The 115,343-nt window shown below is 50.4% G+C and carries 117 protein-coding genes and 1 tRNA gene (1 of these 118 only partly in view); 37 read left to right on the top strand and 81 right to left on the bottom strand.

Annotated features, from left to right (window positions below):
* Positions 1–96: 96 nt before the first annotated feature.
* From IB286_RS10535 to IB286_RS10495, 9 genes are all read left to right on the top strand, one after another.
* Entirely contained in the window at positions 97–1,737 is a 1,641-nt protein-coding gene (locus tag IB286_RS10535; RefSeq protein ID WP_223826302.1) for a GMC family oxidoreductase, read from the top strand.
* Positions 1,738–1,837: 100 nt separating this feature from the next.
* Entirely contained in the window at positions 1,838–2,941 is a 1,104-nt protein-coding gene (locus tag IB286_RS10530; protein WP_190765287.1) for a hypothetical protein, read from the top strand.
* A 188-nt stretch (positions 2,942–3,129) separates the two neighbouring features.
* Complete coding sequence (locus tag IB286_RS10525; protein WP_190765285.1) at positions 3,130–4,047, top strand: LysR family transcriptional regulator; 918 nt, start codon at positions 3,130–3,132, stop codon at positions 4,045–4,047.
* 86 nt (positions 4,048–4,133) lie between these two features.
* Entirely contained in the window at positions 4,134–4,400 is a 267-nt protein-coding gene (locus IB286_RS10520) for a response regulator transcription factor (RefSeq protein ID WP_190765283.1), read from the top strand.
* Between the two features lie 241 nt (positions 4,401–4,641).
* Positions 4,642–7,305, top strand: a complete 2,664-nt coding sequence (locus IB286_RS10515) for a hypothetical protein (protein WP_190765281.1) — start codon at positions 4,642–4,644, stop codon at positions 7,303–7,305.
* A 174-nt stretch (positions 7,306–7,479) separates the two neighbouring features.
* Positions 7,480–7,827, top strand: coding sequence for a helix-turn-helix domain-containing protein (locus IB286_RS10510; RefSeq protein WP_190765279.1), 348 nt, complete (start codon positions 7,480–7,482; stop codon positions 7,825–7,827).
* Positions 7,824–9,101 (top strand): type II toxin-antitoxin system HipA family toxin, encoded by a 1,278-nt coding sequence (locus tag IB286_RS10505; protein ID WP_190765277.1) that lies wholly within the window; start codon positions 7,824–7,826, stop codon positions 9,099–9,101. The genes IB286_RS10510 and IB286_RS10505 overlap by 4 nt, the downstream gene beginning before the upstream one ends.
* A 175-nt stretch (positions 9,102–9,276) precedes the next feature.
* Positions 9,277–10,389, top strand: a complete 1,113-nt coding sequence (locus IB286_RS10500; RefSeq protein ID WP_190765275.1) for a Fic family protein — start codon at positions 9,277–9,279, stop codon at positions 10,387–10,389.
* A gap of 234 nt (positions 10,390–10,623) precedes the next feature.
* Positions 10,624–13,656: a site-specific integrase gene (locus IB286_RS10495; protein ID WP_190765273.1), complete on the top strand. Its 3,033-nt coding sequence runs from the start codon at positions 10,624–10,626 to the stop codon at positions 13,654–13,656.
* Here IB286_RS10495 and istB read toward each other — a convergent pair.
* The 3 genes from istB to IB286_RS10480 form a co-directional block, all read right to left on the bottom strand.
* Positions 13,646–14,425, bottom strand: coding sequence for an IS21-like element helper ATPase IstB (istB, locus tag IB286_RS10490; RefSeq protein WP_190765271.1), 780 nt, complete (start codon positions 14,423–14,425; stop codon positions 13,646–13,648). The genes IB286_RS10495 and istB overlap by 11 nt on opposite strands.
* Complete coding sequence (gene istA, locus IB286_RS10485) at positions 14,415–15,941, bottom strand: IS21 family transposase (RefSeq protein WP_450097556.1); 1,527 nt, start codon at positions 15,939–15,941, stop codon at positions 14,415–14,417. The genes istB and istA overlap by 11 nt, the downstream gene beginning before the upstream one ends.
* 133 nt (positions 15,942–16,074) lie before the next feature.
* Positions 16,075–16,371 carry a hypothetical protein gene (locus tag IB286_RS10480; RefSeq protein ID WP_190765267.1) on the bottom strand — a complete coding sequence of 99 codons (297 nt, stop codon included), beginning with the start codon at positions 16,369–16,371 and terminating at the stop codon, positions 16,075–16,077.
* A 152-nt stretch (positions 16,372–16,523) separates the two neighbouring features.
* On the opposite strand from IB286_RS10480, the gene IB286_RS10475 reads away from it, so the two are divergent.
* The gene (locus IB286_RS10475; RefSeq protein WP_398285038.1) at positions 16,524–16,631 is read left to right on the top strand and encodes a hypothetical protein; all 108 of its coding nucleotides are present in this window, start codon (positions 16,524–16,526) and stop codon (positions 16,629–16,631) included.
* Between the two features lie 196 nt (positions 16,632–16,827).
* Here IB286_RS10475 and IB286_RS10470 read toward each other — a convergent pair.
* The 5 genes from IB286_RS10470 to IB286_RS10450 form a co-directional block, all read right to left on the bottom strand.
* Positions 16,828–16,904, bottom strand: a tRNA-Met gene (locus tag IB286_RS10470).
* Between the two features lie 189 nt (positions 16,905–17,093).
* On the bottom strand, positions 17,094–17,696 hold the full coding sequence (locus IB286_RS10465) for a tRNA-uridine aminocarboxypropyltransferase (protein WP_190765265.1): 603 nt from the start codon (positions 17,694–17,696) through the stop codon (positions 17,094–17,096).
* Between the two features lie 33 nt (positions 17,697–17,729).
* Positions 17,730–19,070 carry an efflux transporter outer membrane subunit gene (locus IB286_RS10460; protein ID WP_190765263.1) on the bottom strand — a complete coding sequence of 447 codons (1,341 nt, stop codon included), beginning with the start codon at positions 19,068–19,070 and terminating at the stop codon, positions 17,730–17,732.
* The gene (locus IB286_RS10455) at positions 19,067–22,198 is read right to left on the bottom strand and encodes an efflux RND transporter permease subunit (protein ID WP_190765261.1); all 3,132 of its coding nucleotides are present in this window, start codon (positions 22,196–22,198) and stop codon (positions 19,067–19,069) included. The genes IB286_RS10460 and IB286_RS10455 overlap by 4 nt, the downstream gene beginning before the upstream one ends.
* Positions 22,198–23,361, bottom strand: a complete 1,164-nt coding sequence (locus IB286_RS10450; RefSeq protein WP_190765258.1) for an efflux RND transporter periplasmic adaptor subunit — start codon at positions 23,359–23,361, stop codon at positions 22,198–22,200. The genes IB286_RS10455 and IB286_RS10450 overlap by 1 nt, the downstream gene beginning before the upstream one ends.
* 79 nt (positions 23,362–23,440) lie before the next feature.
* Between IB286_RS10450 and IB286_RS10445 the strand changes: the two genes are divergently transcribed.
* The 5 genes from IB286_RS10445 (at position 23,441) to IB286_RS10425 (ending at position 27,285) form a co-directional block, all read left to right on the top strand.
* Positions 23,441–24,034, top strand: a complete 594-nt coding sequence (locus IB286_RS10445) for a TetR/AcrR family transcriptional regulator (RefSeq protein WP_190765255.1) — start codon at positions 23,441–23,443, stop codon at positions 24,032–24,034.
* Positions 24,035–24,127: 93 nt separating this feature from the next.
* Positions 24,128–25,216, top strand: a complete 1,089-nt coding sequence (locus IB286_RS10440; RefSeq protein ID WP_190765253.1) for a GGDEF domain-containing protein — start codon at positions 24,128–24,130, stop codon at positions 25,214–25,216.
* A gap of 131 nt (positions 25,217–25,347) precedes the next feature.
* Positions 25,348–25,563 (top strand): AbrB/MazE/SpoVT family DNA-binding domain-containing protein, encoded by a 216-nt coding sequence (locus IB286_RS10435; protein WP_190765251.1) that lies wholly within the window; start codon positions 25,348–25,350, stop codon positions 25,561–25,563.
* Positions 25,560–25,970, top strand: coding sequence for a PIN domain-containing protein (locus IB286_RS10430; RefSeq protein ID WP_190765249.1), 411 nt, complete (start codon positions 25,560–25,562; stop codon positions 25,968–25,970). Before IB286_RS10435 ends, IB286_RS10430 begins: the two co-directional genes overlap by 4 nt.
* A 52-nt stretch (positions 25,971–26,022) precedes the next feature.
* Entirely contained in the window at positions 26,023–27,285 is a 1,263-nt protein-coding gene (locus IB286_RS10425; RefSeq protein ID WP_190765247.1) for a BaiN/RdsA family NAD(P)/FAD-dependent oxidoreductase, read from the top strand.
* Positions 27,286–27,294: 9 nt separating this feature from the next.
* On the opposite strand, the gene IB286_RS10420 is transcribed toward IB286_RS10425, so the two are convergent.
* From IB286_RS10420 to manD, 3 genes are read right to left on the bottom strand one after another with little or no spacing between them, the layout of a single operon-like run.
* Positions 27,295–28,821, bottom strand: a complete 1,527-nt coding sequence (locus IB286_RS10420; RefSeq protein WP_190765245.1) for a glycosyl hydrolase family 79 N-terminal domain-containing protein — start codon at positions 28,819–28,821, stop codon at positions 27,295–27,297.
* Positions 28,822–28,831: 10 nt separating this feature from the next.
* Complete coding sequence (locus IB286_RS10415; protein ID WP_190765243.1) at positions 28,832–29,776, bottom strand: sugar kinase; 945 nt, start codon at positions 29,774–29,776, stop codon at positions 28,832–28,834.
* A 7-nt stretch (positions 29,777–29,783) separates the two neighbouring features.
* Positions 29,784–30,992, bottom strand: coding sequence for a D-mannonate dehydratase ManD (gene manD, locus IB286_RS10410; RefSeq protein WP_190765241.1), 1,209 nt, complete (start codon positions 30,990–30,992; stop codon positions 29,784–29,786).
* A 115-nt stretch (positions 30,993–31,107) separates the two neighbouring features.
* On the opposite strand from manD, the gene uxaC reads away from it, so the two are divergent.
* Both uxaC and IB286_RS15635 read left to right on the top strand, forming a co-directional pair.
* The gene (gene uxaC, locus IB286_RS10405) at positions 31,108–32,529 is read left to right on the top strand and encodes a glucuronate isomerase (protein WP_190765239.1); all 1,422 of its coding nucleotides are present in this window, start codon (positions 31,108–31,110) and stop codon (positions 32,527–32,529) included.
* Positions 32,526–34,004 (top strand): mannitol dehydrogenase family protein, encoded by a 1,479-nt coding sequence (locus tag IB286_RS15635; protein WP_190765237.1) that lies wholly within the window; start codon positions 32,526–32,528, stop codon positions 34,002–34,004. The genes uxaC and IB286_RS15635 overlap by 4 nt, the downstream gene beginning before the upstream one ends.
* A 26-nt stretch (positions 34,005–34,030) precedes the next feature.
* Here IB286_RS15635 and IB286_RS10395 read toward each other — a convergent pair whose 3' ends face one another.
* Positions 34,031–34,729 (bottom strand): copper resistance protein B, encoded by a 699-nt coding sequence (locus IB286_RS10395; RefSeq protein WP_190765235.1) that lies wholly within the window; start codon positions 34,727–34,729, stop codon positions 34,031–34,033.
* Entirely contained in the window at positions 34,726–36,570 is a 1,845-nt protein-coding gene (locus tag IB286_RS10390; protein ID WP_317889741.1) for a copper resistance system multicopper oxidase, read from the bottom strand. Before IB286_RS10390 ends, IB286_RS10395 begins: the two co-directional genes overlap by 4 nt.
* 169 nt (positions 36,571–36,739) lie before the next feature.
* Here IB286_RS10390 and IB286_RS15630 point away from each other — a divergent pair, with 169 nt between their 5' ends.
* Complete coding sequence (locus tag IB286_RS15630; RefSeq protein ID WP_263399079.1) at positions 36,740–36,868, top strand: hypothetical protein; 129 nt, start codon at positions 36,740–36,742, stop codon at positions 36,866–36,868.
* Positions 36,869–36,907: 39 nt separating this feature from the next.
* On the opposite strand, the gene IB286_RS10385 is transcribed toward IB286_RS15630, so the two are convergent.
* The 4 genes from IB286_RS10385 to IB286_RS10370 form a co-directional block, all read right to left on the bottom strand.
* The gene (locus tag IB286_RS10385; protein WP_190765233.1) at positions 36,908–37,441 is read right to left on the bottom strand and encodes a DUF2058 domain-containing protein; all 534 of its coding nucleotides are present in this window, start codon (positions 37,439–37,441) and stop codon (positions 36,908–36,910) included.
* Between the two features lie 136 nt (positions 37,442–37,577).
* Positions 37,578–38,855, bottom strand: coding sequence for a cytochrome P450 (locus tag IB286_RS10380; protein WP_190765231.1), 1,278 nt, complete (start codon positions 38,853–38,855; stop codon positions 37,578–37,580).
* A 15-nt stretch (positions 38,856–38,870) separates the two neighbouring features.
* A complete protein-coding gene (locus tag IB286_RS10375; RefSeq protein WP_190765229.1) occupies positions 38,871–39,191 on the bottom strand; it encodes a 2Fe-2S iron-sulfur cluster-binding protein in 321 nt (106 codons plus the stop codon).
* A 146-nt stretch (positions 39,192–39,337) separates the two neighbouring features.
* Positions 39,338–40,381 (bottom strand): AraC family transcriptional regulator, encoded by a 1,044-nt coding sequence (locus IB286_RS10370; protein ID WP_190765227.1) that lies wholly within the window; start codon positions 40,379–40,381, stop codon positions 39,338–39,340.
* Positions 40,382–40,602: 221 nt separating this feature from the next.
* Between IB286_RS10370 and IB286_RS10365 the strand changes: the two genes are divergently transcribed.
* The 7 genes from IB286_RS10365 (at position 40,603) to IB286_RS10335 (ending at position 50,020) form a co-directional block, all read left to right on the top strand.
* Positions 40,603–43,104 carry a TonB-dependent receptor gene (locus tag IB286_RS10365; protein ID WP_190765225.1) on the top strand — a complete coding sequence of 834 codons (2,502 nt, stop codon included), beginning with the start codon at positions 40,603–40,605 and terminating at the stop codon, positions 43,102–43,104.
* Positions 43,105–43,235: 131 nt separating this feature from the next.
* Positions 43,236–44,633 carry a cytochrome P450 gene (locus tag IB286_RS10360; RefSeq protein ID WP_190765223.1) on the top strand — a complete coding sequence of 466 codons (1,398 nt, stop codon included), beginning with the start codon at positions 43,236–43,238 and terminating at the stop codon, positions 44,631–44,633.
* Positions 44,623–45,240, top strand: a complete 618-nt coding sequence (locus tag IB286_RS10355) for a TetR family transcriptional regulator (protein WP_190765221.1) — start codon at positions 44,623–44,625, stop codon at positions 45,238–45,240. The genes IB286_RS10360 and IB286_RS10355 overlap by 11 nt, the downstream gene beginning before the upstream one ends.
* Before the next feature lie 214 nt (positions 45,241–45,454).
* Positions 45,455–47,662, top strand: coding sequence for a peptidase M19 (locus IB286_RS10350; RefSeq protein ID WP_190765219.1), 2,208 nt, complete (start codon positions 45,455–45,457; stop codon positions 47,660–47,662).
* Entirely contained in the window at positions 47,659–48,027 is a 369-nt protein-coding gene (locus IB286_RS10345) for a cupredoxin domain-containing protein (protein WP_190765217.1), read from the top strand. The genes IB286_RS10350 and IB286_RS10345 overlap by 4 nt, the downstream gene beginning before the upstream one ends.
* The gene (locus tag IB286_RS10340; RefSeq protein ID WP_190765215.1) at positions 48,028–49,512 is read left to right on the top strand and encodes a hypothetical protein; all 1,485 of its coding nucleotides are present in this window, start codon (positions 48,028–48,030) and stop codon (positions 49,510–49,512) included.
* 91 nt (positions 49,513–49,603) lie between these two features.
* The gene (locus IB286_RS10335) at positions 49,604–50,020 is read left to right on the top strand and encodes a rhodanese-like domain-containing protein (RefSeq protein ID WP_190765213.1); all 417 of its coding nucleotides are present in this window, start codon (positions 49,604–49,606) and stop codon (positions 50,018–50,020) included.
* A gap of 5 nt (positions 50,021–50,025) precedes the next feature.
* Here IB286_RS10335 and IB286_RS10330 read toward each other — a convergent pair whose 3' ends face one another.
* Complete coding sequence (locus IB286_RS10330; RefSeq protein ID WP_190765211.1) at positions 50,026–51,000, bottom strand: AraC family transcriptional regulator; 975 nt, start codon at positions 50,998–51,000, stop codon at positions 50,026–50,028.
* A 101-nt stretch (positions 51,001–51,101) separates the two neighbouring features.
* Here IB286_RS10330 and IB286_RS10325 point away from each other — a divergent pair, with 101 nt between their 5' ends.
* The 5 genes from IB286_RS10325 (at position 51,102) to IB286_RS10305 (ending at position 57,466) form a co-directional block, all read left to right on the top strand.
* A complete protein-coding gene (locus IB286_RS10325) occupies positions 51,102–52,388 on the top strand; it encodes a flavin-containing monooxygenase (protein WP_190765209.1) in 1,287 nt (428 codons plus the stop codon).
* Positions 52,388–53,299, top strand: a complete 912-nt coding sequence (locus tag IB286_RS10320) for a bile acid:sodium symporter family protein (protein WP_190765207.1) — start codon at positions 52,388–52,390, stop codon at positions 53,297–53,299. Before IB286_RS10325 ends, IB286_RS10320 begins: the two co-directional genes overlap by 1 nt.
* Complete coding sequence (locus IB286_RS10315; RefSeq protein WP_190765205.1) at positions 53,281–54,222, top strand: SDR family oxidoreductase; 942 nt, start codon at positions 53,281–53,283, stop codon at positions 54,220–54,222. The genes IB286_RS10320 and IB286_RS10315 overlap by 19 nt, the downstream gene beginning before the upstream one ends.
* Positions 54,219–55,016 carry an SDR family NAD(P)-dependent oxidoreductase gene (locus IB286_RS10310; protein ID WP_190765203.1) on the top strand — a complete coding sequence of 266 codons (798 nt, stop codon included), beginning with the start codon at positions 54,219–54,221 and terminating at the stop codon, positions 55,014–55,016. Before IB286_RS10315 ends, IB286_RS10310 begins: the two co-directional genes overlap by 4 nt.
* A gap of 71 nt (positions 55,017–55,087) precedes the next feature.
* Entirely contained in the window at positions 55,088–57,466 is a 2,379-nt protein-coding gene (locus IB286_RS10305; RefSeq protein WP_190765201.1) for a TonB-dependent receptor, read from the top strand.
* A gap of 86 nt (positions 57,467–57,552) precedes the next feature.
* On the opposite strand, the gene IB286_RS10300 is transcribed toward IB286_RS10305, so the two are convergent.
* From IB286_RS10300 to IB286_RS10250, 11 genes are all read right to left on the bottom strand, one after another.
* On the bottom strand, positions 57,553–59,004 hold the full coding sequence (locus IB286_RS10300; protein WP_190765199.1) for a coniferyl aldehyde dehydrogenase: 1,452 nt from the start codon (positions 59,002–59,004) through the stop codon (positions 57,553–57,555).
* A 246-nt stretch (positions 59,005–59,250) separates the two neighbouring features.
* Positions 59,251–60,105, bottom strand: a complete 855-nt coding sequence (locus tag IB286_RS10295; protein ID WP_190765197.1) for a universal stress protein — start codon at positions 60,103–60,105, stop codon at positions 59,251–59,253.
* Positions 60,105–61,607 (bottom strand): SulP family inorganic anion transporter, encoded by a 1,503-nt coding sequence (locus IB286_RS10290; protein WP_190765195.1) that lies wholly within the window; start codon positions 61,605–61,607, stop codon positions 60,105–60,107. Before IB286_RS10290 ends, IB286_RS10295 begins: the two co-directional genes overlap by 1 nt.
* Before the next feature lie 96 nt (positions 61,608–61,703).
* Positions 61,704–62,669 (bottom strand): GDP-L-fucose synthase, encoded by a 966-nt coding sequence (fcl, locus tag IB286_RS10285; protein WP_190765193.1) that lies wholly within the window; start codon positions 62,667–62,669, stop codon positions 61,704–61,706.
* 2 nt (positions 62,670–62,671) lie between these two features.
* Complete coding sequence (gmd, locus tag IB286_RS10280) at positions 62,672–63,793, bottom strand: GDP-mannose 4,6-dehydratase (RefSeq protein ID WP_190765191.1); 1,122 nt, start codon at positions 63,791–63,793, stop codon at positions 62,672–62,674.
* 127 nt (positions 63,794–63,920) lie between these two features.
* Positions 63,921–64,559 carry an HAD family hydrolase gene (locus IB286_RS10275; RefSeq protein WP_190765189.1) on the bottom strand — a complete coding sequence of 213 codons (639 nt, stop codon included), beginning with the start codon at positions 64,557–64,559 and terminating at the stop codon, positions 63,921–63,923.
* A gap of 18 nt (positions 64,560–64,577) precedes the next feature.
* Positions 64,578–65,330, bottom strand: coding sequence for an SDR family oxidoreductase (locus tag IB286_RS10270; RefSeq protein WP_190765187.1), 753 nt, complete (start codon positions 65,328–65,330; stop codon positions 64,578–64,580).
* Entirely contained in the window at positions 65,327–66,646 is a 1,320-nt protein-coding gene (locus tag IB286_RS10265) for an FAD-binding oxidoreductase (RefSeq protein WP_223826301.1), read from the bottom strand. Before IB286_RS10265 ends, IB286_RS10270 begins: the two co-directional genes overlap by 4 nt.
* Entirely contained in the window at positions 66,643–67,614 is a 972-nt protein-coding gene (locus IB286_RS10260) for a lysylphosphatidylglycerol synthase transmembrane domain-containing protein (protein WP_223826300.1), read from the bottom strand. The genes IB286_RS10265 and IB286_RS10260 overlap by 4 nt, the downstream gene beginning before the upstream one ends.
* Positions 67,590–68,480: a decaprenyl-phosphate phosphoribosyltransferase gene (locus tag IB286_RS10255; RefSeq protein ID WP_190765185.1), complete on the bottom strand. Its 891-nt coding sequence runs from the start codon at positions 68,478–68,480 to the stop codon at positions 67,590–67,592. Before IB286_RS10255 ends, IB286_RS10260 begins: the two co-directional genes overlap by 25 nt.
* Positions 68,481–68,497: 17 nt before the next feature.
* Positions 68,498–69,661 (bottom strand): hypothetical protein, encoded by a 1,164-nt coding sequence (locus IB286_RS10250; protein WP_190765183.1) that lies wholly within the window; start codon positions 69,659–69,661, stop codon positions 68,498–68,500.
* A gap of 481 nt (positions 69,662–70,142) precedes the next feature.
* On the opposite strand from IB286_RS10250, the gene IB286_RS10245 reads away from it, so the two are divergent.
* Positions 70,143–71,054, top strand: a complete 912-nt coding sequence (locus IB286_RS10245; RefSeq protein WP_190765181.1) for a glycosyltransferase family 2 protein — start codon at positions 70,143–70,145, stop codon at positions 71,052–71,054.
* On the opposite strand, the gene IB286_RS10240 is transcribed toward IB286_RS10245, so the two are convergent.
* The 11 genes from IB286_RS10240 to IB286_RS10190 form a co-directional block, all read right to left on the bottom strand.
* Entirely contained in the window at positions 71,051–72,073 is a 1,023-nt protein-coding gene (locus IB286_RS10240; protein ID WP_190765179.1) for a glycosyltransferase, read from the bottom strand. The genes IB286_RS10245 and IB286_RS10240 overlap by 4 nt on opposite strands.
* A 123-nt stretch (positions 72,074–72,196) precedes the next feature.
* The gene (gene rfbD / locus IB286_RS10235) at positions 72,197–73,072 is read right to left on the bottom strand and encodes a dTDP-4-dehydrorhamnose reductase (protein ID WP_190765177.1); all 876 of its coding nucleotides are present in this window, start codon (positions 73,070–73,072) and stop codon (positions 72,197–72,199) included.
* The gene (rfbC, locus tag IB286_RS10230; RefSeq protein ID WP_190765175.1) at positions 73,069–73,626 is read right to left on the bottom strand and encodes a dTDP-4-dehydrorhamnose 3,5-epimerase; all 558 of its coding nucleotides are present in this window, start codon (positions 73,624–73,626) and stop codon (positions 73,069–73,071) included. Before rfbC ends, rfbD begins: the two co-directional genes overlap by 4 nt.
* A 43-nt stretch (positions 73,627–73,669) precedes the next feature.
* On the bottom strand, positions 73,670–74,716 hold the full coding sequence (rfbB, locus tag IB286_RS10225) for a dTDP-glucose 4,6-dehydratase (protein ID WP_190765172.1): 1,047 nt from the start codon (positions 74,714–74,716) through the stop codon (positions 73,670–73,672).
* Positions 74,717–74,741: 25 nt separating this feature from the next.
* Positions 74,742–75,554, bottom strand: coding sequence for a glycosyltransferase family 25 protein (locus IB286_RS10220; protein ID WP_190765170.1), 813 nt, complete (start codon positions 75,552–75,554; stop codon positions 74,742–74,744).
* 32 nt (positions 75,555–75,586) lie between these two features.
* Positions 75,587–76,711, bottom strand: coding sequence for a glycosyltransferase family 4 protein (locus IB286_RS10215; RefSeq protein ID WP_190765168.1), 1,125 nt, complete (start codon positions 76,709–76,711; stop codon positions 75,587–75,589).
* A 21-nt stretch (positions 76,712–76,732) separates the two neighbouring features.
* Entirely contained in the window at positions 76,733–77,482 is a 750-nt protein-coding gene (locus tag IB286_RS10210) for a YrbL family protein (protein ID WP_190765166.1), read from the bottom strand.
* Positions 77,479–78,519, bottom strand: coding sequence for a glycosyltransferase family protein (locus IB286_RS10205; RefSeq protein WP_190765164.1), 1,041 nt, complete (start codon positions 78,517–78,519; stop codon positions 77,479–77,481). Before IB286_RS10205 ends, IB286_RS10210 begins: the two co-directional genes overlap by 4 nt.
* Positions 78,520–78,524: 5 nt before the next feature.
* On the bottom strand, positions 78,525–79,637 hold the full coding sequence (locus tag IB286_RS10200) for a glycosyltransferase family 4 protein (RefSeq protein ID WP_190765162.1): 1,113 nt from the start codon (positions 79,635–79,637) through the stop codon (positions 78,525–78,527).
* Positions 79,638–79,663: 26 nt separating this feature from the next.
* A complete protein-coding gene (locus tag IB286_RS10195; RefSeq protein ID WP_190765160.1) occupies positions 79,664–80,641 on the bottom strand; it encodes an ELM1/GtrOC1 family putative glycosyltransferase in 978 nt (325 codons plus the stop codon).
* A complete protein-coding gene (locus IB286_RS10190) occupies positions 80,641–81,600 on the bottom strand; it encodes an LpxL/LpxP family acyltransferase (RefSeq protein WP_190765158.1) in 960 nt (319 codons plus the stop codon). Before IB286_RS10190 ends, IB286_RS10195 begins: the two co-directional genes overlap by 1 nt.
* A gap of 139 nt (positions 81,601–81,739) precedes the next feature.
* Between IB286_RS10190 and IB286_RS10185 the strand changes: the two genes are divergently transcribed.
* Positions 81,740–82,114 (top strand): diacylglycerol kinase, encoded by a 375-nt coding sequence (locus tag IB286_RS10185; RefSeq protein WP_223826299.1) that lies wholly within the window; start codon positions 81,740–81,742, stop codon positions 82,112–82,114.
* Positions 82,115–82,230: 116 nt separating this feature from the next.
* The gene (gene rpsT, locus IB286_RS10180; protein WP_190765156.1) at positions 82,231–82,497 is read left to right on the top strand and encodes a 30S ribosomal protein S20; all 267 of its coding nucleotides are present in this window, start codon (positions 82,231–82,233) and stop codon (positions 82,495–82,497) included.
* 76 nt (positions 82,498–82,573) lie between these two features.
* Here rpsT and proB read toward each other — a convergent pair whose 3' ends face one another.
* From proB to rplU, 4 genes are all read right to left on the bottom strand, one after another.
* Positions 82,574–83,728, bottom strand: coding sequence for a glutamate 5-kinase (gene proB, locus IB286_RS10175; protein ID WP_317889740.1), 1,155 nt, complete (start codon positions 83,726–83,728; stop codon positions 82,574–82,576).
* Positions 83,725–84,921 (bottom strand): Obg family GTPase CgtA, encoded by a 1,197-nt coding sequence (gene cgtA, locus IB286_RS10170; RefSeq protein WP_190765154.1) that lies wholly within the window; start codon positions 84,919–84,921, stop codon positions 83,725–83,727. The genes proB and cgtA overlap by 4 nt, the downstream gene beginning before the upstream one ends.
* A gap of 118 nt (positions 84,922–85,039) precedes the next feature.
* Positions 85,040–85,297, bottom strand: coding sequence for a 50S ribosomal protein L27 (rpmA, locus tag IB286_RS10165; RefSeq protein WP_190765152.1), 258 nt, complete (start codon positions 85,295–85,297; stop codon positions 85,040–85,042).
* 36 nt (positions 85,298–85,333) lie between these two features.
* Entirely contained in the window at positions 85,334–85,645 is a 312-nt protein-coding gene (rplU, locus tag IB286_RS10160) for a 50S ribosomal protein L21 (protein ID WP_190765150.1), read from the bottom strand.
* A gap of 261 nt (positions 85,646–85,906) precedes the next feature.
* On the opposite strand from rplU, the gene IB286_RS10155 reads away from it, so the two are divergent.
* Entirely contained in the window at positions 85,907–86,869 is a 963-nt protein-coding gene (locus IB286_RS10155) for a polyprenyl synthetase family protein (protein WP_190765149.1), read from the top strand.
* An 80-nt stretch (positions 86,870–86,949) separates the two neighbouring features.
* Here IB286_RS10155 and IB286_RS10150 read toward each other — a convergent pair whose 3' ends face one another.
* Both IB286_RS10150 and galU read right to left on the bottom strand, forming a co-directional pair.
* On the bottom strand, positions 86,950–88,293 hold the full coding sequence (locus IB286_RS10150) for a phosphohexomutase domain-containing protein (RefSeq protein ID WP_190765147.1): 1,344 nt from the start codon (positions 88,291–88,293) through the stop codon (positions 86,950–86,952).
* A 2-nt stretch (positions 88,294–88,295) separates the two neighbouring features.
* On the bottom strand, positions 88,296–89,132 hold the full coding sequence (gene galU / locus IB286_RS10145; protein WP_190765145.1) for a UTP--glucose-1-phosphate uridylyltransferase GalU: 837 nt from the start codon (positions 89,130–89,132) through the stop codon (positions 88,296–88,298).
* A gap of 235 nt (positions 89,133–89,367) precedes the next feature.
* On the opposite strand from galU, the gene fabA reads away from it, so the two are divergent.
* Positions 89,368–89,892, top strand: coding sequence for a bifunctional 3-hydroxydecanoyl-ACP dehydratase/trans-2-decenoyl-ACP isomerase (fabA, locus tag IB286_RS10140; protein ID WP_190765143.1), 525 nt, complete (start codon positions 89,368–89,370; stop codon positions 89,890–89,892).
* Positions 89,893–89,932: 40 nt separating this feature from the next.
* Positions 89,933–91,156 carry a beta-ketoacyl-ACP synthase I gene (gene fabB, locus IB286_RS10135; protein ID WP_190765140.1) on the top strand — a complete coding sequence of 408 codons (1,224 nt, stop codon included), beginning with the start codon at positions 89,933–89,935 and terminating at the stop codon, positions 91,154–91,156.
* Between the two features lie 121 nt (positions 91,157–91,277).
* Here fabB and IB286_RS10130 read toward each other — a convergent pair whose 3' ends face one another.
* The 5 genes from IB286_RS10130 to IB286_RS10110 all read right to left on the bottom strand — a co-directional run bounded on the left by IB286_RS10130 (position 91,278) and on the right by IB286_RS10110 (position 96,005).
* A complete protein-coding gene (locus IB286_RS10130; RefSeq protein ID WP_190765138.1) occupies positions 91,278–92,504 on the bottom strand; it encodes a molybdopterin molybdotransferase MoeA in 1,227 nt (408 codons plus the stop codon).
* The gene (gene moaB, locus IB286_RS10125) at positions 92,504–93,031 is read right to left on the bottom strand and encodes a molybdenum cofactor biosynthesis protein B (RefSeq protein WP_190765136.1); all 528 of its coding nucleotides are present in this window, start codon (positions 93,029–93,031) and stop codon (positions 92,504–92,506) included. Before moaB ends, IB286_RS10130 begins: the two co-directional genes overlap by 1 nt.
* Positions 93,028–93,879, bottom strand: a complete 852-nt coding sequence (locus IB286_RS10120; protein WP_190765134.1) for a sugar nucleotide-binding protein — start codon at positions 93,877–93,879, stop codon at positions 93,028–93,030. Before IB286_RS10120 ends, moaB begins: the two co-directional genes overlap by 4 nt.
* A 130-nt stretch (positions 93,880–94,009) precedes the next feature.
* Entirely contained in the window at positions 94,010–94,525 is a 516-nt protein-coding gene (gene ssb / locus IB286_RS10115; RefSeq protein ID WP_190765132.1) for a single-stranded DNA-binding protein, read from the bottom strand.
* Positions 94,526–94,628: 103 nt separating this feature from the next.
* Positions 94,629–96,005, bottom strand: coding sequence for an MFS transporter (locus IB286_RS10110; protein WP_223826298.1), 1,377 nt, complete (start codon positions 96,003–96,005; stop codon positions 94,629–94,631).
* 188 nt (positions 96,006–96,193) lie between these two features.
* Here IB286_RS10110 and uvrA point away from each other — a divergent pair, with 188 nt between their 5' ends.
* Positions 96,194–99,019: an excinuclease ABC subunit UvrA gene (gene uvrA, locus IB286_RS10105; protein ID WP_190765130.1), complete on the top strand. Its 2,826-nt coding sequence runs from the start codon at positions 96,194–96,196 to the stop codon at positions 99,017–99,019.
* A gap of 173 nt (positions 99,020–99,192) precedes the next feature.
* Here uvrA and rplQ read toward each other — a convergent pair whose 3' ends face one another.
* The 30 genes from rplQ to fusA form a co-directional block, all read right to left on the bottom strand.
* On the bottom strand, positions 99,193–99,582 hold the full coding sequence (gene rplQ, locus IB286_RS10100; RefSeq protein ID WP_190765128.1) for a 50S ribosomal protein L17: 390 nt from the start codon (positions 99,580–99,582) through the stop codon (positions 99,193–99,195).
* A gap of 69 nt (positions 99,583–99,651) precedes the next feature.
* Positions 99,652–100,653, bottom strand: coding sequence for a DNA-directed RNA polymerase subunit alpha (locus tag IB286_RS10095; protein ID WP_190765126.1), 1,002 nt, complete (start codon positions 100,651–100,653; stop codon positions 99,652–99,654).
* Between the two features lie 31 nt (positions 100,654–100,684).
* Positions 100,685–101,305: a 30S ribosomal protein S4 gene (gene rpsD, locus IB286_RS10090; RefSeq protein ID WP_190765124.1), complete on the bottom strand. Its 621-nt coding sequence runs from the start codon at positions 101,303–101,305 to the stop codon at positions 100,685–100,687.
* Positions 101,306–101,328: 23 nt separating this feature from the next.
* Positions 101,329–101,721 (bottom strand): 30S ribosomal protein S11, encoded by a 393-nt coding sequence (rpsK, locus tag IB286_RS10085; protein WP_190765122.1) that lies wholly within the window; start codon positions 101,719–101,721, stop codon positions 101,329–101,331.
* Positions 101,722–101,817: 96 nt separating this feature from the next.
* The gene (gene rpsM / locus IB286_RS10080; RefSeq protein WP_190765120.1) at positions 101,818–102,174 is read right to left on the bottom strand and encodes a 30S ribosomal protein S13; all 357 of its coding nucleotides are present in this window, start codon (positions 102,172–102,174) and stop codon (positions 101,818–101,820) included.
* 115 nt (positions 102,175–102,289) lie between these two features.
* The gene (gene rpmJ / locus IB286_RS10075; RefSeq protein WP_190765118.1) at positions 102,290–102,406 is read right to left on the bottom strand and encodes a 50S ribosomal protein L36; all 117 of its coding nucleotides are present in this window, start codon (positions 102,404–102,406) and stop codon (positions 102,290–102,292) included.
* Positions 102,407–102,437: 31 nt separating this feature from the next.
* Positions 102,438–103,763, bottom strand: a complete 1,326-nt coding sequence (secY, locus tag IB286_RS10070) for a preprotein translocase subunit SecY (protein WP_190765116.1) — start codon at positions 103,761–103,763, stop codon at positions 102,438–102,440.
* Positions 103,764–103,773: 10 nt separating this feature from the next.
* Positions 103,774–104,208: a 50S ribosomal protein L15 gene (gene rplO / locus IB286_RS10065; RefSeq protein ID WP_190765419.1), complete on the bottom strand. Its 435-nt coding sequence runs from the start codon at positions 104,206–104,208 to the stop codon at positions 103,774–103,776.
* A 12-nt stretch (positions 104,209–104,220) separates the two neighbouring features.
* Positions 104,221–104,397 carry a 50S ribosomal protein L30 gene (rpmD, locus tag IB286_RS10060; protein WP_190765114.1) on the bottom strand — a complete coding sequence of 59 codons (177 nt, stop codon included), beginning with the start codon at positions 104,395–104,397 and terminating at the stop codon, positions 104,221–104,223.
* Positions 104,398–104,415: 18 nt separating this feature from the next.
* A complete protein-coding gene (gene rpsE, locus IB286_RS10055; RefSeq protein ID WP_190765112.1) occupies positions 104,416–104,928 on the bottom strand; it encodes a 30S ribosomal protein S5 in 513 nt (170 codons plus the stop codon).
* Between the two features lie 12 nt (positions 104,929–104,940).
* Positions 104,941–105,291, bottom strand: a complete 351-nt coding sequence (gene rplR, locus IB286_RS10050) for a 50S ribosomal protein L18 (protein WP_190765111.1) — start codon at positions 105,289–105,291, stop codon at positions 104,941–104,943.
* Positions 105,292–105,301: 10 nt separating this feature from the next.
* Positions 105,302–105,835 carry a 50S ribosomal protein L6 gene (gene rplF / locus IB286_RS10045; protein ID WP_190765109.1) on the bottom strand — a complete coding sequence of 178 codons (534 nt, stop codon included), beginning with the start codon at positions 105,833–105,835 and terminating at the stop codon, positions 105,302–105,304.
* A gap of 24 nt (positions 105,836–105,859) precedes the next feature.
* Positions 105,860–106,255, bottom strand: coding sequence for a 30S ribosomal protein S8 (rpsH, locus tag IB286_RS10040; RefSeq protein WP_190765107.1), 396 nt, complete (start codon positions 106,253–106,255; stop codon positions 105,860–105,862).
* A 45-nt stretch (positions 106,256–106,300) separates the two neighbouring features.
* A complete protein-coding gene (gene rpsN, locus IB286_RS10035) occupies positions 106,301–106,606 on the bottom strand; it encodes a 30S ribosomal protein S14 (RefSeq protein WP_190765105.1) in 306 nt (101 codons plus the stop codon).
* A gap of 14 nt (positions 106,607–106,620) precedes the next feature.
* The gene (rplE, locus tag IB286_RS10030; protein ID WP_190765103.1) at positions 106,621–107,160 is read right to left on the bottom strand and encodes a 50S ribosomal protein L5; all 540 of its coding nucleotides are present in this window, start codon (positions 107,158–107,160) and stop codon (positions 106,621–106,623) included.
* A 13-nt stretch (positions 107,161–107,173) separates the two neighbouring features.
* Positions 107,174–107,491 carry a 50S ribosomal protein L24 gene (gene rplX, locus IB286_RS10025; RefSeq protein ID WP_190765101.1) on the bottom strand — a complete coding sequence of 106 codons (318 nt, stop codon included), beginning with the start codon at positions 107,489–107,491 and terminating at the stop codon, positions 107,174–107,176.
* Positions 107,492–107,528: 37 nt separating this feature from the next.
* Positions 107,529–107,897, bottom strand: a complete 369-nt coding sequence (gene rplN / locus IB286_RS10020; RefSeq protein WP_190765099.1) for a 50S ribosomal protein L14 — start codon at positions 107,895–107,897, stop codon at positions 107,529–107,531.
* Between the two features lie 52 nt (positions 107,898–107,949).
* The gene (gene rpsQ / locus IB286_RS10015; RefSeq protein ID WP_190765417.1) at positions 107,950–108,216 is read right to left on the bottom strand and encodes a 30S ribosomal protein S17; all 267 of its coding nucleotides are present in this window, start codon (positions 108,214–108,216) and stop codon (positions 107,950–107,952) included.
* 2 nt (positions 108,217–108,218) lie between these two features.
* Positions 108,219–108,410, bottom strand: coding sequence for a 50S ribosomal protein L29 (rpmC, locus tag IB286_RS10010; RefSeq protein ID WP_190765097.1), 192 nt, complete (start codon positions 108,408–108,410; stop codon positions 108,219–108,221).
* Entirely contained in the window at positions 108,410–108,823 is a 414-nt protein-coding gene (rplP, locus tag IB286_RS10005) for a 50S ribosomal protein L16 (protein ID WP_190765095.1), read from the bottom strand. Before rplP ends, rpmC begins: the two co-directional genes overlap by 1 nt.
* A gap of 12 nt (positions 108,824–108,835) precedes the next feature.
* Positions 108,836–109,510, bottom strand: a complete 675-nt coding sequence (rpsC, locus tag IB286_RS10000; protein WP_190765093.1) for a 30S ribosomal protein S3 — start codon at positions 109,508–109,510, stop codon at positions 108,836–108,838.
* A 14-nt stretch (positions 109,511–109,524) separates the two neighbouring features.
* Positions 109,525–109,863, bottom strand: coding sequence for a 50S ribosomal protein L22 (rplV, locus tag IB286_RS09995; RefSeq protein WP_190765091.1), 339 nt, complete (start codon positions 109,861–109,863; stop codon positions 109,525–109,527).
* A gap of 26 nt (positions 109,864–109,889) precedes the next feature.
* Positions 109,890–110,165: a 30S ribosomal protein S19 gene (gene rpsS / locus IB286_RS09990; RefSeq protein ID WP_190765089.1), complete on the bottom strand. Its 276-nt coding sequence runs from the start codon at positions 110,163–110,165 to the stop codon at positions 109,890–109,892.
* A 36-nt stretch (positions 110,166–110,201) separates the two neighbouring features.
* A complete protein-coding gene (gene rplB, locus IB286_RS09985) occupies positions 110,202–111,026 on the bottom strand; it encodes a 50S ribosomal protein L2 (RefSeq protein WP_190765087.1) in 825 nt (274 codons plus the stop codon).
* A gap of 18 nt (positions 111,027–111,044) precedes the next feature.
* On the bottom strand, positions 111,045–111,341 hold the full coding sequence (rplW, locus tag IB286_RS09980) for a 50S ribosomal protein L23 (RefSeq protein WP_190765085.1): 297 nt from the start codon (positions 111,339–111,341) through the stop codon (positions 111,045–111,047).
* Positions 111,338–111,958: a 50S ribosomal protein L4 gene (rplD, locus tag IB286_RS09975; RefSeq protein WP_190765083.1), complete on the bottom strand. Its 621-nt coding sequence runs from the start codon at positions 111,956–111,958 to the stop codon at positions 111,338–111,340. The genes rplW and rplD overlap by 4 nt, the downstream gene beginning before the upstream one ends.
* Before the next feature lie 10 nt (positions 111,959–111,968).
* Positions 111,969–112,613 (bottom strand): 50S ribosomal protein L3, encoded by a 645-nt coding sequence (rplC, locus tag IB286_RS09970; protein ID WP_190765081.1) that lies wholly within the window; start codon positions 112,611–112,613, stop codon positions 111,969–111,971.
* Between the two features lie 115 nt (positions 112,614–112,728).
* Positions 112,729–113,040: a 30S ribosomal protein S10 gene (gene rpsJ / locus IB286_RS09965; RefSeq protein ID WP_190765415.1), complete on the bottom strand. Its 312-nt coding sequence runs from the start codon at positions 113,038–113,040 to the stop codon at positions 112,729–112,731.
* Between the two features lie 260 nt (positions 113,041–113,300).
* Positions 113,301–114,524: an elongation factor Tu gene (gene tuf / locus IB286_RS09960; RefSeq protein ID WP_190765079.1), complete on the bottom strand. Its 1,224-nt coding sequence runs from the start codon at positions 114,522–114,524 to the stop codon at positions 113,301–113,303.
* A gap of 32 nt (positions 114,525–114,556) precedes the next feature.
* On the bottom strand, positions 114,557–115,343 hold the end of the coding sequence (fusA, locus tag IB286_RS09955; protein ID WP_190765077.1) for an elongation factor G. Its footprint extends 1,319 nt past the window's final position; only the last 787 of its 2,106 coding nucleotides appear in the window; its start codon lies beyond the right edge, outside the window; the stop codon is at positions 114,557–114,559.

Below are 115,343 nucleotides of genomic sequence, written 5' to 3'. Positions count from 1 at the left end.
TAGGGCGAATTTCACGCCCAACATCGTCATGCTTTGCAGCCTAATTCACGTCTGCGCTCGTTTGCCGAGCTCGCAACATCCTTGGAGGACAGACACTTGAGCATCGAAACTTTTGATTACATCGTCGTTGGCGCCGGATCATCCGGGTGCGCCCTTGCTGCTCGATTGACCGAAGACCCAAGCGTGCGAGTCTGTGTACTGGAAGCCGGCGGCGACAATAACAGCATGGTTGTTAATATGCCCGCTGGCGTGGTCGCCATCATGCCCAAAAAGAGCAAAACAAATTGGGCTTTAGAAAGCGAGCCCAACCCTAATATGAACGGTCGCCGCAGCTACCAACCACGCGGCAAAGGCTTGGGCGGTTCAAGCGCGATCAATGCCATGCTCTACGTGCGTGGGCACCGCTGGGACTACGACCACTGGGCCAGCCTAGGCAATACCGGCTGGAGCTATGACGACCTTCTGCCGTACTTCAAAAAGTCTGAGAACAATGAAAATATTCATGATGATTACCACGGTCAAGGCGGCCCACTAAACGTCATGAATTTACGCAGCCCGGGCAAAATGAATGAATTGTTCATGCAAGCCTGTGAGCTTAACGGCGTGCCTCGCACCCCTGATTACAACGGCGCCGAACAAGAAGGCTGCTTCGAATACCAGGTCACCCATGTTAATGGCGAGCGCTGTAGCGCCGCCAAAGCCTACCTTGTTCCCAACCTGAGCCGCTCCAATCTTGAGGTTAAGACTGGCGCCCGCGTACGCCGCATAATATTCGACAACAAGCGTGCGGTAGGTGTTGAACTCGACCTCAATGGCCAAACCACCCGCATCAACTGTCGCGCCGAAGTCATTGTCGCCGGCGGTGCCTTCCACTCGCCACAGATCCTGCAACTGTCGGGCATTGGGCAGGGCCAGCACTTACAAGAAATGGGCATCGACGTAGTTTGCGACCTACCCGGCGTCGGCCAAAACCTACAAGATCATCTGGATGTCGTGCACACCTACCGCTCACGATTCGCCAGCGATACCTTCGGCGTCTCACTGCCCTTCATATTCCGTGGCGCACCTGAACTACTTAAATGGTTCAGCAAGCGCGACGGTATATTTACCAGCCCATACGCTGAAGCCGGCGCCTTCTTCCGCAGCTCACCTGAATTAGAAATCCCCGACCTGCAACTGGTATTAGTTCGCGCCGTCGTTGACGATCACGGCCGCAAAATGCACACCGGACACGGCTTCTCCAGCCATGTCACACTATTGCGTCCCAAATCTCGTGGCTGGGTAAAACTCGGCTCACCCGATCCATTCGCCGCACCGCGCTTCGATATGGGCTTGCTAAATGACGAACGTGATTTAGACATCCTGATTAAAGGCTGCCAGAAGCAATTGAAAATTCTGGAGTCCTCACCCTTTGATGGCTGGCGCAACGGCATGCTTTACCCTGTAGATGCCAATGACCGAGCAAGTCTGGAAGCGGATATTCGAGCCCGCGCCGATACCCAATATCACCCCGTTGGCACCTGCAAAATGGGCCGAGACGATATGGCCGTCGTCGACGAACGCTTGCGCGTGCGCGGCGTAGAAGGCCTGCGTGTTGCCGACTGCTCAATTATGCCCACCCTCGTTGGCGGCAACACTAACGCCCCCGCCGTCATGATCGGCGAGAAACTCGCCGCCATGATCAAAGAGGAAGCACGATCACCAGCAAAAAAAGAAGCACCCGCATTGGCGCTGTAATCGCTGGAGGACACAAATGAGCGCCACCCCCTAATTAAGGGGTGGGCCGCTTAGTTTCGAAACGGTAATTTGATGCGATTATTTTTTTGAAGAATCGATCATGAAATCTACCTTAAAACCTCTTGTTATTTTTTCTGTGGGCGCTCTTTTGGGCGGCTGTGCTTTGATGGGTGGCGGTGAGAAGCCGCAGCCAAAATATGATGAAAGTGCGGGAGTTGCGGCACAGGCTCAGCAGTTCATCGAGATTAAGAATAAAAAAGCCAATAAAAATGTTACCCGTGTGGCACTGACCACCTGCCAGGTTGCGTTTGCCGTGAAGCAAAGCGGTGGTTCGCAAACCTCTGGCCATATCTTCGACAACCGTGATTACACCGTCGAGGCAAAAGTGAGCCAACACTATCATCTGAAAGGGGTGACGGATGCTGAGCTGCAAGCCATTACGGATCGGGTGTGTAGCCAAGGTGAGCAACAGTTAAGTGCAGCGGGCTTTGATGTTATGCCTGCGGCCTCTTTGATCAAAACGAGTGAGTTTCAAGACTTGAAAGAAAGTGGCAAAGACTCTCCACTGAAGTTCAAAGTTAAGAGCACGGAATACTCGGTATTTGCACCCACAGGCTATCGGGTGACAGATGAAGCAACAGCCAATGCCGGTCTGACTGGCGGGCTAACGAATGCCTTCAAACAAATGGGCGGAGCAAACCCAGCTAGTAAAGAGGCGACTTTGGCCCATCGTTTAGGCGTTACACCGGCGCGCTTGATGTTCGTGGTTGATATGGCCTCAATTACAGAGAATAAAAAAGGTTTGCTTGGCATGAATCAGACAGCGATGGTTGAGGGCAAGGTGAATTTGCAGGTGGGCGGCACCTTGATGCTCGTGCCACCGGGCAAGATGTCACAAACCATGCCGGGCTCTGATAAATGGACTTATGGCGCGCATATGGTTCCAACCTATTTCACCAAGCACGCTTTGTTTACCGATGAGGCGTTTTATTCCTCGGTGGAAGACAGCACAACAACGGGCGATAAGGTGTCTGACGGAATTACGACTGCGCTTGGTTACTTATCGGCGCTAGGGGGCGGGACAGGCAAAAAATCTAAGACGAGTCGTTACGATGTTAATGTTGTTCCAGATAAGTTTTCCGCTCTGATTCTGAAGAACGGGATGAACTTCGTGGATATGGCAGCGTATTCAGCAAAGCAATAGACTGACAATAATTGGTTTTTTTGTGGCGACTCGGCCAGTTGTGGCCGGGTCGTTTTTTTATGTCTGTTTGCTTGACTGAAATTTGAGATAAACTCACAGCTACCATTGGGATACTCTTGTCGCTGTCCTTCAATGCTTGTATCTATTAGCCTGATGTATCGCTGAGTTGTATCGCTGAGTCGTATCGAATGCCCACCCCGCACCTGCCTTCACTTAACTTGATTCGTGTTTTCGAAGTCGCCGCACGTCGATTAAGCTTCAAAGACGCCGCGAATGAACTGTTTGTGTCGCCCCCAGCAGTTAGCCATCAGATTAAGGCGCTAGAGGAAAACCTTGGTGTCACTTTGTTTCAACGAGAGAACCGTAAAATATCCCTGACGGCAGAGGGCAAGCGCTACTATTTGCATGTTAAACGCGGCTTAGACTTGATTGATACTGCCACACTGGCCGTACGCAAAGAGCGAAAAAAGCAGCGCTTTGTCATCAATACTCTGCCAAATATTGCAACGCTATTACTGTTTCCCAATATCCACGAATTCCAAGCCAAGTATCCAGAGCTGACGATTCAGATCGATGCCGATATTTCTCGTGTTAATTTGGAAAACTCAGAAAACTCGGAAACCACTGTCGCAATCCGTCACGAATGCGGTAATGAGCCCGAGCTTACCTACCATCCTCTAGTAAAACTCTCACTGACGCCTATTTGCACACGTCGCTACCTCGCCGAGCACCCCGGTTTGGCAGAAGGCGACTTCACTGGCTGCCGGATCATCAAAATTTCTAACGACAGTTATCAGTGGCCAAGATGGCAGACGCAATGGGGCCTGCTCCCGGATACGTCGAATGAGTTGGTTGTCAGCACGGTTCAGACCAGTATCGAGGCCGTGAAGAGCAATATCGGCGTTGCAATGGGCTACCTGCCCACGTCCTACCAATTCATGCGTAGTGATGATGAGCTCGTGCTGCCAATGTCAGAAAAGGTGACGCGATACGGGGAATGTTTTTTAACCTACAGCAATAAGTATCGGGGCGATAAAGTCATTCAGGACTTCCAGCAGTGGGTGTCTGGCATCATCGCTAAAGAATGGCCAGATAAGATTATCTAATCCGAAGGCGTTGAATTATTCATTTGTCAGCCCCTTGTTCACGGGGGAAGATACTCGGCAATCTCAATGGAAGAGTGATCGCCAATATGCCCCTCGACAACGCCAGTATGCTGTATTCCGACGCAAAACCGCTGCCTCTCACGCCACGTGAACACCAGGTGCTTCAGGAACTTGCACAGGGTAAAAGCAATAAGATGATTGCCAATATCTTATCTATCAGCATGTACACGGTAGACGGCTACGTGAAAGAAATTTACCGAAAACTCGGCGTTAGAAATCGTGCGATGGCGACACTGGTTGCCATTCAGTGCGGCATCCTCGAACTGAATCAACTTCAAATGGCTAACTCTTAGCCGCCACTGCCTCATCGTAACTGTATTCGCATAGCCAGCCTTTCACGCGCAACTTAACTTCAGATTAGCTGCGCTTTCAAAATGCTCTGGTGAATATAAGCCCGATTCGACACAGCACCCCTGAATACGGGGTTGTTGGTAGGGCCGGCCCCCGCGAATACTGCTTGCAAAATTATTCAGAGGTTTCGCGCTGCCGTTATTGCAGCGACGGAACGCAATAATCCTAGAGTCGGAGAGCATTATGAAATTTGCAACTTGGAAGCACCTTCCTGTGCTGGCGCTGGCCTTCACCGTGGCAGCGTGTAATGAAGATCACAAATATCCTCAGGGCGGTAAGTCAGATTCGGTAGCGGTATCACCGTCTCTCGGCTTGGTGTCCAATGCCCAAGTTAACATTTATGAAGCAGATGGCGTCACACTTATTGGCACCGGAACAACCGCTGCTGACGGTAGCGTTAGCGTGGACTACAGCCGTTACCAAGGGCCGGTAGTAGTAGAAGTACTCGGTGGCGATGGTGCTAGCTATTACGACGAATCCGCCAAGGCAACACTGGCTTTTCCAGCGGGTCAGAGTATGCGCGCAATGGCGATCGCCCCTAATCCTGCCTTGGCGGTAACACCGCTGACCCACCTCGCATATGAGATCGCTGTGGCCCGAGGCAACTCTCCGCTGACAAGCGATATTGTGAGCGGGATTAACGATGAGGTTCGCGCTGCGATCGCGCCAAGTTTAACCAGTATTCTAAGCGTTCCGAGCCTAGTGTCTGACGCGACGGAAGCCAACAGCCTTGATGATACCGAGGCGGGGCGCCACGCCCTGTTACTGGCCGCCCTCGCGGAAATGTCATCTGGCGAAGGATTACCTGCGGTGAGCACCATGAATGCGCTGATTGCCGATGGTAAAGACAGTGCGCTGGATGGTATGTCGGAGGGCTCCTCAGTGGCCGTTCCCTACACTGATTTTGTGGCGGACTTGTCAGCAGCTATCAATTCACAGGCTGCACTGTTAGCCAACACCGATCTACAGGCAAACGCAGCACTCCTCACTCCCGATTCAAACACAATAGGTGACAACGCGTCGGGCGGAGAAACCGGAGGCGAGACTGGCGGAGAAACCGGGGGCGAAACTGGCGGGGAAACCGGAGGCGAAACCGGGGGCGAAACTGGCGGAGAAACTGGAGGCGAGACTGGCGGAGAAACCGGGGGCGAAACTGGCGGAGAAACCGGGGGCGAAACTGGCGGAGAAACCGGGGGCGAAACTGGCGGAGAAACCGGGGGCGAGACTGGCGGAGAAACCGGGGGCGAAACTGGCGGAGAAACCGGGGGCGAAACTGGCGGAGAAACCGGGGGCGAAACTGGCGGAGAAACCGGGGGAGAAACTGGCGGAGAAACCGGGGGCGAAACTGGCGGCGGCGGTGTTGCGGGCGACCTCGACAACCCGGTTTACGATCCTTTGAATGGCAAGAACGGCGCTTATTTGAAGTTTACAGATAGCAATTATCGCTATTTGTTGGATTACGCCAGCGTTTATACAACATTGAGCGGTGTTCGGCAGCTGCGATTTAATGTCGATACCCGTAACGACATCGATACGACAGAGTACGAAGGCTTAGTGCCTGCTGTTATGTATCTTAATGTTCCTCATGTTCTGGGCGAGCAAGTCTGCGACGATCAGCTACAGATGGTGCTGTCGATGAATGCCGTTACCGGAGCGCCAGCTAATCGCGGCGATTACACGGCCAGCGACTGCAGGCTACGTACTGACTACGTCAGCGAATTGGGGGGTATTCAAGGCGTTATTCTTGCGGCCACACTGGAGAAGGACGAGTACGCTATTCAGCTTGAAAATGTGCCGTTCCGCGTTTATGACCATGTGGGCGTACAAGGAACACTTGAAGGTGACTTGCCTCGGAACTATTTTGGCAGTATCGAACTGGCCGATAATCCAAGTTATGAACTCGGCTCAGAACAGTACTTCCTGCTGGATAATCCTGTTGGCCTTGGCGGTACTAGCCCAGAGGACGGCACACCCCCATTTCAGGGCAATGCCTCCGATATTATTAGCTTGCACGCGGGCACCCAGCCACAGGGAGGCTTTGCTGGGGATACAACCTACCACTGTGGCACCGAGTACCGAAATCGTGCTGGCGCCATGCACATGTGGGTAAAAGTCGGCACCTATTTGCTGGAGCAACGCTATACCTCAGACGAGGCCAGTGGTGAGTGTGAAATCGTGACCGTGTCGCGCGGTGGCAAATTCTATGACGCTAGCTATACCGCGACCTTGTTTGCCCAGGAAAATTTATTAGAGGGCGACGATCGCCGTTTGGAAATCAGTGGGAAATTCCGTAATTATGCGGTCGTGCTGACGCGCCCAGATGATGACAACGGTGATGAAGGCGACCTAGCTCCGGACGAAGTCGGCGTGACCATGCGCATTGAAGACGGCAGTGGTCATTGGCAAACCAGTGATCGTTTCAAGTTTATCTACGATCCCTTCGATCAGCTATACAGCTACGAGTCCTCCTACAGTCAGTATGGTCATCGCACCATGGATCGCCGCAAAGAACTCAAACTGGACATAATTAATATGCCGCGTGAAGTGGGTGTGCACCACTGCGCCGATGTAAACAGCAGCGATAATCGCGCGGTACAGGTGAATCTACAAGCGATTGGCGCCCTGTATCAGACTACGCAGTACGACCGCGACGCCAAAGCCGAGTTGACACTGGACGGCGCCGCCTGTCAGGTAGAAATACTCTCTGACGACGATGGCTACGTGACGGGTACCTATTCCGCAACAGCGCAAATCATTGATGGCGAACAAATCATGCCCGACGGCGACAATGTCGTGCGGATCTCGGGCAGCTTCCGTCGCAAATTGGAGCCGGTGCCCGAGTCTTGAGTAGACTTAGAGAAAGGGCTGGGTACGCTGTTAGAGCTGCCTGGCCCGCCTAATCCAGCTCTCACTAAACAGAAAATCGATCTCTACACCAGAAAGAAACCCATATGTTGCCACACAAAAAAAAAGAAACTAATATGCTTCTTTATTGATTGATAGCAATACATGTGTTTCATTATGAATTCACTACTCGAGCAAATCAAAAAACGCCGTATCGCACTGAAACTCAAGCAGCACGATATGATGCTGCGCGTTGGTATATCGCGTCAGCAATATCAGCGTTTGGAATCCAAGGGCAATCCGCGACTTGATACTCTTGAGCTAGTCGCTAAGGGACTCAAAAGTGAGTTGCTGCTAATTCCGCAAGAAAAATTGAATGCTGTGCTGGCGGCACTAGCCGACGATACTCTTTCAAGCTCTGAGCCATCAACTAAGGGAGTAACCAAGCCAAGCCAGACGGGAAAAGAACAAAGTAACCCACTGGCCGATGATCCATGGCAGGGCTTGCTAGGAGAAAATGAATGAGCGCGGACAGCCATGACCAAGTCAATGTTCTACAGCTCACAATTCATGGCGTGCTGATCGGCTATCTCGCTGGGTTCAAGAATGGCCGCAATGTATTGAGCATCGCAGACTCATTTAAAAATGATCCCAAGCGTCCGACATTCAGCCTTATCACTCACCCCTCGTTCCCGAATGCCGTCAAGCTGATGGCAGAACCATGGGCACGGAATCAGCGGCTGCATCCTGTGCTTTCAAACTTGCTGCCAGAAGGCTCGTTACGCGAGCTAATCGCACAAGGCCTGAAGGTGCACGTAGATAATGAATTTCACATTCTCTCTTACCTTGGCGAAGATTTGCCGGGGGCAATCGAAGCCACACGAATGGAGCCTGAAGATATTCCTGATTACGTACTGGAAACGCATGGAATAGCTAAGGCAGCCAAGTTCGATAAAGTCACCCAAGAAAACAAGTTTTCATTGGCTGGCGTGCAAATGAAGTTCTCCATGAAAGAGAAGGATGGGCGCTATAACTTAGCCAAGGGTAACGTGCTGGGTGACTGGATAATCAAAACACCTTCAACCAAGCACAAGTTTGCGCCACTAAACGAATATACCGCCATGTCGCTGGCGGGGCTCGTTGGAATTGATATTCCTGAGATCAAACTTGTTGAGCTAGATAAGCTCGACAATTTGCCACAAATTAACTTGCCAGATGAAAAGCATGCCTTTGCCATCAAGCGATTTGATCGGGACGGCAACCAGCGCATTCACATGGAAGACTTCGCGCAAATTCTGGTGAAGTACCCGCACGAAAAATACACTTCAGCTAATTATGAGAATATAGGCAAAGTCATTTATGACTTCTCTGGTGACGGGCTTGCCGACACTCAACAGCTCGCAAGGCGATTACTGGTGAATGTTCTCTTGGCGAATGGCGATGCACACCTAAAAAACTGGAGCTTCTTGTATCTTGATAAAGTAACGCCACGGCTGTCTCCTGCCTACGATATCGTTACAACAAATGTATATATCGAAAATGAAACCAGATATGCGCTCAACTTAGACAAAACCAAAGAATGGTATGCCGTTACTATGGCACATTTTCAGGCATGGGCAGGTAAATCGGGCATTCCGTGGAGGGCGATAAAACCACACCTAGACGATGCAATGAGCAAGGCGAGAGAATTATGGCCTGAGGCTCTCAAAGCGTTACCGATGGACGAATCTCACAAAGAAAGTCTTAGATCGCATTGGGCTAAGCTTCAGGACGATTTTAAGATCGAGACCACAAAGTAAAAGTAATGGCGTGGCCCCAAATCTCCCACGGAACCTTGCGTAGCAATACTTGTGGCTTTGCTAAGCGTGCCAGCATTGCAGAGATAAAACATCATTTTCTCCGCGTTATATGCGGACAATACCGTTGCAGATGCGGAGATAAAACGCCATAATCCCCGCAAAAGGCGCGGAGATTATGGCAAGGTATATCCACGAACTTCCCAACTGGCCCAACTTCAGCTTCGATGAAGCCATCATCGCGGAGCGGCTACCAGCCGTTTCCCGCAAGCAGGGTCGTCTGCTCGGGAGAATGGAATCCCTCGGTTTTGAATTACAGCAGGAAGCCGAGCTCTACACGCTGACTGAAGATGTACTGCGGACCAGCGAAATTGAAGGAGAAATCCTCGACAAGCAGCAAGTACGCTCCTCTATTGCCCGACATCTGGGAATGGATATTCCAGGCCTGATCAAAGCTGATCACGCTGTCGAAGGCGTGGTGGAAATGATGCTGGACGCTACGAGGCACTTCGATAAGCCACTCACCAGTGAGCGCCTACACTCCTGGCACGCAGCGCTGTTTCCAACCGGACGTAGCGGCATGTCCCAAATCAGCGTCGGCGATTGGCGTAAGACTGAAGCCGGCCCCATGCAAGTAGTATCCGGGCCAATAGGCCGAGAAACGATCCACTTTGAAGCCCCGGATGCCGGACGGTTACCACAAGAAATGGCGCGATTCCTCGAATGGTTCGAAGCTCCATTTAAAGGTGACCTCAATCTTAAGGCGGGTATCGCCCACCTCTGGTTTGTCACGATCCACCCTTTTGAAGATGGTAATGGGCGGACAGCCCGAGCGCTGACAGATATGCTGCTGGCCCGAGCTGAGGGCAATCCACATCGATTTTACAGTATGTCCGCCGAAATACAGCGGCAGCATAAATCCTATTACGACATTCTGGAGAAAACCCAAAAGGGCAATTTGAATATCACGCCCTGGCTGGTCTGGTTTCTGGAGGCTCTTGAAGGTGCCATCGATGGCGCGGAGATCATCACTGGAAAAGTGATGGCCAAAGCCAAGTTCTGGTCATGTAACGTGGCGCAGAACTTCAATGCGCGCCAGCAAAAAATGTTAAATCGACTGCTGGATGGCTTTGAGGGAAAGCTGACTTCATCGAAGTGGGCAAAAATCTGCAAATGCTCGCAGGATACAGCTACTCGGGATATTAATGACTTGATCGAAAAAGGCGTGTTGGAAAAAGAACCCGGTGGAGGCCGGAGCACCACCTATACATTGGTAACGGTAGTGTTGTAGAGCCGCCAATCGTCACAGGGTTAAAAAAAGTACCAACATTAAAAAAGGCGAACCAGCTAAGTGCTTGATTCGCCTTTTCTTTTGTTGGTAGCGGGGGCTGGATTTGAACCAACGACGGTTATGAGAATGATCTTATAGATACATTTTAAATGTACTTAAATTGCCATATATTGCATAAATCATTATGATAAATAGACTTTTTGAGGGTTTCGCTCACGGACGTAAGAGCACTTTATGTCACAAGAAGCAAAGGATAAGTGTCACAGAACTCCTAAGGAGGAGCTGACCTTCAGGCTCGGAAAGCGATTTTCTTCGCTGGTAGAGTGGGCCTTTGATAACGGCTTACAAGAAGAGCTGGAAATAATATACCTCCTTCTTGGCCTCAACCCCAACATTGTGGGTATTGCCAATCTCGCAGAAGAATTTGATCACCCCGAGTCTCGCGAGATCCTCAAAGACTGGTCTGGCCATTCATACACCGATAGGCTGCGGCGGTTTACGACAACCTTTATAAGAAATACTCAGATCAGTAGCCGACACGCGGCTATTTCTCCTAGCGGCACAATAGAACAAGTCCGCCGTCAGTTCCCTGAATTTGAAAAGAGAACCTTTTTACTCACTCTCTATACGACCGTCCTATCTCCCAGTAAAGACGCCAGCATCTATTCTGAGCGGCGGCGTCTGCGCATGTGGTTAGCGGTGCAAGCTGCAGAACGAATTGTTGAATCTAACAATGTTGCGGACAAGGAAATCAGTCAAGCTGCTCGCTTTCTTGCGCTAGGGCATGGCAATTCTCGGTGGCGGCTTGTTGATCAACTTTTGACCGCCGCTAAGCGGTTTAGAGCTGACGCCCCTGAAAATTTTGACCGGTTTTCTGACTCCCTAAGATTGGCTTCTCGTCAGGTTGGTGCTGATACTTCAGGCGACAGGGCTGCAAGTCGATTTTTAAATGCGATTAACTCGATAGCCGCTGGAGAAAGCACGCCTTATCCAGAGCTTAAGACGCTTATTTATGATGAGCGGCGCTTTGCAAGTGCACCTCCCATTTCCACGATACAGTACGAGAGTGATTCTGGAGCGTGCGAGCTGGTTCTTGGTCATGACACAGAAGATGAACAGTCTGAATTTACTTGGGTTGTTCCTACAGATCCTACGGATAGCCCAGAGCAGCAACAGCGCAGTTCTAACAGCTTTTTCATTCAGCGAGCGGAAGAATCGCACTATCTTCCTTGGAGCTATGACGGTGTTCTACCGCCAGAGCTTCCGGTTTTGGATCGGTGGATTGATCGATCTCTGCGTTCCACTGAGCGTACTATGGCTTTGGGCGGTGTGCTTGTCTGGCTGTCGTGCCGTTTTGGTCGGTCATTGTATTTTGCGCAGCTAATAAAGATTTCTGACCAATTGGGAGATGAGTGGAGCATCACCACAGATCTTTGTCATCTCCAACGCCAATCACCTCAGCGGCGAAACTCATGGCAACCAAACAATGAAACAACATCTCTTGTGGAGCCCTTCTCGCGAGAAATCCAGCTTGAGTTACCCAAGCAATTAACGGCGGCTCTGGAATACGTCACCTCCAATTTAATAGGCGATGAACCGCAGCTTGGGCAGCTATGGCAAAGCTTTTGTTCTGATCCCGTAGAACGATGGTTCAATGATGTTTGTCGCGAACATTTTCCGAGGATTTCGTCTTCAAAGTTGGCACAAGTATCCGGTTTGCGTGCGTATCAGCAAACCGGTGATCACAATCTCGGACGTTTGGTTTCATCTGCACCAAACAGTGGCCTTCCGGGAGCTTGCGGATATGCATCATGGGATATTAAAGCGATTGAAAAGGGACTTTCACTCACGACGAGTTCGTCAGCTAACGACAACGTCAATATTTTAGGAAGCTTATTGGTTCCTCTAGAGAGCGTCATACAACTAGAAATTCGACACGCGACTCAGCGAATCAAAAATACCCTCATAGAGGGTGACTGGCTTAGTTTTCATAATCAGTTTGCTCAATATTGTGTGATCGCACTTTATGCCGCAACTGGATGCCGCCACTTACGTGATCCTTTTGAATCGCTTGCGCACTTCAACTGGCAATATCGCCTTGTTTATATCAACGACAAAACAGATGACGGGTTACACAGTGGTCGGCTAGTACCACTTCCAGAGTCGGTGTGCGCTCTTTTGCGAAGTTATGTGAAGTATCTGGCCAAACTCGCTGACGCGATTTCCACGCTCAGGCCTGAGCTTGCTAGTAAGCTGGCGATGCTTTTGGAAGGTAGGTCCACACCCCTACCTATGTTCTTCAAGTTAGATAGCGCGCTCAAATGGCACTCTATGGGGGATCACGACTTACCTGGTGGAGAGTTGCTGCAGTGGTCACTCCCTGCCAATGTCTTTCGTCATCGTTATGCACAGCGACTGGCCCGTTCAGGTGTCTCAATTGAAGTTATCGATGGCTGGATGGGGCATGCTGAGCGCGGAGCGGCAACCTACAGTGATTACTCACCTCGATCGAGGCTCTCTGATTTTAAGCAATATAAAAAAGAGCTCGAGGAGCTTTTCGGCTCCCTTCTATTCGAGCTAGAGGCCTTTGATGAACTCGAGCCTAATTTTAGTGAGTTCTTTTTAGATGCCACAGGGTATCGTGAACCCATTCGGTTTGGTTTTGCCGAGCGCCGCTGGAACCGTAGCCAAGATCTCAAGCGAGTCATTCGGGAAGCGAAAACGGATATCGCGCTAGCTACTCAAATTACGCCATTGGCCTCAATGTCGGCTCAAGAGTTGGATAAGTTAGTTCAGCGCATGCTTTATCGTGATGGTTCATTACCTCATCCTTACTCGGCCATTCGTCTACAATTGCTGATAAAAGAGGCTGACCTAGCCGGCGCTGCTGCAAAATCTGCGATAAAACGTAGAGTCGTCAATGTTCGCCCTGAGCGCTCGCTACTGACAGATGAAGTTCCCACTCAATTGGGGCGATTAGAGTTAGTCGAAAAATGGTCTAAAAAAGCCAAGAGACAGTACATCAAGGCGCAACTCTCCAAGGCGAAAGCGCTTCAGATGGGGGCGGTACTATTCTGTATTGAAAAACGGATCAGTTATCTGCGGATGATTAGGGATATCGCTTGCGGTCATCATTTTCATGTTATTCAGCATAAAAAAACGTATTTCCTTGAATACAGTGAGACCCTGATTGTTGATTTGCATTTAAAACTGACCCGGCATTTGCATTTAAAGTTGACCCACCCCATTTGCCTAATTATGGCGTAGTTTTCGGTTTTCTGCCGGTCTTAATTTCCTCCCTGTTTGTCGTTGAGTTTTTTAGTCGGTAACTATCATTGCCTGTTTCGAGGATATGGCAGTGATGCGTTAATCGATCTAATAGCGCCGTCGTCATTTTTTCGTCCCCGAACACCGTCGACCATTCAACAAAGCTGAGGTTGGTTGTAATGACGATGCTAGTGCGCTCATAGAGTTTGCTTATCAAGTGGAACAACAAGGCGCCGCCAGCCTGACTGAACGGTAAGTAGCCTAGTTCATCCAAGATCACGAGGTCGGTATAGATCAACCGATTCGCAAGGCGCCCTTGTTGTCCTTGCTGCTTCTCCTGCTCAAGCGCATTAACCACCTCGATCGTTGAGAGGAAGCGCACCCGCTGTCTGTGCTGCTGGATAGCTTGAACTCCGATGGCTGTCGCAAGATGCGTTTTGCCCGTGCCCGGCCCGCCGACTAAAACCACATTCTGGGCGTCCTCTAGGAATTGGCATCGGTGTAGCGACTTAACAAGCACTTCATCGACGATACTTTGCTGGAAGTCGAAGCCAGTCAGGTCTCGGTAGGCTGGGAACTTCGCCACCTTCATCTGATATTGGATCGAGCGCACATCCCGTTCAGAGGACTCGGCTTTGAGCAGCATGCTGAGTACCGGTAACGCATTTTGATATGCCGGTGATGCTTGCCCAGATAGGGCCAAGATCGCATCTGCCATGCCGTGTAGCTTCAAGGACTTTAGTGTTGCCACCATCGCTTCAGTGTTCATGCTGAGTCCTCCTCAGGTTGTCGTAGCGTGCTGTATTTGCCATAGGTTCCGTGACGAGCTTGAGAGTGGGTGGAGGCTTAAGAGGCTGCGGTCGAGGTGGTTGCTCAAGTCGGTTTAAGCAATTGAGAACATGTTCTTTAGACGATTCCCCTAATGCCAGCGCCTTAACAATGGCTTGTTCTACTAACGCCTCATCATGCAACAGGACGAGCGCTAGGATATCCGCCATTTCTCGGTCACCTCCTGGACGCTTTAAAAGCTTGGTTTGCAGCAGTCGGAAGCTCTCAGGTAATGTGCTGAACGGCGCACCATTGCGCAGTGCGCCGGGTTTACGTTGTACAACGGTAAGGTAATGGCGCCAGTTATAGATGGTTCGTCCTTGAGTACGTTTATCACGATTAAAAACACGCTCATGCTCCGCAACCACTTGGGCTTCTGCAACGATCACCAGACGTTCTGGATAAATCCGCAGGCTGACCATGCGATTAGCGAAGCTCGCTGGAACGCTATAGCGATTATGCTCATGGGTAATCAGGCAGGTTGAGGACACCCGCTTGGTGTCCTCAACAAAGCCGTCAAAGGCTGGCGGCACAGGCATCATCTCAGGCAGCTCATCGGTCAAGCACTCGGCCAACGACCGTGCTCTAAACTCGGGATGGGCTGTCTCTTGCCAACGTAGCTGACAACGCTGTTCCAGCCACCGATTTACCTCGGGTAGTGAAGTAAAGTTGGGGGCGTCATACCAAAGCCCGTGGCGAGCATCGAGCACCGCTTTCTCTACTTGCCCCTTCTCCCAGCCTGAGGCGGGGTTACAGAACTCGGGTTCAAAGAGATAATGGCCGACCATGGCATAGAAGCGCTTATTAATCTGGCGCTGTTTACCTCGCCCAATTTTATCGACGGCGGTCTTCATATTGTCGTAAATGCCGCGCTGAGGGACGCCACCAAAGGCCTGGAAGGCGTGATAGTGGGCGTCGAACAGCATCTCGTGTGTCTGGGTCAGATACGCCCGGAGATAGAAGGCTCGACTGTAACTCAGCTTGAAGTGCGCGATCTGCAGCTTAGTTTTGACACCGTTAATCCTGACCCAGTCCTCACTCCAGTCAAACTGGAAGGCTTCGCCCGGAGCAAACTGAAGCGGTACGTAAACATGCTTGCTAGAGAGACGCTTAGCCTCATCTTGAGTTTGTCGCCAACGGCGAGCAAAGGCAGCAACACGATCATAAGAGCCGGTGTAACCAAGCCCTGTGAGGTCGCGATGTAGCTGCTTAACGGTTCGCCGCTGTTTACGGTGTCGTCGCGATTCTCGAAACAGCCAGCCTGTGAGAATCTCGTCGTAGTTGTCTAAGTTGCTGGGTGTCTTGCGAGCCGGGTAGGCTGGCTCGACAACATCACTGGAAAGGTATTTGCGTACCGTATTACGAGACAAGCCAGTACGTCTGACGATCTCTCGAATTGGCATCCCGTCACGTAGGTGCCAGCGTCGAATTACACTTAATAATGCCACGTCTATCACTCCAAAATACTCCCGCGACTTCGTCGCGGGAGAGTGTTACACGTGGGTCAAAATTCGATGCAAATATAAGGGGTTAGTGGGTCAGTTTTGGATGCAATTCAACACTAAGGCGTTAAATGTCGCAAAGCCGACTTCAGGCTCTTGCATAAATTTTTAGCCCACAATTTTCATGATTTTCTGAAATCAAATTCCAAATTTCTTCCTTCAAAACGCCTAAGAATTCTTCAAGGAATATTGGCGAGTCTGGAGCAATCGTATACTCCTCTACAGTTCCGTCGCTAAGTTCTTGCATAATCACACCATGCCATTGCTTTTTAAGGCCTGTGAATTGTGCGGAGGCTTTTTTGATGGGCTTGTCTGGCCAGTACTCAAGAACAAGACGCTTTTTGGGTGATTTAGCTTTTCTCTTTGATTTACGTGACTTGGGCATTTATAGGATAGGCTGGATTCAAGAACTAACATCCTATCTGAAAATTCCATTACTGGCACCTAGCAGCCCACCTTGTGCTCATTGCTGCAACCTATTGCGACCATGTGGAGGTTTAGTAAAAGTAATGGGATTGCGGAGTGCTACCACAAAAAATGGAAATGATGACACGACGAGCGTATGGTTTTAGAAACTTTGAAAATTACAGATTACGAGTGCTGGCCCATTGCGGATGGGATGGTGTGATTAACGGGGTGAGATGAGTGCTATCCCCCGTTGATGTTGTAGAGCCTAGAGCCTGTGCCGAGTCGAAGCCCGAAGGTCATGCAGGGCATGGTTTTACAGTGACGGATTTTCAAAATCGTCACAGAAAACGTCACAGATCGTCACAGGGCTTAAAAATTTACCGACAATAAAAAAGGCGAACCAGCTAAGTGCTTGATTCGCCTTTTCTTTTGTTGGTAGCGGGGGCTGGATTTGAACCAACGACCTTCGGGTTATGAGCCCGACGAGCTACCAGACTGCTCCACCCCGCATCAGAGGCTGCGCATTGTAGGGAAACGGTTTTGCGAATGCAAGGGAATCCGCTAATTATTTGAATAACGGTGATTTTATAGCCAACTCGCTGTTTATTTGAGCGGTTTGTTGCCAAAGGCGAGCCAAACGTATGGCCTGCAATGCAAACGCTCTCCGTAAAGCAGGAATATTCCGCAACGCCCCCCCCCTTATCTCCACTTTGACTCGTAATTACGCTTAAACGTTTCTTCGCCCATCGCGCTGATTTGATGCTCAATCATTTTGTCGAAGACGCCGAGAATGGCATCAAAATCCTCACTGTTATGCAGCGCATTTAATGCCTGAGCGGTAGCTTCGATTGTGGATAAACCATCAGCGCGGGGAGATTTACGAATGCGATAGCGGCTTGGCGTTGCTGGCTGCAATGCCAAGCACGGCAACTGGGTAAGCCAAGGGTTCATGTGGATTAACTTGGCCGTTTTACGCCAAGTCCCATCCAAGACAATCAGATTTTTTAAGGCTAAGGTCTGCGCTTTTTCTGCCTCAATAACCCGCTCACCGGGGTACAACAACACGCTAGTTTGTTGCCAATCCGCCCCGAGAATTTCGCAGGGGTCGAAGGTTTCGCCCACCAAAAGTTGGCTACCAATAATCGAGCGGGCCAAAAGCGGTGCCGTGGAAAGTGCATGGCGAGCTTCTTTGGGGTGCTGCAATATTATTAATTGATAGGCCGAGCGCCGCTGAACAATGGCCCCGCAAAGGCAGGTCGTTGCGGGGCGCAGACATTCAGAACAGGTAGGGCGAGAGCTCACTGGGGCAATCCAAAACGGAATAAGATGCTTCTATTATTCCCCGGCGCCCGCCCCTATCGCAATTTTCAACACCGCCCAGGCTTTGGCATTATCGTTAATGGCAGATGCCGCGCTGAGGCTTGCTGCCAGTGCATTGCGGTCGGTGTCGAGTAAATCCAACAAGGTAATGGCACCGGCCCGAAAGTTTTCTTGCGCCATTGCCAACGCTTGCTGATAGCTTTCTGCAGCCTGCTGCAACGCGGTAGATCGCGCCGTGTAATGCTCAAGGTTTGACTGGCCAATTTGCACATCTTCCACGGCTTTTAAAACGGCGGCTCGCCACTGAAGCTCAGCCTGAGCAGCAATGGATTCAGCCGCATCGCGGTTAGCGCGCAAAGCCACTTGATTGAAGATCGGTAGCGAAAGCTGCGGACCAAATGTCCAGCTCTCTAGCCCATCGCTAGCGCCCACCGTGCCGCTAAGAGAAATGGCCGGATACAGCGCCGCTTGCGCCACACCCACATTGGCAACGGCGGCCGCTAAATCCGCTTCGGCGCTGCGCACATCGGGTCGATTTCTTAATAGGTCGGCAGGCACACCCAATTCGTAAATAGCCGGTGTTTCAAGCTGTTCTGAAGGGGCCTCCATTTGCGCAAACACTTCTGTCGCAGAGGTATTCAACAGAGTGGCTATGCTAAACACATTGGCTGAAAACAGCGCTTGGTAACGCGGCACATCGGCTTTTGCGGTTGCCAGCAAGGCTTCTGCGGTAGCCACTTCGAATTGAGTAGAAGCCCCAGCTTCAAATTGCAGGCGGATAATTGCCGCCGTTTGTTCCCGCGCAGCAATGGTATTCTCGGCCAGTTTTTTTACCGCTTGGTAGTAACGCGCATCGGCATAAGCAGAAACCAGCTCGGCCAACCACGCCAAGCGCACGGTTTGCGATTCAGCTTTTGCCGCAACTAAATCAGCAAGTGCGGCCTCGCGACCACGCTGAACGCGCCCAAAAAGATCGACAACTAACGCCGCACTTAATTGCTGAGAGTCTATGACCTGCACACCATCAATGGCATCACCGCCTTGGCGCACATTAGCCACATCCAAGCTACCGGAAACCGCGGCACTCAGCCCGGTCGCCTTGGCGTTTGCTCTTGCTTGCTGAATCCGTTCTATGGCCGTAAGCACATCAAGACTTTGCGACAAACCCTGTTCAACCAATGTCGACAGCAAGGGATCGTTATAATCCTGCCACCAGCGCTGCTGGGCAACATCAGCCACCGCCGCCGCATTCGCGCCGATGAATCGATCTGACAAACTGACATCTGGACGCTGATAATCTGGTCCCACCGCACAAGCCGCCAATAGAAGAGGCAATATCACTAAGGCCTTTTTCATTGCGCATCCTCCAGTTTAGAGGCGGCCATTCGGGCTTTTAGATTGGCGGTTACCGCCATCACCACGACATAAAACACCGGCACCAATAACATGCCAATCACGGTGGAAAAAATAATGCCGCCCAACATGCCAGTACCAATGGATTTTTGCGCGTTGGCGCCCGCACCACTGGCCAGAACCAAGGGCAGAATGCCGAAGCCGAACGCGAGTGAGGTCATTAATATTGGACGCAAACGCTGCTGAGCAGCAGTGATAGTTGCCTCAACCAAGCTCATTCCTCGATCCCGTAAAGTCTCGGCAAACTCAACCACCAGAATCGCATTACGCGCAGCCAAACCGATGGTGGTCAGCAAGCCAACTTTGAAATACACATCATTGGACTGCCCCAATATCCAAGTAAAGAACAGGGCACCTAACACACCAATAGGCACCGCCATCATCACCGCAAAAGGCACCGTCCAACTTTCATAAAGTGCAGCCAAACACAGAAAAACCACCAATGCAGAAAGCGCATACAGCATCGCTTCCTGATCGCCTGAAAGTCGTTCCTGATAGCTAAGACCTGTCCATGCCACACCGTAGCCGCCCTCTAATTCAGCAGTGAAAGCCTCCATGGCCGCCATCGCATCACCAGAGCTAACGCCACTGGCCGCTGCCCCAGAAATTTCCAGTGCACGGGTGCCGCCGTAACGAACCAGCTTAGGCATTTTCGCTTCCCACTCACGGCTAATCACCGCAGCAAGAGGCAGCATTTCTCCCGACTTATTGCGGATATACCACGACTCAACATCTTCCGGCTGCATCCTCCAAGGCGCATCGCCCTGTACCAATACTTGCCGCAGATCGTTACCCAAGGGGAAATCATTAACATAGACCCCGGCAAAAACCGTGGCCAACATGCTGTTTATATCCGAGATCGACACGCCGAACGCTTCCGCCTTGCGCTGATCAATAGCCAAACGCAGAGTCGCCTGAGGATTGTCGTCATTGCCACGTAAAGAGGTCACACGACCGTCAGCGGTTGCCCGTGTAATCAATTCATCGGCCGCCGCTTTGAGCGCCGCATCACCATTTCCACGCTGGTCTAGCAAGTACATGCTGAAACCCGATGTCGTTCCCATTCCGGGTATTGCTGGCGGTTGTAGGAAGAAAATCTGGCCGTAGCGATTATTAAAGAAATGTCGGTTGGCAGCGTTCATGACATCGGTAGCGGAAACACCTGGGCGCTCCGAATACGGCTTGAGCTTCACAAACATCATGGCTCTATTCTGACCAGAACCTGTAAACGAAAAACCCACCACCGCATATACCGACTCTACGGAATCAGCATGATTTTCCAGCATAAAGCTTTCTACTTGCTCGATAGTATCTTGAGTCTGCTGAAAGGTCGCGTTATCTGGCAATGTCACCAAAGACAGCAACACCCCTTGATCTTCCGTGGGCAAAAACGAGGTTGGCACCCGCTGATAAATCCAGCCCAAGGCCAAGCCGACAATTAATAAAATCGCCACTCCACGACCGGGCCGACCAGACAGTTTTCTAACGCGACGACTGAATCTCTCGGTTAAATAATCGAGGGTTTGATTAAAGCGATTTACAAACCGCCATTTATGAGCACCTTCACCATGACCGCCCGGACGCAAGAGAGACGCGCACATCGCCGGCGTTAGAATCAAGGCCACAAACAAAGAGAGCACCATGGCCGAAATTATCGTTACCGAAAACTGGCGATAGATTACCCCGGTAGAGCCGGTCATAAATGCCATTGGCAGGAATACTGCCGACAACACCAATACAATACCCACTAGCGCTGGCGTAATTTCTGACATGGATTTTTCAGTAGCAGCAACCGGACCAAGTCCCTCTTCATCCATTAATCGCTCAACGTTTTCCACCACGACAATAGCGTCGTCGACCAACAAGCCAATGGCCAATACCAAGGCAAACATCGACAGCGTATTGATCGACATATCAAATGCCGCCAATACACCAAAGGTGCCTAACAACACCACCGGCACCGCTATGGTTGGGATCACGGTGGCGCGCCAGCTTTGCAAGAACAATAAAATAACCAGAAAAACCAGCACAATGGCTTCAAACAAGGTGTGATACACCTGCTCAATAGACTGCTCAACAAAAGGTGAGGTGTCGTAGGGAAAGGTAATTTCAACCCCGTCGGGCAGAGCGCCAGACAAACGCTCCAGTACCGCACGAACCCGTGCAGCGGTTTCTACCGCATTGGCACCGGTTGCCAAGTTAACGCCAAAACCTGCCGCAGGAAGGCCGTTTTGACGACTAATGCGACCGTAACTTTCCTGCCCCAATTCAACCCGTGCAACATCGCCCAAATAAACCGCCGAACCATCGGCATTGGTTTTCAACAAAATCCGCTGAAAACCTTCTACGCTAGATAACTGCGACTGCGCCGACATCGCCACGGTAATCTGCTGACCTTGCACTACCGGCTGCGCACCAAGACTGCCTACGGTCACATTAGTGTTTTGCTCGCTCACAGCGGCGGTCACATCCGAAGGCGTTAATTGGTACTGATAAAGCCGCTCCGGGTCTAACCAAATGCGCATGGCGTATTGGGTACCAAATACACGAATCGCACCGACGCCCTCGGTACGCTGCACCGCGGCCTCAAAGGTCGCCCCGAAAATATCGCCCAGCTCAACCGAGGAATAACCGCCATCTTTTGCAACCAGCGCGCCCACCATCAAAATGGAACCGGTAGAACGCTGCACTCGAACACCCCGCTGAATCACCGAGCTGGGTAGTTTTGATTGCACCTGCGAGAGCTTATTCTGAACTTGTACCTGCGCCATATCCGGGTCGACGCTGTCGTCAAAGGTCAATGACACGCTGCCCTCGCCCTCTGTCGAACTTGAGGTCATATAGATCAAGCCGTCCAAGCCGGTCATGCCATCCTCAATCACCGTGGTCACAGAGTTCTCGACGGTTTCAGCAGAGGCCCCACTATAGGTCGCACTCACTTGAACGGTAGTCGGAGCAATCTCCGGGTATTGCGAAATCGGCAAACTGTTCAGCCCAAACACGCCAATCAGCATAACCACAATCGCCAATACCCAGGCAAATACTGGCCGATGAATAAAAAATTTAGCCATTATTCAGTCACCACGTTTGCTGGGCGGGTCAGGCCGTTTTGATCAATATTTACCTTAGAAGCGCTTACCGCTTGTCCGGGCTGAAGGGACTTCAAACCATCCACAATGACCTTGTCACCGGGATTTAATCCTTCATAAACAATCCAATTGTTTTCAAAACTGCCCTCATCCCGCAGGCTTAGCTGACGGGCCTGTTGGTTTTCATCAACTATAAACACGGTCAGCTTTCCGGTTTTATCCCTGTTAGCCGCGCGCTGTGGAATCAGAAAAGCATTGACCGTACCCAGCGTAAATTCACCGCGCAAAAACATACCGGGAAGAATCACTTGTTCAGGATTTTCAAAAGAGAAACGCAGCGTAAACGTTCCGGTAGAGGTAGAGACGATATTACCCAGGGTCACGATCTTGCCCGCACTCTGAAACACATCGCCGTTTTCCAATGTGAGTGTGGCCGCCAGATTTTCACTCAAAGACAAATGCCCCGAATCTACCTGCTGACGCACTGAAATTCGGTGAGCGGAAGCATCGACCATATCGACATAAATCGGGTTGGAGCGAACAATCGTTGTGAGCGCAGAACTCTGCCCCGCACTGACCAAATCACCAACAGAAACCGCAGCCACCTCGGGATGACCATCAATCGGGCTGGTTACCGTCGTCCAGCCCAAGCGGGTTTGGGAATATTCCAATGCGGCTTTAGCTGCATCAAGACTGGCTTGAGCCTCTGCCAAACCGGAGCGCGCACTTTCGACCTGCGCCTCGGTGTAACCACTACCCGCCAGCTTTTGGGCCCGCTGATATTGGGATTTTGCAACGGGATAATTGGCCTTGGCTTTTTCCAATGTCGCCAGATCCGCCGCAACCTGCGCCCGATAACTGGCATCATCAATGCGAAACAGCGGATCACCCACTTTCAATTCCGCCCCCGGCGTATACAGGATTTCTTCGATCACACCCTCTACCCGAGGCCGAACCGCTACCGACTGATAAGCCACAGCTCGCCCCGGCAAGGTAACCACCAACGGCACCGGCTGCTGCGCAATTTCAATTACACCAACCGGTTTCGGCCCCATAGGACCCGGCATCTGTGCATTACTCGCCGAACCGACAAAGAATAGCGACAGCACTGCAACACGACGGAAAAGATTTTGACCTAGACTCATGGAATTTACCCTTGACGTAGACGTCATAAAATATCATATTCTGCAATGATTACACACTATGCAATGTTTGCAGATTACGATGACATTAACTTTACGTGAACGACGACGCCTAGAAACCGCCAGAGACATACAGCGAGCCAGCCTCAAACTGGCCCGAGAGCGCGGCTTAGATAATCTGACCACCGAGGCCATTGCCGATGCGGTGGGCATTAGCACCCGCACTTTTTTCAATTATTACCCCAATAAAGAAGCCGCCTGCTTTGGCGAACCCCCTCGCTTTACCGAAGAAGCCAAGGCACAGCTTAGAGAAGGCACAGCAGCCCTGCCTGAAGACCTTAGAGCCTTCCTCAGTTTGCACTTTGAAGAAATGGCCGGCACCGAGGACATCATTCGCGATATAGGCCCACTGGCCCACGAAAACGAGAAATTGCGCTGGCTGCTAGATGAGCATTTACGGGATTTGGCAGTAGACCTCGCCAAGTGCTTAAAAACTCGATTACCCGGCAGCTCTGATAATGTGCGACTGGAAATTGCCAAATGGGCGCTGCAAAGCCTGGGCTCTGCGATAGATTTATGGCGGGCTAAGCCCAAGCAATCACTGAACAAAGCACTAAACGAAGTCTGGCGAATCAAACTTGAAGCCGTGCAATTGATTTTGGGTACCTATAATTAGAGGGCGATCACACTCAGGAAGTAGACATAGTGTTGATTTGCTAAATATACTAAAACGCTTATACACCCAAACAATTACAAGGAATGTAATGTTATGGTCAGCCCTACCCTCGTCGGCTCCCCTGCCAGCAGCCCTTCCGAATTTGCTCGGCGTCGCTTTGTTTCACTATTCATACTTGGTGCCATGTTTGTCTGCGGCCTCGTCACCACCGCCTCCATTTTCATGTTACCCATTGGCCCTATCGGCCAGAAACTGGTACGCAACTACGGCATTCTAATATCTGTCGGTTCCATCATTTCTCTGGTGATACTCGAGGTTTTTCAACACCGCAATTTTGCATTGAATACCTTTCTGGGGTTTCTTTGCTTTGGTCTTGCGATTATCACCATGAACACCGGCGGCATTGATGCACCGGGCAATACCATATTGGTGGTCATGCCCACCCTTGCCACACTCAGCATGGGCATACTTGCGGGCGCACTCTGGGCCTGCATCGTTGCCAGCTTTCTCTGCCTGCTCTATTGGAATCCGTATTCCTATCTGGATATCCGCAATATTATTCAGCCCTACAACAGTGAAATTGGTATTTTCATCAGTTGCATCGCCGCCATTTTCCTCGCTCTGCTTCCTACCGTTTACTATGAATTACACCAGCGCAAGCAACGCAAAATCATCAATAAAAAACACGATATGGCGGTGTACCACGCCACCCATGACCCCTTAACAGGGCTATACAATCGCCGCTATTTTATCGCCCAGCTCAAATCCCAAATCTGCAGCGATGCCACTGAACATTTTTCCGTGTTGTATATCGACCTCAACAATTTCAAACCCATCAATGATCGTTACGGCCACCACATTGGCGATGCCGTGTTATCAGAAGTTGCCAAACGACTGGCCTTTGTTTTTAGGGAGCAAGATTATTGCTGCCGCATGGGCGGCGATGAATTTGCGGTTTTACTCAAAGTCAGTGATAAAGCAGAGAAAGACCGATTTATTGAACGCGCCAATGCGATTTTCACCGAAGGTGTTAGTGTCGAAGAACAGTATCACCCACTCAGCGCGTCTATTGGCTGCGCAAACTATCCAAAAGACGGCACCAGTTTCGAAACCCTAATTAAACAAGCGGACAAGGATATGTACGCGGTTAAATACCGGCGCGAAATAGAGAGCCATGCCTAAGGTAAATCCTGATCTAGCAACTAATAATTAACAATCAACAATTAGCACCTAGCCACCCTAAATCTTTACATATATAAAAATGTAAAGATTGTGTTATTCTTACTTTTCATAAATTGTAAAGAGAAAAAGCCATGCCAAAAATCAGCGCAAAAGGGCAGATTACCCTGCCTGCCAGCCAAAGAGAGGCTATCGGCGTAAAACCAGGAGATGATATTGAAACTTTCGTGGTCGGCGATCAGATCAATATCGTTAAAAAGGTCACCGGCGCCGCCAAGGGCATGTTGAAACACGTCAAAGCAAAAGCATCAATAAGTGACGAGCAGTCAATGGAATCCACCCTGTCGTGATTGCTATTGATACCAATGTATTACTTCGGTATCTGCTCGAAGACGATGTGGTTCAATTTGCCAAAGCCAGCAAGTTAATCGAAGGCTCTGAAGCAGTACTGATCACCGACGTGGTTTTAGTGGAAACCATCTGGACACTTAAAGGCGCAAAATACCAACTGGACAAGCCAGAGCTTGTGGAGGTGATTAGGCGTCTATTTCAAGAACCCAATCTCCGATTTGAAGATGGCCAAGTCACTTGGCTTGCCCTTGATCAGTATCGAAAATCAAATGGTGTAGACTTCGCAGACGCGTTGATTGTGAACAAAGCGAAATCGACCGCCAATAGATTAGGTAGCGTATTCAAAGGATCTTATACCTTTGACAAAGCAGCACAAAAATTGCCCGGTGCAAAAGCGCCTCGATAGGCGATCAACAAAACTTCACTAACAACCAAAATCACTCATTAAGCGCTTTTTCATGACCATCAGCCCCGACCCAAAATCACCCACGGTTGCCGTTATTGGCGCTGGCCCAGCAGGGTTAATGGCCGCCGAACAGCTCGCGGCCAAGGGCTTTCGGGTTGAGGTGTTTGACGCTATGCCCAGCGCTGCGCGTAAATTTCTGCGCGCTGGTGTAGGCGGCATGAATATCACCCACGCGGAAGACTATTCTCAATTCATTCTTCGCTACGGCGATACCGCCGACGCCTTGCAACCATTTATTGACGCACTTCGCCCTGATGCGCTGCGGCAGTGGATTCACGATCTCGGCGTAGAAACCTTTGTTGGCACTTCGGGTCGGGTTTTCCCCAAAGAGATGAAAGCCGCTCCGCTATTGCGCGCATGGTTACATCGGCTGCGCGAGCAAGGTGTCGTTTTTCATCAGCGCCATCGCTGGACCGGCTTACGCACTGCTGAACATAAGCACCACTGGCAATTTCAAACCCCTCACGGCCAATTTGAACGCAGCTTCTCTGGTGTTGTTTTGGCACTTGGCGGAGCCAGTTGGCCACAGCTCGGCTCCGATGGTAGCTGGGCTAAAATTCTTGAAAAGCAAGGCTTAAGCATCGCAGCATTTCAAGCCAGCAACTGCGGTTTTGAACTTAATTGGAGTGACTACCTAAAAAAGCGCTTTGCCGGTACACCGCTAAAAAACATTCAGTTGAATTTAAAGAAAGCGGATGGGTCGCGAGAAAGCCGAATTGGCGAATGTTTGATTTCTGAATACGGTATTGAGGGCAGTCTCATTTACGCCCTAAGTGCGTCGATAAGAGATCAATTACAGCAAACAGGCGCAGCGCAGCTTTCTCTCGATTGGCTACCGCAAAATAGTCTTGAACAAATTACTGCGAAGCTGCAATCCACCCGCAAAGGCATCAGCACCAGCAATCTCTTGCAAAAGAAGCTGAAGTTGCCCGCCATAGCACACACACTATTACGCGAGTGCTGCCCCGACTTACAAATGAGCGACACGGCCTCATTAGCGCAGTGCTTGAAAAATATGCAATTACCCCCCATTCAAGCAACGCGCCCGATTGCCGAGGCAATTAGCACCGCAGGGGGGATTTCATTTTCAGAACTCAGCCCGGCCTTAATGTTGGAAAAATTGCCCGGTGTATTTGTCGCAGGAGAAATGCTGGACTGGGAGGCTCCCACTGGAGGCTATTTATTGACCGCCTGTTTTGCGACCGGCCAAGCAGCCGGACAAGGGCTTGCTAACTGGCTTAACGGCCAAGCCTGAAACAAATACTCAGGCCGATTCGAAACGCCAGAAACTAATACTGTAGGGCGACACTTTGCCGGTGAAGGGAATTGCCTGAAAATCATCGAGGGCAACTGTACCCGATTTAAAACGCAGCTTTTGACCGTTCAACCTCACCCGCCGACTGAGTAAACTCTTCGCCGTTAGCTCATAGCCTTCTACAATAAATTCCGATGCCACGCCCGCACGCTGCTCTGAAACAAAATCCAGGCTCACCACATGAGCCGCCAGATTAATCAGCATCAGCGTTTTACCCTTGCCCCCTTTGGCCGAATGCAAATAACAGCGCAAATGGGGTGAACCACTTTCAATCGCGAACACCTTGCGGCCCATCAATTGGGCCCACAACCAACTCACCCAATAATCCGGACGCGGCTTAAGGGTCAAGCGCGCAATCATGCCGTAGTCCCCGCCGATAAGAGACTGCCGCACCATCACTTTTTGGCCGAGTTTGGCCCCCATGCCAAGCTGATCGGCCCACCAAAAACTGGACACCCAGCGATCTGACAGTTCCGGCTGTCCGCCACATTGGGCGGAGCCAGTTTCCCCGGTCCATAATTCTGCGTGCGGTTGGTAGCCGGTTCGCAAGGCGCTTAGACGTTTGCTGTATTTGCCAAAATACTCAAAGGACTTTGGGTCGAGTAAATGATGCAGGCGCGCCGAGCGGGTACGAATCGGGCTGCGATCACTCTGAAAGGGATAGTAATGCCAATCGACGATATCCAGTTTGAAATCCAGGTTGGCCAAAAATCGCGGGGTGATATTACTAATCGGCTTTACGGTTTCACCCAGCTTGGGCCAAAAGGCACTGCCCGGCCCGGATATTTTTGATTTGGGAAATTGGCTTTTAACGATGTTGTAAAACTGGCCGTAATCCCGAGCCAGGTCAATCGCTCGTGGCTGCGACAGCACGCCGTGAAAAGCCCAGTACGCATTGAGCTCATTACCCAGCTCAAACACATCAATCTGGTAGCCCCGCACGTTGGAGTAATCCAGCAGCGCTAGTAATTCCTGCCCTTGCCAGCGCCCCTGATGCTCGCGTTTAAACAGGCCGTATTTGCAGGTAAAAATCAGTTTTAGATCGTTGCGAGAAATAAATGAATGCAAGTCATCCCACTGCTGCGTGGTGAGTACCAGCGCGTCGGCATCCCCTTCGGGGTTTTCAAAATAATGGATTTTGTCCGCTTCCGAGCCACCCACCCGCAAATACGCCGGCCCTAAAAGTTTTACCAAACGATCCAATTTAGCGGAATTTAAATTGAGCGGCAGTGTACGCAGCGTGCCCAAACCGCGACGGCTATCATTGGTACCTTCCCACCAAAAACCGCCAACCAGCACGGAAATATCTACAGAGAAAGACAAATAGCGCTTATCAATTTCAGCTACCGGCTCTGAATTATGTAAATACAATACCGCATGTTTTGCCGGCTCAGGCCGAGAATGCTTGCCCGGCACAAGAACAGAAAACGCATCCACAAGAAAATAAATCAGCTTGCGTAAATAGCGAATAATCATATCGTGAGGTTTAATAATTCACCTCCCCCTCGGCAGCATCACCACGCTTTGGCAGCGCACCGCGCACGGCAATCACTTTAGCCGCCATTTGGTGCCCCATCTCCAGCGCAGCCGATAAATCCATACCGGAAAATCGTGCAAACAGATAGCCCGCATTAAAGGCATCTCCTGCCCCGGTAGTGTCAATCACCGGGCCGCTATAAACACTTTTACGGCTTACGCACTGGCCCTCAAATACCGCCATCGCTTGCGCATCAGGCAGTTTCAAAACCACTTCCGCCACCCCTAATTCTCGATAAAAGCGAAGGACTTCTTCAGTATTGTCAAAACCCCACAGCGCTATTTCATCGTCTAAGGTGGGTAATGCCGCATCGCAAAGGGCAATGAGTTTTTTATACGCGGTTCGTGCTTTTTCCAAATCTGGCCACAGGCGCGGACGATAATTAGGATCGAATACCAGAGTGATATCACGGTGTTTTATTTGTTGAATAAACGTCCAGAAGCGTCCTTCAATATCGCCGTCCATCACCGCCAAGGTAATACCTGAAAGATAAACCACATCGCCTTCTTGCACGGTGTCGAGCAAGTGCTGGAGTTTATTATCGGAATTAAAAAGCTGGCGGGCCGCACTATTATCCCGCCAATAATAAAACTGGCGCTCACCACGCTGATCATTTTCGATCAGATAAAGACCGGGCAGTTCGCCCTGGGTGCGAACACAGGCTTTCATATCCAGCCCGTTAGCCTCTCCCATTATCACAATGGCATCGCTAAATTTATCCGCACCAATTTCGGTAAGATAAGCGACCTCGGCCCCAAGCCGAGCAAGATGAATCGCGGTATTATACGTATCCCCGGCAAAACCCAGATCAAAGCCCGCCTGGCCAGACCCAGGCGCCAGCTCAATCATCACTTCTCCTAGAGCAAGGAAGCGAGGCATGACTTTATCACTCATACCATCCTTACCAATTAAAAAGCGTGCCATCCTGCAAGCGGTTTACCGGCAAATAAGCGCGCTGATAGGGATATTTGGCCGCTAGCGATTCATCGATATCCACGCCATGACCCGGCGCATCACCCACTTTGAGATAGCCGTCTTCAAAGAGGTAGTCGCTTGGGAACACTTCGTCGGTGGCATCGGTGTGGCGCATATATTCCTGAATCCCAAAATTGGGCACCCAGGTATCAAAGTGCAGTGCCGCCCCCATACTCACCGGCGAGAGATCGGTCGCGCCGTGAAAGCCCGTACGCACATTGTAAATTTCTGCCAGCGCCGCAATGCGGCGAACATGACTAATACCGCCGGTGTGCACAATGGTTGAGCGGATGTAATCAATGAGCTGTTCGCTAATCAGGGTGTGACAGTCATAGATGGAATTAAACACTTCCCCCACCGCCAGCGGTGTCGTGGTGTGATGGCGAATCAGACGAAAGCGCTCCTGCAGCTCTGCCGGTACGGTATCTTCCAGCCAGAACAGACGATAAGGCTCTAAATCTTTACCCAGCCGCCCCGCTTCAATTGGACTCAAGCGATGGTGGCAGTCATGTAATAAGTGAACATCAAAGCCGTAGCTGTCGCGCAGACGCTCAAATAATTTGGGGACATGGTTAAGGTATTTTTCGGTAGACCAGACATTCTCTTCTGGCAGGTCGGCATTGGCTGGCTCATAAAACATTTTGTCGCCAGACACGCCATAGGTTGAGGGCAAACCGGGAATGCCACACTGCGCCCGAATTGCCTTATACCCCATATCCAGATAGCGCCCTACCTCTTCGGTGGTCTCGCCAATATCGGCACCGTTGGCATGGCCATAGACCATTACCCCTTCGCGGGAGCGGCCACCCAGCAACTGGTACAAGGGCATATTGGCCAGTTTGCCTTTAATATCCCACAGTGCCACATCAACGGCGGCAATGGCCGTCATGGTGACCGCGCCTCGGCGCCAGTAGCAGCCGCGATAGAGATATTGCCAAATATCTTCAATCTGCTGCGGGTCGCGACCAATCAGGCAGGGAATCACATGATCTTCCAGATAGGCCACCACCGCCATTTCACGGCCATTCAAGGTGGCATCGCCAATGCCATGCACACCTTCATCGGTGATAATTTTTAGGGTGACGAAGTTACGTCCGGGACAGCTAACAATGACTTTGGCATCAATGATTTTCATAAGACCTCGGCGCTCGGCCAACAAATAAATGTTGAGAACGAACACTGTAGGTCACAAAAGTTAAACATAAATGACATTGAATAGACGCGATTAAAAACCGATTTCCGGAGTCGCCATGCGCGTTCCAGCAAAGCTTCAGCTTCATCCCGACCGACTGCTGCCCGCCGATCCATCAATTCGCGCTATTGCCCGCAGCCTCTACGAGTCCGTTAAAGCACTGCCGATTATCAGCCCCCACGGCCATACCGACCCGAGCTGGTTTGCACTGAATAAGCCCTTTGAAAATGCCAGCGACTTACTGATCAAGCCAGATCACTATGTCTTTAGAATGCTGTACAGCCAGGGGATAACGCTCGACCAACTAGGCATTCCCCGCGCCGATGGCAGCCACAATGACGTCGACCCGCAAGAAGTCTGGAAATTGTTCGCCAATCATTACCACCTGTTCCGGGGCACACCCTCGCGAATGTGGTTGGACCATGTGTTTGCCGAAGTCTTCGGACTGGATATCGCGCTGAGCCAAGACACCGCTGAGATTTACTTCCAACACATCAACCAACAACTGGCAAAAGAAAGTTTCCGCCCTCGGGCCTTATTCGAGCGATTTAATATCGAGGTATTGGCCACCACGGAATCACCGCTAGACTCACTGGAACACCACGCCAGCATTTTACGCAGCGACTGGTCAGGACGAGTCATTACCAGTTTCCGACCCGACCCGGTGGTCGATCCCGAGTTTGAAGGTTTTACCGAAAATCTTTTGCGCCTTGCCGAACTCACCGGGGAAGACACCCACAACTGGCATGGCTATCTCGCGGCACTGCGTCAGCGCAGAGCATTCTTCAAGCAGCATGGCGCGACTGCCACCGACCACGGCCACCCCACAGCACTAACCGCCGACCTTTCAGAAAATGAATACGAAGTACTGTTCAGCAAGATTATTAGCGGCGATTTTACGGCGACAGAAGCAGAGCTGTTCCGCGCACAAATGCTGACCGAGATGGCGTCCATGAGTGTTGATGATGGCCTAGTGATGCAACTCCACCCCGGCGTATTTCGCAATCACAACCAACCATTGTTCGCCCAATTTGGCCGCGACAAAGGCGCCGATATTCCGCTGCAAACTGAATATGTCTACGCACTGCGGCCACTGCTTAATCGCTTCGGAGATCACCCCGATTTCAGCCTGATTATTTTCACCTTAGATGAAACCAGCTACGCCCGAGAATTAGCACCCTTGGCAGGGCACTACCCCTGCCTCAAGCTCGGCCCCGCTTGGTGGTTTAATGACAGCCCGGAAGGGATGCGCCGCTTTCGACAGCAAATGACTGAAACCGCAGGGTTTTACAATACCGTTGGATTTAATGATGACACCCGCGCCTTTTTATCCATTCCCGCCCGCCACGATGTCGCCCGCCGGATGGACTGCGGCTTTCTGGCGGAGCTGGTTGCCGACCACCGGCTAACAGAAACTGAAGCCACCGAGCTGGCCACTGAACTCAGTTATAACTTGGCTAAAAAAGCCTATCGGCTGTGAGCAATACCAAGATGCGTTTATCTGCACAAACCGCGGCTTCCCTTAAAACCCCGCTTCCCGAATATTTCAAGCAACGCCCGCAAGCCGGCATTGTTCACCTTGGTCTAGGCGCTTTTCACCGCGCGCATCAGGCATGGTATACCCACAAGGTACTTGAACAGTTTGGCGGAGACTGGCGCATTATCGGGGTCAGCCTGCGCAGCTCTAACGCTAGAGAACAGTTGCAGACACAGGATAATCTCTACACCTTGGAAGTTCGGGATGGCAACAGCACCCAGCGTGAAATTATCGGCGCCATAAGCGAGGTGATTGTTGCACCAGAATCACCCGAGCGCGTGATTCAAACCATAGCCTCAGCCACCACCCATGTCGTAACCCTGACCATTACCGAGAAGGGCTACTGCCTTTCCTCAGCCAGCGGCGAGCTAGACCTTTCTCACCCAGAAATTCAAAACGACTTACAACAGCCCAATTCACCACTAACCGCACTGGGCTTTCTAGCCGCCGCGCTGGCTCAGCGCAAAATGCAAAACCGCAGCGGATTAACGATTCTCTCTTGCGACAATATCGCCGCCAATGGCAAAAAACTTCGCGCGGCTCTACTCAAGTTTTGCCAGCAGCTTGACCCCGCCTTGGCTGATTGGGTTGATGAAAATTGTCGTTTTCCTTGCAGCATGGTGGATCGCATTGTTCCCGCAAGCAGTGAGACCGATATTCATCAACTAAAGCGAGATTGTGCTTACGAGGATCGCGCGGCGGTATTTACCGAGCCATTTAGCCAATGGGTGATCGAACAAAACTTTGCTGGGGCAGTGCCTGCCTGGGACAAGGTCGGCGCGGAATATGTAAGTGATGTCGCTCCATTTGAAGCAATGAAGCTACGGCTGCTGAATGCCAGCCATTCGGCGATTGCCTATATGGGTGCAGTGATGGCTTACCAAACGGTTGATGAGTTTATTGCTAATGCAACACTGCGCCAATTCATTGCGGAATTGATGCACGAAGAAGCTGCCCCAACGCTATCCCTGCCCGCAAGTTTCGATCTTGCCGCCTATGAACAGCAATTACTGCAACGCTTTGCCAACAGTGCACTGCGGCATCGCTGTCAACAAATTGCGATGGATGGTTCACAAAAAATCCCCAACCGCCTTCTACCCATTTTGCGCTGGCAATTAAACAATAATAAGCAAAGCTGGCGGACAAGCGCCGCGATTGCAGCATGGCTACGTTATTTAATGGGCAAGGATGAGACCGGGAACGCTTATCCCATTAATGACCCAATGAGCGCCCGTTTTAGCGAAGTATATGAAAAAGCCGCCGGGGATTCATCAGCTATCGTCACGAGTATGCTCAGCCTTCAAGAAATTTTCCCGATAGAGCTGCATAACAATGCCCGTGTTGTTGCAGAAATTACAGACTGGCTCAACGCCTTTCGGCAGCAAGGTATTCTTGCTGCCCTAGAAGCTAAAAATTAGAAACGCAGTAATTAATCAGAGTTTTATTAAAACCAAGCACTAACGCCGATAACAACTTGAGCATCTTCAATGTCGCCACCGGCGGCATAGTCTGCGGTTTTTCCATATTTTTTCTGCCAATTCACCCCGATATACGGTGCAAACTCCCGGCGAATTTCGTAGCGTAGGCGCAGCCCCACTTCCACATCGGCCAAGCCACTGCCGATTTCGGTCGCGGGATCATTTTTACCGTATAAATTAATTTCAATGTCCGGGCTTAATACTAAGCGCTGCGTTAGCATCCACTCGTATTCCGTCTCTAGGCGCAGGCCCACTTGCCCACCCTCGCCAAAAAACAAGGCCGCATCAATATCAAAGAAATACGGCGCCAAACCCTGCACGCCAATCACCGCCCATTTACGGCGTGGTTCTGGCTTATCATCAAAACGAGCGCCTAACTGAATATTCCAAAATGCGGATATGGCTCGGCTATAAAGCGCCTGCACTTCCAGCTCTTCAGTTTCGCCGCCTACGCGCTCGGCATCCAGTTTCAACCACAGCTTGCTGAGGTCATAACCTGCCCAAAGTTCACCCGCCAAGACTCGAGGGTTATCGCCTTCGGTATCACGGATTTCAAACTGGTCGAGCTTTCCCATCACCAGCAAGGGGTCGTCCTCACCCATTGCCTGTACTTGCAGGACCGTGAAGGCAAGCAGTGCAGACAAGAATTTGCTCAGCGTTTTCATGCCTTCTTCCCTCCGTGCTCAACCCGTACTTCGCGGTGCATACCCGGCATGTGATACAGCATGTGGCAGTGGTAGGCCCAACGCCCAAGGGCATCTGCAGTGACGAGATAACTGATTTTGGAGCCGGGCTGCACAATCACGGTATGTTTACGGGGAATGTAATCGGGGTCGCCGGTTTCCAATTCACTCCACATACCGTGCAGGTGCATGGGGTGAGTCATCATGGTGTCATTGACCAAGGTGATTCTTACCCGCTCGCCATAGTGCAGTCGAACCGGCTCGGCATCGGCGTATTTAATGCCATCGATAGACCACATATAGCGGGACATATTGCCGGTAAGGTGCATTTGAATCTCCCGCTCCGGATCGCGCTTATCTAGCGTCGGCGTTAGATTGCGAATATCGGCGTAGCGTAAAACTTTACGTCCATAAAGCTGCGCGTGGTCGCGCAGGCCAATACCCTGATCATCCAAGCCACTCAGCGGGCTCATCGCCTGCATATCCGTTTGCGGTCCCCGCTCGCTGGGCTTGTGTACGACCGGCGCTTGGCTGCCAAAACCGGCGGGGCCGGGCTTACTGTTCATTACATGGGCATTCATTGCCTGAGAATGCATAGAGTGTCCGGACATATCATGCTTCATAGTGCTCATGTCATGCCCCATATCGTTACCCATGGCACTCATATCATGATCCATCACGCCCATATCGTGACCGTCATGCGCCATACCCATATCCCGATGACTCAATACCGGACGCGGATCCATGGCTGGAATCAACGCTTGCAAGCTGGGATCTGGCGCCAGCGTGCCCCTGGCATAACCGGTGCGATCAATCGATTGGGCAAATACGGTGTAAGCCTGATCCGCCGCCGGCTCCACAATCACATCGTAGGTTTCCGCCGTGGCGATGCGAAATTCATCTACCGTGACCGGCTCAATATTCTGGCCATCTGCCGCCACCACCGTCATTTTCAAGCCGGGAATGCGCACATCAAAAATGCTCATGGCTGAACCATTAATAAAACGCAGGCGAATTTTTTCACCTTTACTAAATAGCCCCATCCAACCGGATGCAGGGGTATTGCCGTTCATTAAATAGGTGTAGGTATAGCCGGTGACATCGGCAATATCGGCCTGACTCATGCGCATCTGGTTCCACATCTTGCGCGCCTGCCACGTTTTGGTTACGCCTTTTTCACGGATCTCGTGCCAAAGATCGCCAACCGTACGCTCCTGAAAATTGTAGTAATGACTCAGTTTTTTCAGATTGGCATAAATACTTTCCGGGGAAGTGTCCGACCAATCCGACAACAACACTACATACTCCCGATCAAAGGCCACCGGGTCAGGCTCTTTAGGATCAATAACAATCGCCCCATAAAGCCCGGTCTGTTCTTGAAAACCGGAATGGGAGTGGTACCAATAGGTGCCGCTCTGCTTAACATCAAAACGATATTCAAAAGTCTCACCGGGCTTGATCCCGGCATAACTCAGCCCCGGCACCCCATCCATTTGGTAGGGCAGAATCATCCCGTGCCAGTGCAGTGAGGTATCGTGGGCCAGATGATTCGTTACCCGCAGGCTTACCTGTTCGCCTTCTTTCCAACGCAATATCGGCGCGGGCAAGCTGCCATTCACCGTGGTCGCGGTACGCTCAGCCCCGGTGAAATTCACCTGTTGGTAGCCAATATCCAGATTAAATTGCCTACCGCTAAGCACCGCCGGCTGAGCCGCTAACAGGCCCGCCGCTCTAACCTTAGCCGAGGGCAATCCCAGGCTTGTTAGCGCCATGCCAGTGCTAACACCGGTTACAAACTGTCGACGTGATAGTGAATCAAACACAATTACATTCTCTTCAATTCGTTTGTGGTTCTACGGATCAAGATTATCTTTTGATTTTGGCCAGACTAAACCTTGTACCCAACTCTAGGGTCAAGCGCATATTGTATAAAGCCATCCGTAAGACTTAACATAAGTCCGGTAGGTTCATAGGAATTCACAAGGAGTGTTTATGTCAGACACCACGATATTAGTGCTTGCTTTTGGATCGGCCGCCACCGCATTAAGCATTCCCTTTATGTTTATTATTTATCAGGAAGCGATCGCCTCATTTTTGAAAAAGCGGCTGAATAAATCGTAAGAAAATCTGGGGGATAGAAAAGCCCCCCAGAATTCAGAATCACCACATCAGATCGTCGGGGATTTGGTAATCCGCATAAGGATCATCTTCTTCTACCCCATTGCTGCTGAAGACATTCAGCAGCAATATCGCGGACTCATCGCGCTGCTGGATTTTCTGGGCAATAACCGCAGGCACCAATTCATACTGCTCGCGTAATTTCACAATCGCCAGCGCGCCATTAACCAATTGGGTTTGTAGCTTGGCGGTGACATGGAGCTTTTTGATTTTCTTACCGTCGGTAAAGTTATAGGGAATATCACCCTGATCCCGGCTGACGCGATTCAACTCAATCAATTGAATAATCTGCGCCTGAATCGCTTTTTTCTCAGCTTCAGCATTGCGCTGGCGGTTGATTTCACGATCGCGCTCAGCCTTATCCGCCAAGGCTTGCTGGGCCGCCACCTTGGTTTCATCAACAACAGTTTTACCCTTATTCTGCTTAGCGGTTTTACGCTGCTCTTGTTTGATTTTCTTGGCTTTGCGCTCATCAGCCATGCCCGCTTTCAGCAGTTGTTCCTGCAGTGATGCCATTGCCTTATAACCTTAAATTCTTGTACGAGACTGGCAATGTTACGCGATAGCGCGCAGTGCTAGAAGCAAAAAAGCCACATGCTCAAGGCGAGGGCGAGCATGCGGCAAACAGCTTGCGATAAATCCGAAAGGAGGATTATTTTGCCTTGGGTGTTAACACTACTTTCATGGATTCATAGCCATTAACAAAGTTCGAATGTACGCGCACAGGCTCACCAACAACGCGAATATCGTCAAAGCGTTTGAGAATTTCCTCCCAGGTAATACGCAGTTGCATTTCACCTAGGCGATTCCCCATGCAGCGGTGAATACCCAAGCCGAACGACAAGTGTTGTCTGGCGCGCGCCCGATCAACAATCACCCGGTCTGGATTTTCGATCATCCGTTCATCCCGGTTGCCCGAGACATACCACATCACCACTTTGTCGCCCTTCTTAATCAGCTTGCCACCCAGTTCATAATCCCGAGTCGCAATCCGGCGCATATGGGCGAGCGGGGTTTGCCAGCGAATGATCTCGGAGACCATATTGGGAATAAGCTCAGGATTGGCTTTGAGCTTGGCAAACTCGTCGGGGAACTGATTCATTGCCAACACGCTGCCTGAAATAGAGTTGCGAGTAGTGTCATTACCGCCAACAATAAGAAGGCCGAGGTTGCCCATAAATTCTTCCGTACGGTGAATCATGTCGCGGGTGTTTTCATTGGCCTCCATCAGGCTGATCAAGTCAAAACCCGGCGCATTTCCCGCAGCACGAAACTGGGCTTTTTGCTGCCACAAAGCCCCAAAGGTATTCACCATATCGAACAGTGCGGTAATGCGCTCATCGTGATCGACCGTACCGCCAGACAACTCCGGTGCACCCGTAGCTACATCAGACCAGTAAATCAGTTTGTGACGATCTTCATAGGGGAAGTCGAAAATCGTGGCCAACATCTGCGAGGTGAGTTCTTTAGAGACGGAAGACACCCATTCGATCTCTTCGCCAATAGGAAGGGAATCGAGAATTTCAGAGATGCGCTCACGAATTAAACCTTCCATTTGTGCGAGATTTTTTGGTGCGACTACCGGCTGTACCGCCGCGCGCTGTTCATCGTGCTTAGGCGGATCCATAGAAATGAAATTGGAAACAGGCAAGGAATCGTCCGGCTCACCGATCATGATGAATGGCTCGGAGGAAAACACTTCATGGTTGGTATCTACCGCGACAATATCTTCAAAGCGCGTTATTGACCAAAACGGGCCAAATGGACTGTCCTTCAAATAATGCACCGGATCTTCATCTCGAACCCGACGAAAATAAGCGCCCCACTGATTCTCTGCATACAAACGCGGATCACTCAGATTAATCTGATCCAGCGGCACAGAATAAGGATCGGGCAAAGCGTCGATTTTTACAGCGGTGTTGTTAGTCATTATTGTCACCTCGTTTTACATTTGAAATTCTGGAAGATTAACCACCAGACCACTGAGCTCTGGACTCAATGAAATCTGACAGGCAAGGCGTGACCGCTCGTTTTTTTCAGGCGTCATTTCCAGCATGGTGATTTCAATATCACTGGCGCTTCCCACTTTGTCTAACCACTCAGTAGACACCATCACATGGCAGGTGCCACAGGCGCAGGCACCACCGCAATCGGCATCAATACCGGGCACACCGTTATCAATGGCCGCCTGCATCACGTTTGTACCGGCATCAGCACTGACAGTATGTTCAGCGCCACTGTGCTCTATAAAAGTTAGCTCGATCACGCTCTTCTCCTTATTGATTGTTTAATTGCGCAGCATGGGAGAATCGTAAGGGCGCAAAGCTTGTCATTTGCAGACGAAAACCAATCAAAACAGGACAAGCCACCTTGGCTTATTCTTGAAGATTAATGGATAAAAAATGAAGGGAATTAACTGCCGCTGCGGAATTGCTTAGGGGTGAGGCCAGTCACTGCCTTAAAGGCGCGAGAGAAATTCGAATCACTGGTATAACCACTGGCCTGTGCAATTTTACAAATCGGCTGCTCAGAACTTTCCAGCAAAAACTTGGCGTAATCGATGGAGACCTGCTGCTTAATATCAACAAAAGAACTTTGTTCTTGGTGCAGCCGCCGCGCAAGGGTACGCTCAGAGATATTCATGGTTTCGGCAAGCGCTTGAATATTTAATGGCATTCCCACAGCCAAGCGTTCACCCAGCAGTTTTCTGACCCGTGTCGCGGTTGGCGTCGAGCTGCCTTGCTCCCTATCACAGGTGTTGCGCAAGCTGCTATAAACTTGATCAAAGGTACTTTGATTATGGGTATAAAGCGGCTGCATCAGATGGTGTTTTTCAAACACCAATTCAAGCAGATTTTGGGAGAAGTAAAATTTTGCCGCAAACTGCTTTTCATAATCTGCCAGATTACCCAGTGGCTCATGGCGAAGAGACACCCTCACCGGTGGATCAGGCAACTGAGCAAACAGGCGCAGGTTTAATACATAACCACAAACCGACTCATCCAGCTCTCGTTGAACATCGCCAAAATCCATTGCCGGCCTAAGAATTATATGCTGCTGCTGGCCCGTGCTTAGCACCTCGAAATGATAGGCAGGCATAACGGTGTAGGCAAAATCCGTCATCACCTCTAATGCTTGTTTCACATTTTTAGCGGTAAACGACGCCAAACCAAACATACCGCCGGGCACCGTAATCGGCACAAACTCGGCTAACTGAACAGACAAAGGCGGTGAAGGCATGGCGATTTCTTTGCAAGCTCGGAATAGCTCTCGAAATTGCCAGCCGGTGATATGCGCATCTTTGCGAGAAATTTGTGCCGGTGTAATACAGCAACGCTGATAGAGCGCACTTAGCTTCCGGTTTCTACGCTCAAAGAACTTTTCCCCTAAATCCAATAAGGCGATAGGGAATACAGGATCATCAAAACTCGGTTCTTTGGCCGCCGGATTTATCATCTTTTTAAATTCTTATTGTTAGGGATGTTCTGATTAATGACTTGGCTGACAATGAATATAACCAGCACAGCTTATTTCTGTCCAGCGATTTGCAGGAAACGCCAGCGAATGCAGCGAGTAAGAAAATTTGTCCTTTTTTTGAATACTTATGGCGGCAATTCATAAGAGCGAAAGATTAGCCTAATCCCTGAAAATTTGTCTTACCTTAAGGGATAAAAACAATGAACCTAAGCAGAAAGAAACTTAGTGTTGCAATTGCACTAAGTGGTCTAGGCTTTACTCAAAGCTCACTCGCCGCACCCGTCCTTGAAGAGGTTTTTGTCACTGCACAGAAGCGCTCAGAAAGCACACAGGACACACCGATTGCCATTACCGGCATGTCGGAAAACACCTTGGAAAAATTTGGTTTTTCCAGCGCTAACGATATTTCTGCGCAAGTGCCTAATATGCAAGTCAGCGGCCCCTATGGCGACGTTCAGCCTATTTTTTCTATTCGCGGCGTCAGTATGTCTGACTACAGCTCCAATCAAGCCAGCCCAATCGGGGTGTATAACGACGAAGCCTATATGGGCGCGGTTTATACCCACGGCATGAGCTTTTTTGATGTGGCCCGGCTTGAGGTATTGCGTGGCCCGCAAGGCACCTTGTACGGCAAAAACACCACCGGCGGTGCAATCAATATCGTCACCAAAACACCGGAGATTGGTGATGGCCTGCACTTTAATGCCAAGCAGGGCGTGGGCAATTACAACAGCCATAAAGGCGATTACGGCATTGAAGGCACCTTGATTGAAGACAAGCTGGCCGCACGACTGGCTTACTCATACTCCCGTCGCGATGGTTATTATGAAAACGCCTTGGGTGGGCCAGATTTATCCCAGCAGGACTTTCAAGGCGCACGCCTAGTGTTCAATTTTGATCTGAACGACAAGATCAATATGGTATTCAAATACACCCACTCAGAAAATGACGGCCTCGCCAGCCCCAGCCGCAATGAACCCCGAGGGGATTTATCAAAGAATCCGGAGCTGGTTACCGCTCTGGAAACTTCCGGTGTGGGCGTTTATGACCGCAAGAATAACGGCTTTCAAGACAACACCGGCTACTCTCGCCCTGCCGAAGGGCTCGATTATTACGAGGTGCAGGACAACTTCACCGGACCGCTCATCGTCAATCTCGACCTGCTGGTACACACCATGCAATACGTGACTGATGATTACACGGTCACCTCGATTACCTCGATCAACAATTCCGACTACCACCAGTTGCAAAATGTGGACGGCAGCCCGCAGGAATTATTGGAGATTGACTGGAATGTAGAAACGCAGGCCTTCAGTCAGGACCTGCGGATATCAACCACACTGTACGAAGATTTTGATTTAATCGCCGGGGCGTATTACGCCACCGAAGATATGCAGTTACACAATAATTACTGTATTTACGGCACCCCACCAGACACCCGCACCGCCGCCACCTTCCCCGGTGTTACCGGCTATTATCCTTACTTGTTGGACTTTGGTTGCATTGACCAACGCATGGATACCGAAAAGGAAAGCTTCGCCCTGTATAGCCAGATGCGCTGGAATATCACCGCCAATCTAGGCATGGATATCGGCTTGCGCTACACCGACGATAAAATCGATTTGCCTTATTTGAATGTTTCTCGCTTAGCTTATGACGGTTCGCCCCGCGGCACCTGGGTGCCCGGCAATAATTCCGGTGTCGACAATATCTTTGTCCCGGTCAATGTCGGCGGTCAGAGCCCATTAGAACCCGACCTTCTTGTTGCCGGCATCCTCGACGGCAGCGTCGGCTTAGATCAGCTTCTTCTCACCGCGCAAACGGGTTATACCCATGGCCCCTATACCGATGAGTCGGCCAAACCCTTGTCTGCCCATGAACAGGAATGGACCGGAAAAATCGGCTTGGATTATCGCTTCAACGACAACTTGATGATGTACACCAGCTTTAGTCGCGGCTTCCGCTCCGGCAATTTTAATGCCGGCGTTTACTATGAAGAACGCGAATTCGAAAACGCCTACGCCGCTCCCGAATTCCTCAATGCTTACGAGCTGGGTTTTAAAGCGGACTTCTGGGACCAACGCGCCCGGATTAACAGCGCACTGTTTTATTACGACTATACCAACCAGCAATTTATCAATGTTGTCGGCGTATCCAACTTCCTTGAAAACGCCGGCGGCTCAAAAATTTACGGTTTGGAATCTGAGATGTTTTTTGCGCTAACTGAAAAACTCACCATGCAATTTGGGCTGGGCTTGTTGGAGTCTGAATACACCGATTTGTACCTTTCTAATGTACAGACTGTGAACAATGACGACGACGAAGTAGACCTCTCTGGCAATGAATTAATTTCTGCACCGGCACTGAGCGCCAATATTTCCATCGACTGGGAGATTCTCAGCAACGAGCACGGCTACCTGAGCATGAATGTCAACGGCAATTACCAGGACGATCAGTGGTATAGCGCGTATAACGACAAGATCGGCTACGAAAATATTCGCCAAGAGGCTTACGCGCTCTACAATGCCAGACTCACATGGTTTAGTAGTAACGAAGACTACAGCATCTCCGTTTGGGGCAAGAATATTACCGGCACCGAATACGATGGCTATGCCATCAACTTACAAGCTGGCTTTGGGTTTGATTACTTTCAACAGGGTGCGCCCACAACTTATGGCCTAGAGTTCAGCTATCGCTATTGATCGCTGCTCTCGTCCAGCCAAGTTATCCCCGCCTCATCAATTCGGCGTAGATCTCGCCAGCCAATCCCACCAAAGGTTTACATTGTAAACCTTTGGTTTTAGCATCCTCAAAAAATAGTGGGGGTGTCACAATGAGCGCGCTTTTCCAATTACGCCGAGAAATTTTAACCGAAGCCTTGATATCGCTTTCAGGATTGCAGGCTTATGCTATTTCAAGAAAAGAGGCAAAACGGCCCCGCTCCAAACCGACGTCAACTCCGATAGCCAAGCCCGTTACCCCTGAAGATTTTCGCCCCCTAGAACACCAGTGTTTTCAAAACCCTTACGCCTTTTACAAAGTACTGCGCGATAGCCACCCACTCTATCAACTGGAAAACGGCATCTACTGTGTTTCTCGCTATGAGGATATTGTTGCCGTCAGTCGCGACGTAGAAACCTATTCATCTACTCACCAAGGGGTAATTGCCGGGCTGAAAAAAGGGCAGGACTTACTCGCGCAAATCAAGCAGTTCGACACCCTTAGCGCGCTTGGCATTATCCCCGCAGATGTTTTAGCCACATCGGATCAACCCAGCCACACCAGCGAGCGCAAAGTCGGACACGGCATGTTAAACGCCCGCTTTGTTAAAAAAATGGAAGAAGAAGTCGACGTACTTTGCAGCCAGATGCTGGACGAGTTTCTCGACCGGGGCCAGGTCGAATTTATGGCGGAATTTGGCTGGAAGTTACCTATGCTTCTGATCGTCCGTTTACTTGGCTTGCCTGAAGCGGATTTTCCCAAAATCAAACAGTGGTGTGTGCACGGCATCAATTCACAAAGCGGTATTACCAGCTCCGCCGAGTTAATACGCGACCGCAGTGAAACCCTGAAATTTCTGCGCTACTGCTGGCGTAAATACAATGCGGCCAAGAAAAATCCGCAGCAAAATTTTATAGGTATGCTCGTCGCAGCGGCAGCCGATCCCGACACGGACTTTGATGATAAACGCGCCGTCAGCACTATTTTTCAATTGCTGATTGCCGGCAGCGATTCCTCGGCAACGTCCATGGGCAATGCTTTAAAAATGCTGATTGAGAACCCGGATATTCAGCAGCAAATTCGTGCCGACCTCGATTTATTACCCGCCTTCATCGAAGAAGTTTTTCGCATGGAGTCGGCCTTTCAAGGCCATTTTCGTTGGGTTAAAAAAGATACCGAATTGCACGGCGTTACGCTCGAAAAAGGCAGCCGTGTCTTTTTAATGTGGGCCTCGGGCAACCGCGACGATCGTGTTTTCCCAAACCCCGATGCGATCGACCTTAATCGCGCCAATGGCAAAAAGCACCTCACCTTTGGTCACGGCATTCACGCTTGTTTGGGTAGGGAGCTGGCCAGAATTGAAATCCGAATTGTGCTGCAGCAGTTTTTAGAAAAAACCGAAAATCTGGAGATTGTCGGCGACAGCCCCTTTATCGCATCCATGTTTGCCCGCACACTCGTCCAGTTACCTATTCGCTTCGACAAACGCGTTGCTCGTAATGACCAGTAAAGCCACACGATCACCCTATCTAAAAAAACAGGACTATATCGACGCCGCGCTCGAGGTTGTTGATGCACAGGGCTTGGATAAACTCTCTGTGCGCGCAGTGGCCGATCGCTTAGGTGTCAGCCAAATGGCCTTGTACAAACACTTTAAAAACAAGGATGCGTTGCTGTCAGCCACTCTCGATGAGTTTATCTACCGCGCTGATGTCATTCCCAGCAACCGCCTCGGCTGGGAAAACTGGACGCTTACCATGGCGCAAAGAATGTATGAGGCTCTGTACCGCGACAGCAAATGGGTAAGCAAGCTCGGCAGCTTCACGGTCGGCCCCACCGGCTTAACAGTAACCCGCACCTTTATCGACAAACTGATTCGCTCGGGCTTTTCCGAGCAGACCGCTCTGCACGCTTATTTCGCCATGATTCATGCCGTACTTGGCGCAGTGACCATTCAAACCGCGCTGGATGCCAATCAGCCTGTAAGCACCAGCAAAGCACGAGCAACCGCCACCGAAACAGAAGCCGCCACATTCGACAAGATGCCCCGCCAAATCGACATCAGCCTGCCGCTACTAATAAGCGCCTTAAAACAAGAATTAGTTGATAAAAATTAAGCTGTTAGCCTTTATAACAGTAAGCCTTTTGCAGTAGAAACTGCGGAGCTACTACTCAAAACAGCAATTTTGCGCGATCAGTTATTGTTCAATTTCCGTACAGTCGATAGACTGTGTTCAATGACAACATAAGAATAACACTCTCCGAACACCTCGAGTCATGGAAGACCTCGTACCCAGCAAGTCGCACCCACGGTGCCGCAAGGAGTCAATTATGCGTAGTATTTCAATATCACTGGTTCTGCTTTCATCCGTCCTGAGTGCCTGTGGCGGTTCATCCTCACCGTCATCGTCTGGCGGCAGTGGCGGCGGCAATACCACGCCACCGGCTGAAATCAGTCGCTACTCCATGGCCAACGGTTGCTACGCCCTGCAAGATGCTGGCAGCGACACCTTTATTAGCCGTGACGATGGCAATGGTTATCGCAGCGGTGCCAGCACGACCCTCGCGGCTGAATCCTTTTATATGCGCCCCGCCACCCTCGGCAAATATCTGTTTTACGGCCGCGATGGCGTATTTTTAACAGCCGCCCCCGGCGCGACCACACAAAGTAGCGAGCCCAGTGATGATGCTATTTGGACGGTGGATTACAGCGAGGTCAGCAAAACCTTCACGATTACCTCTGACACTACTGGAGAAAAACTGGCGCTTGGCCAAGACGGCGCATTAATCACCAGCTCAACGGCCAGCCCATTTGATTTTAAATCGACCACCAATTGCAGCAATTTCCCGGAAATGCCAGTAGATGTGGCAGGCGCAACGTTTAAGGGCAATGGGGTTGATCAACCTATTATCGGCTTTGCCGATGTTCACACCCATATGGGCATGTCTAGCGAAATGTCCTACGCCGGTAATGTCGGCCCCTCGGCGGGCGGCGTGCTGTACGGCGAAGTATTTAATCGCTTTGGGGTTAGCAAGGCCTTGGAAAATTGTGAATCGTTCCACGGCCCCAACGGCATTCGCGACGCCAATAATATTCTTGAAACCGATCCCACCGGCACCCACGACACTCAAGGTTGGCCAACGTTTGTAGATTGGCCAGCGCGCAATTTCCTCACCCACCAAGTGATGTATTACAAATGGGTAGAGCGGGCTTATTTGGCCGGCTTGCGCATCATGATTAACCACGGCACCAATATCAAAGCCCTGTGCGAAGTGGGCAAAACCTACTCGCTCACCCCGGATGCCGACTGCGACGATATGAGTATCGCCACCAAGCAGGTGCAATACTTATATGAGGTGCAGGACTATATCGACGCCCAAAGTGGTGGCCCCGGCAAGGGCTGGTATCGCATTGTAAAAAGTCCAGAAGAAGCCCGCGAAGTGATTAACGAAGGCAAACTGGCGGTTGTATTGGGCGTAGAAGTGGCGCAAGTATTTGATTGCGGCGTTACCATCCTGCCAGACGGCAGCGAGCAGCGTAACTGCGATACCGCACAAATTGACGAAGAGATTCAAAATCTGTGGGATCTAGGCGTGCGCCACGTTTACCCCTATCACGACATCAACTCCTCATTGGGCGGCACCGGCATTTTCAGTGGCGACGTAATTAATTTCCTGAACTTCCTCGATACCGGCCGCTTCTGGGAAACTGTGGATTGCCGCGACTACCCCGAAGATGAACCGGTAGTTCGCCTACCCGGCGCGGAAATGACCACCTCAATTCCCGGCACCGGCGAAGACCCGCTGACCGCATTGCTGCTGGAAACCACCGGCGGCACGTTGCCGCTTTATCCGCCCGGCCGTCAGTGTAATTCACGCACCGTCACCGATTTGGGCGATTACGCGCTGCGCGCACTGATGAAACGCGGTATGGTCATCGATATTGACCACGCGGCATATCACAGCAAAGACATCATGTTAGATATTGCCGAAGAGTTGACACCTTCCTATCCCATGGCGTCCTCTCACGACGCCCACGGCGGCCTAACCAGTGATCAGGCGGTTCGCATGCTTGAAGCGGGCGGCACCATTTACCCCTATAAAGGCAGCGGCGTTAAACACACCGAGTTTTTAGAAAAATTGAAATTCTGGCGCGAAAAAGCCGGTGTTGCTGACACATTATTGGGACTTGGCTACGGTGCCGATGCCAATGGTTTTGGCGGACACCCCGGCCCGCGTGGCGGAGATTCCGAACCCGTTGAATACCCCTTCACCCTGTTCCAAGGTGAAGAATGGGGCGCGCAGTTTGCCAATTTCTCTCCCGTTAGCGTTGGCCTACTCACTGTTCAGGAGAGCGGCAAATTCTGGCATATCGATGAAGTAGGTATGGCCAACTATGGTTTGGTCGCAGACTTTGTGGAAGAGGTTCGACTCGAAGGCGGCAAGGAAGGACTCGACGCGCTATTCAATTCCGCCGAAGGCTATGTGCGTATGTGGGAACGTGCCTACCACCATCCTAGCAGTGACAATGCCCAATGAGTCGCAGCTTACGTTTACTACTCATCATCGCCACGGTCGCCCTACTGGGCGGGCTGTGGCTAGGCTTAAAACCCCAAACCACACAAATTAGCAGCGACAACTGCTGCGAACTTCGCTGGGAGAATGGCCAAAAATCCGGGCCAGATACCATTCGCGTCACTCAAGGGGATAATGTAGAAATCAGAATTTTCAGTGATAGTGACAACGCTGTTCACTTACACGGTTATGAGCTTCACCGAGAAATTCCTGCGGGCGAAACGGCGATTATGGCACTGCAAGCGGAGCACTCTGGACGCTTTATGCTAGAGCTGCACAACGGTGATATTGTGCTGGCGTATCTCGAAGTCTTTCCCGCCAATCAGTAAATGAGCTCTCGCACCGTTAAAGCCTTTTTCCCCAGTATTTCGACCCTGCTTTATTGCTTCGCACTTTTACTGCCGGAAAGTGGCCTCGCCCACTCCTTTGGCGAACCCTATCAACTGCCGATGCCCTACTGGATGTATATCTATGGCGCCATGGCAGCACTGATTCTTTCTTTTGTGGTGCTGGCCCTGTTTATCAACAGTAGCAGCGCCCCGCCTGAGCGCTTCCAAAAAACATGGACTAGCCGGCGGGCGTATCAATTTATTCAGTGCTTTCGGCTGATTGGGCTGATTAAAACTCTGGTCTGCGGCAGTTTTTTGCTCGCCTTGGTCGCCGGCCTCATCGGCAGCGGCGATTCCTACCGCAACTTTAATATGACGTTTTTCTGGATTGTATTCGCACTCGGAGGAGTGTATCTCTCGGCCTTAATCGGCGATTGGTACGCGCATTTCAATCCTTGGAAAATACTGGCCAACTCACTGCCCGGATTTCAGCAAGCGCGTATCACCTATCCCACTCGCTTAGCCTATTGGCCAGCACTGATGCTGTATATGGGCTTTATCGGTTTGGAACTGTTTGGCGATATCAAACCCTTCTCGCTCTCGGTGTCACTGCTAATTTTCACTGCGATACAACTACTGGGCTGTTTCCTATTTGGCAGCAAACACTGGTTTCACTACGGTGATTTTTTCGCGGTGATGTTCCGCCTAAGCGCCTTGATGTCGCCCTGCACCTTGCATCAACAACAAATCGACAAACAAAACCCTGCCCTCACTCTAACGCTACGCATTCCCTTTAGCGGGTTGTTAAATCAAAGGCCCGAACATTTTAGCCTGCTGGTTTTTTTGTTGTTTATGCTGTCGTCCACCGCATTCGATGGCCTGCGTGAAACCGCGCTTTGGTTTAACCTGTTTTGGAAAGACCCTTTTAATATTCTTACGCCCTTACTTGGTCGCAACCCGATCTACGAATACGTCATGTTGCGACCTTGGTATATCGGCTTTGAAAGTCTCACCCTTGTCATTTCGCCGTTTATCTATCTGGGGTTATTTTTAGTCTTTCTCTGGCTGGGAAAAATAATCACCGCAAGCAAAGACAGCTTGCTAACACTGGCCAATCAATTCGCCTTTAGCCTACTGCCAATCGCCTTGGTGTATCACATCACTCACTATTACACCTTGCTGCTAAGCCAAGGCGTCAAAATTCGTGGACTGATTTCAGACCCCTTTGGCTGGGGCTGGAACCTGTTTGGCACCGCGATTACCGGTCGGATTCCCGTATTGCCGGATATGGGATTTATCTGGGATAGCCAAGTCTGGCTAATTTTGATTGGCCATGTCGCCAGCGTGTGGATTGCCCACTTTGAAGCGCTGCGTTATTTCCCCAGCCACCGCAAAGCCAGCCTCAGCCAATTGCCGATGCTGGCACTAATGGTGCTTTTCACCGGCGCTGGCTTGTGGATTTTGGCGCAGCCGCTTCAGGGATAAAACAAGCGTAAAGTTTAGGCCAAGCCGTCATTGCCTTTTTACATCTCTGCTCTATAGTGGTAGCCGAACATACCCCCAGGAGCATACCAAAATGCCGACTCTCCTCGCCAAACACGTGCACTCCTTGCTCAAATGCCTTGGAGCAATGCTGGTATTTGTCCTACTAACGGCTTGCCAAGGTGATGACTTTACCGCGCTCACCCCAGACTCGGCTCGCACGGCTTACAACAGTAATCCCGCCAGTTTTCTCGATGTAAGAACCCAAGCAGAATGGGATGGCGGCCACCTCGTTGGCGCAGAACATATCCCCCTCGACAAACTCGAAAAGTCGGTCAGCGCGGTATTTCCCGACAAGGATCAAGCTATTGTGGCTTACTGCCGCTCGGGACGTCGCGCCAGCAACGCGGCGCAAATTTTAAAAGGCATGGGGTATAGCAATATCAGCGTAGTGGTGGCCGGCGGTTATGCTGAGCTGCGTCAGGCCGGCTATCCCGTTGAAGAGCGCTAATGGCACTAATGGCTGGCCTGACTATCTCGAAATAGCGCTGGCGTGATTCCCGCCCAGCGCTTAAACGCTTTACCAAAAGCACTTTCATCAGAAAAGCCGAGGGCCTCGGCAACATCAATAACCGCCGAGCCGGCAAGTAACTGCTCTTCGGCCAGCTTTTGTAGCAGACGGCTACGCAGCAATTTAAAAGTGGTGCCTTCTTCCTGTAGCTTGCGCACTAGATGACGACCACTCATTCCCAAGCACTCGGCTATGCGCTCCTTGCCCCAAGAAGGGTGTAAGCGAATCAGGCTTTGCACATCGGCACTCAAACCAATGCGCTCCAATTCTTGCAGCATTTGATCGGCGAGTACGCGCAACTGATCGCGCATTGCGCGATTCGCCTGAATCAGTGGCATGGCTTGCAGCGCCGGATCAAACACCAAGGCATTGCTTGGCGCATTGAAATGCACACTGGCATTAAGCAGAGGCTCGTATTGTGCGGCCGCCCCCGCCGAGTCGTGAATAAACTGCACGCGCCGAATTTGAAAGTGATCGCCAGTTACCCAGCGCGCCATATTCAATACACAGGCCATTACTGTTTCCACGCGCTCGCGCCGCCGAATATCGTAACGCGGCTCATACACCAACAGGCAGTTCGCGCCTTCAAAAGACAAAGAGAAATCGCCGCCCTCGCCGACAATGGGGTGGTAGTCGAGCAGTAATTCGATCGCCTCGCCGAGGGTTTCACAACTCATCAGCAGCATACCGACAAGGTCAAGATGCCCCACTTGCAGCTCAAGGCCAAGGCGCAAACCGGCCAATTCGTCCGCCGCCAAAGCGCAGTAGCTCTCCCAAATAGCGTCCTGAATATCCATAGGAATACGCGACTCATTCTTCACGCCATTAAGCAATGAGGCCGGCAAAACAATGCCGCGCCGCTCAGCAGCTTGAAATATTCCCTGGGTATAAGAGAGGGTGACGGTTGTCTTTTCTGACATTGTCCTAATGCGCCATTCAGAGCGTCCCGAATTAGCCATAACAGCGGTGTCGGAATGCATTATTCTGTGTGGTAAATCATAACAAAAATGGAGCGACTCGCATGTACGCTGTGATTGGTGCTGGCCCAATGGGTTTGGCCGCTGCCCGCAATCTCCAGAAATATGATATTCCCTTTATCGGCTTTGAACTGCACAGCGATGTCGGCGGCCTATGGGATATCGACAATCCCCACAGCACCATGTATGAATCCGCGCATTTAATCTCCTCGCGTCATATGACCGAGTACGCCGAATTCCCAATGGCCAAGGGCGCACCCTATCCCCATCACAGCGAGCTGCGCCGCTATTTTCGCGACTACGTCCAGCATTTTGATCTTTATGATCATTACCGCTTTAACACTCGGGTTACCAAGTTAGAACCCCAAGACGGCAAATGGCTGCTGAGCTATGAGACTAACGGCGAAGCGAATACCCAGCTATTCGACGGTGTGCTGATTGCCAATGGCACCCTGCACAAACCCAATATGCCAGCACTGCCCGGCCAGTTCAGTGGCGAGTTATTACACTCTGCCGATTACTGCAGCGCGGATGTATTTGCCAACAAGCGAGTACTGGTTGTGGGCTGCGGTAACTCGGCCTGCGATATTGCGGTCGATGCGGTACACCGCGCCAAGTCTGTCGATCTCTCGGTAAGACGTGGCTATTACTTCCTGCCTAAATTTATTGGCGGCCGCCCGACCGATACCCTCGGCGGCAAAACTCCGCTGCCTAGACCGCTCAAGCAAAAAGTCGATGCCGCCATGATCCGTATGGTGGTCGGCAAACCTTCTGATTACGGCCTGCCCGACCCTGACTACAAAATGTATGAATCGCACCCGGTGATTAACTCGCTGGTCCTGCACCACTTAGGTCATGGCGACATTAACGCCCGCAGTGGCATTGAAAAGGTCGAAGGCAACACCGTAACGTTTAGCGATGGCGCACAGGCCGACTACGATCTGATTTTATCCGCCACTGGCTATAAGCTGGACTATCCGTTTATCGACCGGGAATTGCTCAATTGGCCAGAGGGCGATGCGCCGCAACTCTACCTCAATTGCTTCCATCCCCAGCAAGACTCGCTATTTATGATGGGCATGATCGAGGCCACGGGCTTGGGCTGGGAAGGCCGCAACGAGCAGGCCGAATTAGTGGCGCTATATATTAAACAGCGTGAGGCAGGCGCAAAATCAGCGGAATCGCTAACCCAGACAATCCGCGCCTTTGGCGGCGACCGTATGGATGGCGGCTACGCCTACCTCAAACTGGAACGCATGGCCTACTACGTTCATAAAGAAACTTATCGCCGGGCGATTCTTAAGCATCTTAAATTACTGAAGTCCAACTGATGTACGCCGACATCCCCATTCATTTCAGCACCGGCAATATGCTGCTGCTAAACGCGATTCTCGCGGGCATGATTTTTGGGGTTTCTATCGGCCTCAAGCGCGAAGATATGCTGCGGGTTATTCGCCAGCCCCGCGCCCCCATTGCCGGCATGATCGCTCAGTTTATTTTACTGCCCGCACTCACGGCTTTAGCCTGCTGGCAATTCGCCATCGAACCCGAATTGGCCATGGGCATGATTCTGATTGCCTCTTGCCCCGGCGGCACATTTTCCAATGTAATGACCTGGCTGGGGCGCGCCTCGGTGCCTGTGTCTATCAGTATGACGGCGGTGTCGAGTTTATCGGCCATTATCATGACGCCGCTAAATTTCAGCCTGTATTCCTATCTGAATCCCTATACCCGCCCCTTAATGCAGCAGATCGCCATTGAACCCGGCAATATTTTGCTGCTGGTTTTTCTGGTGTTGATTCTGCCGATGTTGCTGGGCATGGCCGTGGGTCGCCGCCATCCAGATTTAGCTGAGCGCGCTGAAAAACCCATGCGCGTGGTGACCCTAGCGGTGTTTGTTATTTTTGTTGCGGTCGCGTTTTCCAATAATCAGGCGGCGATCGCGCAATATGCCAAGCAGGTGATGGTATATGTCGCGCTGCAAAATCTTGGGGCACTGCTACTCGGCGATTTGACCAGCCGCGCCCTCAAACTCAATCAAGCCGAACGCCGCGCCGTCACCATGGAAGTCGGTATACAAAATTCGGCGCTTGGCCTGTCCATTATTTTCAGCTTTTTTCCCGAAGCCGGCGGCATGACACTCATCGCCGGTTTCTGGAGTTTCTGGCATTTAATGGTCGGCTTACTGCTGGCAATGTACTGGTCTAAAACCGCGGAGGAACCATGCCTGAAGCCATCCTGATTACCGGCGCAGCGGGTTATATCGGCAGCAAACTTGCGGAGCGGCTTAGCAATAGCTTTGAGGTTGTGGGCGTAGATATCCGCGAACCGTTAAAGCCCTGCGGTAAATTTTATTGCTGTGATATTCGCGACCCGCAATTAAAAACCATCGTTGCAGAAAACAATATCAAGCGCGTGGTTCACCTTGCCTCGGTACTGGAAAGCAGCAAGGATGAGCAGCGCGATTACGATATCGACGTTAACGGCACCCGCAATGTGATTGAAGCGTGTTTAGAGGGCAAGGTTGAGCAGTTGATTGTGACCAGCTCTGGCGCAGCCTATGGCTATCATGCCGACTCTCCCGCATGGATTGACGAACAAGACGCGCTGCGCGGCAACCTTGAGATTCCCTATTCCCATCACAAATATTTAGTCGAGCAATTGCTTGCCGAAACCCGCCAACAGCACCCAGGACTCAAGCAATTGGTGCTGCGCCCCGGCACGGTACTGGGCGCCAATACCCGCAACCAGATTACCAATTTATTCGAAAAGCGCTTTGTACTCGGTATTCGCGGCTCCGACACACCCTTCGTGTTTATCTGGGATGAAGACGTACTCGGCGTTATCGAACAAGGGCTGCGCAATGGCCAACAAGGTATTTTTAATCTGGCCGGCGATGGCTGTTTAAGTATTGCCGAAATTGCCCAAAGGCTTAAAAAACCACTACTAAAACTGCCCGCCGCATTGATCCGCAGCGCCTTAGGCGTCGGCCACGCCCTCGGTTTAAGTCGATACTCACCGGTGCAAGTGAAATTTATTCGTTATCGTCCGGTATTACATAACCGTCGTTTAAAAGAGGAGTTTGGCTACCAACTGCAAAAAACCTCGGCGGAAACCTTCGACTATTTTCTTGAGCACGCCCGCGCCCGAGGACAAATTGCATGAGCGCCCGCTATATTGTTATCACTGGCGCCGCCAGCGGCCTTGGCTGGGCATTAACAAAAGCGCTGTTTGCCCGTGGTGACAACTTGCTGCTGATCGACCGCGATGCCACCCTGCTCGCAGAACGCCAGCAATCGCTTGGGGTATCGCAACGCATCACCACCGCTGTGGCCGACCTTGGCTGCGCTGAAGGTATTGCGCAAGCCTTGAGCCGTATACACGACAGCTTTGACCGGGTAGACGTATTAATTAATAACGCGGGGATTACCCACCGCTCATTGGCCGGGCAAACCAAGCCGGAAGTCTTGCGGAAAGTGATGACCGTAGACTGGCAAGCCCCGGTTGAACTGGCACTGGGCCTGCTGCCCAAACTGCGCCAAAGCCGAGGCAGTATTATTAATCTCGGCTCAATGGCGGGTTGGATGCCGGTATTAGGCCGCGCGGGCTATTGCAGCGCCAAATCTGCACTCGGGCAGTTTTTTGAAGTGCTGCGTGCAGAAGAGCGCGACAACGGCCTTCATGTTTTGATGGTGTATCCCGCTTTTGTTAATACCAATATCGAACAGAATGCCTTGGGCGGCGATGGCAATGCCGCCCAACATGCACGCTCAACCATTGGCGGAATTAGTGAGGCGGAGCCTTTGGCGGAAAAAATTATCCGCGCATTGGATAAGCGCAAAGCGCGCCTCTATCCCCATCGCGGCATCTGGCTGGCAAGTCTTTTGTGGCGACTGCAACCGGATATTTTTCAGTATTTAATGCGCCGAAAATTCGCCGTGGAACTAGAACAAACTTAATCAATAATTTTGTTCATTCACGAATAAACACCGCTATGCTGTAAGTGATTTGAAAATAACGAGGGCAGGTGATGACCATAAAACCAACAACACACCGACTAGCAATAACACTCGCCGGCCTTGGCTGCGCCATCGCAGCAAGCCAAGCCGCCTTGGCTCAGCAACGTCAGGGCCGGGTGATTGAAGAGGTTGTCGTTACCGCCCAAAAAACCCAACAATCCCTGCAAGATGTGCCTATCTCAATCAGCGCCTTGGGCGGCGATTTTATGCAGGAAAACAATATTGGCGACCTGGTTGAGGTTTCAACTTATGTACCCAATGTTCGCGTTGAATTTACCAGCCCCTCCTCACCGCAGGTATTTATTCGCGGCTTTGGCACCAATAGCTTTAATCCCAGTTTTGAGCCCGCGGTCGGCTTAGTCAGCGATGAAATCTTTTTTGGCCGCGCCGGTTACTTCACCAGCTCGATGTATGACCTAGACCGAGTAGAAGTCTTGCGCGGCCCACAGGGCACACTATTTGGCAAAAACACCATCGCCGGGGTATTTAATGTCGCCAGCCGCCGCGCACCAGCGGAAGAAGGCTTGGAAGGCAAGCTCAGTTTAAAATCAGAAAACTATGGTGAAACCCGGCTGGAAGCTGGCGTGGGTTATCGCCTCAGCCCCGAGTTGGGGTTTCGTCTATCGGTCATGGACTGGCAGCGCGATGGGCGCATTGAAAACACCTTGTTGGAACGCAAGGAAGATGACCGCGACCAAACCGCCTTCCGCATCAAACTACAATGGCAGCCCAGCGACGCACTCAGCGCTGAATTAATTGCCGACAAGTCAGAGATGAATGTTAATTTCTGGCCTCGGCAGTTAATGAAGTTAGATAGTGATACCCGGGAATACCTGGAAAACTTCGATCCTCAAATTGAAGATGATCCCTTTAATTTTCAAACCAGTTTCAACCACCCCGGCACAATGTTTCAGGGCACTGAAACCCTTAGCCTAAAAACCCAATATGACTTTGGCGAAGTCGGCGGACTCGACTCGCTGGAGACCACGCTGATCGCCGGCGCATCATGGCTGGATGTGGAACAGAATCAGGATCTCGATGTATCCCCAGCCGATCTGTTGATTCTTGATGAAGTCGACGAATACCAACAAACCAGTTTCGAATGGCGCTTTAACGGACGCGCAGCAAGCCTGTTTGGCCTCGGCAGTGATGTGGAATTTATTACTGGGCTTTACTACTTTCAGTCCGATTTTCACATTATTGCGGACGTCATTCTGGGACAAGATATTGCATCTTATGTGGTCACCAAAGATGCTCAGCAAATGCTTAGCGGCGAAAGTAATGTACCCGGCAATCCACTCGGCGGCACCTTGGGCGGCCTGATTCCTCCGCTTACCGACGTGATTAATGAAACCGATTACTACCGCTTTGATTATGTTCAAGACACAGAAGCCACCGCGCTATTTGGCCAAGTTTCATGGAATATAAACGAGCAGTGGGTACTCACACCCGGGCTGCGCTATAACGAAGAAACCAAACTCTCCACCCCCACCGGCACCTCGGTTTGCACCAATAAAGCGCTATTACCCTGCCTGACTCCAACCGTTATCGGCGCGAATGATTACGCCCCCGGCACCATTGAGCGCACCGAGCGTAAACTGTCTCCCAAGGTCTCGCTGGCCTATTACATTAACGAGTCGGTGAATGTGTATGCCTCGACCGCGATGGGATTTAAAAGCGGCGGCGTGAATGCCATTTCTTTTACTGGCGAACAGCTGGAATACGAGCCTGAACAAGCGCAGTCTATTGAGCTGGGCTTTCGTAGCCAATTACTCGACAACACCCTGAAATTGAATGCCACCCTATACCGCATGGATTTTGATGACTTGCAGGTACTGGCCTTTAACGGTTTGTTCTTCGATGTAACCAATGCCGCCGCTGCTTATTCAGAAGGTTTGGAAGCCGATATTCAGTGGTTAACGCCCTATGAGCCACTCAGCATTGATGCCTCGCTGGGGTATTTGCGAGCACGCTATAAAGATTATCAATCAGCGCCCGCACCGATTTCTGAAGGTATTGGCGCACTACAGGATTTAAGTGGCGAAACCTTGGCCTTTGCGCCGGAGTTATCTGTCACGCTAATCCCTTCTCTGGAATATCAGCTAGGTAACTTTGAACTGAAAACCAGCCTGACCATTCAGCATCGCGGTGAGCACTACACCGATACCGACCTCGATCCCAATACCCGGATTCCAGCCACCACTACACTGGGGGCAAATCTATCCCTTGGTCATGCTTTGCAAGGTTGGTCACTGGCGATTGGCGGTAAAAACCTGACGGATGAGCGCACTTTGAATCAGGTGATAGATACCGCTATGTTCCCCGGCACTTATAACCCCAGCCAAAATCCGGGCAGACAAGTCTACGCGAGCCTAAATTTTAGCTGGTGAGTTTGTAATTTCCTGAAACTGTAATCCCAAAAACCAAAAAGGGCCGCAATGCGGCCCCTTCCATAAAACCAGAAACAACTAAACGCTTAGCCGTTCATTTTCACTAAGAACTCATATGTCTTCTTCGCAAAGTTGGTATAAGGCGGACGCAGCATTTCCATTGGCGACCAGCGTGGCTGGTAGTAGATGGGACGCAGTTTAGAGAAGCTCATAAAGCCTTCTTTACCGTGGTAGTGACCCATACCGCTAGGACCCACACCGCCAAAAGGAATATCGTGCTGGCCCACGTGGTACAGCGCATCATTCACCGTTACACCACCAGACATCACACGCTCAATATACATATCCTGCAGCGCTTTCTTGTTACTGAAGGGATACAGCGCCAGTGGACGGTCGTGGCTATTGATGTAGTCCACTACTTCGTTTTCATTGTTGTAGGTCAACACCATCAGCAGCGGACCGAAGGTTTCGCGATTGCGAATGGTCATATCGGCGGTGGTATCCAGAATCAAATGCAAGGGCATTTTACGCGCCGCTTGGTTGCCTTCTTGACCGTTCAGATTGATAACCGTCGCACCCTTGCTGGTCGCATCATCGATAGTGTCTTGCAAACGCTTAAAGGAGCGGTCATCAATCACGGAGGTGTAATCAGGGCTGTTAATGTCTGGGCAGTGCTTGGCAGTCCACGCTTTTGCCGCCGCAACAAAGGCCTCTTTCTTGTCCTCAGGCACAAACACGTAATCCACATTGGTGCAGATTTGGCCCGCGTTGAACTGCTTGATGAACATAATGCGATCAACGGCTTTCTCAATGGAGAAGTCTGGCGCAATCACCGCAGGCGCTTTACCGCCTAATTCCAAAATAACTGGAGTCAGGTTCTTGGCGGCAGAAGCCATAACCGCTTTACCGGTTTGACCCGAGCCGGTGAATACGATCAGGTCGAAAGGAATTTGTGAAAATTCAATGCCGACACCGCCGGTCTCTTCAAAGAACGCCAACTTGTCTTCAGAGAAATATCGGGGTGAAAGCTCAATCAACAAACGCGTCAGATTGATCGAATTTTCCGACATCTTAACCATGGCGCGGTTGCCGGTAGCAAAGGCGGTCGCCAACTGGCTAAAGCACAGATTGATTGGGAAATTCCAAGGAATAATCAGCCCCACCACACCCAGCGGCTGAGGCACAACGCGGCTCTTACCACCGGGGAACATAGTTTGATCAACGTGGCGCTTTTGCGGCTTCATCCACTTTTTGGTGTGTTTCAGCAGATCATCAATACCGCCTGCGGTAGAAATCACTTCGGCAAACAAAGACTCCTGACGACAGCGATTGCCGTAATCCTTATTGATCGCTTCAATAATCGCTTCGCGGTTTTCCATCAGCAGGTTTTTCAGGGCTTTTAAGTCTTGCTTGCGCTGATCCAGAGAGGGATAAGGCTGCGCAAGATAGGCTTTGCGCTGGTGTTCAAAAGCGGCTTTCAGTGTTTCGGCAATGGCATTGGTTTGCTGGCCAAAATCGGCGGTTTGTACAACTTGCATGGTTCACCTCCGTCAACTGGCTCAGCCAGTTTTTTGGATGAAAGATAATCCAGCGTGCGACCCTAGTTTTTAACGAAAGAGGCTAACGAGGGTTGTTTACGCCGAACACAAATTTAGGGAGAAAATACTACTCCAAGTTGGCCCAGATTTCAGCCTTCCTAAAGTTATGGCAATGTTGATTAATAATCAGCATGTTGGCCGCCCAAGGCGACCAAACAAGAGAGAAAAGGTGGCGCCTGATACGACTTAGCGCAACAGCAGCAAGGGATGATCTGCTTTTTGCAGCATTTTTGCGGTAAAGCTGCCGAACAACATATCTCGGATGCGGTGATGGCTAAATGCGCCCATTACCGTCAAATCAATACTGTTTTGCTGCTGATACTCACACAAAACCTCTTCCGGCCGCCCATCCAATAAGGCCGTTTTATGAGCGATACCCACGGCATGTAATTTCGCGGCGGCAGATTCTAATACTGCGCGTTTATCAGCACTTCCCACCATCACCAAATGGCAGAACAGCGATTTGAAAAGAGGACTCGCGGCGACCATCTCCAGCGCTTTATTCGCCGCATCGGTGCCATCGTAGGCCAGCAAAATATTCTTCGGCCCAGAAAATTCGTGATTGACCACCAGCACCGGACGGTGCAAAGCACGGATAACCGACTCGAGATGGGAGCCAAGCTGCCCTTGAGCGTGATCTTCACCATGCACGCCTAACACCAACACTCGGATTTGCGCTTCAAGATCGACCAGCGACGCTTGCAAGCTACCGTGACGCTGCCAGCTTTCAACATCGTCAACACCGGCCGCATTGGCATGATCATGTGCGGCGGCCAGCATCAGCTTGCCTTTTTCTAGCAACAGCCGGGTACGCTCCTGCTCAACCCGCGTCAGCTCTTCTAGTAACTCGCCCTGCGAGCCAAGGCCGATACTGCCACTTAAATCTGAAACCGCCGCATTATGGCGCTGCTCCAAATTGTGCAACAAGCGCAGCGGTGCACCCGTCGCCTTTGCGACCCAAGCCGCGTAATCACAAACTGATTTTGTGAGCGCGCTGCCATCAATACCGGCCAGCACAATATTCTTATCATTATGTGGCATTAGTGAGCCCCCAATACCTTATCGATTTCTTCGGGTTTATCGTGAATACCGAAACGGTCGATAATCGTTTCACTGGCTTCATTAAGCCCGATCAACTCAACGTCTGCACCTTCACGACGAAATTTAATCACCACTTTATCAAGCGCGGCGACCGCAGAAATATCCCAAAAATGGGCACGGCTAACATCAATCTGCACCTTATCAACGGCTTCTTTAAAATCAAAGCTGGCAACAAAGCGATCCGCCGAATTAAAAAACACCTGCCCCACAACCGTATAAATGCGCTCGATGCCGGTTTCCACGCTGCCCGTCTGCGACGAGCTGACATACATAAAGTGGCTGACCTTATTGGCAAAAAACAGCGCCGCAAACAACACCCCGACCAAGACACCAAAGGCGAGGTTGTGCGTCCATACCACCACAATCACCGTAGACAGCATGATGATATTGGCCGACAGCGGCTTGCTGCGCATGTTGGTAATCGACGACCAATCAAAAGTGCCGATAGACACCATAATCATTACCGCCACCAAAGCCGCCATGGGAATGACCGCGACCCAGTCGCTGAGAAACACCACCATCAACAACAGCATTGAACCGGCGAACAAGGTCGACAAGCGTCCACGACCGCCGGACTTCACATTAATTACCGACTGGCCAATCATCGCGCAGCCCGCCATGCCGCCCATCATGCCAGACACAATATTGGCGATACCCTGACCTTTGCACTCGCGATTCTTATCGCTGTCAGTGTCGGTCAAATCATCCACAATCGTGGCCGTCATCAATGATTCCAACAGCCCCACCACCGCCATAGCAGCAGAATAAGGGAAGATAATCTTCAGCGTTTCAAGATTGAGCGGAATATCCGGGAACAGAAATACCGGCAGCGTATCTGGCAACTCACCCATATCGCCAACCGTGCGAATATCCAAACCAAGCGCCAACGCGACTGCCGTCATCACCAGAATGCACACCAACGGCGAGGGAATTACCTTGCCCACCTTGGGCAACAGCGGAAACAAATAAATAATGCCCAAACCCGCAGCGGTCATGGCATATACCGGCCAAGTGACATTGGTCAGCTCCGGCAACTGCGCCATAAAAATCAGAATCGCCAGCGCATTCACAAAGCCAGTCACCACCGAACGCGCCACAAAACTCATCAACTGACCGAGCCTGAAATAGCCCGCCAGAATTTGCAGCACACCGCAGAGCAAACTCGCGGCAAGCAGATACTGCAAACCGTGATCCTTAACCAAATTCACCATTAACAGCGCCATCGCACCGGTGGCAGCAGAAATCATACCGGGACGACCACCCACAATTGCAATGGTGACCGCAATACAGAACGAGGCGTACAGCCCAACTTTGGGATCAACCCCCGCAATGATCGAAAACGCGATCGCTTCAGGGATTAGGGCGAGAGCAACAACGAGACCAGCGAGGATGTCGGCTCGGACATTGCCGAACCAGTCTTCTTTTTTGGAGAGTAATAACATAGTATTTTAAAAACGCGGGGATAGCGGAATGAAACAAGTCCGCCATTATACCCTTTACGGGGTCATGCTGATAACGAAGGGATGATGCGGACTCGCCTAATATCTAATTTCACACTTGCTTGTTAAATACCACGTGTAGGTATCTGATAAACCCTCTACTAGACTGACACTCGCAATCCAGCCCATTTCATTTAGCCGCGAAACATCCATCAACTTTCTTGGCGTGCCATCAGGCTTAGTTTCATCAAATACTAGCTCTCCCTCAAAACCCACCACCTCTTTCATCGTCTCAGCCAATTCTCTAATGGTGCAATCCACCCCTGTTCCCACATTCACATGTGAAAGCATTGGTTGTGTATTGGCTTGGTAGGTTTCTAAAGGCAGGTTCATTACATGCACACTGGCTGCCGCCATATCATCTACATGTAAAAACTCACGCATGGGTTTACCTGTACCCCACACCACCACTTCTTTATCACCATTGATTTTGGCTTCATGGAAGCGGCGCATCATGGCGGGGATAACATGGCTGTTTTCAGGGTGAAAGTTATCGTTTGGCCCATAGAGATTAGTTGGCATAACCGAGCGGTAATCCACACCATATTGGCGGTTATAGGATTCACAGAGTTTTATGCCTGCGATCTTGGCTATTGCATAGGGTTCATTCGTAGGCTCGAGCGTTGCGGTAAGCAGCGCTTCTTCTTTCATTGGCTGTTCTACATTTCGTGGGTAGATACATGATGAGCCAAGGAATAAGAGTTTTTTTACGCCATTGCTGTATGCGGCATGGATGATATTGTTTTCAATCATCAGGTTTTCATAGATGAACTCCGCTGGATAGGTGTTATTGGCATGAATGCCCCCTACTTTGGCGGCAGCGAGATAGACCTGATCGATCTTATTTTCTGCAAAGAAGGTATTTACGGCTTGCTGGTTAATGAGATCCAGCTCAGCGTGGGTTCTAGTGATGATTTCGTTATTGGGATCTTTTTCCAGCAAACGAACCAAGGCTGAGCCCACCATGCCACGGTGGCCAGCAATATAGATGCGTTGTTTGCTCATGATTAATTCTCGCGGGGTACGCTAATGTCAAAGCCATGACCTTTGAGCAGTGCATGGCGTTTGGCTTTATCCAGGTCTTCCATCACCATCTCTGAGCACATCTGCTCTACGGTAATTTCTGGCACCCAACCCAGTTTGGCTTTGGCTTTTGATGGATCACCCAGCAGAGTTTCTACTTCGGCGGGGCGGAAGTAGCGCTTGTCGACCTTAACAATTTCATCGCCCACTTTTACGGAAGGGGCTTTGTCACCGGAAACCGCGCTCACACGCCCTACTTCGTTGATGCCCTCTCCAGAGAATTCCAATTCAATACCCAGCTCTGCGGCACTCATGCGTACAAATTCACGTACCGAGATCTGTTTGCCTGTGGCAATAACAAAGTCTTCTGCTTGTTCTTGTTGCAGCATCATCCATTGCATACGCACATAGTCTTTGGCATGGCCCCAGTCACGCAGTGCATCCATATTGCCGAGGTAGAGGCAGTTCTCTAAGCCTTGGGCAATATTAGCCAGTGCACGGGTTATTTTACGGGTAACGAAGGTTTCGCCACGGCGGGGAGATTCGTGGTTGAACAGGATGCCGTTACAGGCATACATGCCGTAGGCTTCACGGTAGTTTACGGTGATCCAGTAGGCGTAGAGTTTGGCTACTGCATAGGGTGAGCGCGGGTAAAACGGGGTGGTTTCTTTTTGTGGGATTTCTTGAACCAGACCATAAAGCTCAGAGGTCGACGCTTGGTAGAAACGGGTTTTCTCGGTTAAGCCTAATAGGCGAATGGCTTCAAGAATACGCAAGGTGCCAATGCCATCCACATCTGCTGCATATTCAGGTTGCTCGAAAGAAACGGCCACATGGCTCATGGCGCCAAGGTTATAGATTTCGTCTGGCTGGACTTCTTGGATAATTCGAGTGAGGTTAGAGGTGTCGCTTAAATCACTGTAGTGCAGGAAAAGATTGGGATTATCTGAATGGCGGTCTTGGTAGATGTGATCAATACGCTCGGTATTAAATGAAGAGGCTCTGCGTTTGGTGCCGTGGACTTCGTAACCTTTTTCTAGAAGAAACTCTGCTAAATAAGAACCGTCTTGACCCGTAATACCGGTAATTAATGCAACTTTTGACACGTAGTAATCCTTTCTCTTAAACGTGAAGATTTGTTTGGAAGTTCAATCCCCCCATTTACGGCGACAGCAATTCGTAAAATTTAATCTATGCCTTGCCTAAACTTACCATCAATGGGGCTATAACTTATTACTGCTTAAATTTGGAGATTGGATGAAAGCTACCGCTGCGCCATTGAAACCCCTCATCGGCTAACCTCAACATAGGCATATCACCTTGTGAATCACCATATGCATATACTTTACTCGCATGCTGAAGCTGCGAAAACTCTTTACGCAAGCGCTCTACTTTCTGGGCACCAAAGCAATTATTACCACTAAGCCTCCCCGTTACTTTTCCATCAACCACTTCCAATTCTGAGCAGATGAGCCGATCAAATCCCGCAAATTTAGACCAGGGCAGCAACCATAAGTCCAGTGACGCACTAACAAGAATACAGGTGTGGCCCTGCTCCTGATGCCAACGCAACTTGCTCATACCCTCAGCTCGTAACAATTCGGGCACTGTTTCCCGAGCAAAAATTTCTCCTAACATAAACAGAGATTTTTGCGTGCGGCCCTCAAGAAAATACTTCAACACTCGAGCCTTGGCGACATCATTTCGAATAACACCAGCAAAGTAGCCAACTAAAATAGGGCTCATCAACACAAGTCCCCAAAGAAACCGAGGCTTACCCACCACAAATTGCAGGAACGGCATCAGCGAGTCACGGGAAGTCAGAGTGCCATCAAAGTCGAATAGGGCAACGGTACGTTCATCTTTTAGCACAGAACTGCCTCAAAGTACTCAAAGTGAAAGTCTTTTAAAAATAGCGTCTGGGATATGGCGAATAACGAACATAACCACAGCCCAAAACCAAGGAAGGTACACATCACCCTTCCCCTTTTCCATGGCCTTCACAATACCGCTAGCAACCGAATCTGGCTGCGCCCATAGCGGCCCCGTTTTTTCAAAACCGACGGTCATCGGCGTGTCCACAAAGCCGGGTTTAATATTGACGACACTGACACCACTTTTAAACAAGCGATTACGAAGACCTTGCATGAACAAGCTGACCATTCCCTTGGCCGCACCATACACATAATTGCTCTGTCGACCACGATCACCAGCCACTGAGCTTATCACGGCAATTACGCCACGCCTCTGCTGCTCAAAATAGTTACCCACCAAGGTCAACAGACTGAGCACACTAAGAGCATTGGTATCGATTTCTACCAGCGTGGTTTCCCAACTGGATTCACAGTCCTTTTGAATTGGCAAAGTACCATGCGCCACAAGAATGGCGTCTAGCCCTCCTAGCGCGTTAATGGCGTCATCCAGTAATTTCATATGACCCTGACTGTCACGAATATCCATAACAGCACCGATTATGTTGCTGTTCGGCGCACGCACATTAAGGTCTTTAACAATAGAATCCAGTTTTTCTGCATTGCGAGCCACGCAATACAATGACGCGCCTTTGCCGACAAGCTGTCGCGCTGTATGCTCAGCAATACTGGAGGTCACACCGATGATCATGACTTTGTTTAATACATTCATGTGGTAATACGCTTCCAAAAATTGGAGGTCAGTTGTGGATCAATATAGTGAGCAAATTGCTCCCAGGCAGGAAAGGCCTGTCGAAACAACTCAGCCGGCATTCGAGCATCCTTGGCTGGATAGAGAGCCCCACCCGCCTCATGAACAATGCTGTCCAATGTTTCAAACAATGACTGGGTATGCCCCTCCCTATTAGGAAAATCCAACGCAAGGGTAGCTCCAGGGCGAGGGAAAGAAAGCATACCGGCGGCAGGCCGTTCACCAAACGTTTTCAGCACAGCCAAGAACGATCCTTGACCACTCTTAGAAATGGCTTGAAGCATTGCATTGATACCATCTACTGAGGTTTGAGGTGGCAACACACACTGATACTGGTAAAACCCCTTGCGCCCATAGATTCGATTCCAATGTCTGATGGCGTCTAGCGGATAAAAATAGGGCACATAGTGAGCAAAACCACCGAGGGGCTCCACAGGCTTCCGAAAATAGAGCGAATTAAAAGCACGTAGACTCAGGTTATTAACCAAAGATATAGGTGAATCTAGCGGAAAGGTCAGCGTCTTTTCCCGAGAAAGGGGTTTAGGGGTCAGTGATTCGCTGCTTTGAAAGGAATGGGCATCAAGATGCTTTGCAGCGTAATAAACACCACGACCCAAGTTGGCACCTTTGGCCAGACAATCAACCCATGCTACGGTATAAGGCCAATTGGCCTCCATGGATTTGTTCAACTCCCAAAACTCACTCAGGTTAGCAAAACGCTGAGAGACGACTCTCATCCATGGTGATTCAATAGCCAGTAACTGCAATCGCACACTAGCAATTAATCCTGTCAGACCAAGGCCTCCGAGGGTGGCTTGAAACCACAAAGGGTTCTCCTCTAAGGAACAAGTCAATATCTCGCCGTCCGAACGAACTAACTCCAAGCTAATCACGTGATGGCCGAAACTACCCGCAGAGTGGTGATTCTTACCATGAACATCATTGGCGATGGCACCTCCCACAGTCGCAAAGCGCGTTCCCGGAGTTACGGCTAGAAACCAACCCTGACTAACTGTGAGATCGAGGACTTCCTGTAAGGTGACTCCGGCCTGGCATTCCAATACACCAGTATCGGGGTCAAAAGCGATAAAACGATCGAGATGACGGGTTTTTAGTAAGGTTGCATCACCTGTTAAACAAACATCCCCATAGCTACGACCATTTCCGTAAACGGTAAAAGGACCATTTCGGGATGGAAACTGCGCCAACCGCAATGCGATTACTTCCTTAGGTTTCAACCGCGGAATGCGGTTCCAAGATACTGGCGCCCTACTCAAGCCTCTTCTCCATGCCGGCTATTGTAAAGCGCAATAATACCTATAATTACCGCAAACCAAAGCGTCGCCAAACGAATAAATACCGTAGCGGCAACTGCCTCGGGGGTCGGCATATCTTTAAGAACCAACAGTGAAACCATCACCACCTCAGCGCCACCAAGACCACCAGGCATAAAACTAAGGGCACCGGCAAGCATAGACAGAGCATAGACAAAGACAGCAAAAACCAAATCAATATCCGTACCCAACCAATCAAGCACCAGAAAGAACGCCAAGGCCTCTGCCCCCCAAGCCAGTAAGCTAAGCATAGTATTGCCAAGCAACATGATCGGAGTGTGGCAGCGGCGGGTGTCGTGCAGCAAATGGGCTAGATACCCCAGTGCTTTTAGTAAACGACTGCCATTATCTTGAGAGTAAGCTTGCAGGCAATCAATCAGTCGCTGGCTCGATATTGCTATAAGAACCAGCACGACAAAAACACCTCCGGCCACGACAATAGGCTGCGCTTTTGGGTATAGACTTAAACCCACTAAAGCAAGCAAAGTGATGGCTACTAGATCAGATAGGCGCTCGCTTATGAAAGCAGCAAAGGTAGTTGGAAGCGGCACCCCGCGACTTTTTAGCAACACGCCACGAAATACTTCACCCGCCTTTCCTGGCGTAGTTGTCAAGGCGAAACCGGCTAAGTAAATGCGTAGGCTGGGAAGTACGGGAACCCTGTGGCCTAAATGCCCCAAGTACAGTTGCCAGCGAAAAAAACGGAGGCCGTAATTGAACAACGAAAGCGCAAGCGCCAATAGGGTACCTTGCACTCCGATCCGTACTAGGGCATTTACAACATCTTGCCAGCCCCCCCAAAGTGAAAATGCCAAATAGGCGACAGTAGCGACAATCACAGAAACAATAATCGCCTTAAAACGCCAGCCATCAATACCTAGTGAGCTCATGACAAAACCATAACTGTACATACCAACCAAGCGGCGCAAGTCAATAAGAGATGTTTGTCAGATAACAGGTCTTTCGCAGTATCGGAACCACGAGCCTTTTGATGCAACAGGAACAAATATCGAAATATACCGTAGGCAACAAAGGGCAAGGTATAGACCAGGTTCCCAGTACCATGCAGCGCAACGGTCTGAGGCGAAACGGTATAAAGACCATAGCTGAGGATCGTACAACCAGCGGTTACACCAATAAACTGCTCAAGCATTATTGGGCTGTAGTCATCCAACACCTTACGAGTTAGTGCCTTTTCCGCTCTTTGATCACTATTGAGGCTACTCAGGTTATGCACTAGAAGTAGTTCCGCGCGACGCTTAGAGAAGCCCAAAAACAGGGTCAACATAAAGCCACACAACAAAAGCCATGACGAAGGCATGATATCTAGGCCTACTGTACCCGCCAAAATGCGCAACATAAAACCAGCGGAAATAACAAAAACATCAAGGATCACAACATGCTTTAGGCGCCATGAATAAAAAACATTGAGGACAAAATAGCTACTGGAAAAAAGTAATATCCATATGTTTACGACCAAAGACAGCACGATAGAAATGGCAACCAGCACAAAAAGGAGTAATCGCGCCTCAAAAATACTAATAGCGCCACTCGGCAGCGGCCTACTGCGCTTACTCGGGTGTTGGCGATCAGCCTCAATGTCCACCAAATCATTGAGTACATAAACTGCGCTAGCCATAGCACAAAATGCAAGGAACACGAACGCAGCCTCACCCCAGCTTGCCGCGTCCCATTGCGGTGAAAATAGTGGTCCAATTAGCACAAAACCATTTTTAATGTATTGATGTGGACGCATCAACCTGACTAGGTTTTTCATTCCAACCATGCCCCTTGTCAATTAGTTGTTTTATCTGTTCGGAGCCAACTCGGCGATGAGCGCGCCAACAACCAAGCCAAGGTCGCAAACAGAAACCAGTTAGCGAACTCATCGACATAAAACGACCGTATCCGCAGGTGCCACAATGAAACCAAAATCGCAATTAAGGTAAAAAGAGCAACTTGATTAACTCTTTTAACTCCAGCCTTTGACCAGACAACTAATTGAGGAATAGTCAGAATCAAAAACATCAACCGATAGTCCCAGTTGTTACCTAATAAAAATGTCCCTAAGTAAACACCAGCTCCAGCACGAAATGCGTGCAAGTATTTATCACAATTACCATGATAGAGTTGTGGCTGAAGGAGTAACACTCGTATTGCATTTGCTAAAATCAGAGCCACGAACGCATAACTGAGAAAGCGCAAAATCTGCCCGCCCTGCACGTTTGTTTGCATGACCTTCATCCACACAACATTCATACCATAAGCCAAACCCACCGGCTTCGGCGTGCCGTCGAAGACAAGCTGTAAATCATGCCAAGTGAATGCGGTATATGCCCCCCCCATTAGAATGGTGGCCAACAACAATCCCACACAAAGCTTTTTATCTTTAGCAAGAAACAAGGTAGCAGCAAACACAGGAAAGAGTTTTAATACAAATCCCAACCACACCGCAGATAACATTGCTGGCCAAGCACGACCAGCCACTAGGGCAGCAAAAGCCACAACAGCGAAGGCTAGTAGATCATTGTTTCCACGCTCCATTCCCAGCAAGGTGGCCGGAGACAACACCGCGAAAAAAGTCCACCAGAGCGCTGCCTTACAGGCCCCGGTCAAGAGTATATTTAGCGAAAGTAGAAATAAGCCTATGAAGCACATACCAAGCCACAAGGTATCGCCGCTTCCTATTCCAAATTTATATAGCCCTTGCCATAAGCGAGGGTAATTCAACTGCCGACCCCATGGATCTGCAGGGTTTTCCAACATGGGATCAAAACCCTCTGTAAGCGACTCCGCTCCATGAGTAATAGTACGCAGGTCAGCAAAGAAAGGAGTCATCACCGGCACTTTCCAGTAGCCAAAGGTACCCTCATGCCCCTTCAGCGTATACAGAGAAGCAAATAGTAAAACCAGGAAAACACTGACAACCCAAGGCCTCAGCGTAGGAGAAAAAAACATGAACTTAACACTCACGGAATAAATATGGACGGACAGTAATCGAAGGCTAATCACCCCCCCTCAAATAAGAGACCACAAAAGGTCTGTTCAGCACACTTGAAGACTTGTCCCCTTTAATAAATTACCCAAAATTTCCTGTCTCGCTGGCGTGAGCACAGGTTTTTCCATTATTCTTCAGCCTGCTGATCGACTTTTTAGGGCCAGCAGATATTCCTTAAAAGCTGAGGCAATATCCAACTGCTGACTGACCAACTAAAGTTAAGATACAAATTTTCTGAGCTATAGTACAACATATGGGCATTACGGTATGAATTATGACCACCCAGCGACTACTGAAAATTGAATCACATTAAACCTGAACCCCATAAAATCGATTCTGGAGGATTAGGTATTTACAAAAAATCCCTGCAAAGACCTACCCTATGTTGGCTTAGACCAATTTGGTAAGGAAGCTTGCAAACATGTATCGATACACCAAGCCATGACAAGAGAAGGAGCAAGTCTTTTCATCGCCCCGAGCCTAATCAATCGCGGCTGGAACGAGCACACTAAGCACTTAATGGAACCAACCCCAAAAACATCACGAGCAAAAGATTTTTTACATCCCCAAAAAAAACGAACCTGCCTTATGAAAATATCTGTCATCACTATTAACTACAACAACAACCTTGGACTTAAAAAGACCATAGAAAGCGTAAAAGAACAAACTGCGCCCAACATCGAATACATTGTCATAGATGGCGGCTCAACGGACGGAAGCTTTGAAACCATTCAATCAAACCAAGAGGCAATACATTATTTCACAAGTGAAAAGGATCGCGGAATATACCACGCAATGAATAAAGGCATTGCAGCATCCAGCGGAGACTACATCATTTTCTTAAACTCTGGCGACAACTTCTTAACACCAAAATCTCTCCAGGAACTTTCCTCGCCCAGCTTAGAAAAAGACATAATCTATGGGAACATCCTAATTAATAAAGTAAACAAAAGTAAAATAACAAAATATCCCCAACACCTCAGCTTTATCGACATCTACACAAGAAGCCTACCGCATCCAGCAACACTCATAAAAAGGTCACTTTTCGAAACAGTCGGGCTTTATGACGAAAGCAAGAAGATCGTCTCGGACTGGACTTTTTTTATTATCGCAATATTCAAAAAAAATGCGAGCTATGAGTATCGGGATGTGCTTGTTACAAGCTTCGATGGCCATGGCGTAAGCGCCGACCCCAAAAACAAGCAGCTAATTAATAATGAGAAAGCAGAAACCCTTTACGAACATTTTCCAAGAATAGCAAACGACATCACAGATCTTTTAAGATTAAAAAAAATGGAAAAAACTATAAAGAGAAATCCACTTCTCTACGTTTTACTACGAAACTACTTTTAATCTTCTAAAGACTTATAAAAACAAAGCGTTTTTTCTCGCATTTTTTCCAACAACAGCTCATGCTCCGCCCAAAAAAACAACTTTTTGAAATTTTTCTCAAATCGAGATGGATTTGAGAAAAATTCTCTTATCTTGTTGTTTATAGCCCCAACATCTCCTACAGGAACTAAAGCTTCAGAGGGAAGCAAAACATCCGCACCATCCATCTTCGTACTAATAATCGGTGTTTTACTTAATAACGCTTCAGCAACAACATAGCTAAAACCCTCTTTGTAGGATGAGACAATTGCCAAATCAGCTATTCTAAGCAGTCTAGATGCCTCTGGAATTTGCCCCACAAGTCTTATCCTGCCCTCCAGCCCCAGCTCAGAAACCTGCCCTATGAGCTGTTGTCGTTCAGGGCCCTCACCAGCGATGACAAGATTAGCCTCTACCCCCTGCCAAGCTTCAACAAGCAAATGAAAACCCTTTCCGCGAGAAAGCATGCCAACTGCAACAGCCATCGGCAAAGTCGAATCTAAATCCCAGCTCTCAAGAAACTCACTCTTCGGCATATCAAAATTTTGGATCTCGGAAATGCCGTTATAGATCACAATTCGAGATTTGTTTTTTAATGGCCCAAAGACACCCGGACCAACACCAATCACACCATCCATTTTCTCAAAGCCCCTAAAATCCCTTTCTCTCTTCTGGTGCCAATGAATAGTTCCAACACACTTAGCACGAATGAATGGTTTTATCCTAGCTAGATGTACCGAAGAATTCTTTCCGTGAGCATGGACTACATCTGGATTTAGCTTTCTTATCGCTAAAAAAAGTTTAAACGTATATAAGAGGCTCTTTATTTTTTTTTCTGGCTTTATATCAACATGGACTATCTTAGAATCAAGCTCACGCGAACTTTCTACTGGTGTAATAGCACAAACATCATGCCCACCTACGCTTAAGCTGTTACTCAAATCTATAACATGCTTAGCAAGCCCACCTGTACCTGCAGACAAAAACTGGCAAACTTTCATACCTTCAACCTTCTTGCATTACATTTCACTAAAATGTACATTTAAAGAAATGTATGGCTCACTTAAATTCAACGCTGTTTAATAACACATGGAATATTAAAAACCGGGAAAAATCAGAGTTTTTTATCTCATCTCGCCATAAAAAAAAGTTCTTTCAATTCCTTCCACCCAATTACTCGGCGGCAAACTAAATTCCTGCACAAATTTTGCAGAGGACACCACCGAGTAAGAGGGACGCTTCGCAGCCGTCGGATAATCTATTGTGGAGAGCGCAGCCACTTTGGGCATAGATGCAATCTTTCCACGCTGACCGGCCACAGAAAGTATGGCTCGAGCAAACTCACACCAGCTCACCACCTCATTACCCGCATAATGGTAGAGGCCATATTTTTTCTCGGCATCAGTTTCGCAAATTTTCAAACAGGCTGTAGCAATATCCCCGGCGTAAGCAGGACAACCATACTGGTCATCCACAACACGAATTTCATTATCTTCTCGAGCTAATCGCAACATCGTTTTAAAAAAGTTATTACCATACTCACTGAAGACCCAGGACGTGCGCAGAATAAAGTGCTTTCCCCAAACCCGGCGAATAGCCCTCTCACCCTCCAACTTGGTTTCACCATACACGCTCTGAGGGTTGGTAGCATCTTCTTCGATATAAGGTGTTGTTTTATTACCGTCAAACACATAATCAGTTGAAAAATGAATGAGTAACGCATCAACTTGCATAGCTGCAATGGCAATATTTTCTGCACCTAAAGCATTTACCGCTCTAGCTAACTCACGTTCTTTTTCGGCTCTATCTACAGATGTGTAGGCGGCAGCGTTGATTATCACGTCCGGAGAAAATTCTCTCACAACATCAAGCACACGCTCTTTATCCGTTATATCAAGCTGCCCACGATCCAACGGAAGTAACTCATGATTCGTACAAGAAAACACATCCTGAATACATCGCCCAACTTGCCCTCCCGCTCCGGTTAGCAATACTTTCATAAAAAAATTTCATCACGATAAGCACTAAACATAGGCGCAGAAGAATCTTTCACAGAAAGTTTCAGAGGCACTCCATTCTGTAATGGCCATTGAATCGCTAATTCAGGATCATCCCAAGCAATACCCCCCTCATCCTCCGGCTGATAGTAATCGGTACACTTGTATTCAAAAGCAAGGGTTTCACTTAAGGCTAAAAAACCGTGTGCAAACCCAGGCGGCATCCAAAACTGCCGGCGATTTTCAGCGGATAGTATTAGGCCATACCACTGACCAAAGCTGGTCGAACCTCTCCGAATATCTACAGCAACATCAAACGATTCGCCATGAGTCACACGCACCAACTTCCCCTGCGGCCGAGTTCGTTGGAAATGCAATCCTCGTAAGACTCCTCTCTCAGAATAAGAAAAATTATCCTGAACAAAAGGCAAATTCAGCCCCGCCTCTTTGCGATACCTTTCTACATGAAAGGACTCGTAGAAAAACCCTCTACTATCACTGTATACCTCAGGTTCGATAATTAGACAGCCGTCTAAGGGCGCCTCTATGACTTTCATACCAACACTCACAAATCAGCAGTATGTTGGAAAGGCATCCAGACTAAACTTTCTGGAGCAATTCGTTCATTCTTTCTTTATTTTCGAGATACCAGATCACCGTTTTACGAATCCCTTCTTCAAACTTTTTTTGCGGAGCCCATCCAAGCTCCCGCTTGATTTTTTCGGCATTGATTGCATAGCGGACATCATGACTAGGACGATCTTCCACAAAGGTGATTAATTGTTTAAAACCTTTTCCACTAGCCCTTGAGTTAGGATTGCCTGGCACCAACTCCTCGAGCAACTCACACAGAGCCTCAACCACATCTAGGTTTCTCCGCTCATTGTCACCACCGATATTATAGGTTTCCCCTACCTTCCCCTCGGTTACAACTTTGTATAGTGCGATTGCGTGATCCCCTACGTATAGCCAGTCACGCACCTGACATCCATTTCCATATATCGTTAATGGCTTACCCGCCAACGCATTCAAGATCATCCTAGGAATCAATTTCTCGGGATATTGATAGGCGCCATAATTATTTGAGCTATTTGAAATCAGAATCGGCAAACCGTAGGTTCGGCACCAAGCTCGAACGAGGTGATCCGCCCCAGCTTTAGTCGCCGAATATGGCGAACTTGGATCGTATGGACTTTCTTCAGTGAACGAATCAGCGGTACCTTGCAGATCGCCAAAGACTTCGTCGGTAGAGATATGATGAAAGCGAAATGCATCTTTTTTTAAGCCCACCAAGCTGCCCCAATACTCTCTTGCAGCTTCGAGCAGATTATATGTGCCAATGATATTAGTTTTTATAAAATCTGCAGGCCCATCAATAGATCTATCGACATGGCTTTCGGCCGCAAGATGCATAACGAGATTAGGCTTATGCTCAAAAAACACTCTACTAATCTCATCCGCATCACATATGTTTACTTGTTCAAAAACGTAGCGCTCATTTTGCAAGTGGCTGGGAATGGACTCTAAATTCCCCGCATATGTCAAAGCATCAACATTAACAACTAGGTCTTGGGTATTTTTGAGGATATGCCTAATTACAGCGCTACCAATAAACCCGGCGCCACCAGTAACCAGAATTCGATTCATCTTTTCATCGATCCCAAAAATATTCTTAGCGTTTTTTTCTTCGCATCCGTGGACTTTTCCCCGGATTGTTCACAGGCATTTCTGCGGGATAGAACTCGGAGCGACGCCTATTCAAGTAATAATGTCTGCGCAAGCTGAACCAGAGTTTCACCGGATGGAACAATAAGCGCTGAACGAAACTTGGTTTTTTTACATTTTCTGTATTAAAGCGCGCAATATTTGAACCGTTATCCAATTCATAACAAACATGCGGCTCAACACAGTACATATTTAAGTTATACAAAAAGAAGTGATCGTAGACCCCATCAATTTGTTCATAGATCACGCTGCCATGATCCAAAAATTTCTTCATGCCCGCGCGGCTCATCAAATAAGCCTGAGTTCCTAATGTCCCTCTCTCTGGCCTAACTAACTGATGCTCACCAACAAGATCTTTCAAAATTTTTCTTCGCCGAACTTTCAGCGCCATAAGCCGAACTAAGTCCAGTTCGTCATCCATTAGACAATTCACCACTTCAGCAAAGCGCGGTTCAATAACCACGTCATCTTCGATCAGACACACATAGTCATAGCCACTGTCATAAGCCTTTCTCACCCCTCGTAAATGCGAGAGATAACAACCAAGCTCGCTATTAGTAAGAATATGCTTATGCCTAACCATAGCCAGAAATTCACTGAAGCGCTCATCAGGCTGCAGCTCTGGCCGTTGCTTACGCCCATCAACAGCGGGAAAAATGGTTGGCTCAAGACCTTGTTCGGCCAAATCTATTAGTAACTTTTGAGTATTCTCAGCCTGTACATTCAGACTAATAACCCAACATGCCAAGGTTTTCTGCATAGTTCACCTAAAGGCCAAAAGAAAGAAAATTCCTACTTAACCCTGTTAATCAAATTCAATATGTTTTCAGCCACATTGCGCCAAAGAAATTGCTGCTCAGCGCGAACCTTCGCTCGCTGACCCAACTCTCGACAAGCATCTGGGTCTGACAACATTTTCCGTAGCACTCGCTCTACATCTATTGGGTTATCACCGTCACACAACAATCCGGTTTCACCATCGAGAACAGCATCAACCGCGCCACCAACTCGGCCGGCGAGACTAGCTTTACCAAACATTGCCGCCTCTAGGTAGACAAGACCAAAACCCTCTACCGAATCACCTACCGCACGGCATGGCATAAGGAATAAATCGCTTCGTTCCAGCAAAGCTGATTTTTGACTATCGTTAACGCGACCACAAAAGATCACGCTTTTTCCCAAGTCTAGATTTTCGACCTGCTCTTTCAAGGCTTCTTCTGTCGGGCCAGAACCGGCAACTAAATACACCGCATCAGGATAATCCTGTAATACCCTCGGCATGATTTCGATGATTTTATCTTGGCCTTTTCGCTGCTCGAGACGGCCTACGGTAATGAGAACGGGGGATTTTTCGGCAGTCAGGTTTTGCGCCCAATCCCGATCTTGAGTTGAGGCGGGCTCAGGCAAGCTGACACCGGGCAGTAAAATCTGCAGGCTATTTTTTGGCGGGCTAAATGGCTTAACCCGTTCAGCTGTAAAGCTTGAGTTAGCCAATACCAAGTCTGCCTTTTGCAACGCGGCAGATATGCGCTCAAGCCGTTTTGGCGAAGGCTGTGCAGGAAATTCCATGCCATGAGCAAGGCAAGCGACAATACAATTTTCCAATCCTGAGTCGTTAATCAACTCTAGGCTTTTCCAACTATCGCAAAGCAATACTTTGTCTTGCCCCGGCTGTTTCAACCATTGTTCAACACGCTTTGCTTTTTTTCGCCGTCTAAACCACTTTATTCCAGAAACGCGCTCAACCTTGATCGGCAAGTTTTCATCGAACGCTATTTGTCCTTCATGCTTTGGTGCATCACACAACACTTCCACCACCGCGCCGCGGTGATGCAGTGCCAAGGCAAGCTCATAAACATAGTTTTGAATTCCGCCAGCGGAGGGCGGGAAATTTTGCGTACTGATTAGGATATTCATGATCGCTACAAAACTCCGATGTCAGACCTGCGGCGTTTGTTTTTGATCTGGTCCAGCTGACCGTTTTTCAGGAACCTGCGTTACACCGTCTTTCATTGGCAATCCATTGAAACCGAGGTATTCACCCGACTTTATGTGCTGCAGAAAATAGTCAATTCGCTGATGCAGATTCTCTACTTTTCGGGAAGCAAAATAGCGCTTTGCACACAGCGGCAAAAACGGGATAGCAGCCAAGCCTGTACCGCCCAAACCATCAATAACCACCAAGCGACTAACCTCATTCGGTACAGCGGGATTTAAACACTGCGCCACAATATTATGAACCAGTAAATCGCGAGACGGAATTCCGTATTTCAACCAGTGATCGGCAAGAGTTTTTACTGCTGCCCGGCAGGATTCGGTGTAGCCGTTTTCCCACAAATACAATTGCAAGGACATGGCAACCGAGCCATCGTGATTCCGTATCAGCTCAGAACACAAACCTGATCCAAGGTCAGTTTCGACAAACCCATATACACGGCTGATATGTGCAAAAATTGCATCGGGAAAGCGCTTTTGCATTAGCTGAAATTCCTTCCACTCCTGCCAATTTTCATCAAATGTAGAAAGAGCTCTTAAGTTTTTTGGAAAACTTTTCTCCGCACGGCGAATTTCCGGAGCCCGCTCCCTCTTTAACACTTTCACACAGCGTTCGGGCTGCCCAGGCAACACATAGCAAAGCCTATTTCCGCCTGAGGAAAAAGCCTGTTCGCTTTGCAGTGTATAAATCATTTCATTGAGCCATCGAGGTTGATATCCCGCGCCCAAACATAGTCGTGACTAAACGGGGTTTCCGTGGCCGCTTCAATCATAAAGCGGGAGCACAATTGAGAATTAATTTCTTGATGAAAAAACTCCCGTGCCCGACTCGCCCAATGCCGGCGCTTGTCATCATCGTGATGAAATTCTCGAATACCCGCCAACAGCGAATCTTCATCATCAAAATAAACTGCAGACTCTTCCGGCAATAACTCATCAAAGCGCGTTGCACTATGGGTAAAGAAAAGCACCCCATTACCTGCCAGCTGCGCCATACGATCAGAGGAATACCAATATTCATTATCTTGGCGGTTGAGATTTAGGGCCATTCGAGTGCGAGCCAATACACGATCGTAATCCCGACCCCAGACCGTTGGCTCACCAAAATAGCCATAGGTTTTAAAGTTCATTTCATCTTTGAGCTGCTCGCGGAAACGGCTGAGCATTTCATAGCGCTTGGTGTGCTTGGTTTCATTGCCACAAAACAGCAGATCAATATCCAGATCGGTTTTCTGGGAGTTATCCAAGTTTTCGACACTACCATCAACCGGATTGGGAATATGATAGAGGCGCGCACCTAGCCCTTCGTAACGTTTCAATTCACGACGACCAGTGGTCACAAATACCGCATCAACCTCAGTCGCAAGCCGTGCAATACGCTCGTCATTATTCGGCACAAAAAGGGGATCGCAATTGCAGTGAATAATAAGGCAACCCGGATTTTGACGACGAATTTCTCTGAGACTTTCAAGCGTCACAATATCAGTGTGGCCAACGATAACTAAATCCGGCTCGAAAGCTTCCGAGAGTTCCAGCAGGCGTTTATTGGCTTTTTTAAACCCCAACTCACGAATACCCAGCGGAGCGCTAAAAGAGGCTACATCCCGGTCACTAAAATCCTGAACATAGTGCTCATCACGAATTAAACCGAACTCCAACTTTTGCGCCCAACTTACCCGATTAGCGCCATAGCTACGCAGGCGGTTGTAGGTAATATGCAAAACTCTCATTGGCACTAAACTCCTTGACCAAGCAGCCGACGATACACCCCCAAGGTGCTCGCCACCTGGCTATCCAAGAAATACTCTTTTGGCAAATTGATTTGATTATCCGCAACCAGTAAATCCGCGATCCGCGCAGCAAAGCTGACCACATCATCAGCAGGAACCAAGCCGTGTGGAAAACCATTTTTCAGGGATTCGCTAGCGCCGCCACGATCATAGGCCACCACCGGCGTACCCGCCGCCAATGATTCCGGCACGGTGCGACCAAAGGGTTCTGCTTTATTCGACATATGACAGGTCACGGCGGCGATATCGTAAAACTGAGGAATATCGTTGCGATGGCCAACAAAACTCACCGCCTCATTAAGACCAAGCTCGGCACGCTTGGCGAGCAGCTCTTGCAAATAGTGCTGCTTATCTGGCTCGGCATCTCCTACTACCACGCCATGGGCTTCTGGTAGCAATTTCACGAGATGCGACATCATCTCCAAAAACGCTTCCTGCCCCTTCCAGCGAGAAAGCCGGCCCGGCATCAAAATCAGGGTTTTGCCTTCTAGCTGGGGAAATTCAGCATACAGTTTTTTGCGCCACGCCTTATCCGCACAACCTGGCACAAAAGCCTCTGGATCAACACCGCGCGGAATCAGGGTCATTTTTTCTTCTGGCACCTGATAATTTTTCACCATGTAATCCTGCACGCAATGCGAAATAGCAATGCAGTGCTCAGCCTTGGCCATAATGCCGCTATAGGCATTTACGGAGTACATACCGTGAAAGGTACTCACCAAATGAGGCCGCGTTGCAGTCGGCATTTTTCGCCAAGCCAGCCAGCATATCCATGCTGGAATCCGCGAGCGCACATGCACCACATCTGGCTTTAATTCTTCCAGCAGGCGCCGCATGGGTCGCACTTGGAAAAGCGAAAGCAAGGATTTCTTATGGACCGGCATCGCAATATGTTCGCTGCCGCTTTCGGTAATCGCCTTGACCAAACGACCACCATTTGAAATCACTATTGAACGGTGTCCGGCCTTGGCCAGCTCGCGCGCAAACTCCACGGTTCCACGCTCAACCCCACCCGAATTCAACGCCGGCAGAACTTGTACCACGGTTAACGGGCGCATAGATTTTCCTTGTTCAACATCGGCCGTCATTTTACCGAGCGCTCTCCATCAGCCTGATTTTCCAGTTTCAGCTTAGCAAAATCGATAAACCAATCGACTGCGCGCTGGGTTTCATTTAGTGGCATCGCAGGTGCCGGCAAAGGCTGTCTCAGCTCGGCTGATTCATACGCCGCAAGCTGCCCGCGCTCTATCACTTTATCCATACAACGAGTCACCCGCGAGTCGCGTTTCTTTTCCAAATGCAACATACCCGTTGGTGCAGCGGCACTGAGGCTTTCATAAACCATAGATACACTGTCCCGGCTCACCCATGCCTGCCCTACCGCAGACAACTGCTCTTGCAGCCAATCCACAGAACACTCTGCAAACGGCTTAAGTGAAACATTTGCCAAACCCAATCCGGCAATTGCTGGCAGCAAAGATTCCGGTGAGCGCGGCGAATCAGAAACCAGCCACTGAACATTGGGCTGCGCGCTGGCGATGGCCGCAATTTGCTCTGCAATATGCGCGTTGTCCCACTCAAAATGTTTATTGATGCCACCGAGCAAAATCAAACCGCGCGAGCGATCGCGCCCCTCTGTTACCGGTTCGATTTTATTCAGCACGCCCTGACTGACAAACACATGTTTCCAGCCGCGCGGTGCGTCGTGCTCAGGAGCAACAACTGCGCTGTATAAACTCAGCGGCTGCGCCGGACACTGCAAGGCAATGGTTTTTACGCCCATCACATAGCGCATCCAGATCATCGGCCAGTAACAGTGGCTGCCCGTTCCTAATATCCAATCTGGCTTTTCCTCAGCACCAAACTGCTGAAGCAGAGCTGCCGTCCCCCGATATCGAAACGGCGTTTCCGTGACATTGAGCCAATGCGTTTCGAGCGGTAGTTTTTCCGCCAAACGCCGACTAAAGCCCAACAGCATACTCACATGCCCCGCTCGCCCCTCGGTGACAATCCAAAGTCGCAGGGGCTTGGCTTGGGAAACGATACGCTCGCCTTTCGCCATTATTCCCGTCCCTCAGCGCGACGACGTTTCTGACGACGCTTAATCCGCTTGGACTTGTCTTTATCCTTATACAGTTTGGGCGCGCCTTCCGGCCGGGTTTTAAAGCGCCGGTGCACCCACATATATTGCGCCGGCACTTGGCGAATATTGGCTTCAAGAGTGGCGTTAATCAGCCGCGCATCCGCAGCGGGATCATCACTGGGAATAGAATCCAGCGGAATCACTTCAATCCGAAAACGGCGCCCCTTGTTCAAGCGCTGCTGATTGATATACACCACCCGCGCCCGGCCGCTTTTGGCGAAGGTCGTGGTGGCAATCGTTGTTGCAGCGGGAAGGCCAAAGAAATCAACAAATTCAGCAGACTTACGGCCATAGTCCTGATCGGGCAAATAAAACAGGCGATGCCCCTGACGCAAACGCTTAAAGGCCCGCTTGGCATCCCTGCGCTGAATCGGCTCGCCGTAGCGGCCGCGTGCGCGGCTGAGGATAAATTCCATCACCGGGTCTTTGTGGGGGCGATAAAACGAGTCAGCGGCATAGCGTTTAGCGATCAGCGCACCTGCGGTGTCGAGGCCAGTAAAGTGAGTGCCGATAACGATAATGCCTACGCCATCGTCGTTTTCAAGAAACTGCTGGCCAATAAATTCAACCTTAATACCCAGCTTATCAATGGGCCGAAACCAAACTCGCAGAGTTTCCATCAGACCAATCCCCTGCTCCCACATGGTTTCGCGCAACAGGCGTTGGCGCTCTGCCTCGCTTAATTCGGGGAAGCATTGGGTGAGATTAACCGTAGCGACATGTTTGCGATCACCCGCCAAGCGATAAAAACATTCGCCCAAAAAACGACCAAATTGGTAATTTACAGAGAGTGGTAAGCGGGTAAGCAAATACAACAGAGACACGCCCAACCAGGAAGCCCAGTGGCGCGGATGCAGCAAGTGTCGCGGAATTGTCATGATTTTCTATTTAAATAGTCGCTTTTAATTGTTACCGCAGGCAATTGTGTCGATCAGCGTGACAGCCCAAACGCGAAAAATATGCCGGGCGCATTGTACACCGATTAGCAGAATAGCCGCAGGATTTGGTGATTTTCCCATGATGAATAAACCCGGACGCAAAGGCCTGACCCGCCTTTGGGATGCGACACGGTACTCACGCAAAGGGCTAAGTGCCGCATGGCAACACGAGGAAGCGTTTCGACAGGAAGTCACCCTAGCACTCATCCTTTTTCCCAGCGCTTTCTGGCTGGGACAAACCGCATTAGAGCGCATTGCCCTAATCATTCCCGTGGTGTTGGTGGTAATTGTTGAGCTGATCAACTCTGCTATCGAGGCCGCAATAGACCGCATCGGAACTGAAAAACACCCGCTTTCAGGGCAGGCCAAGGATATTGGTTCAGCCGCCGTTTTAATGAGCTTGCTGCTGTGCCTAACCAGCTGGGGATTAATTATCGTAGACCGGTTTTTCTAACAGCCCATAATCGCAGCGTAGAAAACAAGAGAACTTTGCATTTCCTCTTGACACTATCGCCCCAAACCTGAATAATTCCCCGCCTTAATTTCACGCGCAAGATTTAGGAGAAACAGGTGGCGAATTCCCCACAAGCAAAGAAGCGCGCACGTCAGGCGGAAACACGTCGTTCGCACAACGCCAGTCTGCGCTCCATGGTTCGTACTTACCTGAAAAAGGTAATTGCGGCGATTGAATCCGGTGATCAGGAAGCTGCTAAAGCTGCCTATGTAACTGCTGTATCCGCTCTGGATCGCACTGCAGACAAAGGCCTGTATCACAAAAACAAAGCAGCTCGTCATAAGAGCCGCTTGAATGCTCGCATCAAAGCAATGGCCGCCTAAGCCAACGCTTTCGATACAGCATAAAAAAACCCGCTTCATGCGGGTTTTTTTATATCTGCGATTTCTATTTTAACGCTTACACCAGTACTAAATTATCTCGATGAATCAGCTCGGGCTCATTGAGATAGCCCAGCGCCGCCGCCATTTCTTCAGTGGCTAAACCCGCAATTTTGGCAGCCTCATCCGCATTGTAGTTCACCAAGCCGCGCGCCACTTCCCGACCATCTGGGTCGATACAACTCACCAGATCACCGCGATTGAAGCGCCCCGAAACCGACTTCACCCCAACTGACAAAAGACTGCGACCCTGCTGGCGCAATACTTTGGCCGCCCCTTCATCAACAAACAGATTACCGCGCAATTGCAACTGACCTGCCAGCCATTTCTTACGCGCCGCAATTGGAGGCTGACTCGCCGTGAGCAAAGTCCCTAAACTTTCACCCGCAAACAGACGCCCCAGCACATCGTCTTCACGACCACCGACAATCACGGTATTTGCCCCAGATCGCGCCGCCAAACGCGCCGCACGCAGCTTGGTCATCATGCCGCCACGCCCCAGCGCACCCGCACTGCCTCCCGCCATCACATCGAGAGAACTATCCGCCACTTCTGCTTGCGCAATTAACTGCGCATCGGGATTACTGCGCGGATCAGCATTAAATAGGCCGCGCTGATCCGTCAAAATAATTAACGTGTCCGCATCAATCAGATTGGCAACCAACGCCGCCAAGGTATCGTTATCGCCAAAGCGTATTTCGTCAGTCACCACCGTGTCGTTTTCATTAACAACCGGCACCACACCCAATTCCAGCAGTGTCAGCAAGGTACTGCGCGCATTAAGGTAGCGGTCACGCGCCGAAATATCATCGTGCCCCAGAAGAATTTGTGCGGTGTGCAAGCCGTGCTGCTTAAAGCGGGTTTCGTAGGCGTGAACCAAGCCCATTTGCCCCACCGCCGCCGCCGCTTGCAGGCTGTGCAAATCGCTGGGGCGCTTACGCCAACCTAGGCGCGTCATGCCTTCCGCCACCGCGCCCGATGACACCAACACCACCTCACGCCCCGCCTGACGCAATGCCACCAGTTGCGCGACCCAGCTATCCAGGCCGTCAACAGCAAGCCCCTGACCATCATTAGTCAGCAAAGCCGAGCCGATCTTCACAACGACACGCCGCGCGCCTACCAAGCTTGCGCGGCTATTATTTTGCTGTTTTTGCACCACAGGCGTACTCACGGACGGTAAATGACTTCCACATCGTAATCGTCGTCATCATCTTCAGAATCATCATCGAGCGCCGCTCGACGCGCAGCACGACGCGCTTCAGCAAGCTGCTCAATACGCTCACGCGCCTCGGCCTGAACCGCCATTTGCATGGCTTCGTCTTGCTCGCGCAGCTCGGGATCAAATTCCCAGCTTTCTAATAAATCTTCGATGTAACGCAGAATATCCTGACAAAGCCCCTGCGTATTCTCACCGCTAATAGCTGAAATGCGGTACACCGGGCCTTGCCAATTAAGCGCATCGACCACTTCTTGGCAACGCGCCTCGCGCTCATCCTCAGGAATCAGGTCAAGCTTGTTAAGCACCAGCCAGCGCTCGCGCTTTTCTAAAAGCGGACTGAATCGAGCCAACTCATCGATAATAATTTTGGCCGCATCGGCAGGTGAACTGCCATCTATCGGCGCCATATCTACCAAATGCAATAACAAACGATTGCGCGTTAAGTGCTTAAGGAAGCGAATACCTAAACCCGCACCCTCAGCAGCCCCTTCAACCAAGCCCGGAATATCGGCGATCACAAAGCTGCGATGAGCTTGCACCCGCACCACACCCAAATTAGGCACCAGCGTGGTAAAAGGATAATCCGCCACTTTTGGCTTAGCCGCCGAAACCGAGCGAATAAAGGTCGATTTACCCGCATTAGGCAAACCCAATAGCCCCACATCGGCCAGCAGTTTTAGCTCAAGGCGCAGTGTGCGCTGCTCGCCATCGGTACCGCGCGTGGTTTGACGAGGCGCGCGATTGGTACTGGATTTAAAGCGAGTATTGCCCAAGCCGTGAAAACCGCCCTGCGCAACTTTTAGCGTGGCACCTTCTTCACTGAGATCACCCAGAATCTCACGGGTATCTTCATCGATCACCGTGGTGCCCACCGGCACATCTAAAAATAGATCGACCCCGCTCTTGCCGCGACAGTTGCTACCGCGCCCCTGCTCACCAGACTCGGCCTGATAGGATTTCACAAAGCGGAAATCCACCAGCGTATTCAGCGCTTCGTTGGCGCGCAGAATGACACTGCCACCATCGCCGCCATCACCGCCATCGGGCCCACCTTTGGGAATAAATTTTTCGCGACGAAAACTCAGGCAGCCATTGCCGCCCCGCCCCGCCATTACGCGAATCACCGCTTCATCTACAAATTTCATGCCTTACCCAAACCTCGCCACAGCCGACACCCAGTTTACCCGGGGAACCGCCAAATACCATGGACACAAACAAAAAAGCCCCGTCGACCGACGGGGCTTTTGCGAAATCGCTTAGGACTTAGGCGGCAACAATACTTACGAATTTGCGACCTTTTGGACCTTTGGTTTCGAACTTCACTTGACCGTCTGCTTTCGCGAACAGGGTGTGGTCAGTACCACAACCTACGTTCTCACCCGCGTGGAATTTGGTGCCGCGCTGACGAACAATGATGCTACCCGCGCTAACTACTTGACCACCGAAGCGCTTAACACCAAGGCGTTTACTTTCGGAATCGCGTCCGTTACGGGTACTACCACCAGCTTTCTTGTGAGCCATGAGTTTCTCCTAAATTCAGTTAATAAGGACCAGCGATTACGCGCTGATGCCGGTGATTTTCACCTCAGTGTACCACTGACGGTGACCGGCGGTTTTCATGCTGTGCTTACGACGGCGGAATTTCATGATTTTCACTTTGTCGTGGCGACCTTGTGAAACCACTTCGGCAGTTACTTTGCCGCCTTCAACCAGTGGCGCGCCGATTTTCAGCTCGTCACCTGTTTTCACCAGCAGGACTTGATCAAAAGTCACAGTCTCACCGGGAGCCAATTCGATTTTTTCCAGCTTGAGGGTTTCACCCTCTTCTACGCGGTGCTGTTTACCACCGCTAACAATAACTGCGTACATGGGCATATCTCCAAAAAGCCTGCTTGCAATGCGTTTCTGTATACTTTGCTGTATAGCCACCACACGACCAAAGGCCAATGCAGCGGGACAAGTCCAGGCACCGCAACGTAATTTGCCGGGCAAATTAGCGGCGGTTTTGCTATAGGGGCGCGAATTGTACGCATAATAAACAGCAAAAACAAGCCTGTTTGCACGTCGCTTGACAGCCTTGTTACACCCCCCTAGCATGCTGCCGACTTTTTCTTTTTATTACCCAAGCGCATGCAAAATATCCGCCGTGTCGTTGACTCAGAATTCAACGCCGTTAACGACTTTATTATTGATCAACTGCACTCGCGGGTCGCCCTCGTTGAAAATATTGGTCATTACATTATCGAGGCCGGCGGCAAGCGTCTGCGCCCACTTCTAGCCTTGTTAAGCGCCCAGCTCATTGATGACCGCTGCGATCAAAACCATATTAAGCTGGCAGCGGTAATCGAATTTATCCATACCGCCACCCTGCTGCACGATGATGTGGTGGATATTTCTGAACTGCGCCGGGGCCGGCCCACCGCCAATGCCAACTGGGGCAACGCGCCAAGCGTACTGGTGGGCGACTTCCTGTATTCCCGCGCTTTCCAGATTTTGGTGGAAATTGGCAATATGCCATTGATGGGGCTGCTCTCTGACACCACCAATACCATCGCCGAAGGTGAAGTACTGCAACTGACTCGCGCCGGACAAGCCGAAACCGACGAGCAGACCTATTTTGATGTGATTCGCAGCAAAACGGCGGTTCTGTTTGCCGCCGCCTGTGCTGGCAGCGCCATTCTCAGTAATAAATTGGACGCTCAACAAGCGCTCTATGATTACGGCATGAATCTGGGCATCGCCTTTCAACTGGTAGACGATATTCTGGACTACGAGGGTGACCCGGCGGAAACCGGCAAGAATATTGGCGATGATTTGGCTGAAGGCAAACCCACTCTGCCACTGATCTATGTACTGCAAAACGGCAGCGAAGAAGAAAAAGCCATTATTCGCCAAGCGATCAGCGATAAATCTGCAGAACGCCTACCAGAGATTCTTGATATTGTGCAGCGTACTGGCGCGCTCGATTATTGTCGCCAGCAAGCCGAGCAATACTCCGCGCTTGCCGAGCAGGCTCTTGCCGCCATGCCTGAGAACGAAGCAAAAACTCAAATGCTTAGACTGTGCGAGATCGCCCTAGGCCGTAAAAACTAGGAAAACCCTGATTATTCAACAACCTGCATTGAAATAAAAAAGCCCGCAACAGCGGGCTTTTTTATTTCGGTCAGAAGACGCTACAGCATTGCTAGCAGTTCTGCCGTTTTTTCCTTCATCAAGGCTACATCCGCACGACTTTCCACATTCAGGCGCACGACCGGCTCGGTATTCGACATGCGCACATTGAAGCGCCACTCGCCAAATTCCATGCTCAGGCCATCGGTGTAATCGACTTGAGCCGCGCCGTCTTTGTAGCGTTGTTCGATGGCAGAAATAACCGCTTTTGCATCTTCAACTTCGCGGTTAATTTCACCACTGCAAGGGAAGGCCGCCATACGCTCAGCCACCAGCTCCGATAGCTTCTGCCCCTTCGCGCACATTAATTGAGTCACCAGCAACCACGGAATCATGCCACTGTCGCAGTAGGCAAAATCACGGAAGTAATGGTGGGCACTCATTTCACCGCCGTAAATGGCGTTTTCAGTACGCATCCGCTCTTTAATAAAGGCGTGGCCGGTTTTACTTTGCACCGCCTGACCGCCAGCTTGCTCAACAATGTCGATGGTGTTCCAGGTCAAACGGGGATCGTGAACAATGTTCTCGCCGGGCGAACCCAGCAAAAAGCTCGCCGCCAACAGACCGACCACATAGTAGCCTTCAATAAACTCGCCGTTTTCATCGAAGAAGAAGCAGCGGTCGAAGTCACCATCCCAAGCGATGGCCAAATCTGCACCGTGCTCACGCAATGCATCAACACTGGGCTGACGATTTTCTTCCAGCAGTGGATTGGGCACCCCATTCGGGAAATTGCCATCGGGCTCGTGGTGTACACGAATAAACTCAAAGGGAAGATGCGGCTCAAGCAGATCAACCACTCGTCCCGCGCCGCCATTACCCGCATTCACCACCACTTTCAGTGGTTTTAGTGCCGAGACATCCACATAGCTGAGCAGATGTTCAACATAGGCGGCCGAAGTATCCAATGCTTGCAGGCTGCCTTTTGTCGACGGCGCCGCAAAATCATTTTTCTCCGCCAGCGCCTTGATATCAAACAGGCCTGTATCACCACTGATTGGCTTAGACTGCTCGCGCACAAACTTCATGCCGTTGTAGTCTTTGGGATTGTGGCTCGCAGTAACCGCAATACCGCCATCCATCTCTGCATGAGAGGTCGCGAAATAGATTTCTTCGGTTCCACACAGGCCGATGTCGTAAACATCCACACCGGAATCACGCAAACCTTCGGTCAACGCGCCTTTAATCGCTTCACTGCTTAAACGAATATCGTGCCCCACCACCACTTTCTTAGGGCGAATCACTTCGGCATAAGCGCGGCCAATGCGGTAGGCAATATCTTCGTTTAGTTGATCGGGAATACGCCCACGCACATCGTAGGCTTTAAAACAGCTTAACTCAGTCATGATCAGTGAACGTCCTCGTCGTAGACGTTCTCATAGACGTAGTTAGTCGCCTCGATAAAGCCGGGCACACTACCGCAGTCAAAGCGTTTGCCGCGGAATTTATACGCCAGCACACAACCCGCTTTCGCCTGCGTTAGCAGCGCATCGGTAAGCTGAATTTCATTGTTCTTACCCGGCGGAGTCTCGCGAATAATATCGAAAATATCCGGCGTTAATACGTAGCGACCAATCACCGCGAGATTGCTCGGCGCTTTATCGGCGTCTGGCTTTTCCACCATATCGCTAACCCGAAACAGGCCATTGCCCATATCGTCACCGGCGATCACACCGTATTTATGGATTTCTTCCATCGGCACTTCTTGAATCGCAACAATGCTACAGCGGAACTGGTTATACAGCTTCACCATCTGCTTCAGCACGCCGTCATCATTGGGGTTCAGGCACAAGTCATCAGACAGCACCACGCCAAACGCTTCATTACCAATTAGGCTTTCACCAGTCAGAATCGCATGTCCCAAGCCTTTCATTTCACGCTGGCGAGTCATCATAAACGTGCCTTCATTCAGCACTTTGCGAATACTGCTCAGGTATTTTTCCTTGCCGCTACCCGCGATCTGATGCTCTAACTCATAGCTAATATCAAAATGATCAGCAATGGCGCGCTTACCGCGACCGGTGACCAATGCAATCTGCTTCAAACCGGCCTCAATTGCCTCTTCCACCCCGTATTGCACGAGGGGCTTATTCACAATGGGCAACATTTCTTTAGGCATTGATTTAGTAGCTGGAAGGAAACGTGTGCCGTATCCGGCCACGGGAAATAGACATTTTCGAATCATGGGACATCCTGAGGGTGAGGAACAACAAACCGCACATCCGGTGCGACAAAACTAGCTAGTAAAGAGCTTACCACCGATGAAATCTCATAGGTAGCCGCTTCAAAGCCCACCTTTATATTAAAAATTTATTGCTGCATTGTGACAGCCCCAGAGACAATGTTGACAATTTTGGGTGAATTAAAATTCCTTGTGATAAGATGCGCGGCAACTAAAAATAGAGCCTAAAAGAGACCCTATGAGCTTTACTGAAAAAACCAGCTTCACTAAAGAAGATCTTATCGAATGTGGTCACGGTCGCCTGTTTGGCCCCGGCCGTCCACGACTCCCGGTAGACAATATGCTGATGGTTGATCGCATCACCCATATCAGCAAGGAAGGCGGCGAATACGACAAGGGCGTATTAGAGGCCGAATTGGATATCACCCCAGACCTGTGGTTCTTCGACTGCCACTTTGTAGAAGACCCGGTGATGCCAGGCTGCCTCGGTTTGGACGCCATGTGGCAATTGGTGGGTTTCTACCTTGGCTGGCGCAACAATGTCGGCAAAGGTCGCGCACTCGGTGCGGGCGAAATCAAATTCACCGGTCAGATTCTTCCCACCGCGAAAAAAGTGACTTATAAACTGAATTTCAAGCGCGTAATTGAGCGCAAGTTGGTGATGGGCATTGCCGACGGCGAAGTCGCCGTAGATGGCAAAGTGATTTATACCGCCAAAGACCTGCGAGTTGGCCTGTTTCAAGACACCGAGAGTTTTGCTTAAGTCCCCGCACTAAGCATTCAGCATAAGAAAGGAGAATTCGATGAGACGCGTAGTTATCACTGGCATGGGCATCGTCTCTAGCATCGGCAATAACACTGCCGAAGTTCTGAGCTCACTGCAAGAAGGCCGCTCAGGTATTGAGGCCAACGAAATTTACAAGGAAATGGGCTTCCGCAGTCAGATTTCCGGCACCATCAAAAATCTGGACTTCAAAGACCACATCGACCGCAAGCAACTGCGCTTTATGGGCGATGCGGCGGCCATGGCGTTTATCTCCATGGAGCAAGCCATTGCCGATTCCGGTCTGACTGAAGCGGACCTAGACAATGAACGCACCGGTATTATCGCCGGTTCCGGCGGTGCATCCTCCGCCAATCTGATCGACTCTGCCGATATTCTGCGCGAAAAAGGCGTTAAGCGGATTGGGCCCTACCGCGTCACCCAAACCATGGGCAGCACGGTATCTGCTTGCCTGGCGACCCCGTTCAAAATCAAGGGCGTGAATTACTCGATTTCGTCTGCTTGCGCGACCAGCGCTCACTGTATTGGCAATGCGGCTGAATTGATTCAACTCGGCAAACAAGACGTGATTTTTGCCGGCGGCGGTGAAGAAGAACACTGGAGTCTGAGCTGCCTGTTCGACGCCATGGGCGCACTGTCGACCAAGTATAACGACACCCCGACCCGCGCTTCACGCCCCTACGATGCCGACCGCGATGGCTTTGTTATTTCTGGCGGCGCTGGCATGGTGGTTCTGGAAGAGCTGGAGCACGCCAAAGCCCGTGGCGCAAAAATCTACGGCGAGCTGATTGGCTACGGTGCCACCTCAGACGGCTACGATATGGTTGCCCCCTCCGGCGAAGGTGCTGCGCGCTGTATGCGTCTGGCTCTGCAAGGTATTGCCCAGGAAGTGGACTATATCAACTCCCACGGCACCTCGACCCCAGCGGGCGATATGCAGGAATTGAAAGCCGTTAAGCAAGCTTACGGCAACAAGCCTATTCCCGTGATTGGCTCAACTAAATCTCTAGCTGGCCACTCTCTGGGCGCGACCGGTGTGCAGGAAGCGATTTTCTCGCTGCTAATGATGCAGAATAATTTCATTGCCGCATCCGCGAATATCAGCAACCTCGACCCGGAAGCAGCAGGCGTGCCGATTGCCCTTGAGAAACGTGAAGGCGTAACCCTGAATACCATTATGTCGAACAGCTTCGGCTTTGGCGGCACCAATGCCAGCTTGGTATTCCAGCGTTATCAAGGTTAAGCCGTTAGCGTTGTCTAATAGCACCAAGCAATAAAAAAGCCCGCATTTGCGGGCTTTTTTATTGGACAAACAGTTTGGTTCGGGCCATCTCACTCAAGCTTTACCCCTTAAATCATGTCCCTTAAGTTATGTCCTTTAAATAAAGACACTCCGCCCATTCGCCCTTAGCGAAGGTTGCTCCCACCGGAACCACTAACAAGGCATTACTCCAAGCCACCGAGCTCAGCGCACCTGAACTTTGCTGCGGATGAATATCTGCCCAGAACTCGCCGTTTTTTTCTGCCACGCGAGCCCGCAAATATTCCTGACGCCCCCCCGCTTTCGGCCAATCAAAATTAACCCGAGCGCGGTGCAATGTAGGTAAAAACTGGAGCGCCCCCAGCATTTTTAACAAATAAGGCCGCACTAGCAGACTAAAGGTCACAAAACTGGATACCGGATTACCGGGCAAGCCAAAGAAGGGAATTTCATCGCGCTCATTCGCCGCGTTCGCTCTGGGCAACCAACCATAGGCTAAGGGCTTACCCGGTTTGATCGCCAGCTTCCATAAACTCAGTCGCCCCATTTTTTCGATTTGGGCTTTGACATGATCCTCTTCACCCACGGAAACACCGCCAGTAGAAATCACCACATCGGCAGCACGGCGGGCGCGATCCAACGCCTCTTGGGTCGCCTCTGGACTATCTCGAACAATACCCAGATCAATCACTTCACAGCCAAGCTGTTTAAGCAAAGCAGACAACATGGGGCGATTGGAATTATAAATCGCCCCCTTTTCCAGCGCCTCGCCCGGCTCACGCAACTCATCTCCGGTCGACATTAACGCAACCCGAATTCCAGCCCGAGCACTGATTTGCGAAACGCCCACCGACGCCAGCAAACCCAAATCCACCGCAGCAAGGCGATGGCCAGCTTCCAACAGTGTTGCGCCCAGCGCAATATCCTGCCCCCTTGGCCGAATATGCTGCCCCTGCTTGGGAGACGCGAGAATACAAATGCCGGCGTCACGCAACTCGGTATCTTCCTGCGCCACCACAGTATCCGCCCCGCCGGGGATTTCCGCCCCGGTAAACAATCGAGCACAGCTTCCTGGCGCTAACGGCATTGGCGCGCAACCGGCGGGAATACGTTGGCTTATTGGCAGACAGGTATTTTCGGTGAAATCGGCAAAGCGCAGGGCATAGCCATCCATCGCACTATTATCGGCGGGAGGCACGGCAATGGGCGCAATCACTGGTGCAGCCAAAACCGCACCCAGTGCCTCATCAAGAGCAATTTCACGCGGGGGTACCGGCCGCGCATCAGCCAGTAATTCAGAGAGGGTGTCGTCTACCGAGCGCAGCGCCATCAGGAGGTCTGTTGTTGGCGCGTTTTTAATACCCCGACGAAATTACAGGGGCGATGGCGACTATCCAACTGCTGGGCAATCAGAGAATTCCAAGCCGTGCGACAAGCGCCGGTAGAACCCGGCACACAGAAAATCACTGTGTTATTTGCCAACCCCGCCAGAGCACGAGACTGGATTGTTGAGGAACCAATCTCTTCAAAAGACACCGCACGGAACACTTCGCCAAAGCCTTCTATGTGCTTATCAAACAGAACTGAAACCGCTTCCGGGGTTGAGTCGCGCCCGGAAAAGCCGGTACCACCGGTGACCAAGACCGATTGAATATCGGTATCGGCAATCCACGCCGACAACACCGCGCGAATTTGATAAATATCGTCTTTTACAATGCGTTTATCTGCAAGCTGATGCCCCGCCTCGAGTAAGGCCTGAGCTAGAAACTGCCCGGAGCTGTCAGTGTCTTCCGTGCGGGTATCAGACACCGTCAGCACCGCAACACCCAGCGGGCTAAAGTTTTCGCTGGCACTCATTTGCTTTGATCCTCACATAAATTCTTAATCAGCTTGGGCAACCACGCTCGCCAAGGTAATTGCTTGATACCAAAACTGCCCAACAAACGCTGACAGGAAAGCTCCGGCACCCAAGGTGACCACGACTCCCCCGCCTCTGACTCGGTTAAACGGGATTGGGCAGGCAAAAACTGGGCAGCATAGGCATGAACCACTTCGATAAACTCGTAGTAGCTGCAAGCGCCGCTGCTATTGTAGTGATATACGCCTCGGCACTCAGCGCCGCAAGTCAGCTGATCCGTCATTGCCGACAACACCCGCGCCAAATCTATCGCCGGCGTGGGACAGGAGCGATGCTGACTTGCCAAGATTCGAGGCTGCTCTTGCCGCAATAATTCGAGACATTGTGCGAGGAGATTATTTTCCCCGGTGGAAATAATCGGCCCACTGCGCAGCACCAGTGGCTGCAATTGAGGCTGACTAAGCAGAAACCCCTCCGCCGCCATTAATAAATGCCCCAGAGCATCTACTGGTGCCGGCACCGCACTTTCATGCAAGGCTTGATCAAATTCGACGGCCGATAAAACACGACCCTCACTAAGCAGTAAGTATTTACTACCCCGCCCCGCGCAGCGCTCCACAAAATGCTGCCAATCCGCTATTGCCGTATCGGCAAAGCTCGCCTCGCCAGCCTCAACGCTCAGAGACAAATCAATAATGACAGCGGATTCAAGTTGAGCATCGGAAAGCGCTGCCCGTTGATGGGCATCCACCTCGATAAACGCCCGACCTCGGGATTGGTATTGCAGACGCAGCGCCTCAGCAATAGCGCAACGGTGACTAATCAGAATGGTGTGCGGAGAAGACAAGAGCGGGCACTCGCGCCATTAAATCTTAGAAAACTTGCAGGTGCCCTTGCACCACAAGAACCGGTTTAAAGTCTCGGCTCACGCCCGGCGGAGTGAGCCTAAGGGACGACACTTTTAATTAAGGTAAAGTCTAGAACGGAATATCATCGTCAAAATTATCGTCAAAACCGCTAGCCGGTGGCGCCGATTGCGCCGGAGCTGACTGCGGTGCACGCTGCTGCTGCGGAGGAGCAGAGCGCTGCGGCGCGCCGCCACCATAATTAGCACCACCACCATAGGAATCGCCGCCGCCGTAGCTGTCACCGCCACCACGGCTATCCAGCATTTGCATTTCCGCCGCGACAATCTCAGTAGTGTAGCGATCTTGGCCGCTCTGATCCTGCCATTTACGAGTACGAAGAGAACCTTCAACGTAAACTTTTGAACCTTTTTTCAGGTATTCACCGGCAATTTCAGCTAGGCGATTGAAAAACACTACGCGGTGCCACTCGGTGCGCTCTTGTGGCTGGCCAGACTGTTTATCTTTCCACGTTTCACTCGTCGCGAGGGTGACATTGGTTACTGCACCACCGGAAGGCATATAACGGGTTTCAGGGTCTTGCCCCAAATTGCCCACCAGGATCACTTTATTCACACCACGCGCCATGCGCCTACTCCTTTCTTAATCTTTATCTTGATCAGCCGAATGTCACGGCCGCTTACGCCTGACTATACCGGATTCAGGCAAGGTTCACTACGACCGCAAAATCTCAATCGTGATTGATTCCACCGGGCAATTGCCCGCTGTCGAATTCGGGCAAGACACGCAGATAGGCCAACTGCTGCTCTTCAAATACCGTCATGTCGAGTGCGCCAGGCAGAGACAAAACTTCTTCCCGCAATTTCTCGGCATTCCAAGCTCCCAGCGCCCAGTGCAAGGTCAAACTTTCCGTTTTTTGCGGCCCCTGCATTGGCCACGCTACAAATAACCAAGCGGCAGCTAAAATCGCAGCGAATAAAAATACCGCGACGCCACCCCAAAGACCGCTTAACCAGCCCCCCACAAGGCCACCCACAAAGGCTCCCATAAATTGAAAGCTGGCATAAACGCCCATCGCAGTGCCTTTACCACCGGCGTGAACGGCGCGGCTCACCAGTGATGGCAGCGCCGCTTCGAGATAATTAAAGCCAAAGAAAAACACTAACAGAACTAAGCCTAAGCCGAGCACGCCGCTGTTTAGCGCATCAATTTCCTGCGCCAAGCCTAATAACATGGCCCCGCACATAACACCGACAATCAGCAAAAATAACTCGCGCTGACGCCCCGCCCGCTCGGCAAAAATCATAAAAGGCAGCATCGCAAGAAACGAAAGTAACATCACCGGCAAATACAGATGCCAATGACCCGTGCGCGGCAGGCCCGCCGCCTCAAGCTCAGTGGGCACCACCACAAAAATCGCCATTAACATTGCATGCAAGGCAAAGACACCTAGATTCAGCCGCATTAGGCCCGCGTCTGTAAGGCAATTTTTAAGTAGACCAGCAAGGGGCTTGGCTGCCGGATCAGTACTTTGAACTCGCACCGAAGGCACGATAAAGAGGGTAATGAATAGCCCCACTCCAGCGAGCGCCGAGGTGGTTAAAAACAAGCCTGAGATACCCAGCTTGGCCGCCAGCATTGGCCCCAAAATCATCGCCACCGCAAAAGACAAACCGATACTACCGCCGATTGCGGCCATCGCTTTGCTGCGCTGCTGCTCTCGGGTCACATCTGCCAATAACGCCGTTAGGGTACTGGCGATTGCTCCCGCACCCTGCAAAAGCCGGCCAATAATAACGCCGTAGATCGTTTCTGCCCCAGCGGCGACAAATCCACCGGCAATAAATAGCAGTAGCCCACCAACAATTACCGGCTTGCGGCCAATACGGTCAGACAACATACCCAGCGGAATCTGCAACAAGGCCTGACTAAAGCCATAAACGCCAAGTGCCAGCCCGGCCAATGCAGGCGTGCTCAACTTATATTGCGCCGCGTACAGAGACAGTACCGGCAGCAACATGAACAAGCCCAGCATTCGGAAAACATAGAGAATCGCCAGCGAGGCAACCGCGCGCCGCTCGATCGGATTCATTGCGTGAGAACTCAAACCAAAGACGCCTAAACCACGTAGAAAACTGCGTCATATTAACAGTTAGCAGCCACCCCACAAAAGCCCAGTGTTGTCAGATATGTCGGCTTTCAACAAAGCGATTTCCAATAGTTTCGCAATGTCGCTTTGCACTGACTTTTCTCGGGCACGTATAATGGCTGGCTGACTCACGAGCGGGAACCGGTATGGATCGCATCATTGTTCGCGGCGCGCGAACACACAATCTCAAAAACATCGACCTAGAAATTCCCCGCGACAAACTGGTTGTTGTTACCGGCTTATCTGGCTCGGGCAAGTCCTCACTTGCCTTTGACACCCTTTATGCCGAAGGCCAGCGACGTTATGTCGAGTCCCTTTCGACCTACGCACGCCAATTTTTGTCGATGATGGACAAGCCCGATGTCGACCATATCGACGGTTTGTCCCCGGCAATCTCTATCGAGCAAAAATCAACGTCGCATAATCCACGCTCGACCGTCGGCACCATTACTGAGATTCACGATTACCTACGGCTCTTGTTTGCCCGCGTGGGTGAGCCGCGCTGCCCAGACCACGAAGTCGCGCTTAGCGCACAAACGGTAAGCCAAATGGTCGACGCCGTACTTGCTCTGCCTGAGGGCAGCAAGCTGATGCTACTCGCCCCCGTGGTCAAAAACCGCAAGGGCGAACATTTACATATTCTGGAGAAATTACGCTCTCAGGGTTTTGTACGCGCTCGCATTGACGGCATCGTTACCGATCTTGATGACGCCCCAGAACTGGATAAAAAGCGTAAACACAATATTGAAGTTGTCGTTGATCGCATCAAGGTTCGCGACGATCTGGCCCAACGCCTTGCCGAGTCTTTTGAAACTGCGCTGGAATTATCCGATGGTATCGCCGTTATTGCGCCCATGGATAAAAGCCTAGACGAAGAACTGGTGTTTTCCGCCAAGTTTGCCTGCCCTCACTGCGGCTACAGTCTGAGTGAATTGGAGCCCCGGCTGTTTTCATTTAACAGCCCCATGGGCGCCTGCGGCAGTTGTGACGGCTTGGGTGTGCGCCAGTTTTTCGATGAAAGCCGCATTGTGCTTCATCCAGAAGTGAGTTTGGCGACCGGCGCCATTCGCGGCTGGGATAAACGCAGCGTGTATTACTTTCACTTGCTGACCTCACTCGCCGAGCACTACGGCTTTGATATTGATGCGCCTTTCGAGAGTCTCGACAAACAGCACCAGCAACATATTCTGCACGGCAGCGGCGATGAAGAAATTGCCTTCACCTACATCAACGACCGTGGCGACAGCTTTAAACGCACCCACCGCTTTGAAGGCATTATCCCGAATATGGAGCGGCGCTACCGCGATACCGACTCTCAGACCGTGCGTGAGGATTTAGTTAAATACCTCAGCACTCAGTCCTGTCCGGATTGCAAAGGCACCCGCCTGCGGCGCGAAGCACGCCATGTCTTTATCCACGAACAAACCCTGCCAGAAATTAACGGCATGCCAGTCGGTGTGGCGCAAGAGTATTTCGGCCAGCTGCAGCTCAGCGGCCGCCGCGCCCAAATTGCTGAGAAAATTCTAAAAGAGATTAATGACCGCCTGCGTTTCCTGGTTGATGTGGGCCTCAATTACCTCACGCTGGATAGAAGTGCAGACACCCTGTCTGGCGGCGAAGCGCAGCGTATTCGCCTTGCAAGCCAAATTGGCGCTGGTCTAGTGGGCGTGATGTACATTCTCGACGAACCTTCCATCGGCCTACACCAGCGCGATAACGAACGCCTGTTAAATACCCTTCGTCATCTACGCGATATCGGTAACACCGTTATTGTGGTTGAACACGATGAAGACGCGATTCGCACCGCCGACCATATTATTGATATTGGCCCCGGCGCGGGCGTACACGGCGGCCAGGTAGTTGCAGAAGGTCGCTTAGACGATATTCTAAACAATCCTAATTCCCTGACCGGGCAATACTTATCCGGTGAGCGCTGTATTGCGATTCCCAAAAAACGACACCCAGCACAGCCCGAGCGCTATATTTCATTACAAGGCGCTACCGGCAATAATCTGCAAAATGTCGATCTGAATATCCCGCTGGGATTAATGACCTGCGTGACGGGCGTATCCGGCTCCGGCAAATCTACACTCGTTAATCACACCTTATTCCCACTCGCGGCCACACAGCTCAATGGCGCCACCACCTTGAAACCAGCGCCCTATAAATCGATAACGGGGTTAGATCTCGTTGATAAATGTATCGACATTGATCAAAGTCCTATCGGTCGGACACCGCGCTCTAATCCCGCCACTTACACGGGCATCTTTACCGGTATTCGCGAACTGTTTTCAGGTACCGAAGAAGCTCGCTCTCGGGGTTATAAAGTCGGTCGATTCAGCTTTAATGTTAAAGGTGGCCGCTGCGAAGCCTGTCAGGGCGACGGTGTTACCAAAGTTGAAATGCACTTTTTACCCGATGTCTATGTCGCCTGCGATATTTGCCAAGGCAAACGCTATAACCGCGAAACCCTTGAGGTTCAGTACAAGGGTAAAAATATCCATGAAGTGCTGGAGATGACCGTAGAAGACGCCACCCAGTTTTTTGAAAACATCCCGGCAATCTATAAAAAACTGCAGACCCTGATGGATGTTGGCTTGAGTTATATTCGTCTTGGTCAAGCCGCAACCACCTTGTCTGGCGGTGAAGCTCAGCGGGTCAAGCTGGCAAAAGAATTATCTAAACGCGATACCGGCAAGACACTATACATTCTTGATGAGCCCACCACGGGCCTGCACTTTGAAGATATTCAGTTGTTATTGACTGTACTGCACCGACTGCGCGATCACGGCAATACCGTGGTCGTAATCGAACACAATCTGGATGTCATTAAAACCGCAGACTGGATTATTGACCTTGGCCCAGAGGGCGGCAGCGGCGGTGGACAAATTATTGCCGAAGGCACCCCAGAGCAAGTAGCTACAATTGAACACTCCCATACCGGTCGCTTTTTAGGCCCCATGTTGGCGTAAAGTCAAACACTAACAGAGGCTTTTGGGATATCTCTGAAATGAGCCATCCCGGAAACCAAATAGCAAAACGACAAACGGGAGCATTAAAGCTCCCGTTTTTTTGAATAACAAAAACAAAAAAGCCGACACTAGGTCGGCTTCTTTTGATTTACTGTCTACACAGCAAAGGAAACTTAATCCTCGTCGGATTCAGTCTCTTCAACTTGTGGACGGTCTACCAGTTCAACGTAGGCCATAGGCGCTTTGTCACCAGTACGCAGACCACATTTCATGATGCGAAGGTAACCACCGGGACGACCGTTGTAACGGGGGCCCAGCTCGTTGAACAGTTTACCAACAGCTTCGTCGCTACGCAGACGGCTGAACGCCAGACGACGGTTAGCAACGCTATCAGTTTTTGCCAGAGTGATCAGAGGCTCTGCATAACGACGCAGTTCTTTCGCCTTTGGCAGGGTAGTTTTAATCAGTTCGTGCTCAACCAGTGAAGCGGTCATATTGCGAAACATCGCTTTGCGATGAGAGCTGTTACGGTTCAGTTGGCGGCCGCTATGACGATGACGCATGGCTGCAATTCCTTAAATTAAACGTTGATGCTATCTCAGCATGTACTATCGATTGGTACCGGCTAAAACTTAGGCCAGAACCCGATCATCATTTCTCAGGCTAGCCGGTGGCCAGTTGTCTAGGCGCAGGCCCAGAGACAAACCGCGTGAGGCAAGCACGTCTTTGATTTCGGTAAGCGACTTTTTACCCAGGTTCGGGGTCTTCAGCAGCTCAACTTCAGTGCGTTGTACCAGATCACCGATGTAGTAAATGTTCTCGGCTTTCAGACAGTTCGCAGAACGTACAGTCAGTTCCAGATCATCTACTGGGCGCAGCAGAATTGGGTCAACTTCATTCTCTTCTCTTGAAGGTGCGCTTTCGCCAGCACTTTCAAGGTCAACGAACACGGCCAACTGCTGTTGCAGAATAGTCGCTGCACGACGGATCGCTTCTTCTGGGTCGATGGTACCGTTGGTTTCCAGATCCAGAACCAGTTTATCCAAGTCTGTACGCTGCTCAACACGTGCACTCTCAACCACATAGCTCACACGCAGAACGGGGCTATAGCTGGCATCCAGTTGCAGACGACCGATAGAGCGAGTCTCTTCATCGGAAGTGTCGCGAGCATCAGCAGGCACATAACCACGGCCACGACCGATGGTCAGGCGCATGTTCAGCTTGCCAGTGCTGTTGAGGTTAGCGATAACCAAGTCTGGGTTAACAATCTCAACATCGTGGTCCGTTTGGATATCACCTGCAGTGACAGCGCCAGCGCCAGATTTGTTCAGAGTCAGAACCGCTTGGTCTTTTTCATTCAGTACTACAGCAACATCTTTCAGGTTGAGCATGATTTCAATCACGTCTTCCTGAACACCCTCAATCGCGCTGTACTCGTGCTGAACACCTTCGATTTCTACTTCGGTGATCGCACAGCCAGGCATAGAGGACAGCAGAATGCGGCGGAGTGCGTTACCCAGAGTGTGGCCAAAACCACGCTCGAGGGGCTCAAGAGTTACCTTCGCACGAGTCGCACCTTGTTCTTCAACTTGGATAACTCGTGGAGTCAGAAATTCGTTCACTGCACTTTGCATTAGCTCACCTGTGATCTAGTGATTGTTAGGCTTACTTAGAGTAAAGCTCGACGATCAGCTGCTCATTAATTTCAGCTGACAGATCGCTGCGATCTGGAGCATTTTTGTAAACCGCTTCCATTTTGTCGCTGTTTACATCAATCCACGCAACGTCACCGCGTTGAGCAGCCAGAGCCAGCGCAGATTGAACTCGCAGTTGCTTCTTCGCTTTTTCACGCAGAGTGATCACATCACCAGGCTGAACTTGGTAAGAAGGCACGTTTACCACGCTACCATTTACCAGAATACCTTTGTGCGATACCAGCTGGCGGGATTCGGCACGGGTTGAACCGAAACCAATGCGGTAAACCACGTTATCCAGACGGCCTTCCAGCAATTTCAGCAGGTTTTCGCCAGTGGCGCCTTTACGCTGAGCAGCTTTTTTGTAGTAGCTGCGGAATTGCTTTTCCAGAACACCGTACATACGGCGAACTTTTTGTTTTTCGCGAAGCTGAACACCGTAGTCAGACAGACGACCACGACGCGCACCGTGTACACCGGGTGCAGTTTCAGCTTTACATTTTGAATCCAGTGGGCGAACACCACTCTTCAGGAACAGGTCAGTGCCTTCCCGTCTTGCTAATTTACAGCTTGGGCCCAGATATCTAGCCATTTCAAAAATTCCTCAACTGTTAATTACACGCGACGTTTCTTGGGAGGACGGCAACCATTGTGAGGAATGGGCGTCACGTCAGTGATATTGGTGATTTTGTAGCCGCAGTTGTTCAATGCACGAACTGCTGACTCACGACCTGGGCCTGGACCTTTAACTTCTACATCAAGGTTTTTCAGACCGTAGTCTTTAGCGGCGGTACCGGCACGCTCTGCTGCAACCTGAGCTGCAAATGGAGTGCTTTTACGTGAACCGCGGAAACCACTGCCACCAGCAGTTGCCCAAGACAGGGTATTGCCCTGACGGTCAGTAATGGTAACGATGGTGTTATTGAAAGAGGCGTGGATATGAGCCACACCGTCCACGACGGTCTTTTTGACCTTTTTACGTGGCGCCTGTTTGCTAGGTTTAGCCATTGTTGCTTCCTACTTCTAATATCAACACTACACTAATGGTGTAGCTACACTAAAAGGTCGAGCCATTAGCAATAGGCTAACGACTCAATCTTAAACTTACTTACGAATTGGCTTACGTGGGCCTTTACGGGTACGCGCATTAGTCTTAGTGCGCTGACCGCGAAGGGGCAAGCTCTTGCGGTGACGCAGACCACGGTAGCAACCAAGATCAAGCAGACGCTTGATGTTCATGGACACTTCACGACGCAGATCACCTTCAACAACCATTTTCGCAATTGCATTACGCAGGTTGTCCAATTGATCCTCAGTCAGATCACCAATTTTCATGTCTTCCGGAATCGAGTTACCCGCACACAATTGCTTTGCAGTGGTGCGACCGATGCCGTAGATGTAGGTCAACGAGATAACAGCATGTTTGTTATCTGGGATGTTGACACCCGCAATACGAGCCATTCAGATTACTCCAGTTAAACCTATCACTTCACAATACGGCCTAATGTCAACAGGACCACCGCGCGAAAGGCGCAGTAGTCTAGCTGCAAGCGAACCGCTTTTCAAGCCCTAAAGCTTAGCCTTGCCGTTGTTTATGGCGAGGCTCTGCACTGCAAATAACGCGTACAACGCCTTTGCGACGAACAATTTTACATTTGCGGCAAACTGCCTTTACCGATGCGCGAACTTTCATGTCGACACTCCAAAGCTAAACCGTAGTGCTTTTAGCGGGCACCACTTCCGTAATTTTTCAGATTGGCTTTTTTCATCACTGACTCGTATTGATGAGACATCAGGTGCGATTGAACCTGCGCCATGAAATCCATCACTACGACTACAACGATCAACAATGAGGTACCACCGAGATAAAACGGCACATTCCACATCACAACCAAAAACTGAGGCAACAAACAAACAGCAGCGATATAAACCGACCCGAACATGGTCAAACGAGTCAGAACACCATCAATGTAATTTGCTGTTTGTTTACCTGGGCGGATACCGGGCAAAAATGCGCCAGAACGCTTCAGGTTGTCTGCAACTTCATCGGGGTTGAACATCAACGCCGTGTAGAAGAAACAGAAAAATACAATTAACGCCGTAAACAGAATGATATTCAGTGGTTGACCGGGGCCAATCGCCAAAGCCAAATCCTGCAACCATTCCATGCCATCACCCTGACCAACCCACTGCGCAATAGACGCAGGGAACAGCAGGATTGAGCTAGCGAAAATCGCTGGGATAACACCCGCCATATTGACCTTCATCGGCAAATGGCTGGATTGTCCCTGATAAACTTTATTACCGCGCTGTTGCTTAGCGTAGTTCACCGTAATACGGCGTTGACCGCGCTCGATAAATACCACCAGGTAAATCACCGCAACCGCCAGAACCAACACACCCAACAAGATAAGAATATTCATCTCACCTTGACGCGCCTGTTCTAAGGACTGGCCGACAGCTTGTGGTAAACCAGCGACGATACCCGCGAAGATCAGCATGGAGATACCGTTGCCAATACCGCGCTCAGTTACCTGCTCGCCCAACCACATCATAAACACTGCACCGGTCACCAAAGAGACAACCGCGACAATGAAGAAACTAATATCCGCTGAATAGGCGAGGCCTTGATTGGCCATACCAACGGTCATACCGGTAGCCTGCAAGGCGGCCAGTACAACGGTTAAATACCGCGTGTATTGGCTGATTTGACGGCGACCTGCTTCACCTTCTTTCTTCAGCGCTTCCAGCTGGGGGCTCACGGCGGACATCAACTGCATAATGATAGAGGCAGAGATGTAAGGCATGATACCCAAAGCCAGAATACTCATACGCTCAAGGGCACCGCCCGAGAACATATTAAACAAACCAAGTACCGTGCCCTGATTTTGGTTGAACAACGCAGCCAATTGATCAGGGTTGATGCCTGGAACCGGAATGTGAGTTCCGATTCGGTAAACGATTATTGCCAGTAACAGAAAACGAAGGCGAGCCATCAGCTCGCCTAAACCTGCTTTATTTCCCATTGTCATCGGACTGGGCTTGGCCATTGTTACCGCCTTATTCCTCGATTTTCCCACCAGCCTTTTCAATGGCTTCACGGGCACCTTTAGTTACCGCCAAACCTTTGATAGTCACTGCTTTGGTTACATCACCTGACAGGAACACTTTAGCGCGTTCGATGTTGTTGCTGATCAGGTCAGCGCGCTTCAGCGCATCCAGATCAACGACTTCATCAGTCAGATTGTTCAGTTCCGCAGTACGGATCTGAGCAGTAACCATTGCCAGGCGAGAAGTGAAGCCGTATTTAGGCAAACGCTTCTGCAAAGGCATTTGACCGCCTTCGAAACCGGGACGTACAGAACCGCCAGAGCGTGACTTCAGACCTTTGTGACCACGGCCAGCTGTTTTGCCCAAACCGCTACCAATGCCGCGACCTACGCGCTTGGCATCTTTGGTGCGACCAGGAGCTGGGCTCAGTGTATTCAGACGCATATCGCTCATGTCTTAACTCTCAACACGTACCAGATAGTTAACTTTATTGATCATGCCGCGAACTGAAGGAGTATCTTCAACTTCAACAGTGTGACCAATTCGACGAAGGCCCAGACCGGCTACGCAAGCCTTGTGGGTCTTCAGACGTCCATTAATAGAACGCACTTGAGTAACTTTGATCTTGCTCATAACAAAGCCTGCCTGTTATTAACCCAGGATTTCTTCAACAGATTTGCCGCGTTTGGCAGCCACTTCTTCAGGAGAAGAAATGCTTTGCAGCGCTTTAATAGTGGCGCGTACCACGTTCACCGGATTGGTTGAACCGTAGCACTTAGCCAGTACGTTATGCACACCGGCAATTTCCAGCACAGAACGCATCGCACCACCGGCGATAACACCCGTACCTTCAGAGGCTGGCTGCATGTAAACCTTAGAAGCACCGTGGTTAGCTTTAACCGCGTATTGCAGCGTGTCGCCTTTGATATCAACCTGAATCATGTTGCGACGCGCAGCTTCCATTGCCTTTTGGATTGCAACTGGCACTTCACGAGCCTTGCCGCGACCAAAACCTACTTTGCCGTTACCGTCGCCAACTACTGTCAGAGCAGTAAAGCTGAAAATACGGCCGCCCTTTACTACTTTAGCTACACGGTTAACCTGAACCAGTTTCTCTTGCAGGCCTTCAGTGTTTGCTTTGTCTTTTTGCTCGTTAAATGCCATTGCTAATTAACCTTAGAATTCCAGTCCACCTTCACGGGCCGCGTCTGCCAAAGCCTTGATACGGCCATGGAAGCGGAAACCGCTACGATCGAAAGCCACCTTGGTAACACCTGCAGCTTTTGCGCGATCAGCAATCAACTTGCCAACGCCTTCAGCGGCAGAAATATTACCGGTAACACCACTGCGCAGATCCTTATCCAGGGTAGAGGCACTAGCCAGAACCTTGTCGCCTTCAGCTGAAATCAGCTGTGCGTAGATGTGGCGTGGAGTACGGTGAACACTCAGGCGAACTGCGCGCAGTTCACGCATTTTGTTACGAGCGCGACGAGCGCGACGCAATCTTGATACTTTTTTCTCGCTCATAGCCTAGCCTTTACTTTTTCTTCGCTTCTTTACGACGAACAAATTCGTCAGCGTAGCGAACACCTTTACCCTTGTAAGGCTCGGGCGGACGGAATGCGCGGATTTCCGCGGCGGCCTTTCCGAGCAGCTGCTTGTCATTACCAGACAATACGATTTCAGTCTGAGTTGGAGTCTCAGCGCTGATACCTTCCGGTAATTCATAATCAATAGGATGGGAGTAACCCAGAACCAAGTTCAGTGTTTTACCACCGGCTTTGGCACGATAACCCACACCATTCAAAATCAGTTTACGCTGGAAGCCTTCGCTCACACCGATAACCATGTTATTGGTCAGTGCGCGGGTGGTTCCGGCCATGGCCCAACCTTCTTTACAGCCTTCACGGCCAGCAAAGGTCAGTTGACCATCTTCTTCTTTAACCTCGACGGAAGCGTGCAACGGCATAGACAAATTGCCATTTTTGCCTTTGACGGCGATCGTCTCGGCGTCGAGTTTGACTTCAACCCCTTTGGGGATAGCCACTGGACTTTTCGCTACTCTAGACATCTTGAAAACTCTTCGACCGTCAAATTAGAAAACTGTGCAAAGCACTTCGCCACCGACACCAGCAGCACGCGCTGCACGGTCAGTCATTACACCTTGGCTGGTTGACACAATCGCCACACCCAGTCCGGCACGAACTGAAGGCAACTTGTCTTTACCAGCGTAAGCACGCAGACCCGGGCGGCTTACACGCTGAAGTTCAGCAATTACTGGTTTGCCCTGAAAGTATTTCAGGTCAACGTGCAAAGTCGCGGAAGCAGCTTCCCCTTCTTTGCGATAGCCAGCGATATAACCCTCTTCCTCAAGTACTTTAGCAACCGCCACTTTAAGCTTGGAGGCTGGAATTTGTACCGCAGTTTTACCTGCCATTTGAGCGTTGCGGATGCGGGTCAACATATCCGCCAAAGGATCTTGCATGCTCATGTTCTGCTCCCATTAACCACCGTGTTATCACGGTGTAAAAATCGTTTACCAGCTAGCCTTAACCAGGCCAGGCACATCACCGCGCATCGCTGCTTCACGCAGCTTGTTACGGCACAGGCCGAACTTGCGGTAAACACCGTGTGGACGGCCAGTTACCTGACAGCGACGACGCTGGCGGATTGGGCTGGCATTGCGTGGCAGCTTTTGCAGCTTAACCTGCGCATCCCACTTTTGTTCTTCAGTGCTTTCAGCGCTGCCGATGATTGCTTTCAGTTCGGCGCGTTTTGCAGCAAATTTGGCGACAGTTTTGGCACGCTTAGCTTCACGCGCTTTCATTGACTCTTTAGCCATTGTCCATCAACTCCTTAAGCTTTGAACGGGAAGTTGAACGCTTTCAGCAGCGCCCGACCTTCGTCGTCATTGCGAGCAGTAGTGGTAATGGTGATGTCCAAACCACGCAGCTTATCAACTTTGTCGTAATCAATTTCTGGGAAAATGATTTGCTCGGTAACACCCATCGCAAAGTTGCCACGACCGTCAAATGATTTCGGGCTAATGCCACGGAAGTCACGGATACGTGGGATAGATACGTTTACCAGGCGATCCAGGAATTCGTACATATGCTCACGACGCAGGGTCACTTTGCAACCGATTGGCCAACCATCACGAATTTTGAAGCCTGCGATAGACTTACGTGATTTGGTTACCACCGGCTTTTGACCGCTGATTTTTTCCAGATCAGCAAGCGCTGCTTCCAGAACTTTTTTATCAGCCGCAGCTTCGCCCACACCCATGTTCAGGGTGATCTTGGTAATCTTGGGTACTTCCATCGGGTTGGCCAGACCAAGCTCTTCTTTAAGCTTGGCGCGCAACTCGTTGTTGTACAGTTCGCTCAAACGTGCCATTTTCACTTAACCCTCACGCGTCGATCGCGTCGCCGCTGGATTTAAATACTCGGGTTTTGCTGCCGTCTTCGGCAACTTTGAAACCCACACGATCCGCCTTGCTAGTAGTCGGATTGTAGATAGCCACATTAGACACCTGAATCGGCGCCTCATTTTCAATAATGCCGCCAGCTACACCCAGTTGTGGGTTTGGACGCTGGTGCTTCTTGATCATGTTGATACCAGCAACCAGAACACGGCTTTCGTCGACAACTTTTGTTACCTTGCCGCGCTTACCTTTGTCTTTACCGGTAATAACGATGACTTCATCGTCGCGTTTAATCTTGCGCATTTTTACTGACCTCAGTCTTCTCTTTGCCGCTGGCCAATTACAGTACTTCAGGTGCCAGAGAGATGATCTTCATGAACTTCTCGCTGCGCAGCTCGCGGGTGACCGGCCCAAAAATACGGGTACCAATCGGAGCGTGGTTGTTGTTCAGCAGAACCGCCGCATTATCGTCGAAACGAATAATGGAACCATCTGCACGACGCACGCCTTTTTTGGTGCGAACGACAACAGCCGTCATTACTTGGCCTTTCTTCACCTTGCCGCGTGGAATTGCTTCCTTAACGGTTACCTTGATCAGGTCACCTACGCGGGCATAACGACGGTGAGAGCCGCCAAGCACCTTGATACACATAACACGACGGGCGCCACTGTTATCTGCAACTTCCAAATAGCTTTCTGTCTGAATCATTGCTTAACTCCAAAGCTTCTACGGTGCATCAAGCTTTGCACACGGCCGTCGTTTAAATCTGTGTTGCTTTCTCGTCGATGCTCAACAGTGCCCAGGTTTTTGACTTGGAAAGCGGACGAGTCTCGCTAACTGTTACCACGTCACCCATTTGGCACTCGTTGTTTTCGTCGTGAGCATGGATTTTTGAGGAGCGAGTGATGTACTTACCGTAAACGGGGTGCTTCACACGACGCTCAATCAAGACAGTAATTGTCTTGTCCATTTTGTCACTGACGACTTTACCAGTGGCGGTACGAGCAGATTTGGCTACTTCTGTCATCATTAATTACCTGCTTTTTCCTGGAGCACCGTTTTAACACGGGCAATGTCATGACGCGTTTGCTTGAGCAAATGAGTCTGTGCCAATTGACCGGTGCTTTTCTGCATGCGCAGCTTAAATTGATCTTCCAGCAGTTGGATCAGCTGAGCGTTCAACTCATCTACTGACTTGTCGCGCAATTCACTCGCTTTCATCACATCACCACCCGCTTAACAAAAGTAGTTGGCACTGGAAGTTTGGCAGCAGCAAGAGCAAATGCTTCGCGCGCCAGTTCTTCAGATACACCTTCTACTTCATACAGAACTTTACCCGGCTGAATCTGGGCAACCCAGTATTCAACGTTACCCTTACCTTTACCTTGACGAACTTCCAAGGGCTTCTCGGTAATTGGCTTGTCTGGGAAAACTCGAATCCAAATTTTACCGCCACGTTTAATGTGACGAGTCATCGCACGACGCGCCGCTTCGATTTGACGTGCAGTAATGCGACCGCGACCTACAGATTTCAGACCGAAATCACCAAAGCTGACCTTGCTGCCACGCTCTGCCAAACCACGGTTGCGGCCTTTCTGTACTTTGCGAAACTTTGTACGCTTCGGCTGTAACATTTTGCGTAACCCTTACTCTGAAACTTTCTTAGCCTTAACTTCGGCTGCTTCTGTTTTGCCGCCCAGGATCTCACCTTTGAAGATCCAGACTTTCACACCAATGATGCCGTAAGTAGTCGCGGCTTCATGGGTTGCGTAGTCGATATCCGCACGCAGAGTGTGAAGTGGCACACGGCCTTCGCGGTACCATTCAGTACGAGCAATCTCAGCACCGCCAACACGGCCGCTTACTTGTACTTTGATACCTTCAGCGCCTTGGCGCAGTGCGTTTTGAACCACACGCTTCATAGCGCGACGGAACATAACACGACGCTCAAGTTGCTGAGCTACGTTCATAGCAACCAGTTTGGCATCCATATCTGGCTTGCGAACTTCTTCGATGTTGATGTGCACTGGCACACCCATTTTTACACCGAGCTCAGCGCGCAACTTGTCCACGTCTTCACCTTTTTTACCGATAACAATACCGGGGCGAGCAGTGTGGATAGTGATGCGTGCTGTTTGCGCAGGACGCTCAATAACAATACGACTCACGGAGGCGTGGGCCAGTTTTTCCTGGAGGTATTCACGAACCTCGAGATCAGTAACCAGCTTTGCAGAGTAATCTTTGCTACCCGCGTACCAAACAGAGTTGTGATCTTTTACGATTCCCAGCCGAATGCCGGTCGGGTGTACTTTCTGACCCATGTGGTCTTCTCCTACTAGCCTTCGCTGTCGGCAACTTTAACGGTGATATGACAAGATCTTTTCAGAATACGATCCGCACGGCCTTTGGCGCGTGGACGCAATCTTTTCAGAGTCATACCTTCGTCAACGAAAATGGTGGACACTTTCAGCTCATCCACGTCAGCGCCTTCATTGTGCTCAGCGTTTGCAATTGCAGAGTTGAGCACTTTCTTAACCAGAACCGCTGCTTTTTTAGGGCTGAAGGTCAACAGATCCAGCGCCTCTTCAACACCTTTGCCGCGAATCTGATCGGCAACCAAGCGTACTTTCTGGGCTGAGATTCGTGCGCCTTTTAAACGTGCTGCTACTTCCATCTTTAAAAGCCTCTCTCGACCCAAGCTTAACGCTTGGCCTTTTTGTCAGCCACGTGACCTTTGTAGGTACGAGTCGCGGCGAATTCACCCAGTTTGTGACCGACCATATCCTCGGACACCAGAACTGGAACGTGCTGACGACCGTTGTGAACAGCGATAGTCAGACCCACCATTTCAGGCAGAATCATCGAGCGACGCGACCAAGTTTTGATCGGACGGCGGTCATTTTTTTCCACTGCCGTTTCAACTTTCTTCAATAGGTGAAGATCGATAAACGGACCTTTTTTCAATGAACGTGGCACAAGCTAATCCTCTTTACTCTGATTGCTGCTTATCGCTTACTTGCGACGGTCGCGAACGATCAGTTTATCTGTACGCTTATTTTTACGGGTCTTATACCCTTTGGTCGGCATGCCCCATGGGGACACTGGATGACGACCACCAGAAGTACGACCTTCACCACCACCGTGTGGGTGATCGACAGGGTTCATAGCCACACCGCGAACAGTGGGACGAACACCGCGCCAACGCGCCGCACCGGCTTTACCTAACTTACGCAGGCTGTGCTCGCTGTTTGACACCTCACCGAGGGTCGCACGGCATTCGCTCAACACTTTGCGCATTTCACCACTGCGCAGACGCAGAGTGGCGTATTGACCTTCACGAGCAACCAACTGCACAGATGCACCAGCACTGCGAGCCAATTGCGCGCCTTTACCAGGCTTCATTTCTACACAGTGAACAGTCGCACCCACTGGGATATTGCGCAGCGGCAGAGTATTACCCGCTTTAATTGGCGCAGACTCACCAGAGAACACTTGATCGCCAGCACTTACGCCTTTAGGTGCGATAATGTAGCGACGCTCACCGTCAGCGTACTTAACCAACGCAATAAATGCGGTGCGGTTAGGATCATATTCCAGACGCTCAACTTCACCAGCGATACCATCTTTATTGCGTTTAAAGTCAATCAGACGGTAATGCTGCTTATGACCACCACCAACGTGACGAGTAGTGATACGACCATTGTTGTTACGACCACCATTACGGTTTTGCGCTTCAACCAAAGGCTTGTACGGCGCACCTTTGTGCAGATCCGAATTTACAACCTGAACAACAAAGCGGCGGCCAGGCGAAGTCGGTTTACTTTTTACAATTGCCATTTTGACTTAGCTCCAGACTTATTCAGCGACCGCGAAGTCGATTTCCTGACCCTGCTCAATGCTGACGTAGGCCTTTTTCCAATCAGGCTTCTTGGCAAAACCGTAGCGGTTACGCTTTACTTTGCCGTTGACATTCACAGTACGAACATCAGTTACGCTAACTTTGAACAACTTTTCTACTGCATGCTTGATCTCAAGCTTGGTAGCAGATGGCAGAACCTTGAACACCACCTGATTACCAACATCAGCACTCAGGGCCGCTTTTTCAGAAACGTGCGGGCCGAGCAGTACCTTATAGATACGTTCTGCGTTCATCCCAGCATCTCCTCAAACTTCTTCAGCGCACCTACAGTAGCCACAACTTTTTCATGACCAATCAGGCTAACTGGATCAACGCCCGCTACATCGCGAACATCAACATTAACAAGGTTGCGCGAAGCCAAGTACAGGTTGCCAGTCACTTCTTCGGTAACCAGCAGGGCGTTATCAGCACCCAGACCACCCAGCAACTTAACCAGCTCTTTGGTTTTTGGCGCTTCAAGTTCCAGCGACTCAACCACAACCAGACGATCCTGACGCGCCAACTCAGACAGAATTGAACGCAGGGCCGCACGGTACATTTTGCGGTTTACTTTCTGGCTGTGATCTTGCGGCTTAGCAGCAAAGGTCACACCACCAGTACGCCAGATCGGGCTGCGAGTAGTACCCGCACGAGCGCGACCAGTACCTTTTTGACGCCAAGGCTTTTTACCGCCACCACTCACTTCAGAGCGAGTTTTCTGCGCACGGGTACCCTGACGAGCACCAGCCAGAAAGGCAGTTACAACCTGATGAACCAGATCTTCATTAAACTCACGAGCAAAGGTGACATCGGAGACTTGAAGAGTCCCAGCGCCTGCCCCATTACCGGGTGTCGCAATATTCAATTCCACTGCTTAGCCCTCAAGATTTTTTTGCTTTCACGGCAGGGCGTACGATCACATCCCCACCTGGCGCACCAGGAACTGCGCCTTTAACCAGAATCAGATTGCGCTCGGCATCAACACGCACAACCTCAAGAGTTTGCACGGTTACTTGCTCAGCACCCATGTGCCCAGCCATCTTTTTGCCTTTAAATACACGACCTGGAGTCTGACACTGACCGATAGAACCTGGCGCACGATGCGACAGAGAGTTACCGTGAGTCATGTCCTGGGTACGGAAATTCCAGCGCTTAACACCACCCTGAAAACCTTTACCTTTAGACTGACCAGTCACGTCAACTTTTTGACCAGCTTCAAAAACCGCTACAGTCAATTCAGCGCCAACTTCTGGAGATTCATCCGCCTCTTCCAGACGGAATTCCCACAGACCACGACCAGCCTCTACGCCAGTTTTGGCGAAGTGGCCTGCTTCAGGCTTAGAAATGCGCGATGCCTTGCGAGCACCAGCGGTAACCTGAATGGCACGATAGCCATCAGATTCACCATCTTTGACACGGGCAACACGATTGGGCTCAACCTCAATCACGGTTACCGGAATAGATACGCCGTCATCAGTAAAAACGCGAGTCATGCCGCTTTTACGACCGACCAAACCAATAGTCATTTGCTCCAACCTCTCAGTGTACGGGGCTTAACCCTCTACGGCCGCGCTTTCGCGCGTTACACAACCCAGGGCCAGCCCCTGAGCGGGTCTGATAATTCAGAAAATTTTAGATAAATTAGCCAAGGCTAATTTGAACTTCTACACCAGCCGCCAGATCCAGCTTCATCAGTGCGTCTACAGTTTTTTCTGTAGGCTCAACGATATCCAGCATGCGCTTATGGGTGCGGATCTCGTATTGATCACGCGCATCCTTGTTCACATGCGGAGAAATCAAAACTGTGAAACGCTCTTTGCGTGTAGGCAGTGGAATTGGTCCACGTACCTGAGCACCAGTGCGCTTTGCAGTCTCAACAATCTCTTGCGTTGACGCATCAATGAGGCGGTGATCAAAAGCTTTTAAACGAATTCGAATCCGTTGATTTTGCACTTGATCCAACTCCCATCCCGAACGATATCCCGGGCGTTTCACGCTTTACAGATCCGCTTTACTTAGCAATCTGTAACAGACAACCCGAAAAAAGAAGCGGCATATTAATGATCCATTACCCTGTTGTCAACAACAATTTCAGAATGAATCAAATAATCCACCACATAATATTCACACCTAATCATTCCCTTGCTCAGGCACTAAAAAAGGAGGCCGAGGCCTCCTTTTTTCGATTAGCGGTATCGCTACCGCCGCACGACTTACTCTACGATTTTGGCAACAACGCCGGCGCCAACAGTACGACCGCCTTCACGGATCGCAAAGCGCAGACCTTCTTCCATCGCGATTGGTGCAATCAGGGTAACGTCCATTTTCACGTTATCGCCTGGCATTACCATTTCAGTACCTTCTGGCAGTTCACACGCACCAGTTACGTCAGTAGTACGGAAGTAGAACTGTGGACGGTAGCCTTTGAAGAAAGGAGTGTGACGACCACCTTCTTCTTTTGACAGTACGTATACTTCTGCTTCGAAGCGAGTGTGCGGCTTGATTGAACCGGGCTTACACAGAACCTGACCACGCTCAACTTCGTCACGCTTAGTACCACGCAGCAGAACACCAACGTTCTCACCAGCACGGCCTTCGTCCAGCAGCTTGCGGAACATCTCAACACCAGTACAGGTGGTCTTGGTGGTGTCGTGGATACCAACGATTTCGATTTCGTCGCCAGTTTTCAGAATGCCACGCTCAACACGGCCAGTTACTACAGTACCGCGACCAGAGATTGAGAATACGTCTTCGATTGGCATCAGGAATGGCATATCGATAGCGCGCTCAGGCTCAGGGATGTAAGTATCCAGCGCTTCAACCAGCTTCTTAACAGCAGTGGTACCCAGCTCGTTGTCGTCTTCGCCGTTCAGCGCCATCAGAGCAGAACCTGGGATGATTGGAGTGTCATCGCCTGGGAATTCGTAAGTGTCCAGCAGCTCGCGCAGTTCCATTTCAACCAGCTCAAGCATTTCGTTGTATTCGTCGGTGCCTACGCCGCCGCAATCTTCAGCCAGCAGGTCAGCTTTGTTCAGGAACACAACAATGTAAGGTACACCTACCTGACGAGACAGCAGGATGTGCTCGCGAGTTTGTGGCATTGGGCCGTCAGTGGCACCACATACCAAGATCGCGCCGTCCATCTGCGCCGCACCAGTGATCATGTTCTTAACATAGTCGGCGTGACCAGGGCAGTCTACGTGCGCGTAGTGACGTACGTTTGAATCGTATTCAACGTGTGAAGTCGCAATGGTGATACCGCGCTCACGCTCTTCAGGCGCATTGTCGATACCGTCAAATGCTACCGCTGTACCACCAAACACTTCCGCACATACGCGAGTCAGTGCTGCAGTCAGCGTGGTTTTACCATGGTCAACGTGACCAATGGTGCCCACGTTTACGTGGGGCTTATTACGTTCAAATTTTTCCTTAGCCACGGCTAATTTCCTCTAAAGTAATGAACCTAAAATTAAGCTCTATTTTTTGCAATTATCGCATCGGCAACGTTACGGGGAGCTTCCGCATATTTGGCAAACTCCATCGTAAAAGTCGCACGCCCTTGTGTCGCACTACGCAAGTCTGTCGCGTAACCAAACATTTCTGCCAGCGGAACTTCCGCATTAACAATCTTGCCCGATACGCTTTCATCCATACCCAGAATCATGCCGCGACGACGATTAAGGTCGCCAACCACATCACCCATATTTTCTTCCGGGGTTACCACTTCAACCTTCATCATGGGCTCAAGCAGCACTGCACCGCCATGCTCGGCCAATTTCTTGGTCGCCATGGATGCCGCTACTTTAAACGCCATTTCGTTGGAGTCAACATCATGGTAAGAACCATCGTAAACGGTCGCCTTCAAACCCAGCAGAGGATAGCCCGCTAGCACACCGTTTTGCATCTGCTCTGAAATGCCTTTCTGGATGGCCGGAATATATTCTTTAGGCACCACACCGCCAACGATTTCGTTGACGAATTCTAGTTGATCGTCGCCACTTTCTTCGGCTGGCTCAAAACGAATCCAGCAGTGACCGTACTGACCGCGACCACCTGACTGGCGCACAAACTTGCCTTCAATTTCGCACTTATTGCGAATTGCTTCGCGATAAGCCACCTGCGGCTTACCGATATTCGCTTCAACGCTAAATTCACGACGCATGCGATCAACAATGATATCGAGGTGAAGCTCACCCATACCCGAGATAATTGTTTGACCGGTTTCTTCGTCAGTTTTCACGCGAAAGGAGGGATCT

It is taken from the genome of Spongiibacter pelagi (genome assembly GCF_014705705.1).
GTDB lineage: Bacteria > Pseudomonadota > Gammaproteobacteria > Pseudomonadales > Spongiibacteraceae > Spongiibacter > Spongiibacter pelagi.
This window is presented reverse-complemented; position numbering and strand designations above follow the sequence as displayed.

Excerpts from the sequence above, each read along its gene's own strand:
- IB286_RS10530 (WP_190765287.1), top strand. The coding sequence starts at position 1,838 with ATGAAATCTACCTTAAAACCTCTTGTTATTTTTTCTGTGGGCGCTCTT.
- IB286_RS10525 (WP_190765285.1), top strand. The coding sequence starts at position 3,130 with ATGCCCACCCCGCACCTGCCTTCACTTAACTTGATTCGTGTTTTCGAA.
- IB286_RS10520 (WP_190765283.1), top strand. The coding sequence starts at position 4,134 with ATGCCCCTCGACAACGCCAGTATGCTGTATTCCGACGCAAAACCGCTG.
- IB286_RS10515 (WP_190765281.1), top strand. The coding sequence starts at position 4,642 with ATGAAATTTGCAACTTGGAAGCACCTTCCTGTGCTGGCGCTGGCCTTC.
- IB286_RS10510 (WP_190765279.1), top strand. The coding sequence starts at position 7,480 with ATGAATTCACTACTCGAGCAAATCAAAAAACGCCGTATCGCACTGAAA.
- IB286_RS10505 (WP_190765277.1), top strand. The coding sequence starts at position 7,824 with ATGAGCGCGGACAGCCATGACCAAGTCAATGTTCTACAGCTCACAATT.
- IB286_RS10500 (WP_190765275.1), top strand. The coding sequence starts at position 9,277 with ATGGCAAGGTATATCCACGAACTTCCCAACTGGCCCAACTTCAGCTTC.
- IB286_RS10495 (WP_190765273.1), top strand. The coding sequence starts at position 10,624 with ATGTCACAAGAAGCAAAGGATAAGTGTCACAGAACTCCTAAGGAGGAG.
- istB (WP_190765271.1), bottom strand. The coding sequence starts at position 14,425 with ATGAACACTGAAGCGATGGTGGCAACACTAAAGTCCTTGAAGCTACAC.
- IB286_RS10480 (WP_190765267.1), bottom strand. The coding sequence starts at position 16,371 with ATGCCCAAGTCACGTAAATCAAAGAGAAAAGCTAAATCACCCAAAAAG.
- IB286_RS10475 (WP_398285038.1), top strand. The coding sequence starts at position 16,524 with ATGGAAATGATGACACGACGAGCGTATGGTTTTAGAAACTTTGAAAAT.
- IB286_RS10460 (WP_190765263.1), bottom strand. The coding sequence starts at position 19,070 with ATGAAAAAGGCCTTAGTGATATTGCCTCTTCTATTGGCGGCTTGTGCG.
- IB286_RS10455 (WP_190765261.1), bottom strand. The coding sequence starts at position 22,198 with ATGGCTAAATTTTTTATTCATCGGCCAGTATTTGCCTGGGTATTGGCG.
- IB286_RS10450 (WP_190765258.1), bottom strand. The coding sequence starts at position 23,361 with ATGAGTCTAGGTCAAAATCTTTTCCGTCGTGTTGCAGTGCTGTCGCTA.
- IB286_RS10445 (WP_190765255.1), top strand. The coding sequence starts at position 23,441 with ATGACATTAACTTTACGTGAACGACGACGCCTAGAAACCGCCAGAGAC.
- IB286_RS10440 (WP_190765253.1), top strand. The coding sequence starts at position 24,128 with ATGGTCAGCCCTACCCTCGTCGGCTCCCCTGCCAGCAGCCCTTCCGAA.
- IB286_RS10435 (WP_190765251.1), top strand. The coding sequence starts at position 25,348 with ATGCCAAAAATCAGCGCAAAAGGGCAGATTACCCTGCCTGCCAGCCAA.
- IB286_RS10425 (WP_190765247.1), top strand. The coding sequence starts at position 26,023 with ATGACCATCAGCCCCGACCCAAAATCACCCACGGTTGCCGTTATTGGC.
- IB286_RS10420 (WP_190765245.1), bottom strand. The coding sequence starts at position 28,821 with ATGATTATTCGCTATTTACGCAAGCTGATTTATTTTCTTGTGGATGCG.
- IB286_RS10415 (WP_190765243.1), bottom strand. The coding sequence starts at position 29,776 with ATGAGTGATAAAGTCATGCCTCGCTTCCTTGCTCTAGGAGAAGTGATG.
- manD (WP_190765241.1), bottom strand. The coding sequence starts at position 30,992 with ATGAAAATCATTGATGCCAAAGTCATTGTTAGCTGTCCCGGACGTAAC.
- uxaC (WP_190765239.1), top strand. The coding sequence starts at position 31,108 with ATGCGCGTTCCAGCAAAGCTTCAGCTTCATCCCGACCGACTGCTGCCC.
- IB286_RS10395 (WP_190765235.1), bottom strand. The coding sequence starts at position 34,729 with ATGAAAACGCTGAGCAAATTCTTGTCTGCACTGCTTGCCTTCACGGTC.
- IB286_RS15630 (WP_263399079.1), top strand. The coding sequence starts at position 36,740 with ATGTCAGACACCACGATATTAGTGCTTGCTTTTGGATCGGCCGCCACC.
- IB286_RS10385 (WP_190765233.1), bottom strand. The coding sequence starts at position 37,441 with ATGGCATCACTGCAGGAACAACTGCTGAAAGCGGGCATGGCTGATGAG.
- IB286_RS10380 (WP_190765231.1), bottom strand. The coding sequence starts at position 38,855 with ATGACTAACAACACCGCTGTAAAAATCGACGCTTTGCCCGATCCTTAT.
- IB286_RS10370 (WP_190765227.1), bottom strand. The coding sequence starts at position 40,381 with ATGATAAATCCGGCGGCCAAAGAACCGAGTTTTGATGATCCTGTATTC.
- IB286_RS10365 (WP_190765225.1), top strand. The coding sequence starts at position 40,603 with ATGAACCTAAGCAGAAAGAAACTTAGTGTTGCAATTGCACTAAGTGGT.
- IB286_RS10360 (WP_190765223.1), top strand. The coding sequence starts at position 43,236 with ATGAGCGCGCTTTTCCAATTACGCCGAGAAATTTTAACCGAAGCCTTG.
- IB286_RS10355 (WP_190765221.1), top strand. The coding sequence starts at position 44,623 with ATGACCAGTAAAGCCACACGATCACCCTATCTAAAAAAACAGGACTAT.
- IB286_RS10350 (WP_190765219.1), top strand. The coding sequence starts at position 45,455 with ATGCGTAGTATTTCAATATCACTGGTTCTGCTTTCATCCGTCCTGAGT.
- IB286_RS10345 (WP_190765217.1), top strand. The coding sequence starts at position 47,659 with ATGAGTCGCAGCTTACGTTTACTACTCATCATCGCCACGGTCGCCCTA.
- IB286_RS10340 (WP_190765215.1), top strand. The coding sequence starts at position 48,028 with ATGAGCTCTCGCACCGTTAAAGCCTTTTTCCCCAGTATTTCGACCCTG.
- IB286_RS10335 (WP_190765213.1), top strand. The coding sequence starts at position 49,604 with ATGCCGACTCTCCTCGCCAAACACGTGCACTCCTTGCTCAAATGCCTT.
- IB286_RS10330 (WP_190765211.1), bottom strand. The coding sequence starts at position 51,000 with ATGTCAGAAAAGACAACCGTCACCCTCTCTTATACCCAGGGAATATTT.
- IB286_RS10325 (WP_190765209.1), top strand. The coding sequence starts at position 51,102 with ATGTACGCTGTGATTGGTGCTGGCCCAATGGGTTTGGCCGCTGCCCGC.
- IB286_RS10320 (WP_190765207.1), top strand. The coding sequence starts at position 52,388 with ATGTACGCCGACATCCCCATTCATTTCAGCACCGGCAATATGCTGCTG.
- IB286_RS10315 (WP_190765205.1), top strand. The coding sequence starts at position 53,281 with ATGCCTGAAGCCATCCTGATTACCGGCGCAGCGGGTTATATCGGCAGC.
- IB286_RS10310 (WP_190765203.1), top strand. The coding sequence starts at position 54,219 with ATGAGCGCCCGCTATATTGTTATCACTGGCGCCGCCAGCGGCCTTGGC.
- IB286_RS10305 (WP_190765201.1), top strand. The coding sequence starts at position 55,088 with ATGACCATAAAACCAACAACACACCGACTAGCAATAACACTCGCCGGC.
- IB286_RS10300 (WP_190765199.1), bottom strand. The coding sequence starts at position 59,004 with ATGCAAGTTGTACAAACCGCCGATTTTGGCCAGCAAACCAATGCCATT.
- IB286_RS10295 (WP_190765197.1), bottom strand. The coding sequence starts at position 60,105 with ATGCCACATAATGATAAGAATATTGTGCTGGCCGGTATTGATGGCAGC.
- IB286_RS10290 (WP_190765195.1), bottom strand. The coding sequence starts at position 61,607 with ATGTTATTACTCTCCAAAAAAGAAGACTGGTTCGGCAATGTCCGAGCC.
- fcl (WP_190765193.1), bottom strand. The coding sequence starts at position 62,669 with ATGAGCAAACAACGCATCTATATTGCTGGCCACCGTGGCATGGTGGGC.
- IB286_RS10270 (WP_190765187.1), bottom strand. The coding sequence starts at position 65,330 with ATGAATGTATTAAACAAAGTCATGATCATCGGTGTGACCTCCAGTATT.
- IB286_RS10260 (WP_223826300.1), bottom strand. The coding sequence starts at position 67,614 with ATGTACAGTTATGGTTTTGTCATGAGCTCACTAGGTATTGATGGCTGG.
- IB286_RS10255 (WP_190765185.1), bottom strand. The coding sequence starts at position 68,480 with ATGAAAAACCTAGTCAGGTTGATGCGTCCACATCAATACATTAAAAAT.
- IB286_RS10250 (WP_190765183.1), bottom strand. The coding sequence starts at position 69,661 with ATGTTTTTTTCTCCTACGCTGAGGCCTTGGGTTGTCAGTGTTTTCCTG.
- IB286_RS10245 (WP_190765181.1), top strand. The coding sequence starts at position 70,143 with ATGACAAGAGAAGGAGCAAGTCTTTTCATCGCCCCGAGCCTAATCAAT.
- IB286_RS10240 (WP_190765179.1), bottom strand. The coding sequence starts at position 72,073 with ATGAAAGTTTGCCAGTTTTTGTCTGCAGGTACAGGTGGGCTTGCTAAG.
- rfbD (WP_190765177.1), bottom strand. The coding sequence starts at position 73,072 with ATGAAAGTATTGCTAACCGGAGCGGGAGGGCAAGTTGGGCGATGTATT.
- rfbC (WP_190765175.1), bottom strand. The coding sequence starts at position 73,626 with ATGAAAGTCATAGAGGCGCCCTTAGACGGCTGTCTAATTATCGAACCT.
- rfbB (WP_190765172.1), bottom strand. The coding sequence starts at position 74,716 with ATGAATCGAATTCTGGTTACTGGTGGCGCCGGGTTTATTGGTAGCGCT.
- IB286_RS10220 (WP_190765170.1), bottom strand. The coding sequence starts at position 75,554 with ATGCAGAAAACCTTGGCATGTTGGGTTATTAGTCTGAATGTACAGGCT.
- IB286_RS10215 (WP_190765168.1), bottom strand. The coding sequence starts at position 76,711 with ATGAATATCCTAATCAGTACGCAAAATTTCCCGCCCTCCGCTGGCGGA.
- IB286_RS10210 (WP_190765166.1), bottom strand. The coding sequence starts at position 77,482 with ATGATTTATACACTGCAAAGCGAACAGGCTTTTTCCTCAGGCGGAAAT.
- IB286_RS10205 (WP_190765164.1), bottom strand. The coding sequence starts at position 78,519 with ATGAGAGTTTTGCATATTACCTACAACCGCCTGCGTAGCTATGGCGCT.
- IB286_RS10200 (WP_190765162.1), bottom strand. The coding sequence starts at position 79,637 with ATGCGCCCGTTAACCGTGGTACAAGTTCTGCCGGCGTTGAATTCGGGT.
- IB286_RS10195 (WP_190765160.1), bottom strand. The coding sequence starts at position 80,641 with ATGGCGAAAGGCGAGCGTATCGTTTCCCAAGCCAAGCCCCTGCGACTT.
- IB286_RS10190 (WP_190765158.1), bottom strand. The coding sequence starts at position 81,600 with ATGACAATTCCGCGACACTTGCTGCATCCGCGCCACTGGGCTTCCTGG.
- IB286_RS10185 (WP_223826299.1), top strand. The coding sequence starts at position 81,740 with ATGATGAATAAACCCGGACGCAAAGGCCTGACCCGCCTTTGGGATGCG.
- cgtA (WP_190765154.1), bottom strand. The coding sequence starts at position 84,921 with ATGAAATTTGTAGATGAAGCGGTGATTCGCGTAATGGCGGGGCGGGGC.
- rpmA (WP_190765152.1), bottom strand. The coding sequence starts at position 85,297 with ATGGCTCACAAGAAAGCTGGTGGTAGTACCCGTAACGGACGCGATTCC.
- rplU (WP_190765150.1), bottom strand. The coding sequence starts at position 85,645 with ATGTACGCAGTTATTGTTAGCGGTGGTAAACAGCACCGCGTAGAAGAG.
- IB286_RS10155 (WP_190765149.1), top strand. The coding sequence starts at position 85,907 with ATGCAAAATATCCGCCGTGTCGTTGACTCAGAATTCAACGCCGTTAAC.
- IB286_RS10150 (WP_190765147.1), bottom strand. The coding sequence starts at position 88,293 with ATGACTGAGTTAAGCTGTTTTAAAGCCTACGATGTGCGTGGGCGTATT.
- galU (WP_190765145.1), bottom strand. The coding sequence starts at position 89,132 with ATGATTCGAAAATGTCTATTTCCCGTGGCCGGATACGGCACACGTTTC.
- fabA (WP_190765143.1), top strand. The coding sequence starts at position 89,368 with ATGAGCTTTACTGAAAAAACCAGCTTCACTAAAGAAGATCTTATCGAA.
- fabB (WP_190765140.1), top strand. The coding sequence starts at position 89,933 with ATGAGACGCGTAGTTATCACTGGCATGGGCATCGTCTCTAGCATCGGC.
- IB286_RS10130 (WP_190765138.1), bottom strand. The coding sequence starts at position 92,504 with ATGGCGCTGCGCTCGGTAGACGACACCCTCTCTGAATTACTGGCTGAT.
- moaB (WP_190765136.1), bottom strand. The coding sequence starts at position 93,031 with ATGAGTGCCAGCGAAAACTTTAGCCCGCTGGGTGTTGCGGTGCTGACG.
- ssb (WP_190765132.1), bottom strand. The coding sequence starts at position 94,525 with ATGGCGCGTGGTGTGAATAAAGTGATCCTGGTGGGCAATTTGGGGCAA.
- uvrA (WP_190765130.1), top strand. The coding sequence starts at position 96,194 with ATGGATCGCATCATTGTTCGCGGCGCGCGAACACACAATCTCAAAAAC.
- rplQ (WP_190765128.1), bottom strand. The coding sequence starts at position 99,582 with ATGCGTCATCGTCATAGCGGCCGCCAACTGAACCGTAACAGCTCTCAT.
- IB286_RS10095 (WP_190765126.1), bottom strand. The coding sequence starts at position 100,653 with ATGCAAAGTGCAGTGAACGAATTTCTGACTCCACGAGTTATCCAAGTT.
- rpsD (WP_190765124.1), bottom strand. The coding sequence starts at position 101,305 with ATGGCTAGATATCTGGGCCCAAGCTGTAAATTAGCAAGACGGGAAGGC.
- rpsK (WP_190765122.1), bottom strand. The coding sequence starts at position 101,721 with ATGGCTAAACCTAGCAAACAGGCGCCACGTAAAAAGGTCAAAAAGACC.
- rpsM (WP_190765120.1), bottom strand. The coding sequence starts at position 102,174 with ATGGCTCGTATTGCGGGTGTCAACATCCCAGATAACAAACATGCTGTT.
- rpmJ (WP_190765118.1), bottom strand. The coding sequence starts at position 102,406 with ATGAAAGTTCGCGCATCGGTAAAGGCAGTTTGCCGCAAATGTAAAATT.
- secY (WP_190765116.1), bottom strand. The coding sequence starts at position 103,763 with ATGGCCAAGCCCAGTCCGATGACAATGGGAAATAAAGCAGGTTTAGGC.
- rplO (WP_190765419.1), bottom strand. The coding sequence starts at position 104,208 with ATGCGTCTGAATACACTGAGCCCAGCTCCTGGTCGCACCAAAGATGCC.
- rpmD (WP_190765114.1), bottom strand. The coding sequence starts at position 104,397 with ATGAGCAAGATCAAAGTTACTCAAGTGCGTTCTATTAATGGACGTCTG.
- rpsE (WP_190765112.1), bottom strand. The coding sequence starts at position 104,928 with ATGGCATTTAACGAGCAAAAAGACAAAGCAAACACTGAAGGCCTGCAA.
- rplR (WP_190765111.1), bottom strand. The coding sequence starts at position 105,291 with ATGAGCGAGAAAAAAGTATCAAGATTGCGTCGCGCTCGTCGCGCTCGT.
- rplF (WP_190765109.1), bottom strand. The coding sequence starts at position 105,835 with ATGTCTAGAGTAGCGAAAAGTCCAGTGGCTATCCCCAAAGGGGTTGAA.
- rpsH (WP_190765107.1), bottom strand. The coding sequence starts at position 106,255 with ATGAGCATGCAAGATCCTTTGGCGGATATGTTGACCCGCATCCGCAAC.
- rpsN (WP_190765105.1), bottom strand. The coding sequence starts at position 106,606 with ATGGCTAAAGAGTCAATGAAAGCGCGTGAAGCTAAGCGTGCCAAAACT.
- rplE (WP_190765103.1), bottom strand. The coding sequence starts at position 107,160 with ATGGCACGTTTGAGCGAACTGTACAACAACGAGTTGCGCGCCAAGCTT.
- rplX (WP_190765101.1), bottom strand. The coding sequence starts at position 107,491 with ATGCGCAAGATTAAACGCGACGATGAAGTCATCGTTATTACCGGTAAA.
- rplN (WP_190765099.1), bottom strand. The coding sequence starts at position 107,897 with ATGATTCAGACAGAAAGCTATTTGGAAGTTGCAGATAACAGTGGCGCC.
- rpsQ (WP_190765417.1), bottom strand. The coding sequence starts at position 108,216 with ATGACAGAAGTAGCCAAATCTGCTCGTACCGCCACTGGTAAAGTCGTC.
- rpmC (WP_190765097.1), bottom strand. The coding sequence starts at position 108,410 with ATGAAAGCGAGTGAATTGCGCGACAAGTCAGTAGATGAGTTGAACGCT.
- rplP (WP_190765095.1), bottom strand. The coding sequence starts at position 108,823 with ATGTTACAGCCGAAGCGTACAAAGTTTCGCAAAGTACAGAAAGGCCGC.
- rpsC (WP_190765093.1), bottom strand. The coding sequence starts at position 109,510 with ATGGGTCAGAAAGTACACCCGACCGGCATTCGGCTGGGAATCGTAAAA.
- rplV (WP_190765091.1), bottom strand. The coding sequence starts at position 109,863 with ATGGAAGTAGCAGCACGTTTAAAAGGCGCACGAATCTCAGCCCAGAAA.
- rplB (WP_190765087.1), bottom strand. The coding sequence starts at position 111,026 with ATGGCAATTGTAAAAAGTAAACCGACTTCGCCTGGCCGCCGCTTTGTT.
- rplW (WP_190765085.1), bottom strand. The coding sequence starts at position 111,341 with ATGAACGCAGAACGTATCTATAAGGTACTGCTCGGCCCGCACGTTTCT.
- rplC (WP_190765081.1), bottom strand. The coding sequence starts at position 112,613 with ATGACTATTGGTTTGGTCGGTCGTAAAAGCGGCATGACTCGCGTTTTT.